This window comes from Delftia sp. CH05 (assembly GCF_009827015.1).
In the GTDB taxonomy this organism is placed as follows: domain Bacteria; phylum Pseudomonadota; class Gammaproteobacteria; order Burkholderiales; family Burkholderiaceae_C; genus Comamonas; species Comamonas tsuruhatensis.
On sequence record NZ_WUMG01000008.1, the window covers coordinates 55,855 to 169,514 of the forward strand.

Consider the following 113,660-nt stretch of genomic DNA (forward strand, 5'->3'; position numbering starts at 1 on the left):
CTTCGTGGCGCTGCGCGTCGGCGTCAACCTGGGCGCCGGCTGGGGCGAGCCCGTGGGCGTGAGCAACACCGCCGAGTGGTGGCCGGTGGAGCGGCGCGGCTTCGCGCTGGGCGCCCACCACACGGGCTATCCAGTGGGCGCCATGCTCAGCGGCCTGGTCGCCGGCTTTGTGCTGTACGCCTTCGGCGAGGAGAACTGGCGCTATGTGTTCTTTGTCGCGCTGGTCGTCGCCATCCCGCTGATGTGGTTCTGGGCGCGCTACTCCACGCCGCAGAAGATGGAACTGCTGTATGCCGACATCGCCGCCCGGGGCATGACCCCGCCGCAGGCCAGCGTGGCGGCGCAGGTGGAAAAAGGCCAGGCCTGGCGCACCCTGCGCAGCACGCTGGCCAACCGCAGCATCGCCCTGACGGCTGGCAACACCCTGCTCACGCAGGTGGTCTACATGGGCATCAACATGGTGCTGCCCGCCTACCTCTACAACATCATGGGCCTGTCGCTGGCCGAATCGGCAGGCATGAGCGTGGTGTTCACGCTCACCGGCATCCTGGGCCAGCTGGTCTGGCCGGCTCTGTCGGACGTGATCGGGCGCCGCGTCACCCTGGTGATCTGCGGCCTGTGGATGGCCGCCAGCGTGGGCGCCTTCTACTTCGCCGACACCATGGCCCTGGTCGTGGTGATGCAGCTGCTGTTCGGCCTGGTCGCCAATGCGGTCTGGCCCATCTACTACGCGGTGGCCTCGGACTGCGCCCAGCCTGCGGCCACCTCCACGGCCAACGGAATCATCACCACCGCCATGTTCGTGGGCGGCGGCATCGCGCCCGTGCTGATGGGCAGCCTGATCTCCCTGGGCGGCGGCTGGACCAGCCCCGGCGGCTATGCCCTGTGCTTCCTGGTCATGGCCGGCTGCGCGCTGGGCGGCGTGGCCCTGCAGCTGGGCACGCGCGGCAACGCCGCCTCCACCGCCACCGCCTGACTCCGCTTTCATCCACCCATCTTTCCAAGGATTTGCCATGGTCCATCACCCATCGCCCTCCCCTGTTCACGCGCCGCCCGCATGGCCGCATCCTGCCGCCGGCGACAGGCAGTCGCTGCTCAACGCCCGCATCTTCCGCAGGCTGATGCCGCTGCTGGTGCTGTCCTATGTGATCAGCTTCATAGACCGCACCAACATCGCGCTGGCCAAGTCGCACATCGAGGTGGACCTGGGCATCTCGGCGGCCGCCTACGGCCTGGGCGCGGGGCTGTTCTTCCTGAGCTACGCCCTGCTGGAAGTGCCCAGCAACCTGATCATGCACAGGGTGGGCGCGCGGTTCTGGATCACCCGCATCATGGTGACCTGGGGCCTGCTGTCGGCCGGCATGGCCTTCATCACCGGAGAGACCTCGTTCTACGTGATGCGCGTGCTGCTGGGCGCGGCCGAGGCGGGGCTGTTCCCCGGCGTGATGCTGTACCTGACCTACTGGTTCGGCCGCGAGGAACGGGCCCGCGCCATCGGCTACTTCCTGCTGGGCGTGTGCATTGCCAACATCCTCAGCGGCCCCGTGGGCGGCGCGCTGCTGCAGATGGACGGCTTCCTGGGCTGGCACGGCTGGCAATGGATGTTCGTGATCGAGGGCCTGCCCGCCGTGGCCCTGGCCTGGGTGGTCTGGAAGAAGCTGCCCGACGGCCCGGCCAGCGCGCCCTGGCTGACGGCCGCCGAATCGCGCGAGGTACTGCAACGCCTGCAGGCCGAGCAGGACCAGCAGGCCAGCGCCGGCCAGGTGGGCCACTCGCTCCGGGACTGCCTGCGCGACCGCCAGATCTGGCTGGCCATCCTTGTCTACTTCTGCCACCAGATCAGCATCTACACCGTGATCTTCTTCCTGCCCGGCATCATCGGCACCTACGGCCAGCTCTCGCCGCTGCAGATCGGCACGCTCAACTCCGTGCCCTGGATCGCAGCGGCCATCGGTGCGGCCTGGCTGCCGCGCTTTGCCACCCACCCGCAGCGCTGCCGGCGCATGCTGCTGGCGGGCCTGGGCACCATGGCTGCAGGCCTGCTGCTGGCGGCGCTGGCGGGCAAGGCCTCGCCCGCGCTGGGGCTGCTGGGCTTCAGCCTCACGGCGCTGATGTTCTTCGTGGTGCAGTCCGTCGTCTTCCTGTTCCCGGCTTCGCGGCTGGCGGGTGCGGGGCTGGCGGGCGGCATTGCCCTGGTCAATACCTGCGGACTGGTGGGCGGCTTCATCGGCCCCACCGTGATGGGGATGATCGAACAGGCCACGGGCAGCACGCGCAACGGCCTGTTCATCATGGCGGGCCTGCTGGTGGTGGCCGCCCTGGCATCCACCCGGCTGCGCCAAGGCCAGGAGACACGGTGATGACAGCGCTTTTGCCGCGGCAGGCCGCGCTGTAGGCCAATCTCCTGTATGCGGGCCTGCCGGCTGCCCGCCAGCGCGTCCCGGACCTTGGCAAGCGGTTTTGCGGCGCTAGGATGGACCGAACTCCATTTAGCGGCCCCCTGCGCCATGACCGACACAGCGACCGACAGCTCCCCCACGCCGGCATCCAAGCCCACACCCCGCCCGCCGCGCCGCCGCTGGCTGCGCATCCTCGTGTGGATGGTCTCGGCCCTGGTGCTGCTGCTGGCGCTGGTCGTGGTCCTGATTGCCACCTATGACTGGAACCGCGCCAGGCCCTGGATCAATGAGCGGGTCAGTGAAAGCACCGGCCGGCATTTCGCGATTGAAGGCGACCTGCGGGTGCAATGGAACTGGCCCCAGCCGCTGGACCAGGGCTGGCGTCACTGGATTCCTGGCGTCACCGTCCAGGCCGAGCAGCTGACGCTGGGCCAGCCCGAAGGCTGGCAGGTGGAGCAGGAGCCGGCCAAGGGCAGTGGCGAGCTGCCTGCCCTGCCTGCGCCGCCCGACCAGTTGAACAAGGGCCGCCTGCCCGAGGAGAAAGCCAAGGAACAGCCCAGGGGAAAGGCGAAGGACAAGGACAAGGACAAGGACTCGCAGGCCAGCCCTTCCGCGCCCAGTATCGACAGCGACAGCATCGTCCTGGCCGACGAAAAAATGGCCCCTCCCCCGCGCGACGCCGCCACCATGGCCACGGCAGCCCGCGCCACGGCCAGCCTGCGGCTGTGGCCGCTGCTGGGCCGGCACGTGCTGCTGGACCATCTGCAGCTCGAAGGGCCTGACCTGGTCTTTGCACGGCGCAAGGACGGCAGCAACAACTGGACTTTCAAGCGCCCCGAGTCCACCGGTCCGCGCTGGCGCTTCCAAGTGACGCAATTGAGCCTGCGCGGCGGCCTGGTGGGCTGGAGCGATGGCGTGCGCCAGATGGCAGTGCGCGCACGCCTGGACAGCCTTGTACGGCCGCCCAGTCCAGACTTTCCGTATGGCATGCGCGTCGGCCTGACCGGCCGCATCGCCAAGGCCACGGTCGAGGCCCAGGGCCTCATCGGCCCCGTGCTGGACCTGCAAAGCGAGCAGGCACGCTTTCCGGTCAAGCTGTGGGCCCATGCGGGCAGCCTGCGCGCACGGGCCGAGGGCATTCTCGACAATCCCAGGGCACTCAAGGGCATGGACCTGCAGGTGCACCTGCGCGGCTCCAGCATGGCCGACCTGTTCCCACTGACCGGCCTGCTGCTGCCGCGCACACCGCCTTTCGACACCAACGGCCATCTGGTCGGCAGCCTGCAGCCCGGCCGCGCCGAGTGGGACTACGAAAACTTCGAGGGCCGCGTGGGCCAGAGCGATCTGCGCGGCTCGCTGCATTACGCATCCGGCAAGCCCCGGCCCAAGCTCAGCGGCGAGCTGGCATCGCGCAAGCTGCGCCTGGCCGACCTGGGGCCGGTGGTAGGAGCACCGTCCACCAGGCAGGACCAGAAAAGCCGGCAGGCGGCCAGCGGCAAGACCCTGCCCACGCAGCGCTTCGACACGAGCAAGTGGAATGCCATGGATATGGATGTGCACTTCCAGAGTGACCGCATCGAGCGTCCCCAGGCCCTGCCCATCGAGAACTTCAGCGTACATGCCGTCATGGACAACGGTGTGCTGCGCCTGGCGCCGCTGCGCTTCGGCATGGCCAAAGGCAAGCTGGACCTGCAGGCCATGGTGGACAGCGGCGCCAAGCCGCCCAAGGCCAACCTCCAGGGCAAGGTCCAGGGGCTGCAGCTGTCGGCCCTGTTCCCCGAGATCGAATTGATGAAGAAAAGCCTGGGCAGCATGGATGGCGCCATCGCCCTGGAGGGCCGAGGCCAGTCCATGGCCGAATGGCTGGGCACCAGCTCCGGCGACATGCGCCTGTATGTGCGCGACGGGCGCTTCAGCAAGCAACTGCTGGACCTGGCCGCGCTCAACCTGGGCAGCGTGGTGGTGACCAAGCTGTTCGGTGCCGACAAGGAAGTCCAGCTCAACTGCGCCGTGGCCGACCTGTCCGTGCAGAACGGCCTGGCACGCACGCGCAACGTCAAGTTGGCGACGCCGGAGGCGATCGTGGAGGCCACAGGCCAGATCAGCCTGGCGCAGGAGACCATGGATCTGCACATCAAGCCCGAATCGCTGAAGTGGAAGTTCTTCTCGCTGCGCACGCCCCTGTATGTGCGCGGCAGCTTCGCCAACCCCAAGGTGGGCGTGGAGCCCGGCCCGCTGCTGCTGCGTGCGGGCGCGGCCGTGGCCGCCGCCGTGGTGGCGCCCGCCGCCCTGGCCCTGGTGCCGCTGACGGTGCCGGCTGCCGAGGAAGATGCGCAATGCCAGCGCCTGCTGGCAGACGCCGGCAAGAAGTAGGAAGGCCTGCCCGGCCTTCACCTGCAGCGCACCCTGGGAACGCCACGAACGGCCGTCCCCAGGCGCTGGCCAGCAAGACCATGATCACCGCGCGCCTATGTGAGCCGGGGCTTGGGCCAGCGTGCAGTCTGGCAAGAGTGGCAACGCCGACCGTGCGAGCCATCAGTACCATGAGGGCCACAGCCGTTGCGAACGGCGGCGGCGCACAGTGCATATGACCCGCCCCGCTGTAGCAGGCCATGCATTGCGTATTTCCCCTTAGCCCCATCGCGGCGCAGACCGTTGATTTCGCTTAACCTTCGCCGTTAACCCGCTTTTGCCGTGCCCAGCCCTTCTCCCATGTCCTCCAAAGTCCAGTTCCGCCTGCGCGTATACAACGACAGCACCATTGCCATCGGACCCGGCAAGGTGCAGTTGCTCGAATCCATCGCCGAGGCGGGCTCCATCTCGGCCGCAGCCCGCTCGCTGGGCATGTCGTACCGGCGCGCCTGGGTGCTCGTGGACGAGATGAACCGCGCGCTGCAGACGCCGGCCGTCAACACCAGCGCAGGCGGCGCCCATGGCGGCGGCGCCTCGCTCACGGCCACGGGCGAGGCCATCGTCAGGCATTACCGCTCCATAGAAACCACGTCGCGCATGGCGGCTGCGGCCGATATCGCAGCGCTGACGCGCCTGCTCAATCCCCAGGGCACCGCCAGCGCATGAGCGATGCCGCCGCGCAAGCCATAGGCTGCCGCCCCATCGGCCATGTGCGCAGCCGCTTCACTGATCCGGTGGGCATGCCCATACAGACGGCAGGCGCCGCCGACGAGGCCGGCCGCGTGGAGCTGCTGCCCGAGTTCGAGGCCGGGCTGCGCGACATCGAAGGCTTTGACTACCTGATCCTCATCACCCACCTGCACCAGGCCGTGGAAAAGCTGGAAGTCGTGCCCTTCATGGACGACAGCAGCCACGGCGTGTTCGCCACGCGCGCCCCGGCGCGGCCCAACCGGCTGGGCCTGTCCATCGTGCGTCTGGTGCGGCGCGAAGGACTGCTGCTGCATTTCCTGGGCAACGACATGCTGGACGGCACGCCCGTGCTCGACATCAAGCCCTACGTGCCCAGGCTGGACGTGCGCCAGACCGAGCGCATAGGCTGGTTCGGCAAGCGTATCGACCAGATGCCGGACATCCGCGCCGACGCCCGCATGGCCTGAGCCTGCTTCGGCAGCCGCAGCAACGGCAACAGCCCTCAGTGGAAATTGCGGCTCGCCACGCCGGCGCCGCCCAGGCGGCCCAGCCAGCGGCTCATGTCGCGGGCGCGGTGCACGATGAGATGGCGCACGGCGGGCACCTCCTGGCTGGCCTGCTCTGCAGGCACTGACTCGCCGCAGTCCTTGCCGCCGCCCCAGTCAGAGCTGCTTTGCCAGATGCCCTCGACCGCCAGCAGCCGCGCGCCCAGCAAGGGCTCGCCCCAGCGCGTGACGGTATCGGGCCAGACCACCAGGTTGACCGTGCCTGTCTCGTCCTCCAGCGTGATGAAGACCGTGCCCTTGGCCGTGGGCGGGCGCTGGCGCACGGTGACGATGCCGCAGGCCCGCACGCGCATGCCCGCCAGCGTGTCGCGCAGCTCCAGCGCCGTGCGCAGTCCGTGGCGGCGCAGGCGGTCACGCAGCAGGGCCAGCGGATGGCGGCGCAGGCTCAGGCCCGTGGCCGCGTAGTCGAACAGGATTTCCTCGCCCTCGGGCGCGGCGGCCAGTTGCACGGGCGCCTCGTGCACGGGCACGCCCGCGAACAGCGGGGGCTGCACCTGCAGGGCCGCCGCATCCCACATCTGCTGGCGGCGGTGGCCTGACAGGCCCTGCAGCGCATCGGCCGCCGCCAGGGCCTGCAGCTCGGCGCGCTGCAGCCGGGCGCGCAGGGCCAGGTCCTCGGTGCTCCTGAACGGCGCCTGCGCGCGGACCTGGGCCACGCGCTCGCCGGAAGTCTTTGGCAGCTGCGCCACCATGCACAGACCCAGGCGCACGGCCGGCTGCGGCAGCTCGACGCCAGCAATGCGCTCGTGCGGTGCCTCCAGCGTGCAGTCCCAGTCGCTGTGGCGCACATCGACGGGCAGCACGCGCACGCCGTGGCGGCGCGCATCCTGGATCAGTTGCGAGGGGGTGTAGAAGCCCATGGGCTGGGCATTGAGCAAGGCCATGAGGAAACAGGCCGGCTCATGGCGCTTGAGCCAGGCGCTGGCATAGGCCAGCATGGCAAAGCTGTAGGCATGGCTTTCAGGAAAGCCGTATTCGCCGAAGCCCAGCATCTGGCGGAAGATGGCCTGGGCAAATTCGGCGCTGTAGCCGTTGGCCAGCATGCCGTCTATCAACGGACGCTCGAAGCGGTGCACGCCGCCCTTGCGCCGCCAGGCCGCCATGGAGCGGCGCAGCTCGTCGGCATCGCCCGCCGAGAAGTTCGCCGCGATCATGGCGATCTGCATCACCTGCTCCTGAAAAATGGGCACGCCCAGCGTGCGCTTGAGCGCCTTCTCGAGCGCAGGCTTTTCCAGAACCAGCTCGCCGCCCTGCCGCCGACGCTCGCGCGCCTGAAGATAGGGATGGACCATGCCGCCCTGTATGGGGCCGGGCCGCACGATGGCGACCTCGACCACCAGGTCGTAGAACTCGCGCGGCTGCAGCCGGGGCAGCATGCTCATCTGCGCCCGGCTCTCGATCTGGAAGGTGCCCACGGTGTCGGCGCGGCAGATCATGTCGTAGGTGGCCGGGTCGTCCTTGGGGATGTCGGCCAGCTCCCAGCGCGGGCCGCGCAGCGCGGCGCGCGCGTGCAGGCTGCCGCGCAGCACGGTGAGCATGCCCAGGGCCAGCACATCGACCTTGAGCAGCTTCATGGTGTCCAGATCGTCCTTGTCCCACTGGATGACCGAGCGGCCCTCCATGGCGGCCGGCTCCACGGGCACCAGCCGCGTCAGCGGCCCGTCGGTCAGCACAAATCCGCCCACATGCTGGCTCAGGTGGCGCGGGCTGTCGCGCAGCTGCAAGGCCAGCTCCAGCCACAGCCGCGCACGCTGGGGCGACAGTTGCGGGCAGTCGTCGCCCAGCCGCTCGCGCAGCCGGGCCAGGCGCAGCAGCTTGGAGCGCACCCAGCCCAGGGCGGGGTCATCGGGTTCGGGCTCCGGCTCGGCCGCCTGGTCCTCGGCATCGCTGAACCAGTGGTGCTGCCGGGCCATGGCGTCGATCAGCGCCGCATCCACGCCCAGGGCCTTGCCCGCATCGCGCAGCGCGCCGCGCGTGCGCCAGCAGCTGACCACGGCCGTCAGCGCCGCACGGCCGCGGCCGTATTTTTCGTAGATGTACTGGATGACGGTCTCGCGCCGCGCGTGCTCGAAGTCCACGTCGATATCTGGGGGCTCGCTGCGCTCGCGGCTGATGAAGCGCGCCATCAGCAGCGTGGTCTTGTTCGGATCCACGGCCGTGATGCCCAGGCAATAGCAGACGGCCGAGTTCGCGGCCGAACCGCGCCCCTGGCACAGGATGCCTTCGCTGCGCGCATAGCGCACGATGTCGTGCACGGTGAGAAAGTACATCTCGTAGCGGCATTCGGCGATCAGCTCCAGCTCATCCTTCAACTGCTTGGCGACCGATTCGGGAATGCCTTGCGGATAGCGCCCCGCCGCTCCCTGCCAGGTATGCCAGGCCAGGGTCTGGCGCGCGTCCATGCCGGGAAGCACGCTTTCCTGCGGATAGTGGTAGCTGATCTCACTGAGCTTGAAATCGCAGCGCGCGGCAATCTGCAAGGTTGCATCCAGCATGGCGCGCGGATAGATGCCGCCCAGCCGCAAGCGTGAGCGCAGATGGCGCTCGGCATTGGGATGCAGCTCGAAGCCGCATTCGGCCACCGTGCAGCCCAGGCGCAGCGCCGTCACCAGGTCCTGCAGCGGCTTGCGCGAGCGCGCATGCATGTGCACGTCGCCGCATGCCACGCAGGACAGGCCCATTAACCCTGCCACGTCCTGCAGGCTTTGCAGCCACAGGCTGTCGTCGGGCGCCAGCAGCAGCTCCACGCCCAGCCAGCAGCCCGGCCCCAGCTGCGCCACGGCGGCCTGCACGGCCTGGGCGATGGCGGGCACATCGCCGGCTGGAAGCAGCGCGCGCTGTGGCAGGACGATGCATTCGCAGCCTTCACGCAGCAGATGCCAGGGGCTGTCGGCATCGACCAGGTACCGGCCCTTGTCGGCACGGGCGCGCGCTGCGCTGATGAATTCGCAGAGGTTGCCCCAGCCGTTCAGATCGCGCGCCAGCGCCACCACGCGCAGCGGGCCCCAGGCAAATTCGCTGCCATGGATCAGGGCCATCTCGCAGTCACGTGCAGCCTCGAAGGCCCGCACGGCGCCGGCCACCGAGCATTCGTCGGTCAGGGCCAGCGCCTGGTAGCCCAGGGCCTTGGCGCGCTGCACCAGTTGGGCCGGCGAAGAGGCGCCGCGCAGAAAGCTGAAGTTCGACAGGCAGTGCAGCTCCGCATAGCCGGGCAGGCCCGGGCCCGATGCCATGCCGGACACCGGCCCGGTGGCCTGGGGCGGGGGCTGCAGCCGCTGCAGCTGCGGGGGCGGCGGCTCCAGCAGGATGTCCTGTTCAGCCATAGATGCCTTGCGCAAACCAGGCGGCGGGCGACAGCAGGGCCGGCATGCCTGGCAGCCGCTCCGATGCAGGCGCGCGCTCGCGGTAGATCCAGACATGGCCGACAGCCGCGTTGCTGGCCACGAAATAGTCACGCACGGCCAGCGCCGCATCGGCCTGCGGCTCCCCCCACCAGCCGGCCTCCAGCCGATAGGGGCCGGCCAGCAATTGCAGCGGCCCCTGCCAGCAAGGGCGGCTGCCCTGCAGGAGCAGGGGCTGGGGCGGATCAAGCAGCCAGGGCGGCAGCAGGCCCTGCCAGGGGTTGGCCGCCTTGCGCGCGTGCGCGGGCCGCCGCGGTGCCTGCGGGGTCTGCAGGGCCTCGCAGGCCGGGGTCCAGCGCTGCATGGCCTCGGGCCGGTGGTCCGATTGCAGCTGCGCCACCCGCACGCCCTGCGCGCCACGGCGGGCCGAGACGCGCTCCACCCATTCATGCCAGGCCATGCCGCTGGCCGCGCCTGCCCCATCTGCCGCGCCTGCCGCCTCGCCCAGCGGCGCCGGACCGGGCGCGGCCGGTGGCAGGCAACTGCCGGCATCGGCCGCGAAAGGCGCGGTGTCCAGCGCCACCAGCTCCAGCATGTCCGCAGGCGCGCGCCAGGGCGTGCGGGCCAGGCGTTCGCGCAGCAGGCGCTCCATGTGCTCCAGCGCCTGGGCGGGCCGGGCCGTGCGGATGTCCAGCGCTTCCCAGGCCGGCAGCTGCGTGCCGTCCACGCGCCGCAGATCGTGGTGCCAGCGCAGTTGCAGGCCCAGCACGCCCTGGTGGCGGGCCTGCAGCCAGGCCTGCAGCGCACGCAGCAGGGGCCGGGCGGCCTGCAGCAGGGCCTGGGCGTCGCTGGCCGGATAGCCCAGGTCGGCGCGCAATGCAAAGTGTTCGGGCAGCTCCAGCCAGTCCAGCGCATGGGGGCTGCTGCCATAGGCCTGGTCCAGCGCCAGCAGGGCCGGCAGCCCGATGCGCCGCGCCAGGCCCGCGCGCGGCAGGGCGCGCAGCTCGCCCCAGCGGCGGCAGCCCATGCGCTCCAGGGCCGGCGCATGGGGTTCGAGCGCGGGCAGGGTCCAGATCGGCAGGGCATCGGCAGGCGGCCAGGGCTGGCGCGAATCCGTGCCCTGCATGCGCCAGCGCAGACGTGCCAGCGCCTGCCATGCCGTGGCGCCCCGGGCCCAGACCGGCATCTGCGGGCTGCCTGCCTGCCCTGTGTCAGGCTGCTGTTCACGCAGAGCGCGCAGCAGGCCCAGCAGCATGGACTGGCGGCCGCCCCACAGGCGCTCCACGCTGCCCACCTCCATCAGCGCCACGGCCTGCCCTGCCCCGTACCAGAGAGCCACGCGCGGCGTCCAGCGCAGGGCCCACCAGGCCTGCTGCGCGCAGGCACTGCCTTTGCCATCACTGTCGCCGTTGCCCTGGCCATCGCCCTGCGCGGCATGCAGCGGCCAGGCAATCCAGTGCAGTGCTTGATTCGGCTGTGCCATGGCATCTCATCCCAGGGTGTGCGCTGCCGCCTGCAGGGCGGGCGCCTCGGCGGGCAGCAGTTGCCCGTGTCCATGAAGCCAGCGCTGCGCCTCGCCCGCCTGCCGGGTGCGCCGCAGGGCCTGGGCCTGCAGCACGTCCTGCCAGGCCCAGTGGTGCAGCGGCAGTTTCAAGGGATGCTCCAGCGCAGGCCCCCGGCGCTTGAGCAACTGCACGCGCAGGCAAGCTGGCGTGCCGCCTTCGCCCGGCTCCCCCAACTCTGTCTCCACGCGCAGCCGCAGCGGCGCAGGCGAGGCCACCGTCTGCAGGGCGGCCGAGGCCTCGCGCCACAGCCACAGAATGCGCCCCTGCGCAGCGGCCGCCCATTGCAGCCGGCGCAGCGTGGCCATGGGCAGACCGGCCGGCAGCCAGGCCAGCACGGCCAGCACGTCGCGGCAGCGCAGTGCCTGCTCACAGACCCAGGCCAGCCCTGCCCCATCGCCTGCCGGGTGGGCGCCGGGGTGGGTATCGGCCTCCACGCAGCACAGCCGGTGCGCCGCCACGCCCGCCGCTTCCAGTCCCGGAGCAAAAGGCCTGCAAGGCGGCGCCACCAGCACCACCTGGCCCGCGCTGCGCTGCATCAGGGCCGCCAGGCCCGGCAGCAGCAGCGGCCATTCGGCATGGCCATGGGCGGGTTGCAGCAGCTCGACCATCGCGCCCAGCGGCCAGCCCCCGCCCGGCAATTGCGCATCCAGCAGCGCATGGCCCGAAGGCTGGACGCGCTGCTGCAGCGCCTGCTGCCAGCCATCGCCACGCCACACGCCCTGCAACTGAGGCAGCACACGCGCCGCGCCCGCCAGGGAGGCGGACTGCGCAGGTTGAAAGGCGTGTGTCGTGGTCATGGGGAATTCTCAAGATACTGTACAAATATACAGCACTCTTGATTTCCCCACAGCTCCACGGCCGTAAAAAAGCCGGGCAAGCCCGGCTGTCTCAGTGCGCTGGCGCTCTCGCTGCGCCACCCGCTGGGGGTGTGGCGTCGATCTGCATGCAGGCTTCGCACCATTGCGCGACCGCCGTGTCCACGGCGTGGGTGCGGGCGTTGATGGCGGGCCAGCGGCGCAGGCAGGCGTTGACGATGGCCTGCAGCTGCCACAGGGCCTCGCGGCTGAGCAGGGCCAGCTCGCTCATGCCCTGCACGTCGTCCTTGAGGTAGGCCAGCAGGTCGGTCTGCTGGTTCGGGTGCAGGCCGGCCTCGGCCAGCTGCTTTTGCAGGCTGCCGATGCTGGAGTCGATGTAGACGGCCGCCTGGTGGTCGGGCATGGCCTGCCAGCGCTCGGGAAAGGTCTGGCTGAACGTGTCCCACATCTGGAAGGCGGCAGACAGCGCTGCCACGCTGTGCGTGACCTCGGCCTGCAGCGGCGGCAGCGGCGTGCCCGGCGAGATCTCGTCGTACAGCAGCGGCAGCAGGATGCCGACCAGATCGGCCGGATAGCGGCGGTGGTTCATGCGCAGCATCAGCGACAGGCGCTGGCCGGGCAGGTCCTGGAATTTGTCGAAGAAGGCCGAGACCACCTCGGCCAGCAACAGGATACGGCCCATTTTGGAGATGGCTTCGCCATGCACGCCGCGCGGATAGCCCGTGCCGTCCATGCGCTCGTGGTGCTCGAGCACGGCCATTTCCACGTCCTGCGAATACGCGCCCGCGCCCCGCATGATGAGCATGCCCGTGACCGAGTGCGCCACCAGGTGCTTGCGCTCGGCGCCCGTGAGCCGGTAGTTGGGGTCGGTCCAGGCCGGGTCCATGTAGAGCATGCCCACGTCGTGCAGCAGGGCCGCCGTGGCCAGCGGGCCGCATTCACGCTCGCTCCATTCGCTTTGCAGCGCCAGGTAGACGGCCACCAGCATCATCTGCAGGCTGTGGGCGAACAGCTCGGGCCGCTGCTCGCGCATGACCGTGAGCTTGAAGGCGATCTGCGGCGGCAGCACCATCAGGCGCAGCGGCGCCAGCAGCCGGTCCGTGCCGCCCAGCGACTGCACCAGGCGGCGCATCAGGTCCACGGTTTCGCACTGCACCATGGCCTGGGCCTCGATGGCCAGCACGTCCACGCGGTTGTCCACGCCCAGGTGCTTGTCGATGGGGTCGCGCAGCTTGTGCTTGACCAGGCGCTCGTACATGTTGCTGTCGATGCGCGCGCCCTTGTCCACGAGCTTGACGCCCTTGTCGTTGAAGATGGGCTCGCCGGTCACCACGTTGCAATGCTCGGCCATGTCGGTGACGGCGCGCAGGAAATGCACGCCCTCGTCCTTCCATCCCTGCGCTGTCGGTGGATTGCGCACGGCCGCGACATCCGTCATAGAGGCTCCCATTGGCTCGAAATCTGAAATATAAGCAAAAGAGCCCGCGCAAGGCGGGCTCTCGTTGCGCAGGCCTGCCAAGGCAGGCCGTGCACGGCAACATCAGCGAATCAGCGTCACGCCGGTCTTGGACTGGATGTCCTCGAAGCTCACTTCGGGGGCCAGTTCCACGAGCTTCAGGCCCTGCGGCGTCACGTCCATCACTCCCAGGTCGGTGATGATACGGTCCACCACGCCCACGCCGGTCAAAGGCAGAGTGCAGGCGGGAAGAATTTTGAGGTCGGTCGTGCCGTCCTTCTTCTTTGCCACATGCTCCATGAGCACGATGACGCGCTTGACGCCCGCCACCAGGTCCATGGCGCCGCCCATGCCCTTGACCATCTTGCCGGGGATCATCCAGTTGGCCAGGTCGCCCTTCTCGGACACCTGCATGGCGCCCAGGATGGACAGGTTGATCTTGCCGCCGCGGATCATGGCGAACGACTGGTCGCTGCCGAAGATGGACGAGCCGGCAATCGTCGTCACGGTCTGCTTGCCGGCGTTGATCAGGTCGGCGTCCACGGCATCCTCGGTCGGGAAGGGGCCGATGCCCAGCATGCCGTTCTCGGACTGCAGCCACACTTCCTTGTCACCCGTGTGGTTGGCCACCAGGGTGGGAATGCCGATGCCCAGGTTGACGTAGAAGCCGTCTTCGAGTTCTTGGGCCGCGCGGGCGGCCATCTGGTCTTGGGTCCACGGCATGGTCAGGCTCCTTGTTTTTCTGTGATGGTGCGCTTTTCGATGCGCTTTTCGGGATTCGGGTTGTGCACGATGCGGTGCACGTAGATGCCGGGCAGGTGGATGTCGTCCGGTGCGATCTCGCCGACCTCGACCACCTCCTCCACTTCCACGATGCAGACCTTGCCGGCCGTGGCGGCGGCAGGGTTGAAGTTGCGCGCCGTCAGGCGGAACTGCAGGTTGCCGCTCTTGTCGGCACGGTGGGCCTTGACCAGGGAGACATCGGGCACGAGCGAGCGCTCCATCACATAGGTCTCGCCGTCGAACTCGCGCAGCTCCTTGCCCTCGGCCACCATGGTGCCCACGCCGGTCTTGGTGAAGAAGGCGGGAATGCCGGCGCCGCCTGCGCGCAGCTTCTCGGCCAGCGTGCCCTGGGGCGTGAATTCCAGCTCCAGCTCGCCGGCCAGGTACTGGCGCTCGAACTCCTTGTTCTCGCCCACATACGACGAGATCATCTTCTTGATCTGGCGCGTCTCCAGCAGCTTGCCCAGGCCAAAGCCGTCCACGCCCGCGTTGTTGGAAATCACCGTCAGGCCCTTGACGCCGCTGTCACGCAGCGCGTCGATCAGGGCCTCGGGAATGCCGCACAGGCCGAAGCCTCCCACAGCCAGCAATTGCCCGTCGGCCACGACGCCCTGGAGCGCCTGCTCCGCAGAGGGGTAGAGCTTTTTCACACATGTCTCCTTCAGATTGGATGCGCTACGATACTACGTACTTGCATAAGTAGTTTTTCGTAAAGATTTGCCCATGGATATAGATTACAGGCTGGCGTTCGAGGCCGCCCCCGTCGGTCTCGTGATCTCGCGCAACCGCACCATGATCGACTGCAATCGCCAGGTCTGCGAGATGTTCGAGGCCTCGCGCGAGGTGCTGATCGGCCAGACCTTCCAGATCCTCTACCCCAGCGCCGACGAGTATGAGCGGCTGGGCGCGCGCATCGCGCCCATTCTCAATGCAAGGGGCTTTTATTCGGACAACCGCATCATGAAGCGCGCCAACGGCGAAACGTTCTGGTGCCATGTCACGGGCCGCACGCTGGACCGCAGCGACCCGCATGCCTCGGGCATCTGGAGCTTCGAGGACCTCAGCGCCCAGCGCCCCGTCAAGGCCGAACTCACGGGGCGCGAGCGCGAGGTGGCCGCCCGCCTGCTGGAAGGCCTGACCTCCAAGGAAATCGGCCGCGCCCTGGCCATCAGCCACCGCACGGTGGAGATCTACCGCGCACGGCTGATGCGCAAGTACGGCGCCTCCACGGCCGCCGATCTGGTCCACAAGCTGGTCTCTGGCTGACAGGGCGACGGCCTACACGGGCCGTATCCGCCCGCGCAACACAATGCCTTGGCAAAAAGCATGCCCGGCACGACGCAGGCGGGGTGCGGTGAAATTTTTTGGCTATGGCGCAGTTGAGATTTGCCAATCGCCAAAGCCTTGCCGCATCCATAGAACGAAACAACAATAAAAGCAATTCGATAGCACGCAGCTATTGATTTTCCAAGCGCCGCGCTGCCTGCGTGCAAGCCGGCGCCGCTACCACCCCTCGATCAAGGAGAGACCATGACCCACAAGCTCACCACCGCCGCAGGTGCCCCGGTTGCCAACAACCAGGACTCGCTCACGGCCGGCCCGCGTGGCCCGATGCTGCTGCAGGACCTGTGGCATCTGGAAAAAATGGCCCACTTCAACCGCGAAGTGATTCCCGAGCGCCGCATGCACGCCAAGGGCTCGGGCGCCTTCGGCACCTTCACCGTGACGGGTGACATCACGCGCTACACCCGCGCCAAGGTGTTCTCCGACATCGGCAAGCAGACCGAAGTGTTCGCGCGCTTTTCCACCGTGGCCGGCGAGCGCGGCGCGGCCGACGCCGAGCGCGATATCCGCGGCTTCGCCGTCAAGCTCTATACCGAGGAAGGCAACTGGGACCTGGTGGGCAACAACACGCCGGTGTTCTTCTTCCGCGACCCGCTCAAGTTCCCGGACCTGAACAAGGCCGTCAAGCGCGACCCCTACACCAACCTGCGCTCGCCCGAGAACAACTGGGACTTCTGGACCGGCCTGCCCGAGGCGCTGCACCAGATCACCATCGTCATGAGCGACCGGGGCATTCCGCGCGGCTACCGCCACATGCATGGCTTCGGCTCGCATACCTACAGCTTCATCAACGCCAGCAACGAGCGCCACTGGGTCAAGTTCCACTGGGTCTGCCAGCAGGGCATCGAGAACTTCACCGATTCCGAGGCGGCCTCCGTCGTCGCCTCCGACCGTGAAAGCAGCCAGCGCGACCTGCTCGAGGCCATCGACCGCGGCGAGTTCCCGCGCTGGAAGCTGTGCGTGCAGATCATGCCCGAGCATGAAGCCGAGACCTACCGCTTCCACCCCTTCGACCTGACCAAGGTCTGGAGCAAGAAGGACTACCCGCTGATCGAAGTGGGCGTGATGGAGCTCAACCGCAACCCGCGCAACTACCACGCCGATGTGGAGCAGGCCTCGTTCACGCCGGCCAACCTGGTGCCGGGCATCGGCCCCTCGCCCGACCGCATGCTGCAGTCGCGCCTGTTCTCGTATGGCGATGCCGCGCGCTACCGCCTGGGCGTGAACCACCACCAGATCCCCGTGAACGCGCCGCGCTGCCCCTACCACGCCTACCACCGGGACGGCGCCATGCGCGTGGACGGCAACTACGGCGGCACCATCGCCTACGAGCCCAACACCAAGGGCGAGTGGCAGGAGCAGCCGGCCTTCGCCGAGCCGCCGCTGGCCCTCACCGGCGCGGCCGACCGCTGGAACTACCGCGAGGACGATGCCGACTACTTCACCCAGCCCGGCGACCTGTTCCGCCTGCTCACGCCCGATGCGCAGCAGCGCCTGTTCGAGAACACGGCGCGCAACATCGCCGGTGTGTCCGAGCACATCGTGCAAAAGCACATAGCGCACTGCACCCAGGCCGACCCGGCCTACGGCAAGGGCGTGGCCGATGCCATCGCCCGCCAGAAGGCCGGCACGCTCTGACCGGCTGACGCCCACGGCAAAACGCCCCCGAAACTTCGGGGGCGTTTTTCATGGCACGCCCTGCCCTCAGGCCACGGCCTTGAAGGCGGGAAGCTTGTCGCCCAGCCGCTTGCCCATCTCCGTGCCCAGGGCCTGCAGGCCGCTCATGGGGCGCACCATGACCTCGAATTCCCGGATCAGCCCCTGCTCGTCGAAGCGGATGAAGTCGATTCCCTTGAGGTTCTTGCCACCCACGCTGGCGCTGAACTCCAGCACCACGTCCAGGCCGTCATCGCTGGCCATCTGGCGGTGGTAGGTGAAGTTCTCGAAGACCTGGACCACGGTGGACAGCGCCAGCATCAGCGCGGCTGCCGAGGCATAGGGCGTGTTGGCCATGGGCGAGCGGAACACCGCATCGGGATGGACGATGGTGTGCAGCTCGCCCAGGTCGCTGGCGGCAACCATGCGATGCCACAGCTCCAGGGAGCGGGCGACTGCGGGATGGGCGTTCTTCGGGGGCTGGGACATGCTTGTCTCCTGGTGGTTGAGGTGGAAAACGGAATCGGGCGGCGCCCTCAAAGGCTGGCCGCCAGCGTGGTGCCTTGCAGGATGGCGCGCTTGGCGTCGAGTTCGGCCGCCACGTCGGCGCCGCCGATCAGGTGCACGCTGCAGCCCGCCGCGCTCAGGGCCGCATGCAGCTCGCGCTGCGGCTCCTGGCCCGCGCAGAGCACGACGTTGTCCACCTCCAGCAGTTGCGGCTGGCCGTCCACGGTGATGTGCAGCCCGGCGTCGTCGATGCGCTCATAGGCCACGCCCGAGCCCATGGCCACGCTGCGTGCCTTCAGCGAGGTGCGGTGTATCCAGCCCGTGGTCTTGCCCAGTTGGTCGCCCACCTTGGTGGACTTGCGCTGCAGCAGGTGCACGCGGCGCGGCGAGGGCTGGGCCTGCGGCTGCGCCAGGCCGCCGGCCTGGGCGTAGTCCGTGTCTATGCCCCACTCCGCATAGAACTTGCGGGGCGCCACGGCGCCGCTGTCGCCGGCATGGGTCAGGTACTCGGCCACATCGAAGCCGATGCCGCCCGCGCCGATGATGGCCACGCGCTCGCCCACGGGCCTGTCGCCCTGCAGCACGTCCAGGTAGCCGAGCACCTTGGGATGGTCCACGCCGTCGATGGCGGGAACGCGCGGCCGTATGCCCGTGGCCAGCACGATCTCGTCATAGCCGCCCTCGATGAGCTGGGCTGCCTCCACGCGGTGGCCCAGTCGCAGCGCCACGCCGCCCAGCTCCAGCTGGCGGCGGAAGTAGCGCAGCGTCTCGTGGAACTCCTCCTTGCCAGGCACCTTCTTGGCAATGTTGAACTGCCCGCCGATCTCGCTGGCCGCATCGAACAGCGTCACCGCATGGCCGCGCTGCGCGGCGGTGACGGCAAAGCTCAGGCCCGCCGGGCCGGCACCCACCACAGCGATGCGCTTGGCGGCGGGCGCGGGCGCAATCACCAGCTCGGTCTCGTGGCAGGCGCGCGGGTTGACCAGGCAGGAGGTGATCTTGCCGCCAAAGGTATGGTCCAGGCAGGCCTGGTTGCAGGCAATGCAGGTGTTGATCTCGTCGGCACGGCCCTGGCGCGCCTTGCGCACGAAGTCGCCATCGGCCAGCAGCGGCCGGGCCATGGAGACCATGTCGGCATAGCCCTCGGCCAGCAGGCGCTCGGCCACCTCGGGCGTGTTGATGCGGTTGGAGGTGATCAGCGGGATGTCCACCTGCCCCATCACGCGCTGCGTGACCCAGGCATAGGCGGCGCGCGGCACCTTGGTGGCAATGGTGGGGATGCGCGCCTCGTGCCAGCCTATGCCCGTGTTCAGCAGCGTGGCGCCCGCGGCCTCGATGGCCTGGGCCAGCGCGATCACTTCCTCCAGCGTGGAGCCGCCTTCCACCAGGTCCAGCATGGACAGGCGGTAGATGATGATGAAGTCCCGCCCCACGCGCTGGCGCGTGCGCCGCACGATCTCCACCGCAAAGCGCATGCGGCCCGCGTAGCTGCCGCCCCATTCGTCATCGCGGTGGTTGGTGCGTGCGGCGATGAACTCGTTGATCAGGTAGCCCTCCGAGCCCATGATCTCCACGCCGTCGTAGCCCGCATGCCGGGCCAGGGCTGCGCAGCGCACGAAGTCCTCGATGGTTTGCTCCACCTCGTCGCCCGTCAGCGCATGCGGCACGAAGGGGTTGATGGGCGCCTGCAGCGCGCTGGGCGCCACCAGCCCGGGCTGGTAGGCATAGCGGCCGAAGTGCAGGATCTGCATGGCGATCTTGCCGCCCTCGGCATGGACGGCCTGCGTGACGATGCGGTGCTGGTCCGCCTCGTGTTCGTTGACCATCATGGCGCCACCCTTCATGGGCTTGCCGCGCTCATTGGGGGCGATGCCGCCCGTGACGATCAAGCCCACCTCGCCGCGCGCGCGCTCGGCGTAGAAGGCGGCCATGCGCTCGAAGCCGTTGGGCGCCTCCTCCAGGCCCACGTGCATGGAGCCCATGAGCACGCGGTTTCTGAGCGTGGTGAAGCCCAGGTCCAGTTCGGCATTCAGGTGGGGGTAGTGGGTCATGCCTGTCTCGCTTTTTTATGCAACTGATTGCATGAATGTAGTCAGCCTCCTTTATTTATGCAACTGGTTGCGCAAAAAATTGCAGAAATGACTGCAGCGCTTGGCCGCACCTCCATGCAGGCCCGTAAGATGGCGCCCAGCGCCAGTCCCTTTGTTGCCGATGTCCCTGCCACACGCCCTTCTCACCGCCTTGGTCGAGCACCCCTGCTCGGGCTCGGAACTTGCCGAGCGCTTCGACCGCTCCATCGGCTATTTCTGGAATGCCACGCACCAGCAGATCTACCGCGAACTCGCGCGGCTGGAAGAGGCGCAATGGATAGAGGCCCTTCCCGCCGAATCCGGCCGGGGCCGCAAGCGCCAGTACCGCATCCTTCCCACCGGCCGCAAGGAGCTCAAGCGCTGGGTGGCCGAGCAGGAAGACCCCAAGCCGCTGCGCGAGGAATGGATGGTGCGCCTGCGTGCCGAGGCGGTGGTGGGGCCCTGCGGACTGCAGGACGAAGTGCAGCGGCTGCTGGCACTGCACCAGGCGCAGCTGGACGTCTACCAGCGCCTGGAGCAGCGCGACTTCCTGGACAAGCCGCCCACGCGCGAGCGGCGGCTGCAGCACCTGGTGCTCAAGGCCGGCATACAGCAGGAGCAGCTGTGGATAGGCCTGCTGCAGGAAGCCCGGGAGATCCTGGACATGCCGGCCAGGCCCTGAGGAACGGTTGCGACGACTGAGACTGCCGAGACGGCTGAGAAGGTCGCGACGGCCGCCTCAGCCCTTGTTCAAGCCGTGCAGCGCCAGCCCCGGCGCCTCCAGCCGGGCACGCAGAATGCGCCCGTGCGTGGAGTCCGTCACATGCAGCGTGCGGCGGTCCGCACCGCCAAAGGCCAGGTTGGTGAGCGAGCTTCCCGGCACGCCACGCAGCACCTGCACGGGCTCGGCACGGTGGTTGAGCACCCACACCAGGCCCAGGCCCGGGTTGGCCACCAGCAGCCGGCCCTGGTCATCCACGGCCAAGCCGTCGGGGCCGCTGGGGCCGTAGGAGGTGAAGAACTGCCCCACCTTGGCCACGCTGCCATCGGGCAGCAGGGGCACGCGCCAGACGCAGTTGCCGCGCGTCACGGCCAGGTAGAGAACGCGGCCGTCGGGCGACAGCGCCACGCCGTTGGGGCTGGGCACGTTGGCCAGCAGCAGGTCCAGCCGGCCGTCCGGCCGCAGGCGGTACAGGCGGCCGCTGGGGTCGTGCAGGCCGCTCTGGCCCTGGTCGGTGAAGTAGAGGTTGCCCTCGGCATCGAAGACCAGGTCGTTCACGCCCTTGAAACGCTCGCTGTTGCGCCGCTGCAGATAGGGGCTGACGCGCCCCGTGGCCACCTCCAGGCACATCAGGCCGTTCTTGTAGTCGGTGATCAGCAGCGTGCGCTCGTCAAGGAACTTCATGCCGTTGGGCTCGCCGTCGTACTCGGCCACCAGGGTCCAGGCGCCTTGCGGATCGATGCGGAACACGCGGCCCCAGGGAATGTCGGCCACGTACAGGTTGCCGGCGCCGTCGAACACCGGCCCCTCGAGGAAGGAGTCGGTGACGGCGCCGCCCCGGTTGGCATCGGCCCACTCGCTGCGCTCGGGGCGGCGCAGGGCGTCGGGCATGGCGGTGAACGATTCGAGCTCGCAGACCTGGGGGGCTTGCAGCAGGAACATGGTGCTTGTCTTTCTCGGGATTTCAGGGGATGGCGCTGAAGCCGTACAGGCGCGCTGGATTGTCGACCAGGATGCGGTCCATGGCCTCGTCCGTGCCCGCCCAGGCCTGCAGCAGATCGACCAGGTCGGCATCGTCGACGGAGCCCGGCGCCTCGGTGGTGTGCGGCCAGTCGCTGCCCCAGACCAGGCGCTCGGGTGCGGCGCGCACCAGGTCGCGGCCCAGCGGCAGCGTGTCGGCATAGGAAGGGCCGCCCACCGATGAACGCATATAGGCGCCGGAGAGCTTGACCCAGGTGTTGCCGCCATCGAGCAGCCGGCGCAGCGCGGCATGGGCCGCGCCCTCCACGCCCTGCATGCCCGCGGCCGGGTCGATGCGACCCAGGTGGTCCACGACCAGGGGCACGGGCAGCGCGCCCAGCACGGGCTCCAGCGCCACCAGCTGTTCGGGCTGCACGAAGACCTGCACATGCCAGCCCAGCCGTGCGACCCGGTGCGCCAGCGTGACCAGCATGTGGGCCGCGGTCTCGCCCCAGGACTGCGGCGAGACAAAGTTCACGCGCAGCCCGCAGACGCGGTGCGTGGCCAGCCGGTCCAGCTCGGCATCGGCCACATCGTGGGCGACCACGGCCACGCCGCGCGCATCATCGCCCAGGCGCTCCAGCGCATCCAGCGTGCAGGCGTTGTCCGTGCCATAGGTCGAGGGCGTGACCACCACGGCGCGCGAGGTGCCCAGGCGCCGCTGCAGTTGGCGGTACATGGCCACGTCGGCCTGCGGAGGCGTGCGCGGCCAGTGCGGCGACGGCGCAAAGCGCGCATCGAAGATGTGCATGTGGCTGTCGCAGGCCAGGGGCGGCAGCGTGCGCGCAGGCCTGCTCGTGCCGGCCGAGTGCGGCACGGCCATGGCGATGTCGGTCATGCCCATGCGCTCAGTCCAGCACGATGGCGCCCTTGCGCACCACCTCGCCCCACTTGGCGTCTTCCTTCTGGAGGAAGGCGGCGAACTCGGCCGGCGTCGATGCCATGGGCTGGGCGCCCAGGTCGCTCAGGCGCTGGCGCACCTCGGCTTCCTGCAGCACCTCGGACAGCGCCTGGTGCAGGCGCGCGGCCACGGGCTCGGGCGTGCCCGTGGGCAGGAAGATGCCGTTCCACTCATAGGCCTCGTAGCCGGGAATCACGGTCTCGGACACGGTGGGCACATCGGGCAGGCGCGCCGAGCGCTGGGGCGCCGCCACGGCCAGGGCGCGCAGCTTGCCGCCCGTGACCAGCGGATAGGTGGCCGCCATGGTGCCGAACATGAAGTCCACCTGCCCGCCCATCACATCGGCAATGGCCGGCCCGCCGCTCTTGTAGGGCACATGGACCATGTCCAGCTCCAGCCGCTGGCGGAACAGCTCGGCCGCCAGGCGCTGCACCGTGCCGCTGCCGCCCGAGGCGAAGTTGATCTTGCCCGGCTGCGCCTTGGCCCTGGCCGTCAGGTCGGCCACGCTGCGCACGGGCGAGTCGGCCTTGACCACGACCACATTGGGCATGAGCAGCACCAGCGACAGCGGCTGCAGCGCGCTGCGCGCATAGGGCAGCTTGGCAAACAGATGCGGGTTGATGGAAAACGGCGTGGCGTCGTAGAGCACCGTGTAGCCATCGGCGCGCGCCTTGGCCACCTGGCTGGCACCAATCGTGCCGCTGGCCCCGGGCCGGTTGTCCACGATGATGCTGGTGCCCAGCCGCGCGCCCATGCGCGTGGCCAGCAGGCGCGCGGCCGCGTCGGCGCCGCCGCCGGGCGCATAGGGCACGACCAGGGTGATGGGACGCTCGGGAAAGGCGGCCTGGGCCACGGCGGCGGCCAGGGTGCAGGCCGCGATCAGGGTTCTGGCAAGGAATTTCATGGCTTGTCTCCACATTTTTTAGAGGGGGCGGCGGCCGAATCAATCCGCCTTCAGGTTCAGTTCGCGGGCGATCTGCGCATAGGAGGCCGCTTCGCTGGCCACGCGCTGCGCGAAGGCGCTGCCGCAGCTGGACTCGGCATCCATGCCCAGGCCGTGCAGCTTTTCCGCGGCCGATGCACTCTTGGCGAACTCCACGGCCACGCGCTCCAGCGCCTGGGCCGCGCCGTCGGGAATGCCGGCCGGCGCGAGCACGCCGTACCAGACATCGGCCGAGTAGTCGCCGCCGCCCGCTTCGGCAAAGGTGGGCACCTGGGGCAGCAGGGACGCGCGCCTGGGCGAAGCCACGGCCAGCGCCGTGAGCTTGCCGCTGCGCACCTGGGGCAGCACCGAGCCCAGCGTGGCGAAGGAGCTGTCGAGCTGGCCGCCCATGAGGTCGGTCACCACGGGCGCCGCGCCCTTGTAGGGCACGTGGTTGAGCTTCAGGCCCTTGGCCCGCGCAAACATCTCGGTGGCGAAATGGCCCGAACTGCCCATGCCCGCCGTGCCGGCCGTGACGCTGCCGGGCCGGCTGCGTGCCTGGTCCATGTACTCCTGCAGGTTGCGCGCCGGCATGCCCGGCCCCACGACCAGCACCGTGGGGCTGTTGGCCACCGTGCACAGCGGCCGGAACGAGCGCACCACGTCGAACTTCACGCGGCCCTGGTACAGCGCCGGGATCATGCTGTGGTTGGTGGCGCCGAACAGCAGCGTATAGCCATCGGCCGGCGCGCCAGCCACGGCCTGCGCGGCCAGTATGGTGTTGGCCCCGGGTTTGTTGTCCACCACGAAGGGCTGGCCCAGCGCCTTGCCCGCATGGTCGGCAAAGGCGCGCGCCACCACGTCGGTGGGGCCGCCCGCCGCAAAGCCCACGACCAGCCGCACGGGCTTGGCCGGATAGTCCTTCTGCGCCAGCGCGGGCTGGGCGCCCAGCACGGCCAGCCCCACGGCGGCCAGCAGGCCGCCGCGCAAGGCCAGGCGGCGGACCTCTTGGAAATTCCTCGACATCGCTTGTCTCCTCAAATCACATGCATGCACATGCATGGGCCAAGGGCGCGCACGGCACCCCTGCCCTGGCTCAGGCGCCGGCCGCCGCAGGCACGCGGGCCAGCACCTCCAGCACATTGCGGGCCGCGCCCACGCCCATGTTCACGTAGGCATCGCCGGTCACGCCGCCGATATGGGGGCTGAGCACGAAGTTCCTTTCGCCCTGGAACGGGTGGCCGGCCACCATGGGCTCCACCGCAAAGCTGTCCAGCCCTGCGGCCGCCACCTGGCCCGAGCGCACGGCGGCCAGCAGCGCGGCCTCGTCGATCAGGCCGCCGCGTGCGGTGTTGACCACGATCACGCCGCGCCTGCAGGCCGCCAGCGTGGAGGCGCCGAGCATGCCCCGGTTTTCCTCGGTCAGCGGGCAGTGCAGCGAAATCGCGTCGGACTCGCGCCAGATGGTTTCCAGGTCCACGGGCTGCACGTAGGCGGGCAGGTTCTTTGCGAAGGGATCGAAGCCGATCACGCGCATGCCCAGCGCATCGGCCATGCGCGCAAAGCGCAGGCCGATGGCGCCCAGCCCCACCAGGCCCACGGTGCGCCCGCCCAGCTCCAGGCTCTTGTGCGTGGCCTTGTCCCAGTGGCCTGCGTGCATGCGGGCGTCCAGCGCCACCACCGACTTGGCGCAGGCCAGCAGCAGCGCGAGTGCCTGCTCGGCCACGGCCGCCGCGTTGGCGCCCGCGGCGGCCACCACGGCAATGCCGCGTTCGGCGGCGGCCGCCTTGTCGATGGTGTCCGTGCCGCTGCCGTGCTTGGAGATCACGCGCAGCGAGGGCGCCGCGTCCATCACGGCCGCGCCCACCTTGCCGTAGCGCACGATGATGGCCACGGGATCATGGGCGCGGCACAGCGCAACCAGGTCCTCTTCGGTGGGCGTCTTGCCCGCATAGACGATGTCGTGCCGGGCCAGCAGGTCCAGGGCCTGTGGCGCCAGATCGGCGCCGGTGACGATGACGGTGCTCACAGGGATTCCCCTTCCTTGAGCACGCCGGCCGCGCGCAGGGCCGCGGGCAGCCACTTCGATGCCGTGTCGCCGCGCGCAATGGCCTCGATGCGGGCGGCCTCGTCGGCCACCTTCTTCACGGCCAGCTCCAGCATGGCGGGTGCCTTGGCGCGCTCGATGACGACCACGCCATCGGCATCGCCCACCACCAGGTCGCCCGGGTGAACCGTCGTGCCACCAGCGCAGATGGCGTGGTTGATGCGGCCCGGTACGAACTTGGTCGGGCCTGCGGGATTGAAGCCTGCGCTGAACACGGGGAAGTCCAGCTCCAGCAGCTCCAGGCGGTCGCGGATGGCGCCGTCCACGATGACGCCGGCCAGGCCCAGCTTCTTGCAGGCGCTGAGCATCAGCGTGCCCATCAGCGCGGCGGTCTGGTCGCCCTTGCCGTCGATGACCAGCACGTCGCCGGGCCGGGCCAGCGCGATGGCGGCGTGGATCATGAGGTTGTCGCCGGGACGCACCTCGACGGTGAAGGCCGGGCCGGCCACTTTCATGCCCTGGTGCACGGGCGCCACGCGCGAATGCATGGTGCCGCGGCGGCCCGCCACGTCGGCCAGGATGGCGGCCTGAAAGCCGGCTGCGCGCTGCACGACTTGGGCGTCCACGCGCTCTATGTCACGGATGATTTCTGGGAGTTGGCTCATGATGGTCCAGTGAGATGAGGTGAAGGAAAACAGAAAGATGTGCGCGCGTCAGTCGGCCTTGATGCCGGCCTCGCGGATGAGTTGGGCCCACTTGGCGGAGTCGGATTTCTGCAGCTCGCCCAATTGCCGCGGCGTGCCGCCGACCAGGGTCACGCCCAGCCGCTCGGCCAGTGCCACGACGGCCGGGTCCCTGAGCGCCTGGCCGATCTCCTGGTTCAGCCGCTGCACGATGGCGGCCGGCGTCCTGGCCGGCGCAAAGACGGCCTGCCACTGCTCGACCACGAAGTCGCCGATGCCGGCCTCGGCCATGGTGGGCACGTCAGGCAGGGCCTTCAGGCGCGCCGCCGAGGTCACGGCCAGCGCGCGCAGCTTGCCGCCCTGCACATGGGGCAGCGCGGCGGCCACGGGGGCGAACATGAACTGCACCTGCCCCGCCAGCGTGTCCTGCAGCGCGGGCGTGTCGCCCTTGTAGGGCGCATGGATGAAGCGCACGCCGCCCTTTCTTTGCAGCAGCTCGCCCTGCATCTGCAAGATGGTTCCGCTGCCGCCCGAGGCAAAGGCCAGCTGGCCCGGCTGCGCCTTGGCGGCGGCCAGCAGATCGGCCACCGACTGGAAGGGCTGGGCCGCGCCCACCACCAGCAAATGGGGAATGGTGCCGATGGTGATGACGGGCTCGAAGCCCGCAATCGGGTCATAGGGCAGCTTGCCCATGAGGTGGGGCGCGATCGCCTGCGGACCGATGGAGGTGCCCAGCAGCGTGTGGCCGTCCGGCGCCGCCTTGGCCACGTAGGCCGCGCCGATGGTGCCCGTGGCGCCCGCGCGGTTGTCCACGATCACGGTGCTGCCCAGGGCCTTGCCCAGGTGCAGTGCCACCTGGCGGCCCAGCACATCGGTGCTGCCGCCGGGCGGATAGGGCACGACCCAGGTGATGAGCTTGCCTGCCGGCCATGCGGGCTGCGCGTGGACGGCGGCGCTGCACAGCGGCCCCAGCAGGGCGGCGCCCCCTGCGGCCAGCAGGGTGCGGCGCGTGGGATGGAAGGTGTTCATGGTTTGTCTCCTGCTTGTGTGCAATGCAATGGCGGCGCTGCGGTCTCGAAGCCGTACAGCGCCCGGGGGTTGTCCACCAGCACGCGCCGCAGCGTGGCGGCGCCGCCGGCATGGGCGGTCCAGTCGGCCAGGCGGTCGATCTGGCGGGCGTCATCAGGCAGGGGCTGCATGCCTGCCGAGGCGCTGACATGCGGCCAGTCGCTGCCCCAGAGCACACGCTCGGGCGCGCAGCGCAGATAGCTGGCGGCCAGGGCGTCCAGCGCCGGGTCTTCGACCGACTGCAGCGCGCTGACGATGTAGCCGCCGGACAACTTGACCCAGGCCCTGCCGCCCTCCAGCAGCTCCAGCAGCAGCGCATGGCCCGCATGGCGCCCCGCCTGCTCGGGGGCAATGCGGCCGAAGTGGTCGAACACCAGCGGCACCGGCAATTGCCGCAGCACGCCGGCCAGCGACGCCAGCAGGTCCGGCGCCATCAGCAGTTGCAGATGCCAGCCCAGCGGCGCGATGCGGCGGGCCAGCGGCACCAGCAGCTCGGCCGTGCCCGTCACGCCCAGCGACAGGTTCAGCCGCACGCCGCGCACGCCCAGGCCGTGCAGGCGCTGCAGCTGGTCATCGCTTTCGCTGCCATCGATCACGGCCACGCCCCGCGCCTGCGGGCCGAGGGCGGCCAGCCCGTCCAACATGCAGCGGTTGTCGCTGCCGTAGGTGGACGGCGTGACCAGCACGCAGCGCGAGGTGCCCAGGCGCCGCTGCAGCGCGCGGTAGTCGCCGGCCGAGGCGTCGGGCGGCAGCAGCCGCGCGCCCGGGGCTGCCGGGTAGCGGCCGTCATAGACATGCACATGGCAGTCGCAGGCATCCGGGGGCAGCACGGCACGGGGCCGGGCGCTGCCCTGCGAGAAACGGACGGGCACGGCAAGGCTGTCGCAGTCCATGGCGAGATCTCGATGGAGGAAAGGAAGGGAGGTGGGAGCGAGAAGGAAGCGAAAGGGCTGGCGCCCCTGCCCCGGGCTCAGTCCAGGCTGGCGCCCGAGTCCTTGACGATGCGTGCCCAGCGCGGCACCTCGGCGCGCAGCAGCGCGGCGAACTTCTCGGACGAGCCGCCCAGCACCTCGCCGCCTTCGGAGCGCAGCTTCTCGGCCACCTCGGGCACCAGCAGCGCATCGTTGATGGCCTTGTTCAGCTGCTGCACGATGGCCTGGGGCGTCCCGGCCGGCGCCAGCACCCCGAACCAGGTGACGGCCTCGAAATCCTGGTAGCCGGACTCGGCCAGCGTGGGCGTCTGCGGCAGCTGGGCGGAGCGCTTGAGCGAGGTGACCATCACCGCGCGCAGCTTGCCGTTGCGCACCTGGCCCAGCAGCGTGGGCACGGCGGACATGTAGAAATCGATCTGCCCGCCCACCAGGTCGGTCATGGCCTGTGCTGCGCCCTTGTAGGGCACATGGCGCAGCTTGATGCCGGCCGCGTTCTCGGCCAGTTCGCCGGCCAGGTGCGCCACCGTGCCGTTGCCCGGGTAGCCCAGCGTGAGGCCGTCGGGCTTGGCCTTGGCGGCCTTGACCAGGTCGGCAAAGGTCTTGTAGGGCGAGTTGGCCGGCGCGGCCATGACGATGGGCGCGGAAGCCACCAGCGCCACGGGCACCAGATCCTTCAGCGGGTCATAGGGCAGCCTGGCGTACAGCGAGGGGTTGATGGCCAGGTTGCTGGTCTGGCCCATGACCAGGGTATGGCCGTCCGGCGCGGCCTTGGCCACGGCGTCCACGCCCAGGTTGCCGCCGGCGCCGGGCCGGTTGTCCACCACCACGGTCCACTTGTTGTGGTCCGACAGCCGCTGGGCCACGGTGCGCGCGATCATGTCCGTGCCGCCACCGGGCGGAAACGGCACGACCAGGCGGATGGGCTTGCGGGGATAGGCGTCCTGGGCCTGGGCAGCGCCCATGGGCACGATGGCGGCAACGCCGACCAGGACGGCAAGAAGGCGTGCGTTGAGGCAACGCGAAAGCGAGGGAATCGGCATGGCGGTTTGTCTCCGTTTGTTGTGTCCAACGCCCGCATGGCTGCGGTGCGTGGGACGAACTTTATGAAAACGTTTCAACCCATACAATGCCGTTTCATACAGCGCAACCAATTGCATGCCTTGCACCATGAACAAGCCCCCCAGCACCCCTTCCCCGGCGCAGCCATCCGATGACAAGGCCAGCGCGGCCAAGGACGGCGGCGTCATCGCCGTCACGCGTGCCTTGCAGCTGCTTGGCGCCTTCGCCCTCGGGGAGTCGCACCTGTCCCTGGCGGAACTGAGCCGGCGCTGCGCGCTGCACAAGACCACGGTGCTGCGGCTGGCGCGCACGCTGGCGCAGTCGGGCTTCATGGTGCAAAGGGACGATGGCGACTGGCGCCTGGGCCCGGCCGCTGGCTGGCTGGGTGCGCGCTACCAGGCGGGCTTCGATGTGCAGAACGTGCTGGAGCCCGCGCTGCGCGCGCTCACGCAGGCCAGCGGCGAGAGCGCGGCCTTCTATGTGCGCGAAGGCAATGTGCGCACCTGCCTCGTGCGCGTGGAAGGGCCGCAGGCGCTGCGCCACCATGCGCGCATGGGCGAGGGGCTGCCGCTGGACCAGGGCTCGCCGGGGCGCGTGATCCTGGCGTTTTCAGGCGAGCCGGGGCCGGTGTACGAGCAGATCCGCCAGCGCGGCTACCACTGGTCCATCGGCGAGCGCGAACAGGGCGTGGCCACGGTGTCGGCGCCGGTGTTCGGCATGCACTGGCGGCTGATGGGGTCGGTGTGCATCTCCGGGCCGGCATCGCGCCTGCCCGAGGCCCGGCTGGAAGCCATGGCGCAGACGGTGGTGGCGGCGGCCAACCAGCTGTCCTATGCGCTGGCGGGCAGCGCCAGCACACAGGCCCCCGTGGTGCGCGCCAGCCAGTGGCATCCCTGAGACCACCTTCCGGGGCGACGCCCCGAAGGTGGATGGCCGCTTACTGCAGCGCGCCCATGGGCAGGGCGATGGGCTTGCCGTTGAGCGTGACCTGGCCGGCCTGCATCTTGAGCGCGCTGACCAGCTTGTCGCCTTCCAGGCGGGCATAGCCCGTGGCCTGGGCCATGCCCAGCATGCCTTCCACATCCTCGGCCGAGACATCGGGCTTGCCCGATGCCTTGATCAGCGGCTCCAGCCAGGCCTTGGGCAGGCTGGCATTGGCCTGCAGTGCCGAGGTCTTGAGCAGCGCCGGCATCCAGCCGGCCTGGGCGACCTGCTCCTGCGTGGGCGCGCTTTGCACTTCGGCGCCGTACTCCAGGTGGCCGGTCTGGCCCTGGTAGGTGGCCTGCAGCTTCATGGAGTAGGCCGGCAGGGCCGCCACCAGGCGCGGGGCGTTCTGCATCAGCACGCCCATGCCCTGCTCTTCCAGCGACTCCAGTGCCTTGGCCAGGCCCTCCTTGCGGTAGCCCTCGACCATGACGCGCTGGAAGCCGCGCAGCGCCTCGATGTCCAGGCGCTGGATCTTTTCCTCGTAGCCCACGGACTCGAAATCGATGGGGCCGATACGGCCGGTGCCCTTGACCTGGGTGGTCATGCCCAGCGTGGTCTTGTCGGACTCGATGACCGAGCTGCCGTCCACGTTCTTGAGGTCCAGCAGCGTCTTGGCCTCGCCGCCTTCGGCGGGCGTGCTGCTCATGCCGAAGCGGGCGATGCGCACGCTGGCCTTGCCGGGGCCCAGGCCCCACAGGCCGTCGATGACCTTGTTCTCGAAGCTGCTTTCCAGGCCCGTGAGCACGATGCTGGTGCGCTCCACCGGCGCTGCGGCCGGCTGGGCGGCGATGGCCTCGTCGTTGTCGGATTCCTCCTCCTCGCCCTCTTCCTCTTCCACGCCCATGGACTTGTCGCGGCTGGGCAGGCCCAGCAGGGCCACCTCGGGCCAGCGCCAGGTGCCCTTGACGCTGCCACCGCCCAGGGCCGTGTCCAGCACCATTTCCTGCCAGCGCATGGTGACTTCGTTGTCGCCCATCTCGCCTGCAGGCAGCAGCAGGCGCACATCCTGGCCGCCCGTGAAGTGGTGCACGCTGGTCAGCGTGGGAGCGACAGCCTTGGCCAGGGTCTGGCGGCTCTTTTCGTCCAGGCCGTCGAGCGCAAAGCGCGTCTCCGACACCGCTGCCGCCAGGCGGCCACCGGCCAGCGGGCCGTGGCGCACCGTGGTGTCCACCACCAGGCGCACGGGCTTGGGGGCGGCTTCTGCGCCGGCGTCTGCAGCGGCGGGCGCATCGGCCTCGCCAGCCGCAGGCCACTGCAGCACCAGCTTGGCCTGGGACGACAGGAAGCCCTTGTGGTATTCGTCGGTCACGACGGCCTTCTCGCCCAGCACCTTGCGCAATTCGGCCACGGCATCCTTGTAGCCGGACTCGGCCCTTTGGCCCGTATACCAGGTGGTTCCTCCATAGGCCACGACGGCCAATGCCACGGCAGCAGCCACTGCGGTTTTCTTGTTGCTCATTGTGAATATCCCGTGATGAATAAGACCCTCCCCCTCGGGCGGGCCGCGCGACTGTATCAGTTCGGCGTTTCACCATGCATCGGCAATGGGCTGCGCATTGGCCCGCCTGCACCTTGTGCGGTGGTCCCCTATGGGCGCAAGGCGTTGCCCAGCCCTTGCCAGGCCTTGTCTCCAGCGGCTTTCAAGGATTGGGACCTGGGCATTGCATGCGGGCAGCAGGCATGCGGTTTTTTCAATTGCTTACCTTTTCCCGACACGATTGGCATACCAATTGAATCCATGGAGAACGCTATGTCTCCGCAGATATGGTGCGAATGCACCTTTGCCCTCTTTGCCCATTTTTTGTCGGCTTGCCTGAATGCAGTCCCGAAAGCCAGCAATGACCGCACTCACCCGGCCTGCAACAGAAATGGCAGGGCCGCGTCCAGCAGTGCATCGGGCGCCTCCTCGGCAATGTAGTGCCCGCAGGCCAGCGGCCGGCCGCGCACATCGTCGGCCACGAGCTGCCACTCGCGCAGCGGATCGAAGCAGCGGTGCACCACGCCCTCCTCGCCCCAGAGCACCAGCAGCGGCATGGACAGCCTGCGCCCCAGCCGGCGGTCCTCGCGGTCATGGTCCAGGTCGATGCCGGCCGAGGCGCGGTAGTCCTCGCACATGCCGTGCGCGCTGCCCGGCAGCGCCAGGCAGCGCTGGTACTCGGCCAGCGCCCGGGGATCGAAGGGCGCCAGGCCGGCGCTGCGCCGGCCCATGATCTCGCGCACATAGGCGGCGGGGTCGGCCTCGATCAGGCGCTCGGGCAGCGGCGCGGGCTGGATCAGGAAGAACCAGTGCCAGTAGGCGCGCGCAAAGGCCTCGCCGGTCTGCTCGTACATGGCCAGCGTGGGCGCAATGTCCAGCAGCACCAGACGCTGCACGCTGGCGGGATAGTCCATGGCCAGCCGGTGCGCCACGCGCGCGCCCCGGTCATGCGCCAGCACGCTGAAATGCTCATGGCCCAGCCGCGCCATCAACCGCAGTAGGTCGCGGGCCATGGTGCGCTTGCTGTAGCTCACATGCTCGGGATCGCCGGCCGGGCGCGAGGAGTCGCCATAGCCGCGCAGGTCGGCCAGCACCACGGTGGACTGCTGCGCCAGCCGGGGCGCGACGCGGTGCCAGATGGCGCTGGTCTGCGGGTGGCCGTGCACCAGCAGCAGGGCCGGCCCCTGGCCGCCCACCCAGGCGTTGATCTCCACCCCGTCATCGACCGTGATGCGCTGCTGGCGCAGGCCCGGCATCCATGGATCTGTGTGCATCCCGGAGATTCCTTCTACGTTGTTCATGACTGTCAGCCTGCCATGCTAATCAGTAAACCAGGCTGCATAAATAGCAAAATATTGCATTGATCCATCAGTTCAATTTACGAATCAACCATCCACCGCATCCACCATGGACGGCTTTTCCGACCTGCGTTTCTTCTCGCTGCTGATCCGCGAAGGCAGCCTGGCCGCTGCGGCCCAGCAGATGGGCGTGACGCCGCCCGCCGTCAGCCGCCGCCTGTCCCTGCTGGAGCGGCGCCTGGGCGTGCGCCTGCTGCAGCGCACGACACGGCGCATCCACCTGACGCCCGAGGGCGAGGCCTACCTGCTGGACGGCGCGCGCATCCTGGCCGACCTGGAGGCGCTGGAGCGCAGCATCTCGGGCACGCGCGCCACGGCGCGCGGCCCGCTGTCCATTGCCTGCACGCTGGGCTTTGGCCGCCAGCGGCTGGCGCCCGCGCTGTCGGCCTTTGCGCGCGCCTATCCCGAGGTGCAAGTGCAGCTGCACCTGACGGACAGGCCCGTCAACCTGGTCGAGCAGGGCTTTGACGCCGTGGTGCGCTTTGGCGCCCTGCCCGACTCCGGCCTCACCGCCCGCCTGCTGCTGCCCAACCGCCGCGTGCTGTGCGCCGCGCCCTCCTACCTGGATGCCCATGGCGAGCCGCGCCAGCCTGCGGACCTGCAGGCCCACCGCTGCATCGTGATCCGCGAGAGCGACGAAACCTATGGCAGCTGGCGCCTGAGCCGTCGCACGCGCCAGGGCCTGAGCGAGCACAACATCAAGGTCAACGGCGTGATGAGCACCAACGATGGCGCTGCAGCCCTGACCTGGGCACTGGACGGCCACGGCATCCTGCAGCGCTCGCTCTGGGACGTGGCCGCGCCGCTGGCCGCAGGCGCCCTGCGCGAGGTCCTGCCCCAATGGCAGCTGCCTGCGGCCGACATCTACCTGGTGCACGCCACGCGCAGCGAGATGTCGGCCCGGATCCGCGCGCTCACCGGCTTTCTGGGCGACTGGTTTGCATAACGACCTGAGCCGGAGATGGCGCCCGCCTGAGCCCGGGCGCAATCTGCAACCTCGGCGGCAGGCAGGCTGTCATGCGCGTTCACCCCGCGCAGCGCAGGCCATGCGAACATGGCCCGCAACGACAACCACCACACCCAGGAGACAAGACACATGGCCACCGCCCGCTACCCCCAGCCCGAACTGTCCAGCCTGCCCGAGGACATCCGCACCCGCATCCTTGAAGTGCAGGAAAAGGCCGGTTTCATCCCCAACGTCTTCCTGGCCTTTGCGCGCCGCCCTGCCGAGTGGCGCGCCTTCTTCGCCTACCACGATGCGCTCATGCTCAAGGAAGAAGGCAGCCTGACCAAGGGCGAGCGCGAGATGATCGTCACCACCACCAGCGCGGCCAACCAGTGCCTGTACTGCGTGGTGGCCCACGGCGCCATCCTGCGCATCTACGAAAAGCAGCCCTACGTGGCCGACCAGGTGGCGGTCAACTACCGCAAGGCCGACATCAGCGCCCGCCAGCGCGCCATGCTGGACTTCGCCATGAAGGTCTGCGAACGCAGCCATGAAATCTGCGAGGCCGACTTCGAGGCGCTGTACCCGCATGGCTTCGACGACGAGGACATCTGGGACATCGCCGCCATCACCGCCTTCTTCGGCCTGTCCAACCGCATGGCCAGCTTTGCCGGCATGCAGCCCAATCCCGAGTTCTTCCTCATGGGGCGCGTGCCGCGCGAGAAGAAGTAGGCTGGCCGACCTGTGCCCCCTGCCGCGCAGCAGCACCCTCGACCAAACCCCGGCATATCTCCCCCACCTGCCCCACGGCCCCCAGCAGGCGCGGCGTGGGCTCGTTGGCGCAGTTCAGGCGCAGGTGGTTGGGCAGGTCCGAGCGCGATGAGAACAGCGGGCCGGGGCTGACGCCAATGCCCAGCTCCAGCGCGCGGCGGTGCACCTCCAGTGCATTGACCTGGCGCGGCAACTCCACCCACAGCAGAAAGCCCGCGCGCGGGGCAGAGACGCGGGTGCCGGGCGGAAAGCTGGCCTCGACCCTGGCCGTGACGGCCTGCACCCCGGCCTGCACGCGGGACTTGAGACGGCGCAGGTGCCGGTCGTAGTCGCCGCTGGCCAGCACCTCGCTCACGGCGGCCTCCAGCAGCGGCGCACCGGCCCAGTCGCCCGCCAGGCGTACTTGCAGCACCTGGGCATGGAAGCGGCCCGCCGCAATCCAGCCCACGCGCCAGCCCGGCGCCAGGGTCTTGGACACCGAGCCGCAATACAGCACGTTGCCGCTGCCGTCGAAGGCCTTGCAGGCCGGCGGGCGCTGTCCGTCGCCCGCAAGGTCGCCATAGACATCGTCTTCGATCAAGGGAATGCCCGCCTGCTCCAGCAGCGCCACCAGGGCCTGCTTGCGCTCCACCGGCATGCTGGCGCCCAGCGGGTTCTGCACGGTGGGCGATGCCAGCACGGCAGCCGGCCGGTGGCGGGCAATGGCCTCGGCCAGCGGCTCCAGCAGCAGGCCTTCGCGGGGATCGGTGGCAATCTCCAACGCCTTCAGGCCCAGGTCCTCCAGCAGCAGCAGGCTGCCGAAATAGGCGGGCCGCTCTACGGCCACGACATCGCCGGGCTTGCACACGGCGCGCAGGGCCAGCCGCACGGCCTGGGTGGCGCCTGCCGTCAGGACCAGGTCGTCGGGGCCGAAGCGCGCACCCCATTGCGCGGCCCGGGCCGCGATCTGGCCGCGCAGGTCGGCGCGGCCCGGCGGCATGCTGTAGGTCTGCCCGTGCGCGTCCAGGCGGCGCCCGGCGGTCTGTAGCGCGCGCTGCAGCCGGGCCGTGGGCAGCCAGGCCGGATCGGGCAATGCCGCACCCAGCGGGATCAGGCGCGTGTCGGGACTGCTGAACAGCGAGCGGGCCAGGGCCGACAGGGTCACGGGCACGGGGCGCGACGACGGGCGGGACGCCTGCAGCGCCGCGCCGCCGGTTGCCTGCCGCACAAAGTAGCCCGAGCGCGGGCGCGCGACGATCAGGCCCTCGGCCTCCAGGCAGCGCAGCGCCTCCAGCGCGGTGGGCAGGCTGACCTGTTCGCGCTCGGCCAGGCTGCGGGCGGAGATCAGCCTGTCGCCGGGGCGCAGTGCGCCGCAGGACAGCGTCTGGCGCAGGGCCTGGGCAATGCGGCGGTACTGGGGCAAGGGTTCGTTGTTGGAGGGCATGCCAATCTGTACAGGTCAGTTTTCTTGGATTCTGCTTATACAGGCATTGATGGCCCCGATTTATCGTTGCAGCCATCAAGCAACCCGAGGAAACCCATGCAAGCCAGCAATTTCGATCTCCAGGCCTACTTCCGCCGCATCGGCTTCAGTGCCGGGGACTCCGCCCAGGCGAATGCCGCCACCCTGCATGCGCTGATGCGCCACCAGTTGTTCGCGGTGCCTTTCGAGAACCTCGACGTGCAGGCCGGCAAGATCGTCTCTCTGGTGCCCGAAGACATTGCGGGCAAGATCCTCGGCGGCGCCCGGGGCGGCTACTGCTACGAGGTGAACGGCCTGTTCGCCATGGCGCTGCAGGCCCTGGGCATTGCCTACCGCTTTGTGGCGGCGCGGCCCATGTTCTACCCTGCCCGCCGCCCCCGCACCCACATGGCCCTGGTGGCCGAGGTCCAGGGACGGCGCTGGCTGTGCGACCTGGGCTTTGGCAGCTACGGCATACGCGCCCCCATGGCCCTGGACGTGCTGGACACCGAGGTCCGCCAGGACGGCGACACCTTCCGCCTGAGCCTGGACGACCAGGGCGAGTACCTGCTGCAGGCCCGCGTGGACGGTGAATGGGCCAACCAGTACGCCTTCAACCTGTCGCCCCAGGAGTGGGTGGATTTCGCCCCCGCCAACTACCTGAACTCCACGCACCCGGACGCCATCTTCGTGCAAAAGCGGGTGGTGGTGCTGCACCAGCCGGCCGGCCGCATGATCCTGGTGGGCGACGCGCTCAAGACCATCACGGCCAGCGGCACCGAGACCAGGCAGCTGGCCCCTGATGAAATCCAGCACGTGCTGGGCAGCCTGTTCGGGCTGGCGACCGAGCGCCAGGCGGCTGCCCTGTGCTGAGCCTCTAAGCCAGGCGGGTCGAATCCCGCTCGATCAGCTCGAACCCCAGGTCGAACGCCGAGCGCCCGGCACTGCGGCCCTGGCAGCGTGCCAGCACGAGTTCGGCGGCCAGGCGGCCTATGCCCGGCCCGTCCACATGCACGGTGGTCAGCGACGGCAGCAGATGGGCCGCGAAATCGGCATTGCCGAAGCCCGAGACGGCCAGATCCACGGGCACGCGCAGGCCGCGCGCCTGGGCTTCCACCAAAATGCCGTGGGCCAGCATGTCCGAGCTGCAGACCACAGCCTGCAGATCGGGCTGCTGCACCAGCAACTGGCCCAGCGCCTGCCGGCCCAGCTCCAGGCTGCCGGGCGCGGACACGGTGACCGTGGGCACCTCGCGGCCCCAGGCTGCAAGAAAGCCCTCGCGCCGCTGCTGGGCCCGGTGGTCGCTGCCCGTGGCCATGCCCACGCGCTGCAGGCCACGCGAGAGGAAATAGCCGGCCAGCGCGCTGCCCACCTTCAGATGGGAAAAGCCCACCACCATGTCCAGCGGCCGGTCGCTGAAGTCCCAGGTTTCCACCACGGGAATGCCGGTCCTGCGCAGCCGCTCGCGCGCCTTGCCGGACTGCACCAGGCCCATCATCACAATGCCGTCGGGCTGGCGCCCGATCATGGCGTTGAGCACCTCCTCCTCGCGCTGCTCGTCGTAGAAGGTCTGGCCCAGCAGCAGCTGATAGCCCTCCTGCGCCAGCGTGGCCGTCAATGACTGCACCGTGGGCAGGAACTGCGACACCGACAGCGCGGGCACCACGCCGGCCACCATGCGGCTGCGGCGGGACTTGAGCCCGCCGGCCAGCAGGTTGGGGATGTAGCCCGTGGCCTCCACGGCCTGGCGCACGCGCTCGCGCGTCTTCTCCGAAACGATGGAAGGATTGCCCAGGGCGCGCGAGGCCGTGATCAGCGAGACGCCGGCCGCCTCGGCCACGTCGTGCAGCGTGGCAGGCCTGGGGGGTGTGGGTGTGTTCATGGGCAAGCGCGATCGCGGGCGGGTATCGGGGACGGGCCTGAAGATAGCAGACCGCCCTCCACGCACGGGCGCCAGGCCTGCCCTGCATCGCAGAAATCGTGATTGACAGCCAAAATGACAACGATATCATTTTGCTGAAAGCGCAAATCCTTGCATCTACAAAACGGCATCGGCGCTTTTTCATTTCCCCGGAAATGACAACGATGTCATTCACAAATCAGGAGACAAGATGAATCACATTCTTCGTGCCATGGCGCTGGCCCTGGCCTTACTCGCTGCTTTTTCTGCGTCGGCCCAGGCCTGGCCAGACAGGCCCGTCACCCTGGTCGTGCCCTTCCCCGCCGGCGGCTCCACCGACCAGGTCGCGCGCGCCGTGGCGCCCAGGCTGGGCGAAAAGCTCAGGCAGTCCTTCGTGGTGGAGAACAAGGCCGGCGCCACGGGCACCATCGGCGCGGCCGTCGTGCAGCGCGCGGCGGCGGACGGGCAGACCTTTCTCGTCACCTCGCTGGGCCCGCTGGTCATCGTGCCCCACCTGATCAAGAACCTGCCCTACGACGCGCTCAAGGACTTCGACCTGATCACCGTGGCCGTGCAGTCGCCCAACGTGCTGGTCGTGCCTGCAAGCTCGCCGCACAAAAGCGTGGCCGACGTGGTCTCCCACCTCAAGGCCCATCCGGGCAAGATGAGCTTTGCCTCGGCCGGCCACGGCTCCAGCGACCACCTGACGGCCGAACTGTTCTGGCAGCAAACGGGCACCCAGGGCGTGCATATCCCCTACAAGGGCGGCGCGCCCGCCCATGCCGACCTGATCGGCGGCCAGGTCGATGCCTCGTTCCAGAACATCAATGCCGTGATCCAGCACATCCGGGCCGGCAAGATGCGCGCCCTGGCCGTGACCAGCCCGCGCCGCTCGCCCGTGCTGCCGGACCTGCCCACGCTGGCCGAGGCCGGGGTGAAGAACGTGGAGGTCGCCTCCTGGCAGGCCATCGTCGCGCCCAAGGGCCTGCCGCCTGCGCTGCGCGACAAGGCCCATGCGGCCTTTGTCGAGGCGCTCAACGATCCCCGGGTGCGCGAGCAGTTCGTCTCCATCGGCTACGAGATGGTGGCCGGCACGCCCCAGCAGTTCGCCGAGTTCCAGCGCCAGGAATACGCGCGCTGGAAGTCGGTCATCGAGGCCGGAAAGATCAGCATCGACTGATGCCTGCCCCTGTCCTTTTCCCAACCACCGCACTCCCGCAGCCATGACTTCTTCCGCGCTCTCCGAAACCACCAGCCAGGACCGCATCCAGTGGATACGCCTGTCGTCCTGCTACCTCCCCCTGGCCCGGCCCATCAGCGATGCCAAGGTGCTCACGGGCCGCCAAAAGCCCATGACCGAGGTCGCCATGCTGTTCGCCGAGATCCAGACCCGCGACGGCCACTGGGGCCTGGGCCTGAGCTACGCCAAGCGCGCAGGCGGCCCCGGCCAGTTCGCCCATGCCAGCGAAATCGCGCCCACCCTGCTGGGCGAGGACCCCAGCGACATCGCACGGCTGTGGACACGCATGTGCTGGGCCGGCGCCTCCGTGGGCCGCAGCGGGCTGGCCGTGCAGGCCATCGCGGCCTTCGACGTGGCGCTGTACGACATCAAGGCGCGCCGCGCGGGCCTGTCGCTGTCCAAGCTGCTGGGCTCGCAGCGCGAATCCGTGCGCTGCTACAACACCTCGGGCGGCTTTCTGCACACGCCGCTCGATGAGCTCAAGCGCAACGCCAGCGCCTCGCTGGAGCGCGGCATTGGCGGCATCAAGCTCAAGGTGGGCCAGCCCGACTGCGCGATGGACATACGGCGTGTGGAGGCCATGCGCGCCCACCTGGGCGATGCCGCGCCCATCATGGTCGATGCCAACCAGCAATGGGACCGCCCCACGGCCCAGCGCATGTGCCGTGTCTTCGAGGAATTCAACCTGGTCTGGATCGAGGAGCCGCTGGACGCCTACGACCACGAAGGCCATGCCGCGCTGGCCGGGCGCTTCGACACGCCGATCGCCACCGGCGAGATGCTGACCAGCGCCGCCGAGCATGGCGATCTCATACGCCACCGCAGCGCCGACTTCCTCATGCCCGACGCGCCGCGCGTGGGCGGCATCACGCCCTTCCTGCAAATCGCCGCCCAGGCCGAACTGGCCCACCTGAGCCTGGCGCCCCACTTCGCCATGGAACTGCACGTGCACCTGGCCGCCACCTGCGCCAACGAGCCCTGGGTGGAACACTTCGACTGGCTGGAGCCGCTGTTCAACGAACGCCTGGAAATCGCCAATGGCCGCATACTCGTGCCCACGCGGCCGGGCCTGGGACTGAGCCTGAGCGAGCAGGCGCGGCGCTGGACGCGCGAAAGCGTGGAGTTCGGGGAGCGGGGTTGAGGGTGCCTACCCATCCAGCCCGTACTTGCGGATCTTGTCGTGCAGCGTGGTCTTGGGCATGGACAGGGCTTCGGCCGTGCGCGCCAGGCTGCCGGCGTGGCGGCGCAGGGCGTCGGCGATGAGGGCGCGCTCGAAGGCCTCGACAGCGGCGGACAGCGGCCGGGGCGCGGTGTCCTGCGCGGTGGTGCCGGCCGGCTGGCCGAAGGGGGGCGAGCCGGTCTCGATGCCCAGCACCGTGCGCTCGGCCACGTTGCGCAGCTCGCGCACGTTGCCGGGCCAGTCATAGCCCAGCAAATGCTGCACGCGCGCGGTGGTCAGCTCGGGCACGGGCCGCTGGTGGCGCGCGGCGCCCTGCAGCGCGAAGTGCTCGAACAGCAGCGGCACGTCCTCGCGCCGCTCGCGCAGCGGCGGCAGCGAGACGGTGGCCACGTTCAGGCGGTAGTAGAGGTCGGCGCGGAACAGGCCCTGCCTGCTGAGTTCGAGCAGATCCACCTTGGTGGCCGCGATCACGCGGCAGTCGATGGGAATGAGGGTGTTGGAGCCCAGGCGCTCCAGCACGCGTTCCTGCAGCACGCGCAGCAGCTTGATCTGCATGGGCAGGGGCATGCTCTCGATCTCGTCCAGGAACAGCGTGCCGCCGCTGGCGTGCTCCAGCTTGCCGATGCGCTTCTTGCCCGCGCCGGTATAGGCGCCGGCCTCGCTGCCGAACATTTCGCTGTCGAACAGCGTGTCGGGCAGGCCGCCGCAGTTGACCGCCACGAAGTTGCCTTCGCGCCGCGCGCTGGCTTCGTGCAGGCAGCGCGCCACCAGTTCCTTGCCCGTGCCGGTCTCGCCCTGGATCAGCACATCGGCCGCGCTTTGCGCCAGCCCCGTGAGCATCTGGCGCAGCTGGCGCATGTTGGGCGCGCGGCCTATCAGCCGGTGCTCCAGGCTGTCGCGTTGGTCCAGCTGCTGGCGCAGCGCCCGCACTTCCAGCACCAGGCGCCGGCGCTCCAGGGCGCGGCGCACGGCGCCGACCAGGGTTTCGGGGGCGAAGGGTTTCTGGATGAAGTCCTGGGCGCCGTCCTTCATGGCCTGCACGGCCATGGAGATGTCGCCGTGGCCGGTGATCAGCACCACGGGCAGCTCGGCATCCATGGCCACCAGTTCGCGCAGGAAGGCCATGCCGTCCATGCGCGGCAGGCGGATGTCGCTGACTACGATGCCCGCGAAGTCGCGCGACAGGCGCCGGCGCGCCTGCTCGGCGCTGCCCACGCTTTCGCAGGCGATGCCTTCGAGCTGCAGCGCCTGCTCGCAGCCGAGCACGATGTCGGGGTCGTCCTCGATGATCAGGACTTTGAGGGCGTCGGTCATGGTGTGTCGGCAGAGGGTGTGGAGGGAGCCAGGGCCAGGCTCAGCGTGAAGACGGCGCCGCCGCCCGGATGGTTGCTGCCCGTCAGCGTGCCGCCGCATTCACGCACGATGCCGGCCGACAGCGCCAGCCCCAGGCCCAGGCCCACGCCCTCTTCCTTGGTGGTGAAAAACGGCTGGAACAGATGGGCCTGCGCCGCTTCGCTCAGGCCCGGCCCGTGGTCGCGCACGGTGACCTGGGCGCGGCCATCGGCCACGGCGCAGGCCAGCTCCAGGCAGGGCGCGGGCTGGCCGCGCATGGCGTCCAGGGAATTGTTGATCAGGTTGATCAGCACCTGCTCGATGCGGTTGCGGTCGCACCAGGCCACGGCCTCGGGCACGCCGTCATCGCGCAGGATGCGGGCGCCGGTCTCGGCCACGCGCGACTCCAGCACGGCCAGCGCATTGTCCAGGGCACGCGCCAGCGACACGGCCTGGCTGGCGCCGCTGGACTTGCGCGCAAAGTTGCGCAGCTGGCCGGTGATGCGGCCCATGCGGTCGGCCAGCTGCGCCATGCGCTCCAGGTTCACGCGCGTGGTTTCGGTATCGCCGCGCTCCAGAAAGCGCTGGCTGTTGCCGGCCAGGGTGCGCAGCGCCGTCAGCGGCTGGTTGAGTTCATGGGCCACGCCCGTGGACAGCTGGCCTATCACGGCCAGCTTGCCGGCCTGCACCAGTTCGTCCTGGGCGGCACGCAGCGTGGCCTCGGCGTGGGTGCGCTCGGCCACCTCGGCCTGCAGCGCCTCGTTGGCGGCCGACAGGTCGGCCGTGCGCTGCTCCACCTTGCGCTCGAGCTCGTCGTGCGCGGCCTGCAGCGCCTCGCGCGCGGCCAGCCGGTCGCGCAGGTGGCGGCGGCGCTCGTTGACCATCATGGCCAGCAGCAGCACAAAGGCCGCGCCCACGGCCGCGGCCAGCGCGCGGCTCTGGGCCAGCTGGTCGACCTGCTCCAGGTGCGAGAGCACGGTGATCGTCCAGGGCGTGCCCGGCAGCTGGCGCGACTGGGCGAGGAAGCGGCCGCTGACCGGGTAGACCGAGCCCGGCGATTCCTCGCCATGGCGGGCAATGCGCACCAGGCGCGCGCCCTGGCCCAGGTCGCGCAGCACCTGCAGGCCCAGCGGCTCCAGCGCGCGGCGGTTGTACTGGCGCGTGTGGTCGAAGGCGGCGCGCGTGCCCTCGTCCAGCGTGCGCAAGGTGGTGAATTTCCAGTCGGAGACCGTGCCCAGGATGACGACGCCGTTCTCGTCGCCCACCAGCACGGGCGCCTCCACCGTGGACCACGATTGCTCCAGCTGGTCCAGGCTGACCTTGACCACGGCCACGCCCAGCGTGTGGGTGTCGTCGCCCAGGGTGGAGGCCAGGTAGTAGCCGGGCTCGCCGCGCGTGGTGCCAATGCCGAAGAAGCGCGCGCTGCCCGTGGCCATGGCCGTGCGGTAGTAGGGGCGAAAGCTCAGGTCCTCGCCCATGTAGCTGTCGGAGCGCCGCCAGTTGCTGGAGGCCACGACATGGCCGCGCGCATCGACCAGGTAGGCGGTCAGCGTGCCCGCGCGGTCGTTGAGCTGCTCCAGGTAGGCGTTGACGCGGTTGGTGAGCTGCTCGTCGCCGGGCTCGGCCAGCAGCCTTTGCACATTGCCTTCCAGTGCCAGCACGTCGGGCAGGAAGGCGTACTTGCCGATCTCGCGCTGCAGGCTGGCGCCGTACAGCTCCAGCCGGTGCATGCCCGTGGCACGCAGATCGGCGATGCCCAGCCGCTGCGCCATCAGGTACGCACCCCAGCCGCTCAGCCCGCTCAGGGCAAGCCACAGCAAAAGCAGGATGAGCTGGCGCAGGGGGCGGCGGGCGGGCATGGTGAAGGCACCAATGTTATCAGTGCCCCCCAGCGCCGCCTGGGCCTCAGGCCGAGACAGCGGGCCGCCCTTCCTGGGAGTGCTCCATGGGCAGCAGCGACTCGTCGTCGTCCGTGGTGGCATTCGGATCGACCGCGCCTTCCCACTTGGCCACCACGGCCGTGGCAATGGCATTGCCCAGCACATTGGTCAGCGTGCGGCCCATGTCCAGGAAATGGTCGATGCCCAGGATCAGCAGGATGCCGGCCTCGGGCAGGCCGAACATGGGCAGCACGGCGGCCACCACCACCAGCGAGGCGCGCGGCACGCCGGCAATGCCCTTGCTGGAGACCATCAGCACCAGCAGCATGGTGATCTGGGCCGTCAGTGTCATGTCGATGCCGTAGGCCTGGGCGATGAAGATGGCCAGGAAGGTGGTGTAGACCATGGAGCCATCGAGATTGAACGAGTAGCCCAGCGGCAGCACGAAGCCGATGATGCGCGGCTTGATGCCGAACTTCTCCAGCTGCTCCATCAGCTTGGGATAGGTCGATTCGCTGCTGGCCGTGGAAAAGCCCACCAGCAGCGGGCCGCGGATCAGGTTCAGCAGGCGGAAGATGTCACGGCCCAGCACGACGTAGCCGGCCACGATCAGCAGCACCCACAGCGTGGCCAGGGCCAAGTAGAAGCACAGCATGAACTTGCCGAACACCGACAGCATGCCCAGGCCATGGATGGTGATGGTGCCGGCCACGGCACCGAACACGCCCACGGGGGCGAAGCGCATCACGTAGTCGGTGACCTTGAGCATGATGTGGACCACTTCGTCCATCAGGCCCACCATGGAACGCGCGGCCTGGTTGTGCAGGTTGCCCAGCGCAATGCCGAAGAACAGCGCGAACACCAGGATCTGCAGCACCTCGTTGGTCGCCATGGCCTCGAAGATGTTCTTGGGGAACACGTGGGCGATGAAGTCCTTGAGGTTCAGCGCCGAGGTCTTGAGGTTCAGGCCCTCAGCCGACGACGGCAGGGCCACGCTCAGGCCATGGCCGGGCTGCAGCACGTTTGCATAGATCAGGCCAATGGCCAGCGAGCAGAACGAGGCCACGATGAACCAGCCCAGCGCGCGGCCGCCGATGCGGCCCACGGCCTTGGCGTCGCCCATGTTGGCCAGGCCCGACACCAGGGTGGCGAACACCAGGGGCGCGATGATCATCTTGATCATGCGCAGGAAGACATCGGTGAGGATGCCGAAGTAGCTGGCGATTTCCTTGGCGGCCTCGGGCGTGGGCGCGTAGCTGTTGCAGGCATAGCCCACCAGCACGCCGAGGACCATGGCCACGAGCACCATGGTGGTCAAGCGATTGAATTTCATGCGGATTTTTTCGTTGGACGTATTTCGGTCTTGCAAGCGAGCCCGGTCCGCCGCAGCCCCCGGGCCTCTGCCGGATGCCATTGCGAAGACGGGCTTGTCTCCCTGCACACACAACCACGACGCACGTGGCCTGCGCCTGACAGTGCACAGACCGTGCCAGCCGCATCCGGCACCTGCGCCGCGCGCTAACTGCTTGATTCGCCTATATCGACCTTACTTTTATGCATAAGGTGGAACGGAAATCCGAACAATGAAATGCAGGCGCCGTTCGGAAAACCGGATGGCGCGACCTGCGGGCTCCGGCCCTCCCGGGCCATGGCGCAACTGTTTGAACGCCGGCCGGTGCCCCGGGCAGGACGGCAGCAGCGGCTGATGCTCCGGCTCCTGTAGAGGGGCCCGCTCTCCCAAAGTCCCGCACCGCGTCTTCACCAGGTGCATCAACCCTGCGCCATCCCTGCCTCAACCCTGCGCTTGAGGCCCCAGGCGGAAAACGCTCACGGACTGCACAAGGTCATGCGCTTGCTGGCGCAGGCTCGTGGCTGCCGCCGCCATTTCCTCCACCAGGGCCGCGTTTTGCTGCGTCGCCTGGTCCATCTGCGTGACCGCCTCGCCCACTTGTGCCACGCCGCTGCGTTGTTCGGCAGAAGCCGCGCTGATCTCTCCCATGAGGTCGGTGACGCTGCGTATGCTCATCACCACTTCAGCCATGGTGCCCCCCGCGCGGTCGGCCAGCACAGAGCCCTGCTCGACCCGCTCGACGCTGTCGGAGATCAGGGCCTTGATCTCCTTGGCCGCCGCCGCGCTACGGCCGGCCAGGCTGCGGACCTCGGAGGCCACCACAGCGAAGCCGCGGCCCTGTTCACCGGCACGCGCAGCCTCCACCGCAGCGTTCAGCGCCAGGATGTTGGTCTGGAACGCGATGCCGTCAATGACGTTGATGATGTCGGCGATGCGGCGCGAACTTTCACTGATGCCCTTCATCGTGTCCACGACCTGGGTGACCACCTCGCCCGCCTGCCCGGCCACGCCGCTGGCCTGCTGCGCGAGCGCGTTGGCCTTGCCCGCGCCATCCGCATTCTGGGTCACGGTGGCTCCGAGCTGTTCCATGGAGGCCGCAGTTTGTTCAAGCGCGCTGGCCTGGCTTTCGGTTCGCGAGGACAGGTCGGTGTTGCCCTGGGCAATCTGCGTGCTTGCACTCGCCACGGATTCGCTGCCGCTGCGCACGACGGCCACGACCTGCGATAGCGCATCACTCATCTCGCCGAGGCTGCGCAGCAGGGTCCCCACTTCATCATGGGTGGTGGCCTCCACCCGCTGCGTCAGATCCCCGCTTGCCACCGCGCGTGCCACCTGGATGGCCCGGCCGATGGGAACCGTGATGGAGCGCGTGACCCAGGTACCCAGCAGAGCGGCCAGCACAACGGCCACCAGCGCGCCCCCCAGCTCGAACGCCAGCGTCATTGCCGCCAGCGACTCGGTGCGCGTCAGGCGCTCGGCCATGAGCTCCTCCTCCTCCCGCACCAGGTCCGCCTGCAGTGCGCGCAGCCCATCCATGGCCGCCTTCTCGCGCCCCAGGGAGAACTCGCGAACCAGATCCTCGACCGTCGCCGTGCCGTCCTGAACTTGCCGCCGTAGCGCCTGCAGCGGCTGCACCGCCTGCACGAATTCACGGTGGCGCAGCCGGATTCCGTCGAGCCGGCGCTGCTGGGCGGGGTTGTCCTCGGTCAGGCGTACGGCCTCCTGCCAGGAGGCCTCGAACTCCTTGAGTCCTTCATCCCAGGGGGCCAGAAAACGGGAGTCGCCCGACAGGAGATAGCCCCGCGAGGCCGTCTCCATGTTGACCATGCCCGTGAGCATGCGCTGTCCCTGGGACATCACCTTGAAGGTGTGCTCGTTCCATTGCTGGGCCTCCTTGAGCCGGGCCTGGCTGCTCACGGCCAGCGCGATGACAAGAAGAAAAATGGCGATGACGCATGCGAAGGCAGCTGCGAGACGGCGGGCCAGTGGCCAGTTGGACAAATTCATGATGATCATCGGTACGGACTGCGTAGCCGGAAAGACTGCACACGGGCGCGGCGATCACGATGTCAAGCCTCGCCTGCGCCTGGGGCCGTCATCTCCTGGCCGGGATCTACAGAGCACTCGCGCCAGCGGCTGCCGGGTGGCGGCCAGCGGGCCTGTGCTTTGTTTCTCTATGTAATATATTGGACAAAACATATTTTTGTCCTAGACAATTCGCAAAATCCCTCAAAACATTCCGGCCATGGCCGGACGTTTTGTTCCCTTCAGATCAATGACGCCACTTTCTGACCCCCTGCCTTTGGCGCCTGGCCCCGGGCTGCCCATCTCGGCCGTCGAACGCGAGACCGGACTTGCCAAGGACACCCTGCGTGTCTGGGAAAGACGCTACGGCTTTCCAAGGCCTGAACGGGATTCGGCAGGCGATCGCCGCTACCCGGCAGACCAGGTTCGACAACTGACCCTGATCCGGCGGCTCATGGATACGGGGCTGCGCCCCAGCAAGCTGATGGGCGTGGATCTGGACGGCCTGCAGGCGCTGCTGGCCCGCGCCGACACCTCGCCAGCCATGAATTTGTCCAGGACAAATTCAGAGAATGCAGCAGACTCTGACCGCTTCGCACCCATGCTCAACGCCATTGCCGCACATGATCCCGCCCAGCTCAGGCATTGCCTGAGCCTGGCCCAGTCGCGCATGGGCCTGGCCGGTTTCGTGACCACGCTCGTGGCCCCGCTGACCACGACGGTCGGTGAATTCTGGGCACAGGGGCGTTTTGAAGTGTTCGAAGAGCACCTGTACACCGAGGTGCTCACCGGCGTCTTGAGGCAGGCGATCGCCTCGCTCATCCCGCCTTCCCCGCCGCCCGCGCCCAAGGTGTTGCTGACCACGCTGCCGCAGGAGATGCATGGACTGGGCCTGCTCATGGTCGAAGCCCTGCTGGCCCTGGAAGGCTGCAACTGCGTATCGCTGGGCACCCAGACGCCCATCGGCGACGTGGCACAGGCCGCGCGGGCGCATCGCGCCGACATCGTGGGGCTGAGCTTCAGCAGCGCCCACAACGGAGCGATGGCGCAGGCTTGCCTGGGCGAGCTGCGCAGCCACCTGCCGCCGGCCATCGAGTTGTGGGCCGGTGGAGCATGCCCGGCGCTCTATTCCAACCCTGTCACGGGCATCACGCCGGTGCGCCATCTCACGGATCTGCAACCGCTGGTCGCCCGATGGCGGCAGACGACAAGAACATCAAGGACATACGCATGAACTTTCCCGCCCCCCGCCCCGTCTTCATCGCCAGGCGGCGCACCCTGCTGGCAGCGACCCTTGGCGCCGGCCTGCTGGCCAGCGGTTGCGCCAGCATGCGCCCGCCAGGCTCGGTCACGCCCGTCTCACCGTTCGACCTGCAGCGCTACCAGGGCCTGTGGTACGAACTGGCACGGCTGGACCATGGTTTCGAGCGGGGCATGACCGATGTGACCGCCGAGTACACGCCGCAGGCAGACGGCAGCGTGAAGGTGGTGAACCGGGGTTTTTCCGTGCCCCGGGGCCAGTGGCAGCGCGCCGTCGGCAAGGCCTTGTTCACGGGCAAGCCGGACACGGCTTCGCTCAAGGTCTCCTTCTTCGGTCCGTTCTACGGCGGCTACCATGTGGCCGCCCTGGACCCTGACTACCGCTGGGCGCTGGTCCTCGGGCCGGACACGCAGTACTGCTGGATACTGGCCAGGGAGCCGAAACTGCCCCCGCAGACCCTGCAATCCATCGTCGCCAAGGCCGCGGAACTGGGCGTCGATACCGGCGCGCTGATCTGGGTCAGCCATGATCGGCACCAGGAAGCGCGCAGCCAGGAGGCCTTGTGAACAGCCTGCCCCCCGTCGCGGTGATCGGCGCAGGAATGGCGGGTTTGGCCTGCGCACAGTTGCTGGCCGAGGCTGGCTGCCGCGTGGATATCTTCGAGAAAAGCCGAGGCCCATCCGGGCGCATGAGCACACGGCGCGCGCAGGATCTGCAGGGTGCGTGGCAGTGCGATCACGGCGCCCCATCGTTTGCAGCCCAGGACCCGGAGTTTGTGCAGGAGGTGCGCCAGTGGGAGCAGCACGGCGTTGTCGCCGCCTGGCGTCCGCGCGCAGTGCGCCTGCAGGGCACAGACGCGGTGCCCGCAGAGGCAGGCCCCGACCGCTGGGTGGGCGTGCCGCGCATGACCTCTCCCGCAGCGTTTCTTGTCCAGCGGCTTGGACAGCAGGGGCATGGCGTACGGCTGCACCTGCAGGCCACGGTGCAGCATTTGCAGCACGGGCCGGCCCGCTGGACAGTGCACTGTGCCGAACAAGGGCAGATGGGGCCGGAATACTGCGCCCTGGTGCTGGCAGTGCCTGCACCGCAGGCGGCAGCCTTGCTGGAGCCGGTCTCGCCCTATGCTGCGGCACTGGCCGCCAGCGCACGCATGCAGCCTTGCTGGGTGGCCATGCTGCGCACCGACGCCCCCCTGCCGCTGGACTGGGATGCGGCAGAAATCACGGATGGCCCGCTGTGCTGGGTGGCACGCGACAGCGCCAAGCCAGGACGGCAAGGGCAACAAGGGCAGCAGACCTGGGTACTGCATGCCAGTGCACGGTGGAGTCAGGATCACATCGAGTCGGACGCTGAATCCGTGGCCGGGCAACTGCTGCAGGCATTCGAGGCCCTGGCCGGCTCTCTGTCCGACTCTCTGCCAGGCGGCCTGCGCGTCACTGCCCACCGCTGGCGCTATGCGCTGCCGGCACCCCACCTGGTCAACCGCTGCTGGTGGGACGCGCCTGCGGGCCTGGGCCTGTGCGGCGACTGGATGTGCGGCGCAGGCGTCGAAGGCGCCTGGCTCAGCGGACGGGCGCTGGCCCGGCGCGCCCTGGCCACGCTGACGCGCTGAACTGCAGGAACGCCCGCGCCATGCACAAGAAGCCCCACCTTCCCTCCAAGCTGTGTGCGTGCTGCGGTCTTGCGTTCACATGGCGCAAAAAATGGGCACGTGATTGGGACGAGGTCAAATACTGCTCGCAGCGCTGCCGCACCGCGCGACTGCCGCCTGATCCCACTCCCCCATCTGCAGGCCGTCAGCCAAGGCGCTGACCTCCAAGCAGGCCATGCGCCCCGCACATTCTGGAGCCCTGGATTGCCGCCAGGCCGGCCCCATAATGCGCCACCCCATTGCATCAAGGAATTGGCACCTATGTCTTCCGGCGGCTTTCACGTCCACGGCCCACACGATCACGAACTCGAACATGCTGCCCAGGGCGAGCATGGCCACACCGCCCATCACGGCATCGGCGGCGGCAGCCTGACCAACCAGATCGCCATGTGCACGGCAGTCATCGCCACGGTGGGCGCCATCTTCGCGTACATGGGCGGCGCCACCCAGGCCAATGCCGGGCTGTACAAGAACGACGCGGCCATCAAGAAGACCGAAGCGGCCAACCAATGGGCCTTCTTCCAGGCCAAGAGCACCAAGCAATCGCTGTCCGAGTTCGCGCGTGATCTGGCGACCACGGAGGACAGGCGGGCGGCCTACCAGGCCAAGGTGGAGCGCTACGAAAAGGAAAAGGACGACATCAAGCGCGATGCCGACCGCCTGGAAGCCGAGGCCCGGCAATGGGACGAGAAGTCCGAGATGCAGATGCACCTGCATCACCGCTGGGCGCAGGCCACCACCGCGCTGCAGGTCGCCATTGCCCTTGCAGCCATCGCGCTGCTGACCAAGAAGAAATGGCTGGAGTACGCCATGCTCGGCGTGGCAGCGCTGGGCCTTGGCGTGGGCGGGCTGGCCATGCTGCACATCTAGAGCGTGTGGCAAAGCCGCAAAGCTGCATATCCGCCTTGGAAGGCAGCTGTGAAACAGCCCCCTGATTCCCCGGCCTTGCCTGCGGCTCAGTCCTCGCTGGGACGGGGGTAGCCGGCCTCTGCCCAGGCTTGCGCAGACGTCCGGGTGAGCTGATGGTCCGGCCTGACTCCCACCCTGGCCAGCTCGCTGCCGTCGGCGGCAGTGGCGGTGAGCGTGGCGCTGGGATTGTCTTCATCGGGCTCGATATCCAGAGAGACGGTCACGCGTGACCCGCCCACCATGATCTGCACATCCTTGTGCAACTGCGCTGCCAGATGCTGCTCATGCCGGCGCATCACCTCGTGCGCCGTCTTCACGAGCGTGTTGAAGGCGGAAACGTCCAGCGGCTTGGGATTTTTCTTGTCGCGGCCCATGGTCCACGGGCCGACCAGGCTTGGCTCCGCCTGGCCGTCCTGGGTCATGGCAACGGCCCAGCCATCGTCGTCTTCATTCTTGATGACGCGGGCCTCCCAGCCGTTGTGATGCCAAAGGCGGTCTTCGAAGATTGAGACGACTTCTTGTTCGAGTTCTGCGGACATGTCCAGACCCTTCCCTTGTGGAAACTATCGAGCCCGAAATTCTACTGTCTATCCATACAGTTCGCGCGCAGAGGTCTATTGCGCAAGCGGCGGCTTCCACGGGGCCATGACACCCGGCAGATACGGTAGCCACGGCAGTCAAAGCGGGCGTGCAGGCTGGTCAGCGGATGGAGCGGCGATTTGCGCCAAGAACGGAGTCTGTGGTCTGCACCTGCTGGTGCTGCCGTACTTTTGCATGCAACTCCGCACAAGGGGCGGCCTCCGGACCACGGGTGCCTCTGGATATTCTGGCTCGCTCACTACCGGTGGCGATAAATCTGATAGGTAGTTCAGGCCATACCAGGATAATAAATTGGATTGAGAAAAATCTTAACAATCAGGATACTGCATGCATTGCGTGGAATTTCTCCTGCATGACGAAGCGCATTAGCCAATTGGAACGGCACATCATCTCACAATGATCTATTGAAATGGAGTTCATTCATGATGACGAAGTGGACAGACAATGGATTTTTCAATCTCACCTGCAATTCGCATCTGAGAAATGCCAGGCACGCCATAGCCATTGCCATTGCTTTCTCGGAAATGGTTTTAGCGCAAGAAGTGATTTTCGCGACGCAAGCATGGGGCGACTCCCCTGAAATGACGCCCATCGCAGTTCCCGAATCCCACCATCAGGTCAGCCGCCGCTGGGTCACCCAGGATGGCGTGCCCATGATGCTGAACCGCTATGAGCGACGTGATGGACGCAATGCAGGCCTGGAAGGAGAGCACATCAGCACCCTTGTCACCAAAGACGGGAAATTCAAGGGCTTCATCCATCTTTCCAGAGACATGATAGGCAAGCCTTTGCCGAACCGTCAGCACAGCGAGCGGATAGCGAGAGACTTTTTGACCGCTGTGGCTCCAGATCTTCTGGCCAATATGCGTATCACCTCTATTGCGGCCTACCACAAACCCCTGCGCATCAACCGCGCAGGCAAAAATGAAAGCCTCCAGGTTACCGGCATGCGGCTCAAGGCACGCAATACAGCCGACGGAAGCTGGTTCTGGGTCGTCATCGGCAGCGACGGAAAGCCCATATCCTTCGAGCGCGATGTGGGTTGGTCCAACCTCCTGTTCAGGCGCAGCAGCGAATATTGGCTGCACGATCCATGGCTGAAGATGCAGCCTTGAGCATTGCGCTAGGCATCCATATAGGCGAAAAGATGCGCGCCAGGAAGGTCGGGGATGGCCAGGGCGGTAAAGTCATAGGTCTTCAGCCCCTCAACCGGGTGAATGAGGTTTTTGCGGCCTCCACGTGTGTCCCTCACCTCAGGCTGACCCCACAGATGGCGAAAACGCTCGCTGTGGCATTCCAGATCCGCAACCAGCCGGCCTATGCGAGCCTGCTCAGGATAGGCCGCTGCCTGGCGGCGGAATGCACGCAAAAAGTAGTCCGTCAGATGCAGCCAGTGCTCGTCATCGGGGCGTGGACGCGTGACGAAGGTGGTCCACAGAAGGTTGCGGGGATAGTTGGGATGTTCCTCGTTCAGGCACCACAGTTGGGCGGCAGAGCGATTGGAGGCCAGCACATCCCAAGCAGCATCAAGTACATAGGCAGGGTCGGGTTCCATTTTGTCGATGATGCGCAAGATCGTGGCCGGGACCTGGGAAGTGTATTGCGGCTGCCGCATGGCGGGGCTGCGGCCTGCCAGCGCATAGAGATGGTCCCGCTCTGCGGGGCTGAGCAGGAGCGCCTTGGCAAGACTGGCCAACACGTGCTCCGATGCACGCACATCTCGGCCTTGCTCCAGCGCGATATACCAATCTATGCCCACCGCGGCGCGCTCTGCCACTTCCGTGCGGCGAAGACCACTAACACGGCGTCGTCTACCGGAAGCCAGCCCCACATCTTCCGGTGTCAATGCCTCGCGTTTCGCGCGTAGAAATCTTCCCAATTCCAGGCTGGAGGCGAAGAGAGGGAGCGTCATGGTAGTACCTCTGATACTAGGATATTTTTTTGCATTTCAAGCAATGGCAGTTTTTATCATAATGCCAGCAAATCTGCAAAATAATCTCAATTATTTTCATGAAAATGCTCTTCACAAAGCCATCCTTCATCTAAACAAAGGCAGCACTCCGAATGGACTCAATTACGCAAGCACTATTGGGTGGAGCGATACAGGGAGCAATGCTGGGTAAGAAACAAGGGCGTCGCGCGCTTCTATATGGAGCTGTTTTGGCGACCGTGCCAGATCTTGACGCATTGGTGCAATATGGCGACCCGATATCCAACATGACTTACCATCGGGGATTTTCCCATTCACTATTTGTGCTGACGGCCCTAGCAGCATTGCTCGCGTGGCTGATACGTAAAGGCTGGCCCGACGGCCCTTACAGCAGCAGACAACTTTTCGTAACGCTATGGCTCGTGCTTGTCACGCATCCGCTACTGGATTCTTTCACGATTTACGGAACTCAGTTGTTCTGGCCTCTTCCATTGACACCCGAAAGCTGGTCGGCGATTTTCATCATAGATCCGGCATATACGCTGCCCTTGCTGATTGCCGTGGCATGGGCATCCCTCAAGGGATTCTCAACCCGCATCAACCATGTGCTTGTCGGCGCCCTGTTCTTGACTTCCATCTACCTGCTTTCCGGGCTCAGCGGCCGCATGCTGGCGGAGCAGCGCGTGCAGGCGGCCCTTCGGACCCAGGGCATCGTGGTCACGCAGTTGCGCGCTGTGCCCATGCCTTACAACATACTGGTCTGGCGCGTCCTGGCCAAGTCGCCAGATGGTCATTACTACGAGGCCATCAGCAGCGCCTTCGATCGCGCACCGCCTGAATGGATACGTCATCCACGAGGCCTGGACCTGGGACACGCCCTGGAGACCATGGCGCTGCACCAGAGACTGCAGTGGTTCACCGACGACTGGCTGCGCTATGAGCTGGTCAATGGGATGCTGATCGTCAGCGACCTGCGCATGGGAATTCCCGGCCTGTACAGCTTCCGCTTCGTGATGGCCCACTGCGACTCCTCCGGTAGCCTGGTTCCCGTCACGCCCAGTGCCTGGCCCAGCCGCATGGCCGGCGGGGCGGAAGCACGACTGATCTTTCAGCGAATTCTGCACCAGCAGCCCCCGCTGCCCCTGCGTGAATGGGCGGTTCGGAATCTCGGGAATACTGACGAGCTTCCAAAGGCGTGCCCGGGCCGTGGCACCCAGGCAAGGTCCGTACAAGATACGCACGACCGAGCGGATGCACTGATCCATTGATTTGCAATAAGGCACAAATCTGTCTCTTCTCAGTTCGCGCGCCTGCAGCACAGGATTGGCGACCCGTTTGGCCTATGTGGAGAACTGCGGGCGCACTCATGTCATGGCCCCAAGCAGTGCTTGCCTTGCGGCAAAAAGAGCCACACCAAGATCACGAGGTCGGTCCAAGACTGACCATCTCCAGTTCGACCACGAACTCCCGGCGCCGCGTACGCTTGGCAGTCTGTCCCAAGCCCAGACTGTGCTGCGCATCGTCTGAGTGCTTCACTTCGATGCCAAGCAGGCCGTGAGGTGATTCATGCAGACCTTACCGAGGTTGCCTCGCTTGCACGTCGCGCTCGCCGCAAATTGCCGCTGGAGCGAAGGGCTTGCGAATGCGATAAGCTTCAAGTCTTATTGAAGGTCAAGGCATCCCTGCCGAGGTCACGTATGAACATTGGCGAACTGAGCAAACGCACAGGCCTGTCCACATCACGCATTCGTTTTTATGAGCAAAGCGGCCTGCTGCAAGCGGCTGAGCGTGGCGCGAATGGCTACCGCAGCTATCCGCCTGAGATGGTGCAGATGCTGGAGCTGATTGCGATGGCGCAAGGGGTGGGCTTCAGCCTGGATGAAATTCGTGCACTCTTGCCGCCCGGCCTGCAAGGCTGGGACCATGAGGCCGTCGTGGGCGCGCTGCGCCAAAAAATTGCCGATATCAAGGCCATGGAGAAAAAGCTGCAGACCAGCAAAAAGCAGTTGCAGGCTTTGTTGTCCGATATTGAAGCGCGGCCAGACAACATGGATTGTCACGACAACGCACGCCGTGTGCTCTCCCATGTACTGGCCCAGCAATCCGAATCCCTGGCCTCTGAAGCAGCGGCCGAAGAAAAAATGGGCAAGCTCATGCGCACCGGACACAAGAAGCGGGCAAGCGCGGCATAGGCCTTCGGCAGTTTGGAACGCGGCCCTAGCGCGTTGCCAGAGCCTGCACCACCTGCTTTGCAGTCGCTTTGGCCGACCCCGGGTTTTGCCCGGTGATGAGGCGGCCATCGGCCACCACATACGACATAAAAGGCAGCAAGGCTTTTTGATAGCGCGCACCGCGCATCTTCATTTCCTGCTCGGCGTTGTAGGGCATGGACCGGGCCACTCCGGCCAGGATTTCTTCCGTCCATGAAAAACCCGTGACCCGTTTGCCCGCGACCAGCAAAGAGCCGTCGCTGAGCTGCGTATTGAGCAGGCCGCAGTAGCCGTGGCAAACCGATGCAACGATGCCACCTTGCTCCCAGATGCTGCGTGTGATGCGCTGCAGCCCCGCACTATCGGGAAAATCCCACATCACCGCATGCCCTCCGGTGAAGTAGATGGCATCGAAATCGTTCGCATCGATATCGGCAGGTGCCGCAGTGTTCGCCAGCAGGGCCATGCGCGCGGGATCATCGAGCCAGGCTTTGGCCGAAGCATCGAAGTGCGGCCATTGGAGTGCGCGCGGCTCCAGCGGTACGGCGCCACCCAGCGGGCTCACCAGTTGCTGCAGATACCCTTGCGCAGCAAACACATCCCAGGCATGGGTCAGCTCCGACAGCCACAGCCCTGTGGCGTGCGCAGGGTCGTCGTAATGAGCGACATTGGTGACGACATGCAAGATACGTGGCGTGCTCATGATGACTCCTGCGCGATGTGCTTGAGGCCCTGTGCGTAGCTGGTGACAGCAAAGTCGGGAAAGCGGCGCTTGAACTTGGACGAATCAAACACATTGTCGTGCGCGTAGCGTGGCAGCAGTTCACGCAGTTCGCGCACGGGCTTGGAGACCCAGCCAGCAACCACCATGGCCAGGTGGCTCAGTACCTTGTAGCGCGGCTCAACCTCAAAGGTTGCAGCCGCCAGGTTCACAAAGGCCTGATAGGTCAGCCGCTCGTCCCAGCAAGGCAGATGCCAGGTCTGGCCATACGCATCTTGCGCATTGCCAATGGCTGCCATGGCGCGGCTTGCATCGGGCGTCCAGATCAGGGTGCGCAGCTTGTCGTCACGCACCGGCACTTTGGCCTTCTGGCCCGCCTTGAGCGGGCCGATCACCAGGGTGTTGGTGATGCTTTGGGTTTTGCCGGGGCCGTAGAACTCTGGCGCGCGGGCAATGGCGACGGGGATATCGCCGCGCTGCATCTCGGCCAGCACCATCTCGGCCATCAAGGCGCGCACGCGCCCCTTGCGGCCCACCGGGGCAAAGGCGGTTTCCTCGGTCTGCCGCTGCGCGGTTTGCGGGTACATGTAGGTGTTGTCGAAGTAGACAAACTTGGCCCCCGCTGCCCGCGTGGCATCGAGCGCGTTGCGCAGCATGGCAGGAAATTGCCCCTCCCATAACTCGGTGTCTGGTGGCAGGCCAGCGGTGAAGTACACGACCTCGCTGCCACGCACGGCCTCCAGGGTTTGCGCGGAATTCATCAGGTCGGCGGACACCAGCTCGTCCGTATCGTTCACCTTGCGCGGCTTGCGGCTGACCAGGCGCAGGTTCTGCGTGTAGTTGCGGTGGAGCTCGCGCGCCAGCTCCACAGCGATCTGGCCATTGGCGCCCAAAATGGTTTGCATATCGATCCTTGCAGCATCTTGTGTGATGAGAGGATATGGAGCTTAAGCTTCAACTTGAGTTGAAGGTCAAGCGGCAAAACTGCAGGTCCCTGATATCAGGTCGAAGCCCCCCGCCGACTCGCTGGCTGTCTGAAGAAACCCGGCACTTCCATCATGTCGGGGAGCCTGGGGCCTGGAGCCTGGAGCCTGGACACTGCGGCCTGCTTTGGTGCACCTGGTGAAGGCCCGGTTCGGGTCGGCAGCGCCTGTGCATGAGCCGCGATGGCGGACTTGCCTCTTTGCGGTTGCTCATCTGTGGTCCGAACTTGTCGGCTTTATCAAGACTGCCACCGCACACCGGCATCAATTGCTGCAATGGGTGCAATGAGAGCAATGGCAGCAATGGCAGCAATGGCAGCAATGTGTGTACAGCAACTATTTGATGCGATCAGAATACACCACCACCATTGAAAAGAAGAAGCCATTCTCAATCCAATGATTGAATTGCCAACTTCCGATGGACGCCGCTTATTCAATGTGACAGAATGAAACGCCAGCAATGAATGGCCTGAAGACCTCTGATGATGGCAGTGGCAAATATTGCCATGGCGATCGCAATGACAGGACGAAAAACTGGATGTACCGCTATTGAGATCCAGAAATCAAATCGTGTTGACTTCGCGCATTTCGGAGGGATCGTTTGGTCAATGAACGTCAGAGCGTACTCTTTTCGACCGCACCTCATCTGCACTGGAAGCGCACTACGGCCATTGTCGCCATTCGGCCAATCATTGAATCCAGCTTCTGGCTTTCGAGCCTTACGCTTCTATGAACATCGCCCCGTAGAAGCCAAAAAACCAAGGGCGATTGACAACGGAGATTTATATGCCTTACAAGAAAAGTCAACAAGTCGGCGGTCAGGGTGGAGACGAATTTTCCGATGATCTGACCCAAGTGGTTCGAATTGTGAGGATTTCGATCAGGCATGGAGCCAGAGTCGATGCCATCCAAACCACATGGCTTCTGACAGACGGAACACAACTCACTGGTGCACGCCATGGTGGCGGGGGCGGCGAAGAAACTGTGATCGAGTTTGGCAGCAACGAGCACATCGTTACGATACAAGGGCGAAGCGGAAGTCGAATTGATTCCCTGACCATTACCACCAACAAGAAGTCCTACGGCCCCTACGGAGGCGACGGAGGGAAACCCTTCGGCCCCATTCCTGCTGAAGCAGCGGGTGGATTCTTTGGTCGTTCCGGCACAAATGTTGACGCGATAGGCGTTTTCATTCCAGCGTAGTGTCAAGCCGGTGATGGTGCCATCGCATCAACAAGGCACCGAAACGGACTGGGATGAAGCCGAGGTTTATTCCAGTCCGCTCATCGGCTCTATGGATTCCTGCTGTCAATCAGGCATCAATCAGCAAAGTCAACGCCCCCGCATCCCCATCAAAACCTCAATCGTCACCGTCGTCGCGTCGTCATCCGGCCTTTTGCGATGCGCGATGCCCAACGCCCTTGACAGTGCCGGCCGCAGGGGTCGCGTGGTGATGCGGGGGTCAGGCTGCGGTGCGCCGGCCTCGTGGGGCAGCAGCGCGGCGCCGTAGCCCGCTGCCACCAGGCTCTTCATTGCGTCGTTGTAGTTCAGCTCGATGCGTGCCTGCGGCCGGGCGCCGCCTGCGGCAAACCATTCGGCGGTCTGGCGCGACAGCCGGGTGCCACGGTCGTTGGCGATCAGGGGGCGGGCCGCAAGCCAGGCGGGCGTGATGTGTCGCGGCGGTTTCCAGGCGGCCGGGATGAAGGCCAGCACGGGGTCCTGGCGCCAGGCCTGCACCTGCAGCCCGCGCAGCACGGGCTGCGGCAAGGCAACGATGCCGATGTCCAGGCTGCCGGCCGCCAGGCGCGCCAGGGCTTCCTCGCTGGTCATCACCGCCACTTGCACGTCGATCTCGGGATGCCGGGCGGCCAGGGTTTCCAGTGCCTGGGGCAAGAGGTGCGCGAGTGCGCCGGTGGAGGCGCCCAGGCGCACGCGGCCCCCGCGCGTGGCGATCTGGCGCTGCACGGTCTGCAGGAGATCGTCGGCCTCGGCCAGGAGCTGGCGCGCCTTGTCTATCAGCAGGCTGCCGGCCGATGTGGCGGTGACGCCGGCCGGTGCGCGGTGCAATAGACGTGTTCCCAGACGCTCTTCGAGCTGCGCCACATGCAGCGTCACCGTGGGCGGCGCCAGGTGCAGCACCTTGGCGGCGGCGGCGAACGAGCCCAGGTCGGCCACCGTCAGCAGGGTGCGCAGACGGTCCAGATTGATTTCGCGCATGGTGCGGTGTCCCAGGTTGCCAGCAATTCAGGAATCATGAATCCGTAGTTTGTCAGATTCAACTGGCCTGCATGCGGCAGGCGCTGCACCATGCGCTCCACACCCAATCGGAGCAACCCATGACCTCTCTTGTTTTCATCGATGGCGACCAAGGCACCACCGGCCTGCAGGTGCGCGAATGGCTGGCGGATCGGACCGACCTGCGCCTGCTGCAACTGCCGGCCGACCAGCGCAAAAGCACGGCGCACCGGGCCGAGGCGCTCAACGACTGCGACATCGCCTTGCTGTGCCTGCCGGACGAGGCTGCGCGCGAGGCGGTGGCGCTGGTGCGCCGGCCCGGCGTGCGCGTGATTGATGCGAGTTCTGCGCATCGCACCGCGCCGGGCTGGGTCTATGGCCTGCCGGAACTGGAGGCAGGCCAGGCTGAACGCATCGCCCATGCCCGGCGCGTCAGCAATCCCGGCTGCTATCCGACAGGTGCTCTGGCACTGCTCAGGCCCTTGATCGACGCGGGCCTGCTGCCCCCCGACTACCCGCTGGCCATTCACGCGGTATCGGGCTATTCGGGACGGGGCCGCGCAGGGCTGCTGGACCATGAGGGCGCTGCCGCCGCCACTGCCGTGCCCCTGCAGGTCTATGGCCTGGGGCTGCACCACAAGCACGTGCCCGAGATACAGCAGCATGCCGGCCTGGCCCATGCGCCGGTGTTCGTGCCGGCCTATGGCCACTACCGGCAAGGCATCGTGCTGACCATCGCCCTGCATCTGCGGCTGCTGCCCGCCGGTGTGACCGCCCGCAGCCTGCACGCTGCGCTGCAGGCGCGGTACCAGGGCCAGCCCTGCATCGAGCTGCAACCCCTGGAGGAGGACGCCGATGCGCAGCGGCTCGATCCGCGTGCGCTCAATGGCAGCAACCGGATGCGGCTGGCGGTGTTCGGACAGCCGCAGGAGCAGCAGGTGCTGCTGACCGCCGTGTTCGACAACCTGGGCAAGGGCGCCGCCGGCGCGGCGGTGCAGAACCTTGATCTGATGCTCGGGCTGCAGCCGATGCTGCAGCCAGGATGCGATGAATCCCTGAGCCTGGTGTGAGCCTGGTGTGAGCGTGGAGTGAGTGCGGTGTGAGCTGCCGGCCTGGGGAAGACGGGGCAAGATCCGGGCAATCCTGCTTCAAGCCTCCACGCCACAGGCCACCGACAGATAGCTTTTCATGCGCGCGCTGGCCCGCTCCGGGTCGGCCAGCGCACCGCAGGCGTCGGCCAGCTCGAACACCTTGGCAAAGTGCGCGGCCCCGCGTGCAGACTGCATTCCGCCGGCCATGGAGAAGTGCTTCTGGTGGCCATTGAGCCAGGCCAGGAACACGATGCCTGCCTTGTAATGCCGCGTAGGCGCGCAAAAAAGCTCGCGCGACAGCGCCACCGTGGGATCCAGCAGTTCCCGGAAGCGTCCGCTGCGGCCCTGGGCCAGTTCGGCCAGCGCCACGGCCGCCACCGGGGCGATGGGGTCGAAGATGCCCAGCAGGCCGTGGGAGTGGCCGCCCTCACCGGCTGCCGTCCCATCGCCGGCCATGAGTTCGGCGTAGTGGAAATCGTCACCCGTGTACATCTTCACGCCCGCAGGCAGCCTGCGGCGCAGCGCCCTCTCCCATTGCGCATCGAGCAGCGATACCTTGATGCCTTCGACCTTGGGCGCCTTCGCTGCGATCAGCGCGGCGACGGTATCAAGGGCCTGCACAAGGTCCGTACTGCCCCAGTAGCCGCGCAGCGCAGGGTCGAACATCTCGCCCAGCCAGTGCAGCACCACGGGCTGGTCGGCAGCGTCCAGCAGCCGGTCATAGAGTTGCAGATAGTCCTGCGGGCCGCGCGCGGCCTGGACCAGGGCGCGGCTGGCCATGAGGACCACGGGGCAGCCTTCGGCCTGCACCACGTCCATCTGCTCGCGGTAGGCCCCCTCGACCTGTGCCAGCGTGACCCCGGGTTGCGCCGCCAGCTGGTCGGTGCCCGCGCCGCAGGCCAGCTGGCCGCCCACTGCCCGCGCATGGCGCGCGCTGCGCTGGATGAGTTCGCGTGCCGATGGCCAGTCCAGGCCCATGCCGCGCTGGGCCGTGTCCATGGCTTCGGCGACCTTGAAGCCCAGGCGGTACAGATGCTCGCGGAAGGCCAGCGTCGCCTCCCAATCGATGGCAGGCGGGCCATCCCAGGGATGCGTGGTTGCCAACGGGTCGATCACCACATGGGCCGCTGCGTAGACGCTGCGGTTGAAGGCAGGGGCCGGGCCCGCGGGAGCGATGGGACTGGCCTTCATGGCCAGTGGCACGAGACGGCCGTCGCTTCGGGGAAGGAGGATCTGCATGGGGGTCTCCTGCCTCAAGCCCGTCGGCCGAGGATGTGGTCGGCAGCCTTCTCGGCCACCATGATGGTGGGAGCGTTGGTGTTGCACGAGGGGATGAAGGGCATCACGGACGCATCGGCCACGCGCAGCCCCTCCATGCCGATGAGCTGCAGTTGCGGCGTCACCACGCTGTCCGGGTCGTGCTCGGGGCCCATGCGGCAGGTGCCCACGGGATGGTGGTCGGTCTTGGCATGGGCGCAGGCGTAGTCAGACAGCTCGGCATCGCTGTCCCGATGTCCGCCCGGCAATACCTCGCCGTGCACGTAGCGCCGCAGCGCTGGCTGGCACAGCAGCTTGCGCGCAAGGCGCAGGCCCTTGATGGACATGGCCCGGTCATGCGGGTCTGCCCAGTAGTTGGGATCGATCAAGGGCGCCGACGCCGGGTCTGCATCCGCGAGCCGGACCGTGCCGCGCGAGCGGGGGCGCAGGTAGGCCGTGTTCAGCGTCACGCCCGCGTTCTCCAGCCCGGTCATTCCGGCTTCTATGCCCGAGCCCAGCCCCAGATGGAACTGGATGTCGGGCGAGCGCGCGAGCGCATCGGGGTCGGCATACCAGAAGCCCCCGGTCTCGAAGAGGCTGGAGGCGGCCGGCCCTTTCTTGAGCAGCAGGTACTGCAGGCCCGCCCAGGCCGCGTGCCAGGGGCGCCGGTATTTGTCGTAGGTGTGGTCGCCCGTGCATTCGGCGATCACGAACAGGTCCAGGTGGTCCTGCAGGTTGGAGCCGACACCAGGGAGGTCATGCACAGGCGCCAGCCCCACGCTGCGCAGATGGTCGGCAGGGCCTATGCCGGAGTGCATCAGCAGCCTGGGCGAGCCTATGGCGCCCGAGCAGACGATGACTTCGCGGCTGGCGTGCACGCTGAAAGGCGTGCGGCTGGTGCCCGAGACCGCCTCCACGCCAACCGCGCGCCTGCCCTGCACCAGCACGCGCAGCGCCTGGGTCTGCAGCTGGATGGTCAGATTGGGGCGGCGCATGCGCACCGGATCGATGAAGCCCGTGGCGGCCGACGCACGGCGCGCATTCCACTGCGTGAGCTGGTAGTAGCCCAGGCCCTGCTGCGCGGCACCGTTGAAGTCGGGGTTGAAGGGCATGCCCATTTCCTGGCCGGCCTGGAAGAAGGCCTCGCAGATGGGCAGCGGGCTGACGGGGCAGGACACGCCCAGCGGGCCGCCGTAGCCGTGGTACTCGTTGGCAAAGCGCTGGTTGTTCTCCGAACGCTTGAAGTACGGCAGCACGTCGCGCCAGGACCAGCCCGTGGCGCCGCCCAGGCGCTCCCAGTCGTCATAGTCTGCCGGCACGCCGCGCGTGTACAGCTGGGCGTTGATGGTCGAGCCGCCACCGATGACCTTGGCCTGCGTGTAGCGCAGCACGCGCTGGTTCAGATGCCGCTGCGGCACGGTCTGCCATCCCCAGGAGCCCCGGCCCCGGGTCATGCGCGCAAAGCCCGCAGGCCAGTGGTACAGAAGATGCGAGTCCCAGCCCCCGGCCTCCAGCAGCAGCACGCGCACCGAGGGGTCGGCGCTCAGCCGGTTGGCCAGCACGCAGCCGGCCGAGCCCGCGCCCGTGATGATGTAGTCATAGCTGTCCATGGTCATCCTCCTCACAGCCGCGCGATGGAGAGCGCGCCATCCACATGCAGCACCGACCCCGTCGCAAACGCCAGCCTGCCGCTGGCCAGCGCGCTGGCGGCCTGCGCCACGTCCTCGGGCCGGCCCCAGCGGCCCATGGGCACAAGGCCCGCAGCGATCAGGCCGTCGTACCGATCGGCAGCACCCGCCGTCATGGCCGTGCGGACGATGCCGGGGCGCAGCTCGAACACGCCAATGCCGTGCGCCGCCAGGCGCAGCGCGAACAAGCGCGTCAGCATGCCCAGGCCGGCCTTGGACAGGCAGTACTCGCCGCGCTCCACCGACGCCATCTCGCCGCTGACCGAGGACACGGTGACGATGGACCGCGCAGCGCCCGAAGGCGCAGCCAGCATGCGCTGCGCCACGGCCTGCGTGAAAAAGAAACTGCCGCGCAGGTTGGTGGCCATCACCCGGTCGAAGTCCTCGGCGCGGATGTCCAGCAGATCGCCGCGGCGCGGCGATCCCATGCCTGCGTTGTTGACCAGGCAGGACGGCACACCGCCCCAGGCGCAGACCGCATCGAGCACACGAGCGTGGTCGTGCACGTCAGCCAGGTCGCCGCGCACACGCAGCGCACGCGCGCCGCAGGCCTGGATCTGCGCGACGCTGGCGCCGTCACTGGCACCATCGTCCTGCAGCGTGGTGATGGCCACGTCAAAGCCGTCGTGCGCCAGTTGCAGCGCAATGGCGGCGCCTATGCCCTGGCTGCCGCCGGTGACCAGGGCCACGGGGCGCCGTGCCGTCGATTGCGGATTCATGGCAGCAGCTCCTGAAGGTGGTGACGCAGGTGACTGCCCACGCGCAGGGCCTGGGCAGCCACGGTCAGCGCGGGGTTGACTGCGGCCGAGGACGGGAAGAATCCCGCATCGACCACATACAGGTTGTCCAGCTCCCAGGCCTTGCACTGCGGGTCCAGCGCCGAGGTGGCCGGATCACTCCCAAGGCGCACCGTTCCGCACTGGTGCGACACCACCTCGGTGCCGAAGCCGCGCGACAGCACCAGCGGGTAGCCGGTGCCGCGCAGTATCTGGGCGCAGCGCGCCACCCAACGCTGGTGGGCGCGCAGGTTGGTGCGGTGCCAGTGCAGGTCGATGGCTCCGTCTGCGCGCAGCGTGACGCGGCTGCTGGGGTGGGGCAGGTCCTCGCTTTGCGCGTACCAGTCCACACTGCGCTCGGCCAGCGCGCTGCGCAGCCACCTCGGGGTGCCCGGCAGGGCGGCACGCAGCATGGGCTCGCGGATCTTTCCCAGCAGTTGCAGGCTGCCCAGCGGCGGGCCGCCCGCGCCGTCGCCAAAATAGAAGTCGTGCAGCGCCAGCGTCTTGGGAAAGCGCGTGCGGTTGCGCCTGAACGGGTGCCATGCCATCAGGGCCGTGGTGTTGTGCGTCATGTAGTGGCGGCCCACCACGTCGCTGCCATTGGCCAGGCCGCGCGGATGCCGCGCATTGGCCGAGCGCAGCAGCAGGGCCGCCGAGTTGATGGCGCCGGCACTGAGCACGAACAGCCCCGCCGTGATGCGGCGCGCCACGCCGCGGTCCACCACCTCCGCCGCGACGACGCGCCGCCCGCCCGCATCGGTGAGCAGGCGCTGAACGCGCACGCCGGTATGCAGCCGCACATTGCGGTGCGCCAGCGCAGGCCGCAGCAGGCAGGTTTCGGCATCGCCCTTGGCCCCCACCATGCAGGGCACGGCGTCGCAATTGGCGCAGCGCCGGCAGTGTCCGCCCGGTCCCAGGTCGATGGCGCAGGGCATGGGAAACGGCCGCAGGCCCTGGGCACGCAAGCGCTGCTCGATGCGCGAAAGCAGCGGCTCATGCGGCACCGGGGGATGGGCATAGGCCGTGCTGCGCGGCGGCTCCGTGGGGTCGGCGCCGCCCTGGCCGCGCACGCCGAACAGCTGCTCGGCCAGGGCATACCAGGGTTCGAGATCGGCATAGCGCAGCGGCCAGGCGGGCGAGATGCCCTCCTCATGCTCCACCGCCTCGAAATCGCGCTGCCGAAAGCGCAGCATGGCCGTGCCGTAGAACTTGGTGTGCCCGCCCACGAAATAGAACATGCCGGGCCGAAACGCCCGCCCGCTGGCGTACCAGACCTCGTCGGTCTGGTAGCGTCTTTCGGCGAAGACGGCCTCGATGTCCCAGTTCTGCGCCTCGCGCGGCAGCACCGGGCCGCGCTCCAGCACCCATACGCTCGCACCGCTGTCCGCCAGTTGCAGGGCCACGGCCGAGCCGCCCACGCCCGAGCCGATGATGAGCACATCGCAGTCCAGCCCGTTGTGCGCCATGGCGGTCATGCGATCAGCGCCTGGGTGGCGGCATCGAAGCAGACCAGCCGAGACAGGTCGATCAGCAGGCGTGCCCTGTCCCCGGCGCGCAACGGCGCATCGGGCGGCAGCCGCGCGGTGAACGCATGGCCACCGAGCTCCAGCAGGGCCAGCGTGTCCGATCCGGTGGGCTCCAGCAGTTCGACGCGGGCCTCGGCCAGGCCCTGGCCGGGGGCGGCCGGCACGCCTTCGGGCGCCAGGCCCACGGCCTCGGCACGTATGCCGGCAATGACTTCGCTGCCCGCATGGCCCTGCAGCGCGGTGGCCAGCGGCTGCGGCAGGGGCAGGGACTGACCGCCGATATCGAGGAAGGGACCGCCCTGCCCCTCACCCGCCCCCTCACCCACGCGCGCAGGCAGCAGGTTCATGCGCGGCGACCCCATGAAGCCCGCCACAAAGGTGTTGGCCGGCCGGTTGTAGACCTGCTGCGGCGTGCCCAGCTGCTGCAGCACCCCGCCCTTCATGACGGCGATGCGCGTCGCCAGGGTCATGGCCTCGATCTGGTCGTGCGTGACATAGATGATGGTGGCGCCCAGGCGCTGATGCAGCTTCTTGATCTCGGCGCGCATGTCCACGCGCAGCTGGGCATCGAGGTTGGACAGCGGCTCGTCGAACAGGTAGAGCTGCGGCTCGCGCGCCAGCGCCCGCCCTATGGCAACGCGCTGGCGCTGGCCGCCCGACAGCTGGCGCGGCTTGCGCCCCAGCAGGTGCTCTATCTGCAGCAGCCTGGACACCTCCTGCACCCGCGCAAGGCGCCGCGACTTGTCCACCTTGCGCATCTCCAGCGGAAAGCCGATGTTGCCCGCCACGGTCATGTTGGGGTACAGCGCATAGGACTGGAACACCATGGAGATGTCGCGCTCGGCCGGCGCCGCGTGGGTGATGTCGCGGCCGCCCAGCGCCAGGCGGCCGCCGCTGGGCGGCTCCAGGCCCGCGATGATGTTCATCAGCGTGCTCTTGCCACAGCCCGACGGGCCGACGAGGACCAGGAATTCGCCCTCCTGCACGGCAATGCTGATGTCCTGCAGGATGCTGGCCGCGCCGAAGCGCTTGTGGATGCGGTCGAGATCAAGGAATGCCATGGAATGCCTCACTGCAAGATGCTGGGCATCAGCCTTTGACGGCGCCGGCCATCAGCCCGCGCACGAAGAACCGGCCCGACACCAGGTACACGGCCAGCGTCGGCAAGGCCGCAATGAACGCCCCCGCGAAGTGGACGTTGTATTCCTTGACGCCGGTGCTGCTGTTGACCAGGTTGTTCAGCGCCACGGTCAGCGGGTAGGAGCTGAAATCGCTGAACGAGGCGCCGAACAGGAACTCGTTCCAGATGCTGGTGAACTGCCATATCGCGGCCACCACGACGATGGGCAGGCTGTTGGGCAGCAGCACGCGCCACAGCAGCCCGAAGAACCCCGCGCCATCCATGCGCGCCGAGCGCACCAGCTCGGCCGGGAAGGCCGCGTAGTAGTTGCGAAAGAACAGCGTGGTGAAGCCTATGCCGTACACCGTGTTGACGAAGACCAGGCCCTTGAGGCTGCCCGCCAGGCCCAGCGCCCCCAGCATCCTGGCCATGGGGATCAGCACGATCTGGAATGGAATGAAGACCGACAGCAAGATGGCGCCGAACAGCAGGTCCGCCCCCCGGAAACGGAACTGGGTCAGGATGCAGCCGTTGAGCGCGCCCAGGGCCGTGGACAGCAGCACGGATGGCACGGCCACCAGGAAGGAATTGAGGAAGAACGGCCGCAGCCCCGTGGCCTGCACGCCGATCTGCGCCGTGCTCCAGGCGCTGCGCCAGGGCGCCAGCGTCCACTGGCCGGGCAGCGCCAGCAGGTGGCCGCTGCGGATCTCGTCGAGCGGCTTGAACGAATTGGCCAGCATCACATAGACCGGCAGCAGGAAGACCGCCGCCAGCAGGACCAGCGCCGCATACAGCAGCACGCGCCAGGGCTGAAGCCGCCGTGTCACGGACCAGGGTGTGCGCAGCTCAGTCATGGCGACCTCCTGCGCTGCGCATGGCGCCCCAGAGATAGGGCAGGACGATGGCGCCCACGGCCAGCAGCATCAGCACCGAGCTGGCCGCGCCCACGGCCATCTCGTTGCGGGTGAACGAGTACTGGTACATGAACACCGAGGGCAGCCAGGTCGAGCGGCCGGGCCCGCCATTGGTCAGCGCAATCACCAGGTCATAGGACTTGATGGCCATGTGCGCCAGGATCACGAAGGCCGATACGAAAACCGGCCCCAATTGCGGCAGGATGATGCGCCAGTAGACCTGCCAGGTGCGCGCGCCATCGAGCCGCGCCGCATGGATCTGCTCGGAGTCCACCCCGCGCAGGCCCGCCAGGAACAGGGCCATGGCAAAGCCGCTGGTCTGCCACACGGCGGCGATGACCACGCAGTAGATGGCCATGTCGCCGTCCTTGATCCAGCCGAACGCAAAGCCCTGCCAGCCCAGCAGGTGCATGGATTTTTCCAGGCCCACGCCGGGGTCGAGCAGCCATTTCCACGCCGTTCCCGTGACGATGAAGGACAGGGCCATGGGGTACAGGAAGATGGAGCGCAGCACGGCCTCGGCGCGGATCTTCTGGTCGATCAGGATGGCCAGCACCAGGCCCAGCGCCATGGCAATGGCGATGTAGAGGCTGGCGAACACCGCGAGGTTGTTCGCCGAGATCTTCCAGTTCTCCAGCCCCAGCAGCCGCGTGTAGGCAGCGGTGCCGGCCCATTCATGGCGCGGCAGCAGGGTCGATGCCGTGAACGACAGATAGACCGTGAACAGAATGCATCCGTACACGCACACCAGCGTGAGCAGCACGCTGGGGCTGAGCAGCAGCCTGGGGAGCCAGCCGGCCTTCATGGCAGGGTCCTCCATCAGTCGGCCAGGGCCGAGGCCAGCTCGGCCACGGCCCTGGCATCGTCGATCTGGCCGTTGAAGTGGCGCGTGACCACGTCATAGATGGCGTTCTTGGCCGATGCGGCCGTCGCATGGCCCAGCGCAATGGAGCCCAGCATGCTGCGCCGGCCATCGGCCTCGGCCACGTCGCGGATGGCCTTTTTGCCGCATTCGTCGAAGGCCGTATCCGCCACGTCCAGGCGCGCAGGCGCCGCACCCTTGACGACATTGAACGCCGACTGAAAGGCCGGCTCCATGATGGCGGCCGCCAGCTTGCGCTGAGCGGCCGCCTTGCCCGCGTCGGACAGCCTGAACATCACGAACTGGTCGGTACTGAAGGCCACCATGCCCTGGGTGCCCGGGAAGCGATAGCAGGCAAAGTCCTTGCCGGGCTGCTTGCCGGCGTTGAGGAACTCGCCCTTGGCCCAGTCGCCCATGATCTGGAAGCCCGCCTTGCCGGCGATGACCATGCCCGAGGCCACGTTCCAGTCGCGACCTGAAAAATCCTTGTCCACCAGGCTGCGGATCTGCGCCATGCGCTGGAATACCTTGCGCGTGGTCGCCGACCGGATGGTGGCCGGATCGCGCTCGATGAAGGCCTTGCGGTAGTAGTCGGCGCCGCCCGTGGACAGGGCCACGCTGTCGAACACGATGGCCTCCTGCCAGGGCTGGCCGCCATGGGCGATGGCGATGAAGCCGGCCTGGCGCACCTTGCGCGCCGCCGCGATGAACTCGTCAAAGCTCGCTGGCTCGGCCGTCACGCCCGCCTGGGCCAGCACCTGCCGGTTGGCCCACAGCCAGTTGGTCGAATGGATGTTGACTGGCGCCGCGATCCAGCGGCCCTGGTAGCGCGAGAATTTCTGCACCTCCTGCGGCACGCTCTTGTCCCAGCCCTCGCGCGCGGCCAGGGCATCCAGGTCGGCGACCACGCCCTGGCCGCCCCAGTCCAGGATGTCGAAGCCCAGCATCTGCACCGCCGTGGGCGGGTTGCCCGAGGTCACGCGGGCGCGCACCGCCGTCATGGCCGCCTCGCCGCCGCCACCGGCCACGGGCATGTCGTTCCAGCGCACGCCCTGCTTTTCCAGCCCGCTCTTGAGCAGGTTCAGCGCGGCGGCCTCGCCGCCAGCGGTCCACCAGTGCAGGACCTCGACGCTCTGCCCGGCCATGGCGGCCGGCGGTGTGGCAAAGGCCATGGCCAGCGCCATGGCAGTCAGTGGCCGCTTCATGCCGTGTCTCCTTCGTGGATGGGCAGATACCAGTGGCTGCGCGCACCCAGGTGCATGTGCAGGGTCTTGGCCTGGGTGTAGTCCTCGGCGGCACGGCGGCCCAGCTCTCGGCCCAGGCCGCTTTGGCGGTAGCCGCCGAAAGGCAGCTCGGCATGGCCTTCGAGGAAGGTATTGACCCAGACCGTGCCGGCCTTGATGCGCCGCGCCGCCGCCAGGCAGGTGCTGAAGTCACGGCTCCAGACGGCGGCCGACAGGCCGTAGAGCGTGGCGTTGGCCAGGTCGATCGCATCGTCCAGGTCCTCGAAGACCAGCACCGCGAGCACGGGCCCGAAGACCTCCTGCCTGGCAATGGCCATGTCCGGCGTCACGCCGGCCAGCACCGTGGGCTCCACATACAGGCCCGGGCGCGCCATGCGGCCGCCGCCCAGCACCACGCGGGCGCCGGCCTGGCGCGCGGCCTCGATGTGGGTGAGGATGGCGTCCAGCTGGCGCTGCGTGGTGATGGCGCCCACCTGCACGCCCTGGTCCAGCGGATCGCCCACGCGCACCTGCCGAGCGCGCTCGGCCACGGCGACCACGAAGCGCTCGGCGATGGCCGCCTGCACCAGCACGCGGCTGCCGCTGTTGCAGCACTGGCCGGCATTGAAGTGCATGCCCAGCACCGTGGCATCGACGGCCGCCTCGAAGTCGCAGTCGGCAAAGACGATCTGGGGGTTCTTGCCGCCCAGCTCCAGAGACAGCTTCTTGAGCGTCTGCGCCGATGCTGCGGCCACCTTCCGGCCTGTTTCCGTGGAGCCCGTGAAGGACAGCATGTCGATGTCCGGGTGCGCGGCCAGGACCTCGCCGACAGCGCCACCGCCGCCTGGCAGGATGTTGACGGCACCGGGCGGCAGGCCGGCGTTCATGAGGATCTCGCCCAGCATCAGCGTGGTGGCCGATGTTTCCTCGGCCGGCTTGACCACGGCCGTGCAGCCGGCGGCCAGCGCAAAGGGCAGCTTCTGGCTGACGATGAGCAGGGGAAAGTTCCAGGGCGTGACGATGCCGACCACGCCCAGCGGCTCGCGCAGCACCACACCCAGCGTCTGCTCGCCCAGCGTGTCATAGCTGTCGCCATGCAGGTTGCGCGCCAGCGCGGCGGCGTAGTGCCACAGGTCGGCCGCCGCGCCCACCTCGTCCAGCGACTGGGCCAGCGGCTTGCCGGTCTCCAGCGTCTCCATCCGCGCCAATTCCTGCCTGCGGTCCAGCAGGCGTTCGGCCACGGCACGCAGCACGCTGGCGCGCTGCGCACCCTTCATGCGGGGCCAGGGCCCGTGGTCCGCAGCGCGGCGTGCTGCGGCAATGGCACGCGCGGCATCGGCCCGCCCGGCCCGCGCATGGATGCTGGCCACGGTGCCGTGGGCCGGGGAGCGGCGTTCCAGCGTCGCGCCGTCGGCCGCATCGGCCCAGGCGCCATCGATGAGCAGCCGGCCATGGAACGGGGGCCTGTGGACGAGGCCGGCCATGGCCCCTGCATTCACTGCAGGTGCATGGGCTGGAGGCGGGTTCGCGGCAGTCATGGTGGCGGTCTCCTTGGGTGGTTCAGGGGTGAGGCAAGGGCGGGACGGCGAATCGGCAGGTCGGCAGGTCGGCGCAGATTCAGCGGCCCAGGTAGCGCGGCGCGCGCTTTTCCTTGAAGCTGCGCAGGCCTTCGGCTGCATCGGCCGTGCTCGCGGCCAGGGCTGCGGCCATGGCTTCCAGCGCGGCGGGTGCGTCTTCGCCGGCGGCGGCATTGATCAGTTGCTTGGTCAGCTGCAGTGCCACGGGCGCCTGGCCTGCCATGTCGTGGGCCAACGCAGCAGCGCGCAGGCCCAGTTCGCTGGCCGGCACCCGTTCATGCACCAGCCCGCAGGCCAGCGCCTGATCGGCGGACAGCCGCACGCCGCCCAGGGCCAGGTACTTCGCGTGGCCGGGGCCGATCAGCCGCACCAGCCGCTGCGAGCCGGACCAGCCGGGACAGGTGGCGATCGATGCCTCTGGCAGCGCGAACTGCGCCGTATCGACGGCGATGCGCACATCGCTGGTGATGGCCAGCTCCAGCCCGCCGCCGAACGCATGGCCGTTGAGCGCCGCAATCACGGGCTGGCGCAGCCGCGCCCAGCGGTCGAACACCTGGTGGCCACGGCGCACCCACTGCCGCCACATGTCCAGCGGCTGCAGCGCGGCCCAGGCATGGATGTCGGCGCCCGCGCAAAAGGCCCTGTCGCCACGGCCGGTCAGCACCACGGCACGGATGGCGCCATCGGCCTCGATCTCGCGCGCCATGTGCTCCAGTGCGTCGAGCATGCAGGGGGTCAGCGCGTTCAGCCGTGCGGGCCGGTCTATCGTGACCTGGGCCACGGGGCCCTGGCGCACCAGTTGAACCAGGGTCTCAGCCACGGCGGACCTCCCGGGCCTGCAGGGCCAGGCCAAAGGGCGCATCGTGGAACAGGCGCTCATCCATTCGCCGCAGGTCGGGCGCCACCTGCAGCGCCATGCCGGCCTGCTCCAGCACATCGCGCTGCAGGTCCACGCCGGGCGCGATCTCGCGCACGACCAGTCCCTGGTCTTCGAGGTCGATGACGCAGCGCTCGGTCACATAGCGCACCCGCTGCCCGCGCTGGCGCCCGACCAGGCCGCTGAAGCTGATGTGCTCGGCCGTGCCGACGAACTTGCGCGTGCCGCCCTCCTCGAGGATGTCCAGCCGCCCGTCGCCCACGCGCAGCCTGGCGCCGGCCGTGAAAAGTCCGCAGAAGACGATGCGCCGCGCATGGGCCGTGATATCCACAAAGCCGCCGCAGCCGGCCGTCAGATAGGGCCTGGCCCCCAGCCGCGAGACATTGACGCTGCCATCGCCATCCACCTGCAGGAAGGACAGCAGCGTCACATCGAAGCCCCCACCCTGGAAATAGGTGAACTGCTGGGGCGAGGCCACGATGGCATCGGCATTGGCCGCGCAGCCAAAGGCAAAGCCCAGCAGCGGCATGCCGCCGACGGCGCCCTGCTCTATCACCCAGGTCACCTCGCCATGCAGGCCCTCCTCGAGCAGGATGCGCGGCACATTGGCCGCAATGCCAAAGCCCAGGTTGGCGGCATGCCCGTGCGCCAGTTCCATGGCGGCGCGGCGCGCAATCACCTTCTCGGGCCCCCAGGCCTGGGGCTCGAAGCCGGACAGCGGTTGCGCAACCTCTCCGCTGATGGCCGGGTCGTACACCGTCTGCGTGGTCTGCCACTGATCGGCATCGACCACCACATGGTCCACCAGATGGCAGGGGACGCGGACATCGTGCGGCCTCAGGTGGCCGGCCCTGACGATGCGCTTGACCTGGGCGATGACGATGCCGCCGTTGTTGCGTGCGGCCATGGCCTGCTCCAGCGCGCCCAGCAGCGCGCCTTCGTGCTCATAGCCCAGGTTGCCGCGCTCATCGGCCGTGGTGGCGCGCAGGACGGTCACGTCGGGCGCCACAGCGGGAAAGAACAGCCAGTCGCGCCCGTCGAAATGCTGCAGGCGCACTACCGGATGGCGGCTGGCCGGCTCGTTCATCGCGCAGCCCTGCTGTGCGGGATCGACAAAGGTGCCCATGCCCGCCTGGGTCAGCACGCCCGGGCGCCGCGCAGCCGCCTCGCGGTGCATGTCGAACAGGATGCCGCTGGGGATGTTGTAGGCCTGGATCTGGTTGTCCACCACCATGCGCCAGATCGCAGGCATGGGCAGCGAGGACGGGCCGCTGGGATACGAGCCGGCCAGGACACGCGACAGCAGCCCGGGCCGGGCCAGATGGTCCATTCCCTTGATGCCGTACATATCGCCGGCCGCAATCGGGTGCAGCGTGGTCAGGTTGCGCGGAGCACCCTCGCGTTCGAAGCGCTCGCCAATGGCGGCCAGCACCTTGTCGGGGCAGCCCAGCCCGCTGGACGAGCTCACGCTGACGATGTCGCCGTCGCGCAGCAAGGCTGCAGCCTGTGCGGCGGTGATGTGCTTGCTCATGCGGCTGCCCCCCGTTCCCGTGCCAGGGGATTGGCTATGGGCACGGCCCGGCCCGTGCGGCAGGCCTGGGCCATGGCCACCGCCGCCGCCAGCGAGCGCACGCCGTCCTCGCCGGTGGCGGCAGGCAGGCCTTCGCCACGCAGCGCGGCGCAGAACGCGGCCACCCCATGCGCGTAGAGACCGTGGTGCTCCACGGCAATGGCCTGCTCGCCGGCCCCATTGCGCAGCAGCACCTCGCCGCCCGGCCGCTGCGTCATCACATCGCGCCCGATGAGCGAGCCCGAGGTGCCATGGATCTCGATGCCGGTTCCCGCATGCGCCACGGTGAATGCCGCATGCAGTTGCGCCAGCACGCCGTTGTCCAGCCGCAGCACGGCCATCACGCCGTCCGCCACGCCGTTGCGGGACAGCGGTCCTTGCTGCTCCAGCGCCACCGCCTCCACCGGCTCAGCCCCCAGGATGAAGCGCAGCGCATCCACGTCATGCACGCCGATGTCGAGGATCACGCCACCGGCCTCGGGCCGCTCCAGCCGCCAGCCCTGCACAGAGGGCGGCAGTTCGATGGCGTGGAAGACGCGCGCAAACAGCGGCTGGCCCAAGGCGCCATCGCGCACCAGCTCGCGCATCCTGCGGTGCGTTGCCGCGTTGCGCAGGTGGTGGTTGGTGCCCAGCACCACGCCCGCGGCCCGGCATGCCCTCACCATGTCCAGCGCCTGCTGCACGGTCAGCGCCAATGGCTTCTCGCACAGGACATGCTTGCCGGCCGCTGCCGCAGCAAGGACCTGGGCGTGGCGCAGTTCGTTGTCGGAGCTGACGTAGACCACCTGGACTGCCGGGTCGGCCAGCAGGGCGGGCACCGAGTCGTAGGCGCGGGCAATGCCCTGCTCGGCAGCAAACTGCGCCGCGCGCTTTGCACTGCGGCTGGCGACCGCCGCCACCGTGTGCCCGCGCTGCGCGCGGATGGCACCGATCATGTGATCGGCAGCAATGGTGCTGGCCCCTATCAATCCCCAACCGACCTCGCTCATGGTCCCCCTCCCTGTATTGATGATTTCTATTGGAACGTTCTAATTGATTATTGGAACGTTCCAAAAGAAGATCAAGCACAATCGCGCCGACCCAGGGAAAACACCGAACCATGATGAACAAGCCCCCTTCCGTGCGCGCCGTGACCATCCTTGACGTGGCGGCTGCGGCCCAGGTCTCCAAATCAACGGTGTCGCTGGTGCTCAAGGGCAGCCCCCTGATTCCGGCCGAGACATCGGAGCGCGTGCGTGCAGCGGCAGCGCAGCTCGGCTACGTCTACAACCGCCGCGCCGGAGAGCTGCGGCGCCAGTCGTCCAACATGGTCGGTGTCGTGATCAACGACCTGATGAACCCCTTCTTTGCCGAGGTGCTGGCGGGGCTGGAGCGCAGGCTGGCCGATGCCGGCTTCATCACGCTCATGGCCCATACCAGCGAAAGCCTGGAGCGCCAGCAAAAAGTGCTGACCGCCATGCGCGAGCACAACGCGGCCGGCATTGCGCTGTGCCCGGCGCTGAACACGCCGGCCTCGCTGGCGCAGGACCTGCAGTCATGGGGCATTCCCCTGGTGGTCATGATCCGCACGCTGGGCGAGGGAAGCTACGACTTCGCAGGCGCCGACAACGCCCATGGCGTGATGGCGGCCACGCGCCACCTGCTGGCGGCCGGACATCGCCGCATCGGTTTTCTGGGAGGGCTGGACGGCCTGATGCTGGAGCAGCGCCTGAGCGGCTGCAGGGCCGCCTTTGCCGATGCGGGCCTGGCTTTCGATGAAGACCTCCTGGTTTTCTCCGCCAGCCCCACGCGCACGGGAGGGCATGACGCCATGCGCAGCCTGCTGGCCGCGCAGCCAGCCATCAAGGCGGCCATCTGCTACAACGATCTGGTGGCCTTTGGCGCACTGTCTGCCCTGGACGAAAACGGACTGCGCGCAGGCAAAGACTTCGCGCTCATGGGCTTCGACAACGTGTTCGATGCCGCGCATTCCCATCCCCCCCTGAGCACGGTGGACGTGCGCCCCGCCGAGCTTGGCGAACAGGCTGCCACCTTGCTGCTGGCACGCATGGCCCATCCGGGCCAGCCCCGCCAGCAGTTGTTGGCCAGGCCCAAGCTGGTGCTGCGCCAGTCAGCCTGAAGACCGCGGCGCGGTCGGAACTGGCCCGGATACCGACTGGCTCCACCGCGCTGAGCGGGATGCACTCCAGCCTGCCGGCTTTTGATGAACCAAGCTCATGGTTTCATGAAATAAGACCACTTTACTTCATCGATTGCCGTCCATAACATCCGCACCTATTGCTTGCCCGCAGTTTTCGGCAAGGGCATGAATCAGGTCGCAGATCACAATGAACCAAGAACTCAGCTTCCATCTCAAGCGCATTCGTTTCGATGAAGACTATCAACCATCGGACAGCACGCGCATTACCACCAACTTTGCCAATCTGGCCCGTGGCGATTGCCGGCAGCAGAACCTGCGCAACACGCTGAGGATGATTGACAACCGCTTCAACGACCTGGCCCACTGGGACAATCCCACGGGAGATCGCTACTCTGTGGAGCTCGAGATCATCTCGGTCGAAATGGGAATTGGCGCCAGAAACGGCCTTGGTGCGTTTCCGTTGATCGAGATATTGAAGACCAGCATCCTCGACAAGAAGAACCACAAGCGCATAGACGGCATCGCAGGGAACAATTTCTCCTCCTACGTGCGCGACTACGATTTCAGCGTTGTGCTTTCGGAGTACAACGCCAACCGCTCCGAATTCGGCACCCCCGATGATTTTGGCGACTTGCATGGAAAGCTGTTCAGGCAATTTTCCAGTTCAGGCACCTACAGGCAGCACTTCGACAAGCCGCCCGTCATCTGTATCAGCGTGTCCACCAGCAAGACCTACCAGCGCACCGGAAACCGGCACCCCATACTGGGCATCGAGTATCGGCAGAGCGAGTTCTCCTCGACCGACCGGTATTTCGAGAAGATGGGAATGCAGGTTCGCTTCTTCATGCCTCCAAATGGCGTTGCGCCACTGGCCTTCTACTCTCACGGCGACCTGCTGAACGACTATACGAATATCGAGCTGATCGGCACGATCAGCACCATGGAGACCTTCCAGAAGATTTATCGCCCCGAAATCTACAACGCGAATTCTGCAGCCGGGATGCTCTATCAACCCAGCCTGAAGAATCACGATTACTCGTCGACGCAGATTGTCTATGACCGGGAAGAGCGCAGCCAGTTGGCTGTCAAGCAGGGCAAGTTTGCAGAGCAGCACTTCATCAAGCCGTACAAGAATGTGCTTGAGCAATGGGCTGCCGATTTCGCCCTGTAGCCACCCGCCGCCATGCCTGCCATGGCACCCAATCCGTGGCGGGCCGGGAAAACCGTCCCGGAGCACGCCCGCCATACCCCTGTTTGATTTGAAGGAATTCCCAGATGTTCGAAACCTCGATCGCCGGCAGCCTGCCCAAGCCCGCCTGGCTGGCTGAAACCAACAAGCTCTGGCCCCAGTGGAAGGCCGAAGGCGATGCGCTTCGCCAGGCCAAGGCCGATGCAACCCTGCTGTGGATCAAGGCCCAGGAAGACGCAGGCCTGGACATCGTGTGCGACGGCGAGCAGTCGCGCCAGCACTTCGTGCACGGCTTCCTGGAACAGGTCGAGGGCATCGACTTCGAAAACAAGGTGAAGATGGGCATCCGCGACAACCGCTACGACGCGATGGTGCCGCAGGTGGTGTCGGCCCTGCGCCTGAAGGGCCGCGTGCATGCCTTCGAGGCCCAACTGGCACGCGCGCACACCAGGAAGAAGCTGAAGTTCACGCTGCCCGGCCCCATGACCATCGTCGACACCGTGGCGGACCGCTTCTATGGCGACAGGGTGAAGATGGCCTTCGCCTTCGCCGAGCTGCTCAACCAGGAGGCCCTGGCGCTGCAGGCCGACGGCGTGGACATCATCCAGTTCGACGAGCCCGCCTTCAACGTCTACATGAAGGACGCCGCCGACTGGGGCGTGCAGGCGCTGGAACGTGCGGCGCAGGGCCTGACCTGCACGACGGCCGTGCATATCTGCTACGGCTACGGGATCAAGGCCAATACGGACTGGAAAAGCACCCTGGGCGATGAATGGCGCCAGTACGAGACGGTGTTCCCCGCGCTGGCCAAGAGCCGCATCGACCAGGTGAGCCTGGAGTGCATCCACTCCCACGTGCCGCCCGACCTGATGAGGCTGCTGGCCGGCAAGGACGTGATGGTCGGCGTGATCGACGTGGCCAGCGACGTGGTCGAGACCCCCGAAGAGGTGGCCGACACCATCGGCCGGGCGCTGGAGTTCGTGCCGAAGGAGCGGCTGTTCCCCTGCACGAACTGCGGCCTCGCCCCCATAGGCCGCGACGTGGCGTGGCGCAAGCTGCAAGCGCTGGCAGCAGGCACGCGGCTGGCAAAGGAGCGGTTGGCCGCTGCGTAAGTCGCGACCGGCCGCCACGCCGGGCTACCCAGGGCTGCGATGGATCTGCAATGCGGCAGAACAAAAACCCCAGCGCACCCTGCATCAAAGGGCTTGTTCGTCCGGACCGGGCCAGCCCCGCCAGCCATTGCTGGCTACACGTCGGCTGGTACAGCGGGCGAGCCTGAGTCAACCTGGGCCAGCCGTGCCGCCCACCATCTCCCGCACCCAGCCCGGCAGCTCGACGGCCTTCTGCCTGGGAAAGTCCACCCAGATGACGGTGCCGCCACCGGCCGCGCAGATCACGCCGGGTTCGGAGACGCGTTCCATGGTTCCCCAGGTCTCGAAGGTGGTGCGGCCGGGGTCGCTGACGTACATCTTGAGCAGTACTTCGTCGGGATAGGCCAGCTGCTGGTGGAAGTTGCAAAAAGCATTGACGATGACCGGCCCCTGCCCGCCCGGCGTAGGCGCCATGCCCGCTTCAACCATCCAGTCGATGCGTGCAGTCTCCAGATAGCGGAAGTACATGGCGTTGTTGACATGGCCCATGGCGTCCATGTCGCCCCAGCGCACTTTGAATCGCATCTCGTGAACCCATTTTTTATATTCTGGAATCTCTATGCGCATGCCTGCAGTCTCCTTGTTGTAGCGCCACCGCAAGGCACCATGCCCCGCAGCCCCCGGTCACTGTGCAGCAGGGCGGATTCCCGCGCTGTCACCTATCAGCAACGGCAGGGTCCAAGCACGTCATAGAATCCACCGCATTGCGGCTTTTGCGCTGCAACCGAACAAACGTTCGGTCTGCCGACCATCCTGTTTTTCAATATCCAAGCGAGACACCCCGATGACGAACGAAGAAATCCTGGCCCAGTACGGGCCGCGCGAAGCCATGGAATACGACGTGGTGGTGGTCGGCGGCGGCCCCGGCGGGCTGGCCACGGCCATCCGCCTCAAGCAGCTGGCGGCCGAAAAAGGCCAGGATGTCTCCGTCGTCGTGCTGGAAAAAGGGTCGGAACCCGGTGCCCACATCCTGTCGGGCGCCATCATGGACCCGCGTGCGCTGACCGAGCTGATCCCTGACTGGAAGGAAAAGGGCGCGCCCCTGACCCAGCCCGTCACCGATGACGCCATGGTCTTCCTGGGCGAGAAATCCGCCCTGCGCACGCCCAACTTCCTGCTGCCGGCCTGTTTCCAGAACCATGGCAACTACATCGTTCGCCTGGGCTACGTGGTCAAGTGGCTGGGCGAGCAGGCCGAGGCACTGGGCGTTGAAATCTTCCCGGGCTTTGCTGCCGCCGAGGTGCTCTACAACGAGGACGGTTCGGTCAAGGGCGTGGCCACCGGCAACATGGGCATCGGCAAGGACGGCGAGCCCACGGGCGAGTTCCAGCTGGGCATGGAGCTGCACGCCAAGTACACGATCTTTGCCGAAGGCTCACGCGGCCATCTGGGCAAGCAGATCATCGCCAAGTACCAGCTGGACGCCGGCAAGGACCCGCAAAGCTACGGCCTGGGCATCAAGGAGCTGTGGGAAATCGACCCGGCACGCCACAAGCCCGGCTTCGTGATGCACACGGCCGGCTGGCCCATGGACAGCAAGACCTACGGCGGCGCCTTCCTCTACCACCTGGACGACAACAAGGTCACGCTGGGCTTCATCACGGGCCTGGACTATGCCAACCCCTACCTGAGCCCCTTCGAGGAATTCCAGCGCTGGAAGACCCATCCCAACATCCGCTACTACCTGGAAGGCGACGAGTCCAAGGGCATCAAGCCGGCCAAGCGCCTGGGCTACGGCGCGCGCGCCATCACGGCCGGCGGCCTGCTGTCCCTGCCCAAGTTCGTGTTCCCGGGCGGTGCGCTCGTGGGCTGCGACGCAGGTTTCCTGAACGTCAGCCGCATCAAGGGCAGCCATGCCGCCATCAAGACCGGCATGCTGGCCGCCGAGGCCGCCTATGACGCCATCGTCGCGGGCCGCCAGGGCGACGAGCTGGGCGCCTATGTCCAGGCCTTCGAGAACAGCTGGCTGTACGAAGAGCTGAACAAGTCGCGCAACTTCAAGGCCTGGTTCAAGAAGGGCCTGACCACGGCCACGCTGATGAACGGCATCGAGCAGTTCGTGCTCAAGGGCAACATCCCCTGGACGCTGCACCGCGACAAGCCCGACCACGCCTACCTGAAGCCTGCGGCCGAGTGCAAGCCAATCGACTACCCCAAGCCCGATGGCAAGCTGACCTTCGACCGCCTGTCCAGCGTCTTCATCAGCAACACCAACCACGCCGAAGACCAGCCCGCCCACCTGACGCTCAAGGACGCCTCGGTGCCCGTGGCCATCAACCTGGCCAAGTACGCAGGCCCCGAGCAGCGCTACTGCCCGGCCGGCGTCTATGAGTTCGTGGACGATACGGCCCAGGGCGGCAAGCGCCTGCAGATCAACGCCCAGAACTGCGTGCACTGCAAGACCTGCGACATCAAGGACCCCACGCAGAACATCGTCTGGGTCACGCCCGAAGGCGGCGGAGGGCCGAACTACGCGGGCATGTGATCCGCGCGCCACACCGGCCCTTCTCCGAAGCCTGCCCAAGCCTGCTTGTGCAGGCTTTTTCTTTGAGCCTCGTCAAAGCAACATCGGTGCAGAAAGCATAGAAGGCCATCCGAAATGCCATCGCACGCAATAAAAATGCACGGCAAAGCCAAAAACAGGCCCTTGAAGACGCAAACCTGCATCGCCAAACCTGTCCAAGACGCATGAAAAAGTTGCACCTAGGGCATTCCCCGCAGATTTCATGCCAATTTTTAGATACAAACCTATAGGTGAAAACCGGGTCGTCCAAACGCCAAGGCGTACAGGGCGGCTGCAGTAGACTTTGCCGCGAAGCGCCGCGACCGTCCTGTGCGGCCTTCTGCTGAGCAAACAGGAACAACCACAAGCACGTTGGAGATACACGTATGAAGCACTTGTCTTGGGCGCCCCTGGGCGCGCTGGCCCTGGCAATTTCCGCCATTGCGGGCGGCGCCCACGCCGCTGACGAGAAGTCGGTCGCAGTGACCGCCATCGTCGAGCATCCTGCACTCGACGCCGTGCGCGACGGCGTGCAGGCCGCGCTCAAGGAAGCAGGCTACGAAGCCGGCAAGAACCTCAAGTGGCAGTACCAGAGTGCCCAGGGCAACACCGGCACGGCCGCGCAGATCGCTCGCAAGTTCGTCGGCGACAAGCCTGATGCCATCGTCGCCATCGCCACGCCCTCGGCCCAGGCCGTGGTCGCCGCCACCAAGACCGTGCCCGTGGTGTTCTCCGCCGTGACCGACCCCGTGGCCGCCAAGCTGGTGCCCAGCTGGGAGCCTTCCAAGAACAACGTGACCGGCGTGTCCGACCTGCTGGCCCTGGACAAGCAGATGGAGCTGGTCAAGCAGGTCGTGCCCAACGCCAAGCGCGTGGGCATGGTCTACAACCCCGGCGAGGCCAACTCCGCCGTGGTCGTCAAGGAACTCAAGACCCTGCTGCCCAAGCTGGGCATGACCCTGGTGGAAGCCGCCGCTCCCCGCTCCGTGGACGTCAGCAGCGCTGCGCGCAGCCTGGTCGGCAAGGTCGATGTGATCTATACCAACACCGACAACAACGTGGTCTCGGCCTACGAGTCGCTGGTCAAGGTCGGCCAGGACGCCAAGATCCCGCTGGTGGCCTCGGACACCGACTCCGTCAAGCGCGGCGCCGTGGCGGCCCTGGGCATCAACTACCGCGATCTGGGCGAGCAGACCGGCCGCATGGTGGTGCGCATCCTCAAGGGCGAGAAGCCCGGCGACCTCAAGACCGAAGTCAGCACCAAGATGGAGCTGTTCGTGAATCCGGGCGCCGCCGAGAAGCAGGGCGTCAAGCTGTCCGACGCACTGGTCAAGTCGGCCGCCCAGGTGATCAAGTAATACCCGGGGTTTGCCTGCCCGGGACCAACCCGGGCAGTGCGCCCACGGTGGCAGGCGCCATGGCAACATGGTCCTGCCCTTTTTTTAAGTCGTTTTCCGTTCCCACGCGCCTGTCGCTCTTCCTATGTCCCTCTTTTCATTGCTCGGTGCCGTCGAGATCGGCCTGATCTTCAGCCTGGTGGCGCTGGGCGTCTTCATCTCGTTCAGACTGCTGCGCTTTCCCGACCTCACGGTGGACGGCAGCTTTCCGCTGGGCGGCGCCGTCTGCGCCATCCTGATTTCCACGGGCACCAATCCCTGGCTGGCCACGCTGGCCGGCACGGCCGCTGGCGCCGTCGCGGGCCTGATCACGGGCTGGCTCAATGTGCGCCTGAAGATCATGGACCTGCTGGCCTCCATCCTGATGATGATCGGCCTGTATTCGGTCAACCTGCGCATCATGGGCGGCCCCAACGTGCCGCTGATCAACGAGACCACGCTGTTCACCCTGCTGCAGCCCGACAGCGTGGCCGACTATGTGATGCGCCCGGTGATCCTGTTCGTCATCGTCGTGCTGGCCAAGCTGGGCCTGGACTGGTTCTTCGCCACCGAACGGGGCCTGGCCATCCGCGCCACGGGCTCCAACGCCCGCATGGCACGCTCGCAGGGCGTGAACACCGGCGCCATGATCCTGCTGGGCATGGCGATCTCCAACGGCCTGGTCGGCCTGGCCGGCGCGCTGTTCGTGCAGACCCAGGGCGGCTCGGACATTTCCATGGGCATCGGCACCATCGTCATCGGCCTGGCTGCCGTGATCGTGGGCGAGTCCATCCTGCCTTCGCGCCGCATCGTCTGGGCCACGCTGGCCGTGGTGGTGGGCGCCATCGTGTACCGCTTCTTCATTGCAGCGGCCCTCAACAGCGATTTCATCGGCCTCAAGGCCCAGGATCTGAACCTTGTCACCGCGCTGCTGGTGACCGTCGCCCTGGTGATCCCCCAACTGAAGCGCAAATTTGCGCAAAGGAAATGACACCCCCTGAGCGGCTATGCCGCTTCCCCCTCTCTACTCGCTGCGCGAGGGAGGGGAACGACGCCATCGCTGCGGGGCGGCCCTTGCTCGGCGTCCCTGAGTTTGGACCGCGTCAGTTCAAGCACCACGCCTTGAGCGACTGAACGAAGAAATACCGGAGATTGCACTCATGCTGAGCGCACAACAACTCGAAATCACCTTCAACCCCGGCACGCCCATCGAAACGCGGGCGCTGCGCGGCATGTCGCTGGACATTCCCGACGGCCAGTTCGTCACCGTCATCGGCTCCAACGGCGCCGGCAAGTCCACCTTCCTGAACGCCGTCTCGGGCGACCTGTCCGTGGACAAGGGCCGCATCGAGATCGCCGGCCAGGACATGACGCGCCTGCCCGTGTGGGCACGTTCCGAACGCGTGGCCCGCGTCTTCCAGGACCCCATGGCGGGCACCTGCGAGGACCTGACCATCGAGGAAAACATGGCCCTGGCCCAGCGCCGCGGCACCTTCCGCCGCCTGAGCCGCGCCGTCAAGGCCGAGATGCGCGACAACTTCCGCGAGCGCCTGTCCATCCTGGGCCTGGGCCTGGAAAACCGCCTGACCGACCGCATCGGCCTGCTGTCGGGCGGCCAGCGCCAGGCCGTGAGCCTGCTGATGGCGGCGCTGCAGCCTTCGCGCATCCTGCTGCTGGACGAGCACACCGCCGCGCTCGACCCGCGCACGGCCGACTTCGTGCTGCAGCTGACGGCGCGCATCGTCTCCGAGGCCAAGCTCACCACCATGATGGTCACCCACAGCATGCGCCAGGCGCTGGACGTGGGCGAGCGCACCGTGATGCTGCACCAGGGCCAGGTCGTGCTCGACGTCAGCGGCGAGGAACGCGCCCGCATGGACGTGCCCGACCTGCTGCAAATGTTCGAGAAAGTGCGCGGCGAAAAGCTGGCAGACGACGCGCTGCTGCTGGGCTGAACGCCCCGCACTCCAGGAAACAAGGGGCGCTGCGGCGCCCTTTGTTCATGGGATGGCTACGGGCTGGCTAAACCCACACGTCGTTCAACGCCGTCCTCTCGCCGCCTTCCTCCCCGGTGTTCAGCACGCCGCGCGGCTCGATCAGCATGAGGCGGGCTTCCCGCTCGGCGCTGGGCTTGTGCTCCGTGCCTTTGGGGACCACGTAGAGCTCGCCCTGGCGCAGCAGCACATGGCCATCACGGAAGTCGATGCGCAGCTCGCCGTCCAGCACCAGGAAGGCTTCATCCGTTTCGGCATGCGAGTGCCAGATGAACTCGCCCTGCACGCGCACGATCTTGAACTGGTAGTCGTTCATTTCGGCAACGACGCGGGGGCTCCACTGGCCGGTGAAGCGGCTGAATTTGTCAGGGAAGTTGATGGCCTCGTAGGGGCGGTTTTCAACGGGGAACGTCATGGGCAGACCTTATGAAAGCGTGTGAAGCCTCCATGCTAGGAAGCGCCTTCCCTGCGGTCTTGCACGATCGTGCAGCTCAGGCCGCGCCCAGGCGCCTGAGCCAGCGTGCGGGCGGCACGCCATAGGCCATGGCGAACTGGCGTGCCATGTGGCTCTGGTCGAAGAACCCGGCCTGCAGGGCAGCCTCGGCCACGGGCTGCCCCGCCAGCAGCAGGCGCCGCACGGTGTCCAGCCGGCGCATGCTCAGGTAGCGGTAGGGGCTGGTGCCGTAGAGCGCGCGGAAATCCCGGCACAGCCGCCAGCGGTCCAGGCCGCTGGCCTGGGACAGCGCCTCCAGGGTTACGCCCTGCTCCAGCGAATCATGGATGCAGGCGCGGGCACGCTCCACGGCCACCAGGTCCGGCAGACGCCTGAGCTTGCGCCGACCGGCCACGGCCTCCAGGGCCAGCGCCAGGTCGTAGAGGGCATCGTCGCGTGCCAGCGGCTCAAGGTCCTCGTCCAGGCATTGCAGCAAGGGCAGCAGCGCAGCCTTGAGCCGGGGATCAGCCGAAAGTCCTCCCTCGACGAAAGGCAAGGGCCTGCCGCCCAGCACCTGCTGGATCAGGGCCGGCTCCACATAGACCATGCGGTAGCGAAAGCCCGCGTCGGTGCCCGCGTGGCCGTCATGCAATTCATCGGGATGCAGCACCATGGCACCGCCCGGCAGGCTGTGCCGCTGGCTGCGGCGGTAGGCAAAGCTCTGCACGCCGGACAGCGTCAGGCCCAGCGCGTAGGTGTCGTGCCTGTGGGGCGCGTAGCCGTGCCCGCCGAAGTAGGCCTCGATGCGCTCCAGGCCTGCGCCCAGCAGCGAATGCCGGACCCAGTCGCTGGAGATGCTCGTTTCTGCCATGTGGGTTGGTGGTGAGGGGTGTGCAAAGCAGCCGCAGATGGTAACTGCGGGCCAGTGACCTCAAGGCGAGCAGGCAGGCTGCTCCGCGCCCGGCACGGACTGGATTGCCGGTGCGCGGCGCATGGCCGCCGACACCACCCACCCCAGCAGCGCGATCAGCGCGGCACCCCATTCGGCCTGCTGCAGCCCCCGGGCCGTGGCCTCGCGCAGCGCATCGGGCGCCGTGATACCGGCCAGCGGCGCCGTGGCCACCATCACCAGAAAGGCCAGCCCCATTGCTGCGCCCACCTGCTGGGCCGTGGCCGCAATGCCCGAGGCCACGCCCTGCTGCGCAGCCACCACGCCCTGGCCGGCGACCACCCACATGGCGGTCCAGCTGGCGCCCTGGCCCAGGCTGAGCACCACAAAGCCCGGCACCAGCCAGACATAGCTGCCACCCAGCGGCAGCGCCCAGGCCATGTAGGCCAGGCCGAGGGTACCTGCGGCCCAGCCGCCCATGAGCACGGTGCGCGGTGTGGAGCGGTGCAGCCAGTGTTCGGCCCAGCGGATGCCCAGCGTGCAGACCGCCGTGGGCAGCAGGAAGGCCAGGCCGGCCTGCAGCGGGCTCCAGCCGTAGATCTGCTGGAAGTACAGCGCCAGAAAGTAGTACTGCACGCCAAAGCTGCTCATGAAGATCATGGTCAGCAGCATGGCCGAGCGCAGGCTGGGCACGCGCAGCAGGGACAGCGGCATCAGCGGCGAGGCGATGCGGGCCTCGATGCGCCAGAAAAGGGCCAGCGCCGCCATGGCCACGGCCAGCGTCCCCAGCGTGGCGGCGCTGGCAAAGCCCCATTCAGGGCCTTGCACCAGAGCCGTCACCAGCAGGCTGCTGCCCACGGTCACGCTCAGGCAGCCGGCCAGATCAAAGCCCTGGCCCGGTGCGGCACGCCCGGTACGGGCCGAGGGCGGCAGAAAGCGCAGCGCCGCCATGGCACACGGCCAGGCCACGGGCACCAGCACCCACAGCACCCAGTTCCAGCCCAGCGTCTGCGTGAGCACGCCGCCCAGCAGCGCGCCGGCCGCCAGCCCGCCGGCCGACGCCATGCTCCACACGGCCAGGGCGCGGTTGCGCTCGGGCCCGGCCGCATACAAGGTATTGATCAGCGACAGCGTGGCCGGAAACAGCAACGCCCCTGCCACGCCCTGCCCTGCGCGGCCCAGCACCAGTTGCCAGGGCTGGGAGGCGAAGCCGCCGACCAGCGAGGCCAGGCCGAACAGCGCCATCCCCGCCACATACATGCGCCGCTTGCCCAGCAGGTCCGCACAGCGCCCGCCCAGCAGCAGGCAGCCGCCAAAGGCCACGCTGTAGGCACTGACCACCCATTGCAGGTGGTGCGCATCCATCTGCAGCTGCTGGCCCATGGCGTCGAGCGCGACGAAGACGATGGTGGCATCCAGCGCAATCAGCAACTGGGACAGGGACAGCAGCGCCAGCGCGGCGCGCGGGTGGCGCAGGGCGCCAGCGGGGGAGTCGTTCACAAGCATGGGAGCGATCCTAATTAATGCATTTCTGAAGATAAACATCAGATATTCATTTTTCTTATGCAAAATCGAATCAATCAAACTTGCCATCGCCATGGACCTCAACGCCGTTCAATTGCTCATCAAGGTGGCCGAAAGCCGCAGCTTCACCCAGGCGGCAAGCCTGCTGGGCACCAGCCAGTCCCGCATATCGCGCGCCGTGGCGCAGCTGGAGAAAGACCTGGGCACGCGGCTGCTGCACCGCAATACGCGCAGCGTGTCGCTCACGCCAGACGGCTGCGCGCTGGTGGACCGCTGCGCCCCGCTGATCGCCGGGCTGGAGGAGGCGCGCCAGCTGGTCAGCGACCGGCGCTGCGCGCCCAGCGGCGTGCTGCGCATGACGGCGCCGTCCATGCTGGGCCGCATCGTGCTGGTGCCGCTGCTGGGGCAGTTGCTGCGCGAGCATCCGCAATTGCAGATCGACACCAGCTTCACCGACCGCATGGTGGACATGGTGGAAGAAGGCTTTGACGCCGCCGTGCGCATCGGCCCGCTGGCAGACAGCCGCATGATCGCCCGCGCCCTGCCGCCGCTGCGCTGGGTGACCGTGGCCTCGCCCGCCTACCTGGCGGCGCGCGGCACGCCGCAGACGCTGCAGGAGCTGGCACAGCACAGCTGCATGGCCGTCTACAACCACTACCTGGGCCGGCGCGTGCCCTGGCAGTTCCTGGCGGGCAACGGCGAGATGCTGGACTGGCCGGCGCCGCAGACCGTGACCTTCGACAGCGGCGATCCGCTGGTGGAAGGCTCGCTGGGCGGCCTGGGCGTGGCCCAGGTCATGGAGTTCGCGGTGCGCGAGCACCTGCAGGCGGGCAGGCTGGTGCGGCTGCTGCCCCAGCACGAAGGCCGCGCCCGCGAGCTGTCCCTGGTCTACCCGCGCACGCGCCAGACTTCGCCGCGCATCAAGGCACTGGCACAACTGCTGCTGGCGCAGACACAGTGGTGAGGCGGCAGCGGCCAGCCGAGCTGGCGTGGCGCCGCACACACAGTGGGTGCTGATTCAGATCGGCTTATGCGGGTGAAGGGAGATTAAACTGCTGCCTTTCCACGATGGCTGCGTTCTCGGACAATCACGCCTTTTCGTGGTGCATGCACCTTGATGGGGCCGCGACAGCGCGGCTCTTTTGTTTTTACCTGTTTTGCATTCCTGCCCCCGCGCCGGCCAGCGGCCACGCGGGATCTGATCCAACCATCGACACATCCATGGCAGCAGACAACTCCAAGAACGCCGCTCCCACCGCACTCAGGCGCGAACTCAAGGCGCGGCATCTGTCCATGATCGCCATCGGCGGCTCCATCGGCACCGGCCTCTTCGTTGCCTCGGGCGCCACCATCTCGCAGGCCGGCCCCGGCGGCGCCCTGCTGGCCTACATGATCGTGGGCCTGATGGTCTACTTCCTCATGACCAGCCTCGGCGAAATGGCCGCGAACCTGCCCGTCTCGGGCTCGTTCGCCACCTACGGCGCGCGCTACGTGGACGAAGGCTTCGGCTTCGCGCTGGGCTGGAACTACTGGTACAACTGGGCCGTCACCATTGCCGTGGACCTGGTGGCCGCCCAGCTGGTCATGGCCTACTGGTTCCCCGACGGCAACGGCATGCTGTGGAGCGCCCTGTTCCTGGCCATCATGTTCGGCCTCAACGCCATCTCGGTCAAAGGCTTCGGCGAGGCCGAGTACTGGTTCGCCGCCATCAAGGTGACCACCGTCATCCTCTTCATCGGCGTGGGCGTGCTCATGATCCTGGGCATCGTGCGGGGCGGCGCGCCTGAAGGCATCTGGGGCAACTTTGCCCTGTGGAGCCAGGGCGATGCGCCCTTTGCAGGCGGTTTCTCGGCGCTGATCGGCGTGGCCATGATCGTGGGCTTTTCCTTCCAGGGCACGGAGCTGATCGGCATTGCCGCTGGCGAATCCGAGAACCCCGCCAAGAACGTGCCCCGCGCCGTGCGCCAGGTGTTCTGGCGCATTTTGCTGTTCTACGTCCTGGCCATCCTGGTCATCAGCCTGCTGATCCCCTACACCGATCCGCAACTGCTCAAGAACGACCTGGGCGACATCAGCGTCAGCCCCTTCACCCTGGTCTTCGAGCGCGCGGGCCTGCTGTCGGCCGCCGCCGTGATGAACGCCGTGGTGCTGACCTCGGTGCTGTCGGCCGGCAACTCCGGCATGTACGCCTCCACGCGCATGCTCTACACGCTGGCCTGCCAGCGCATGGCGCCGCGCATGTTCTCGTACGTCAACAAGCGCGGCGTGCCCACGATGGCCCTGCTGGCCACCACGGTCGTGGCTGCGCTGTGCTTTCTGACCAACATCTTCAGCCCCCAGCTGGTCTACATCTGGCTGCTGAATCTGTCGGGCATGACGGGCTTCATCGCCTGGCTGGGCATCGCCATCAGCCACTACCGCTTCCGCAAGGGCTACGAGGCCCAGGGCCTGGACCTGAACCGGCTGCCCTACCGTGCATCGTGGTTCCCGTTCGGCCCCATCTTCGCCTTCGTGCTGTGCATGGTGATCACGCTGGGCCAGAACTACGAGGCCTTCATGGCAGACCGCATCGACTGGACCGGCGTGGTCGCCACCTATATCGGCCTGCCGTTGTTCCTGCTGATCTGGGGCGGCTACCGCCTGGTCAAGGGCACGCACATCGTGCAGTACAAGGACATGCAGCTGGGCTCCAACGTCGACTGACGCCCTCCCAGTCCCCATGAAAACAGCCCGCAGATGCGGGCTGTCGTCTTTCAGGCATCGGCCGACCACACGGCCAGCTCGTAGCCGTCCGGATCGGTGAAGTGGAACCTGCGGCCACCCGGGAACGCGAACGCCGCGCGGCTGATTACGGCCCCGGCCGCCTGCACGCGACGCTGCGCCTCGGCCAGATCGTCGGCGTAGAGGATGACCAGCGGGCCGCCGGGCCGCACCTCCTCGCCGGTGGTGAAGCCGCCCGTCAGCCGGCCGTCGCTGAACTCGGTGTAGCTCGGCCCGTAGTCGGTGAAGGTCCAGCCGAAGGCCGCGCCGTAGAACGCCTTGCTGCGTGCGATGTCGGCCACGTTGAATTCGATGTTGTCGATCTGGTGGTTGTTGCCCCTGATGCCCATGTGATGCTCCATTGAATGTCGGTAGGCCGCCATCATCGGCCACGCAGGGGCATGGCATCTTGAACAAAACGGCCAGCCGGGCCGCTCAATCCAGCAGTTGCTGCAGGGCAGCGCGGGGCGTGATGCCGCACAGCGCCCTCACCTCGCGCGACAGATGCGCCTGGTCCGCATAGCCGGCCTCCGCCGCCAGGGCCGCAAGACCTGCCTGCCGGTCAGACCGTGCCAGGGCCAGCAGGCGCTGAAAGCGCAGCACGCGTTCCAGCGTCTTGGGACCGTAGCCAAACTGCGCGTGGCACAGGCGGCGCAGGCTGCGCTCGGACATGTCCAGCTGCGCGCGCATGGCGGCCAGCACACCGGATTCGTCCCGCCCGGCTGCAGCCGCCACACCGAACAGCTGCATGGCCTGCCGGTCCGGCACTGGTGCGTCGCGGCCCATTTGCAACAGTCCATGGATGAACACGGCCTGCCCTGCGCCCGGCTGCGCATCGTTGATGCGATGCACCCACTCGCGCGCGCGCGGCCCCAGCAGATCGCCCAGTTCCACCGCCTGCCCCACGATCTCGTCCATGGGCAGGCCCAGCCAGGCGCTGGCCGCACCGGGGCCGAAGCGCGCCCCCCATACCTCGGACCCCGGCACCAGCGCGGGCCGCGCAGCCACCCTGTCAGGCCCCACGGCCAGCAGCTGCCCGCCTTTGCAGACGATGTCCACGCAGCCATCGGGCACCACGAGAAAACCGCCGGCATAGTCCGGGGCCACGGTGCTGCTCCACAGGCACTGGAAGTGCGGCTGCAAGGCGGGCGGCGGGGAGTGTTCGCGGTAGGGAGCGGGCGGCGGCGCCTGGCCAGAAGGCATGGACTTCAGACCCCCAGCGGCAGGTCCGCCTTCTTCAGCGTGCGCAGCACAAAGCTGGACTGGCTGTGGCGTATGCCCTTGATCTTGTAGAGCTTCTCGCGCAGCAGGCGCTCGTAGTCGCGCGTGTCCTTGACGACGACGCGCAGCAGGTAGTCGTACTCGCCCGAGACCAGGTGCGCCTCCACCACCTCGGGAATGGTCGCCAGCATCTCGCCGAATTTCTCCAGCGTGTTGTCCGAATGGCTGTCCAGCGTGACCTGCACCAGCACCGTATCGCCCAGGCCCAGCGCCAGCGGGTTCAGGCGCACGGTATAGCCCTCGATCACCCCCGCCTCTTCCAGCTTCTTGATGCGCGCCCAGCAGGGCGAGGCGCTCAGGCCCACGGCGGCGCCGATTTCCTGCAGGCTGGCGCGCGCGTTGGCCTGCAGGGCGGAAAGAATCTTTCTGTCGAGGGTATCCATGTCCGGCAATCTACTGCAAAACAGGCAGGCACAGAATAATTTTCTGTAGCAACGTCTGTTTTGAAGAAATAAAGCAGCATTTTCTGAGGCCAAACGCGCACACTTGTCTGCATGGGAGCACGCTTACCGGCGCAGCAAAACCATTCACCCAGCCCCGCCGACTACCGCCAGCGCCCGGATGCGTGATCCCCTCAGGAGCCCGTTACAGGCCGCCCCGCTTATCCGCAGCGGGGCGGCCTGTTGCATTGGGGCACCCGGCAGGCATCCGCAGACACCCGGCAGCGCTTTCCCGCAACGGCAGCCGGTGCACAATGCCTCCCGCAAACGTGCACGCCCATGCACTGACCCTGACGTCGGGCATGCATGGGCGCTCGCCACATCAACCAATCGGCCCCTTGATCCACACCCAAGACAATCCCACCGAAGGCCGCCGGAGGCACTGGCCAACGGATTCTGCAATGCGATGGCTGGCGCAAGCCCTGGCAGCCGCAGCGCTTCTGGCACTGCTCACCCGCTTGCTGCCCAACCCCCAGGCAGCCCAGGGCATCGCGGTCTTTCCCGGCAGGAGCATGGCGCCGGCCGCCATGCTGCTTTACGCGTACATGGGCTCGGCCCTGGCCATCACGCTGATGAGCCTGATCCTGTGGTGCTGGCTCAGGGAAAGGCTCTACATTCTTTGCGCCGCGCTCCTGGCAGCCGGTTTTGCCTACGCTGCTTTCCGTTACCGGCCCGAAGGCCTGTGGCTGCCCGGCGCCGACCAGCCCCAGCATGCGCTCTCCATCGCCTACTGCAGCTTCTGTGTGGTGGCGACGGTGTTTTTCAGCCAATTGTTCGAGTTCCGCCGCCATTGGATCTGGGCTGCGCACCTCTTCAGCGTGGTGGCCTGGCTGAATGCCATCGCACTGGGCATGGCACTGTTGGGTGGCTATGCGCAGATCTCGCGTGCCGTGGTGTTCACGGCCCTGGTGTCCACATCGTTCGGTGCGGTCTTCGTGCTGTACCTGCTGGTGGTTCGAAGGCAGTGGCAATACCTGCCGGGCGCGCTGGCGTTTGCCGTGCCATCCGCCCTGGGCATCCTGAACCTGCTGAGAACCCAGGGCCTGCTGCCCGATGTCGCTCTGCCATCGGCCCAGATGCTGTGGTTTGCCGGGCGTGTTTCCGAGGCCATCCTGCTGGGAATGGCGGTGACCAACCGCACGCGGGTGGCGGAGCGCGCCCTGCGCAGTGAGCGGATGCAGGCCCTGTCACGCGCCCAGGCGGCCGAGCGCGAGCTGGAGTCCAAGGTCCTGCAGCGCACCGCACAGCTGCAAACGGCCCAGCAGGCCCTGCAGACGGCCTTGCACAGCGAGCGGGAGATGCGGCTGGAGCAGCGCCAGTTCTTCAACATGATCAACCACGAGTTCCGCACCCCGCTCACCATCGTGGACGGCGCCGCGACCGAGCTGCAGACGTTCCCGACGACGGATGCGGACTCCCTCATCGAGCAGGCGTCCCAGATACGCAGGGCTTCGCGCCGGCTGATGACCCTGGTGGACACCTGCCTGATCAACGACCGGCTGGACGCGGGCGCGTTCCGGCTGCAACTGGAGCAGACGCCATTGGATGAACTCCTGGAGGAGTCTGCAGAGCTCGTCGGCTGGTCCCGGCGGCATCGCCTGAAACTGGATCTGGAACAAGGCCCGCAGCAATGGCAATGCGACCCTGTCCTGGTGCGCATCGCCATCTCCAACCTTGTCGGCAACGCCATCAAATATGCCAAGGCGGGCGACATCACCCTGGCCGCCCGCTGCGATGCGTCCGGTGACCTGCTGATTTCCGTCAGCGACCAGGGACCGGGCCTTGCGCCCGAAGCGGCAAGACAGGTTTTCGAGCCCTATGAACGCGCAAGCGCCACCCGGCACGTCAACGGGCATGGCCTGGGCCTGTCCGTGGTCAGGCGCATCGCCAGGCTGCACGCAGGCGACGCGTTCTTCCAGCCGGCTGCCGGAGGCGGGGCCTGCTTTGTCATCCGGCTGGGCCGGCTCCTGCCCGGCACGGCAGATGCCTGCCAGGAATGTCCGCCAGCGGCAAGGCCGGCCGCCGTGCCGCCGGGCATGCCCCCCTGACGCGGGCAAGGCCGGGCCTTCGCCGGTGAAGCAGTACGTGCTCGCGGCGCTCATGGGGCCGCCGCTGCACGGGCCGTCCCGCCCTGCACCACCAGCAGCACTCCACCCAGGATCAAGGCCACGCCGGCCAGGCGCGTCGCATTGACCGGCCGCGCGCCCAGGCCCATCAGGCCGAAGTGGTCCACCAGCACCGAGACCACGATCTGCCCCGCCACCACGCAAACCAGGAAGCCGCCTGCGCCCAGCTTGGGTGTCACGGCCGCCGCGCTGGCCACATAGATGGCCCCCAGCACACCGCCTATCCATAGCCACCATGGCCCCGCTGCCGCCTGGGCCATGGCCGGAGCGGGCGCGCGCAGCACCCACAGTGCAGGCACCACGACCATGACGCTCACGGCCAGCGAGACCAGCGTGCCCCACAGCGGGTGGCCCAGCAGACGGCCCACCAGGGCATTGCTGGCGGCCTGGAATGGCAGGATGGCCCCCGCCAGCAGCGCCAGGGCCACGGGAGCAAGGGCGGTGAATGTGCTTTTACCTGTCATGCGGCAAGACCTTTCTTCTTCTGTCAATCGATGCCTGCATGCTCTCGCATCCAGCACGTTGATGGAAATCGTTTGTGTGCACGGTCTATATTCATGGCATGGATGAACTGCGCCGTATCGACCTCAACCTGCTGCTGGCCCTGCACGCCCTGCTGGCCGAAAAACATGTGACGCGCGCGGCCCTGCGGCTGCACAAGAGCCAGCCGGCCATGAGCCATTCGCTGGCGCAGTTGCGCGAGCACCTGGGCGACCCGTTGCTGGTGCGGCGCGGTGGCCGCATGGCGCTGACGGCACGCGCGCAAGGCCTGGTGCAACCGCTGGCGGATGCGCTGGGCAGCCTCAACGGCTTGCTGGCACAGGCGGAGTTCGACCCGGCCCACGCACGCGGACGGCTGCGGCTGGCGCTGTCGGACTACGCATCACGCATCGTGCTGCCGCCGCTGATGCGGCATCTGCGCCAGCACGCACCCGGGCTGGACCTGGCCATCAGCCAGTCCACGCGCGAGGTGATGCTGGCCCAGCTGGCCGATGGCGAACTGGACCTGGCCCTGGGACCCTTCCCCGACGTACCCGACCTGCCCGAGGGCATCGAGGTGCAGGATCTGTTCCAGGAGCAGTTCGTGAGCGTGGCCGACCAGGCCGTGCTGCCGGCACGCGGCGGGCTGTCACTGCAAGACTGGCTGCAGCGCCCGCACGTCATGCTGGCCATGCGGCCCGACGCCAGCGAGGAGATCGAACGGGCGCTGGCCGCCCAAGGCCTGAGCCGCCGCGTGGTGCTGGCCCTGCCCCACTGGAGCGCGGCGCTGGAGGTGCTGGCAGGCACCGACCTCGTGCTGACCGTGGGCAGCCGCGCCATTGGCGACCTGCGCCGCCACAAAACGCTGCGCCGCTTCGCTCCGCCGCTGGAGCTGCCCCGGTTTGCCTACCAGCAGGCCTGGCATGTGCGCAAGCAGGGGGATGCCATGCATCGGTGGCTGCGCAACTCGATGGCGCAGTGCTGTACTGCGCAGAAGTAAACGCAGGCCGCAGCCTCAGGCTGCCACCACCACCCTCAGCAACTGCTTCTGTATCTTCCCGCTGGCCGTCTTGGGCAGGGCCTCGCGGAAGTGGTAGCGGCGCGGGCGCTTGTAGGCAGCCAGGCGGTCGCCGTGGACCAGGAAGGCGTCCAGCGCCTCGGCCGTGGGCGTGGCGCCAGGCTTGGCGACCACGTGGGCGGCGACGATCTGGCCCCAGCGCTCGTCGGCCTCGCCGATGACGGCGACCTCGAGCACATCGGCATGCTCGACCAGGGCGTCTTCCACTTCGCGGGGATAGACGTTCTCGGCACCCGAATTGATCATGTAGTCGATGCGGTCGCGGATCCAGAGATAGCCGTCGTCGTCGATGTGGCCCAGGTCGCCCGTGTGGTACCAGCCGTGCGCCAGGGCGCGGGTGTTGGCGTCGGGGCGGTTGAGGTAGCCGGCCATCATGCAGGGGCCGCGCACGAGGATTTCGCCCACCTCGCCGGGCAGGCAGGCCTCGGCCGGGTCGGTGGGGGCGTTGTCTTCGCGCAAGCGGGCCACGATGAGGTCATGGCCCATGGAGGGCAGCCCGGCCGAGCCCGCGTGCGAGAGTTGCTCGCGCGGCAGCAGGACGGACATGCAGGGGCCCATCTCGGTGGTGCCGTAGACCTGGACCAGGTCGCTGCCGACCTTGCGCGTCCATTCGCGGATCAGGTGCGGCGCCATGGAGGCGCCGCCGTACTCCACCAGCCTCAGCGCGGGCGCCTGCTCAGGCGAGGCGATGGGTTCGGCCAGCAGCATGGTGATCATGGTGGGCGCCGCGAAGAAGAAGCTCACGCGCTCTTCGCGGATCAGGCGCCAGGCCTCGGCCACGTCGAAGCGGCGCAGCAGCACCTGGGTGGCGCCGGCCTGCAGGCGCGGCAGAAAGCTGGTGTGCAGCTCGGCCGTGTGGTTGAGCGGCGCCATGGCCAGGCCCACGTCGTCGCGCGTGAACTGCATGGTCTGGTGCATGAGGGCGTTGTGCGCCAGCTTGCTGCGGTGCGTATGCAGCACGCCCTTGGGCCGGCCCGTGGTGCCGCTGGTGTACATGAGGATGCAGGGGTCGCTCTCGCGCACATGGGCCTGGGGCGGCGCGCTGCTGCGGCCCCTGGCCAGGGCGGACAGGCGCTGCGTGGCCCAGACCGGCAGCGGGTCGGCCGGGGCATCGTCGGCAAAGATCCAGTGCTCGATGCCCGTGCCAGTGCCGCCGCCTTCGGCCTTGAGCAGGGCCTGGGCGCGTGCGGCCACCTCGCCGCCCTCGTGCTCGAAGACCAGGGCACGCGCTGCGCCGTCCTTGAGGATGAAGGCCAGCTCCTGCGCCGCCAGGCGGTAGTTGATGGGGTTGAAGATGGCGCCCAGGCGCGCGGCCGCCAGCATGGTGAAGACAAAGGCCGGCGTGTTGTAGAGAAAGGCCGCGACCACGTCGCCATGGCCTATGCCCAGCTCGGCCAGGCCGTGGGCGTGGCGGTTGACTTCGGCATCGAGCTGGGCGTAGGTCCAGGCGCGGCGCTCGCCGCCCTCCCATGCGACCAGGGCTTCCTTGTTCGGCAGGTAACGTGCCGGCCAGGCCAATGTGTCTCCCAGCGTCTGCTGCATGTGCGCTTTTTCCTTCTCGCTCACGAGATTTCATATATCGATGCACCTCAATGTAGGAGATTTTTTAGACAGTTATGCAATTTGCAAATGCATCCATGCAGGCAAGCGCATGGAGTTGCAGTCGGCCCGCGGAAATCCCGAAGCCGCGCGGACGCTGGCCGCAGCTAGAATGCGCCGGTCAGGAGAGAGTGCCCGCCCGGCCGCAACGGTCGCAGGCAGCGGCACCGCCGAAGGCGCAGGGTTTCCCGAACGCTCAGGCAAAAGGACTGGCACCGCCTGCCGCCACGGCCGCAGGCGTTCCTAGCTGGAGAGAGATGCAGGGCACGGCGGTGTGCCCCATCCACCGAAGGAGCAAGCCCCACGCATGGAAGGTGCGGGTGAATCTCTCAGGTAAAGCGGACAGCAGGGCAGCACATCCCGGAGGACCGGGATGGCGTTATGCCTTGTTCCTTGCCTGAAAGAGAGCCCTCCTTGTCCGCTGCCTCCACCACCGATCTGCTCAGGACCCCGCTGTTCGACCTGCACCAGGAACTGGGCGCGCGCATGGTGCCGTTTGCCGGCTACTCCATGCCCGTGCAATACCCGCAGGGGCTGATGGCCGAGCATCTGCACACGCGCGAGGCGGCAGGCCTGTTCGATGTCTCGCACATGGGCCAGATCAGCCTGCGCGGCCCGGATGCCGGCGCGGCGCTGGAATCGCTGCTGCCCATGGACGTGCTGGGCCTGGGCGAACACCGCCAGCGTTACGGCCTGCTGCTCAATGAGGCGGGCGGCATTCTGGACGACCTGATGTTCGTGCGCCGCGAGGACGACCTGTTCCTGATCGTCAACGGCGCCTGCAAGCACGAAGACCTGGCGCACATCCAGGCCCGCATCGGCCAGCGCTGTGAAATCGAGCCCCAGTTCGACCGGGGCCTGCTGGCGCTGCAGGGCCCGCAGGCCGCAGCCGCCATGGAGCGCCTGCTGCCCGACACGGCCGGCCTGGTGTTCATGACAGGCGGCCACTTCGACTGGGAGGGGGCCGAGCTGTACATCACGCGCAGCGGCTATACCGGCGAGGACGGCTTCGAGATCTCCTTGCCCGCCAGCCACGCCGAGGCCTTTGCCCGTGCCCTGCTGGCCCAGCCCGAAGTCAGGCCCGTGGGCCTGGGCGCGCGCAATTCGCTGCGCCTGGAAGCCGGCCTGTGCCTGTACGGCAACGATCTGGACACGACCACCACCCCGGCCGAGGCCGCCCTGAACTGGGCCGTGCAGAAGGTCCGCCGCGCAGGTGGCGAGCGCGAAGGCGGCTTTCCCGGCGCGGCCACCGTGCTGGCCCAGCTGCAGTCGCCCGAGCTGCTCACGCGCAAGCGCGTGGGCCTGGTGGCCCTGGAGCGCGTGCCCGTGCGCGAAGGCACGGAGCTGCTGGATGCCGGCGGCCGCAAGGTCGGCCAGGTCACCAGCGGCCTGCTGTCGCCCACGCTGAACCAGCCCGTGGCCCTGGCGTACGTGGAGCCGGGCAGCGCCGCCGTCGGCACCACGCTGCAGGCCATGGTGCGCGGCAAGGCCGTGCCCATGCAGGTGCAGGCCACGCCCTTCGTGGCGCCCCGCTATCACCGCGGTTGAGGACAGCCTGCGCGCTTGCCGTGGATCGAGTTCGGCGGATTCGTTTTTCCTGCCATCGCATGCCGCTACAGTGCGCACTGACCTTTCTCAAACCGCCTTTCACAGGTTTTTTCAGTTTCTATCGGAGCAAGCCATGAGCATCCAGTATTCCAAGGACCACGAGTGGATCAACGCCGCCAACCCTGACGCGGCCATCGTCGGCATCACCCTCCACGCGCAGGACGCGCTGGGCGACGTGGTGTTCGTCGACCTGCCCGCCGTGGGCACCAGCTTCAACCAGGGCGATGTGGCCGGCGTGGTCGAGTCCGTCAAGGCCGCCGCCGATGTCTACATGCCCGTCAGCGGCGAGATCGTCGAAGTCAACGAGGCCCTGCGCGACGACCCCTCCCTGGCCAACAGCGACCCGCTGGGCGAAGGCTGGTTCTTCAAGGTCAAGCTCAGCGACGCAGGCCAGCTGGCCGCGCTGCTCGACGAAGCCGCCTACACGGCCTTTGCCCAGAGCAACTGACGCCACTTTCCGGCCAGGACGGGCGCCAGGGCCCGCCCTGGCGCTTTTCAGCTTTTGAGACAGGTCCCTCCATGCTGATGTCCTCCACCCAGCCCCTTGCCGCCCTCGAGAACGCCACCGAATTCGTGGCCCGCCATATCGGCATCGCGCCCGAAGACGAGGCCCACATGCTCAGCGCCATCGGCGCGGCATCGCGCGATGCGCTGATCGACGCCATCGTCCCGCCCTCCATCCGGCGCCACCAGCCCATGGCGCTGCCGCCAGCGGCCACCGAGGCCCAGGCGCTGGCCGAACTCAAGGCGCTGGCAGGCCGCAACCAGCTGCTCAAAAGCTTCATCGGCCAGGGCTACTACGGCACGCACACGCCCGGAGTCATCCTGCGCAACATTCTCGAGAACCCCGCCTGGTACACGGCCTACACGCCCTACCAGGCCGAGATCTCGCAAGGCCGCATGGAGGCCCTGGTCAACTTCCAGACCATGGTCTGCGACCTGACGGCCATGCCGATTGCCAACGCCTCCATGCTGGACGAGGCCACGGCGGCCGCCGAGGCCATGACGCTGGCCAAGCGCTCCGTCAAAAGCAAGAGCAACCGTTTCGTGGTGGCCGGCGATGCCCACCCCCAGACCATCGAGGTGATACAGACGCGCGCCGCGCCGCTGGGCATCGAGGTGCTGCTGGCCAACTCGCTGGAGGAATGGAACCAGCTGATGGAGGGCGACTACTTCGCCGTGCTGGCCCAGTACCCTGCCACCAGCGGCCGCATCGACGATCTGCGCGCCGACGTGGACAAGGCCCATGGCAAGCAGGCCGCCTTCATCGTGGCCACCGACCTGCTGGCGCTGACCCTGATCACGCCGCCCGGCGAATGGGGTGCCGACATCGTGGTGGGCACCACCCAGCGCTTTGGCATGCCCATGGGCGCCGGCGGCCCGCACGCCGCCTTCATGGCCTGCCGCGACGAGTTCAAGCGCTCCCTGCCCGGCCGCCTGGTCGGCGTGAGCGTGGACGTGCACGGCAAGCCCGCCTACCGCCTGGCACTGCAGACGCGCGAGCAGCACATCCGCCGCGAAAAGGCCACCTCCAACATTTGCACGGCCCAGGTGCTGCCCGCCGTGGTGGCCAGCATGTACGCCGTCTACCACGGCCCCGAGGGCCTGGAGCGCATCGCCCGCCGCGTGGCCTCGTACACGGCCATCCTGGCGCGCGGCCTGGCCGAGCTGGGCGCGCCGCTGCGCGAGGCGCCCAGCTTCGACACGCTGAGCCTGCACACGGGCGCGGCCACCCAGGCCATCGTGGAGCGTGCCGTGTCCCTGGGCGCCAACCTGCGCGTGTATTTCAAGGAATACCTGTGCATCTCGCTGGACGAGACCACCACGCGCGCCGATGTCGAGCTGCTGTGGAAGATCTTCGCCCGGGACGGCCAGGCCCTGCCCAGCTTCACCGCCTTCGAAAAGGGCGTGGAGCCGCTGATTCCCGACGGACTGCGCCGCAGCAGCGCCTTCCTCACGCACCCGGTGTTCAACACCCACCGCTCCGAGACCGCCATGCTGCGCTACATCCGCCAGCTGTCGGACAAGGACCTGGCGCTGGACCGCAGCATGATCCCGCTGGGCTCCTGCACCATGAAGCTCAACGCCACCAGCGAGATGATTCCCATCACCTGGCCCGAATTCGCCCAGGTGCACCCCTTTGCCCCGGCCGACCAGCAGCAGGGCTATGCGGAACTGGACAAGCAGTTGCGCGACTGGCTGTGCCAGGCCACGGGCTACGCCGGCATCAGCCTGCAGCCCAATGCCGGCAGCCAGGGCGAGTACGCGGGCCTGCTGGCCATCAAGGGCTGGCATGCGAGCCGGGGCCAGTCGCACCGCAACGTCTGCCTGATTCCCAGCAGCGCCCACGGCACCAACCCCGCCAGCGCGCAGATGGTGGGCATGCAGGTGGTGGTCACCGCCTGCGACGCCAACGGCAACGTCGACATGGCGGACCTGGCGGCCAAGTGCGAGCAGCACAGTGCCAACCTGGCCTGCATCATGATCACCTACCCCAGCACGCACGGCGTGTTCGAGACCCAGGTCAAGGAGCTGTGCAAGCTGGTGCATGACCACGGCGGCCGCGTCTACGTGGACGGCGCCAACATGAACGCCCTGGTGGGCCTGGCCGCGCCGGGCAGCTTCGGCGGCGATGTCAGCCACCTGAACCTGCACAAGACCTTCTGCATCCCGCACGGCGGCGGCGGCCCGGGCGTGGGCCCCGTCTGCGTGGTCGAGGATCTCGTGCCCTTCCTGCCCGGCCATGCCACCACGGGCCTTGCGGGCGGCACGGGCGCGATCAGTGCCGCGCCGCTGGGCAATGCGGCCGTGCTGCCCATCAGCTGGATGTACATCCGCATGATGGGCGCCCAGGGCCTGACCCTGGCCACCGAGACCGCCATCCTCAGCGCCAACTACATCAGCGCCCGGCTGCGCGACCACTACCCCACGCTGTACGCGGGCGAGCACGGCCATGTGGCGCACGAGTGCATCCTGGACCTGCGCCCGTTCAAGGAAAGCACGGGCGTCATGGCCGAGGACGTGGCCAAGCGCCTGATCGACTACGGCTTCCATGCGCCCACGCTGTCTTTCCCCGTGCCCAACACGCTGATGGTGGAGCCCACCGAAAGCGAAAGCCTGTACGAGCTGGACCGCTTCGTGGACGCCATGATCGCCATCCGCGAGGAAATCCGCGCCATCGAGCAGGGCCGCCTGCCCCAGGACGACAACCCGCTCAAGAACGCGCCGCACACGGCCGAGACCCTGCTGGCTTCGGAATGGACCCACCCGTACAGCCGCGAGGCCGCCGCCTACCCCGTGGCTGCCCTGCGCCAGTCCAAGTACTGGTGTCCCGTGGGCCGGGTGGACAACGTCTACGGCGACCGCAACCTCTACTGCAGCTGCATCCCGGTCGACGCTTACCTGAGCTGAAGCACCTGCCACCCAAAGGGGCGCTTGTGGCGCCCCGCCCGGCGCGCGTACACTGCGGCCCTGCCCGCGCCGGGCCCCGGTCCATCTGCCGGGCGCCAGGCGCGGGCAACCAGGATTTGTGCGGCAGATGCCGCTTTCCCCAGCGCCAGCACGCGATGAGCAGCCAAGACCCTTCCGACCAGCCTCGCGACGACGAGCACCTGCCCCTGCATGCCTTGCTGGCGCCCGGCGCCGACCTGCCCCCCGTCGAACGTTTCCCCTCCTTCCAGCCCGAAGACGATCCGCTGCAGGCCCTGGTCGCCGAGCTGCGCAACTACCAGCGCGAGCTGGAGATCCAGAACCGCGTGCTGGACTACAGCCAAGCCGTGGCCGAAAGCGCCTCCGAGCGCTTCGAAGCCCTGTTTGCCAGCATTCCCCTGCCCCTGCTGGTGGTGGACGAGCACGACATGGTGGTGCAGGCCAACGCCATGGCGCACAGCGCCTTCCAGCCCACCGAGCATGACCGGCTGCTGGTCAATTTCGCGCCCTTTGTGCACCCTGACGACGCCGAGCGCGTGCGCGAGACCTTCGTTGCGGCACGCGAGCTGGGCCGCACCGAGGCCCACGAGGTCTGCTTCGACATCACCGAGCAGCACCAGCTGCGCGCCGACCTGCATGTGGCCTGCATCGCCATCCCGCAGCAAAGCGGCCCGCCCATTGCGCAGTACCTGTGCGCCGTGGTCGACCAGGGTCCGCTGCTGGCCGAGCGCCTGGCGCTGCAGCAGCGCAACCACCAGCTGTTCCTGAGCGAGCGGCGGCTCGAATCGGTCATCAACTCGGCCCTGGACGCCATCATCTGCCTGGACCACGAGCAGCGCATCACCGTCTTCAATCCCACGGCTGCCGCCCTGTTTCTGTGTCCGCCGCACGACGCGCTGGGCAGTCCGCTGGAGCGTTTCCTGCCCGATGCGGCCCAGGCCCTGTCCTTTGCGCCGCTGACCACGCAGGCCGTGCTGGGCGAGATGACGGCACGCACGGCCAGCGGCCGCGAAATCCCGGTCGAGGTCAGCGTCTCCTTCGAGCACCACAGCGGCGGCGAGACCACCACCGTGTTCGCGCGCGACCTCACCAGCCGCAAGAAGGCCGAGGCCCAGCGCAACGAGCTGGAAGACCAGCTGCGCGAATCGCACAAGATGCAGGCCCTGGGCACCATGGCCGGCGGCATTGCCCACGACTTCAACAACATCGTGGGCGCCATCCTGGGCAATGTGGAGCTGGCCAAGGCCGACTGCGGCGGCAATGCCGCAGCCATCGAAAGCCTGCAGGAGATCGAAAAGGCCGGCCGCCGCGCGCGCGATCTGGTGCGCCAGATCCTGACGTTCAGCCGCAATGAACCGCCGCAGCGCAAGCCCGTGCAGGCGCGCGAGGTCATGGGCGACACGGCGCGGCTGCTGCGCGTGACCCTGCCGCCCGCCGTGGAGCTGCAGGTGCACGTGCCGCCGCAGATGCCGCCCATGCTGGCCGACGCCATGCAGGTGGAGCAGGCCCTTTTCAACCTGTGCACCAATGCCATGCACGCCCTGGGCGAGCGGCGCGGCCTGATCCAGATGGATGCCGACCTGGTGCGCCCGGACCAGCGCCTGTGCGAACGCCTGGGCCTGCCGCCCGTCAGCTACGTGGCGCTGTCGGTGCAGGACAACGGCCCCGGCATGGACGCACGCACGCTGCAGCGCATCTTCGAGCCCTTCTTCACCACCAAGCCCGTGGGCCAGGGAACGGGCCTGGGCCTGCCCGTGGTGCACGGTGTCATGCGCAACCACGGCGGCGCCGTGGACGTGTACAGCATCCCCGGCCAGGGCAGCCGCTTCACGCTGTACTTTCCTCCGGCCGACCCCCTGACGCCGGCCGACTCTGCACCGGCCGAGCCCCTCGCCGCCCAGGCGCTGCCCAGCGCACCCGAGCCCCTGGCGGCCGCGGAAACCCCGACCGGCCCGCAGTTCGCCCTGCTGCCCGACCCGCAGGCCGCGCAGCAGCATGTGATGTACGTGGACGATGACCAGGCCCTGGTCTTTCTGGTGCAGCGCCTGCTGCGCCGGCGCGGCTACCAGGTCAGCGGCTTCACCGATCCGCACGAGGCCATCGAGGCGCTGCGCGCCGCGCCCCAGGACTGCGACCTGCTGGTCACCGACTACAACATGCCCGGCTACAGCGGCATCGACCTGGTGCATGAGGCCCTGTCCATCCAGCCGCAGCTGCCCATCGCGCTGGCCTCGGGCTACATCACCACCGAGATCGAGCAGGCCGCATTGGCTGCAGGCGCCAGGGCCCTGGTCCACAAGCCCAACGACGTGGAAGAGCTGTGCGCCACGGTGCACAGGCTGCTGAATGAGCGGGGAACGGCTTGACCCCTGAGCAACGCGATGGCGGCGCCAGTGCAGGTGACGGCGCAGGCGTCATCTGCCTGCACGAAGATGCCGAACTGCTGGTGCTGGACAAGCCCAGCGGCCTGCTGTGCGTGCCCGGGCGCGGCCCAGACAAGCAGGACTGCCTGAGCGCCCGCGCCCTGCAGCGCTGGCCCGATGCGCTGGTCGTGCACCGGCTGGACCAGGCCACCTCGGGCCTGGTGATCATGGCGCGCAGCCTGGCCAGCCAGCGCCTGCTGAGCGAGGCCTTTGCGCAGCGCCGCGTGCACAAGCGCTATGTGGCCGTGGTGGCAGGCAGCCCCGCCGCGCGGCAAGCCGGCGCATGGCAGAGCATCGACCTGCCGATTGCCGCCGACTGGGAGCGGCGCCCGCTGCGCATCATCGATGCCGTGCAGGGCAAGCCCAGCCAGACCCTGTGGCGCGCCCTGCCAGGCGCGCAAGCCACCGAAGTCCGGGATGCAATCACCACGCGGGTGCAGCTGCAGCCCGTGACGGGGCGCACCCACCAGCTGCGCGTGCACATGGCCGCGCTGGGCCATCCCATCCTGGGCGATGCGCTCTATGCCGATGCCGCCGTGCAGGCGCTGTCGCCGCGCCTGCTGCTGCATGCGCAGCTGCTGGAGCTGGCGCATCCCCTGTCTGGCGAGACGCTGCGTTTCGAATCCGCCGCGCCGTTCTGATCCATCGCAGGAACACGCAAATCATCGCCACCGCGTACGTTGCTGCAATGCAACATTCAGCGTACGTGTTTCCCCTTCTTGCAGTTGGTCATATTGACTTCATGAAGCACCGTCAGGGTGCATCGTCGGCATCAGCCGTTTTCTTCGGCCAAAACAGCCCCCGCCCGACGGCGCAGGCCGCGATGGGAGCCTTAGCGAAAAGCCTGTTGCCGCGCCAGCCCCGGGATACCCTGTTGCCATTGGTAACCAGGCGATTAACCTGTGCTTCTTTGCGCGGCTAGCCCCTACAGGAGCCACCGCGTTTTTCAGAACGCTTTACCCAAAGTTGAAGGAAGTACTCATGAGCATTCCGTTCCGCATGCACACCGTCGTCGCCGCCCTGGGTTTGGCTGGCGCCGCCCTGTTCTCCACAGCGCATGCGCAAATCAAGATCGCCATGGTGGTTCCCACCACCGGCCCGCTGACGCAGTACGGCGACATGGTCAAGGAAGGCGTGAACACCGCCGTGGAAATGGCCAATGCGGCCGGCGGCGTCAACGGCAAGAAGATCGAGCTGGTGTCCGTCGATGACGCCTGCGAACCCAAGCAAGGTCCCGTGGCCGCCAACCGCGTGGTCAACGCCAAGATCGGCTACGTGATCGGCCCCGTCTGCTCGGGCGCATCGATTGCCGCAGCCCCGATCTACAACAACGAAGGCGTGGTCGTGGTGACCCCCTCGGCGACGTCCCCCGCCCTGACCGACGGCAAGAACTACCACTTCATCTTCCGCACCATCGGCCGCGATGACCAGCAGGGCCCGGCCGCCGCCAAGTTCATCCTGGAAAAGGCCAAGCCCAAGAAGGTTGCCGTGCTGCACGACAAGCAGTCGTATGGCCAGGGCATTGCATCCTCCGTGCGCGACGACCTGAAGAAGGCCGGCGTGGAAGTGGCCCTGTTCGAAGGCATCAACGCCGGCGACAGCGACTACTCCGCCGTCATCACCAAGCTCAAGAGCGCCGGCGTGGACTTCATCTACTACGGTGGCTACCACCCCGAAATGGGCCTGCTGCTGCGCCAGGCTTCCGAGCAGGGCCTGAAGGTCCGCATGATGGGCCCCGAAGGCGTGGGCAACCCCGAAGTCAACGCCATCGCCGGCAACGCCGTCGAAGGCATGCTGGTGACCCTGCCCGCAGACTTCTCGGCCAACCCCAAGAACGCCGCCGTGGTCAAGGCCTTCAAGGACAAGAAGCGCAATCCTTCGGGCGCCTTCCAGCTGACCGCATTTGCCGCCACGCAAGTGCTGCTGGACAGCATCAAGGCCGTGGGCGACAGCCCCGCCAAGGTGGCTGACCACCTGCACAAGTCCAACTTCGAGACCGTTCTGGGCTCGGTGGGCTGGAACAAGCAGGGCGACCTGAAGTCCTTCGACTTCCAGGTGTTCGAATGGCACAAGGACGGCAGCAAGTCGGTCGCTGCCAAGTAATCCCCCTCCGTCTGACTGACCGGGGCACGCATTCGGCGTGTCCCGGTCGTCTGCATCCTGGCCTTTTAGGCCTTTTCCTGTTTTGGGGCGGCATTACACCATGTCAGAACTCTTACCTCAGCTGATACAGCAGCTGTTCAACGGACTGTCCCTGGGCGCCATCTATGCCCTGATCGCCATCGGCTACACGATGGTCTACGGCATCATCGGGATGATCAACTTCGCCCACGGCGACATCTACATGATCGGGGCCTACATCGGCCTGGTCACGCTGTCGGCCATAGGCACGCAAAGCGGCCTGCCGGTGTGGGCCATCATCGGCCTGATGCTGGTGGTCTCGGTCTTCGTCACCGGCGTCTATGGCCTGGTGGTGGAGCAGGTGGCCTACAAGCCGCTGCGCCGCAGTCCCCGCCTGGTGGCCCTGATCTCGGCCATCGGCATGTCCATCTTCCTGCAGAACTGGGTGGCCCTGGGCCAGGGTGCGCGCGACATGGCCGTGCCCTCGCTGCTGCCGGGCGCGCTGCGCTTCGGTGCCGAAGGCGGCTTCGAGATCTATGTGCCCTACTCGCGCATCCTGATCATCGTGGTGGCCATTGTGCTCATGGTGCTGCTGACGCTGTACATCCGCCACTCGCGCATGGGCCGCGCCTCGCGCGCCTGCGCCCAGGACATGCACATGGCCAGCCTGCTGGGCATCGACACCAACCGCGTGATCTCGTTCACCTTCGTGCTGGGCGCCATGCTGGCGGCCGTGGGCGGGGTGCTGATCGCGCTGGCCGTGGGCAAGCTCAACCCGTTCATCGGCTTTCTGGCCGGCATCAAGGCCTTCACGGCCGCGGTGCTGGGCGGCATCGGCTCCATCCCCGGCGCCATGCTGGGCGGCGTGCTGCTGGGCGTGGCCGAGACCTTTGCGGCAGCCTACATCTCGTCCGAGTACAAGGACATCGTGGCCTTCGGCCTGCTGGTGCTGATCCTGCTGTTCCGCCCCACGGGCCTGCTGGGCAAACCTGAAGTGGAGAAGGTCTGATGAAAACCAAACCCACTTTGAACCTGCGCGACGCCCTGATCGCCACGGTAATGACGGCCGTGGTCGTCACGCCCATCTTCGGCCTGCACCTGGAACGCGCCGGCACCCGCACCATCATCAACCCCGACTGGACGGTGGTGGCCTGGGCCTGCGCCCTGGTCTTCCTGGTGCAGCTGCTGCGCCCGCTGATCGCGGCGAAGATGCCCAAGGTCTCGCTGCCCTCGCTGCCGCAGGCGCGCCCCAGCCACCGCAATGGCCTGATGCTGGCGGCCCTGCTGATCGCCGTGTCCTGGCCCTTCTTTGCGGGCCGCAACGCGGTGGACATCGCCACGCTGGCCATGATCTACGTGATGCTGGGCCTGGGCCTGAACATCGTCGTGGGCTTTGCCGGCCTGCTGGACCTGGGCTTCGTGGGCTTCTACGCCGTGGGCGCCTACACCTATGCGCTGCTCTTCCACTGGGCCGGCTGGTCCTTCTGGGAAGCGCTGCCGCTGGCCGGTGCCGCTGCCGCGATGTTCGGCTTCGTGCTGGGCTTTCCGGTGCTGCGGCTGCGCGGTGACTACCTGGCCATCGTGACCCTGGGCTTTGGCGAGATCATCCGCCTGCTGCTGGTCAACCTGACCAGCATCACGGGCGGGCCGGACGGCATCTCCAGCATCCCCAAGCCCACGGTGCTGGGCCTGGAGATGACGCGCACCCCCTCCACCGAGGGCGGCACGACGTTCCACCAGTTCCTGGGGCTGGAGTTCAGCTCGCTGCACATGGTGATCTTCCTGTACCTGATGGCGCTGCTGCTGGCCGTGGTCACGCTGTGGATCTCCAACCGCCTGGTGCGCATGCCCATAGGCCGCGCCTGGGAGGCACTGCGCGAGGACGAGATCGCCTGCCGCTCGCTGGGCCTGAACCCCATGAAGATCAAGCTGTCGGCCTTCACGCTGGGCGCCATGTTCGCCGGCTTCGGCGGCGCCTTCTTCGCGGCGCGCCAAGGCATCGTCAACCCCGAGTCCTTCACCTTCATCGAGTCGGCGCTGATCCTGTCCATCGTGGTGCTGGGCGGCATGGGCTCGCAGCTGGGCGTGATCATCGCGGCCATCTTGCTGACGGTGCTGCCCGAGCTGGCGCGCGAGTTCTCCGAGTACCGCATGCTGATCTTCGGCCTGGTGATGGTGCTGATGATGGTCTGGCGCCCGCAGGGCCTGCTGCCCATGCGCCGTCGCCATGTGGAGGTGCGCTCATGAGGCATGCCGACACCATGATTTTTGGGACAACAGATAGCAGCAAGGGCCGGCAATGAGCGAGTATTTGCTAGAAGTCAAAGACCTGTGCATGCGCTTCGGCGGCCTGCTGGCCGTGGACCACGTGGGCTTCAACGTGCGTCCGCAGGAAGTGTTTGCCATCATCGGCCCCAACGGCGCCGGCAAGACCACGGTGTTCAACTGCATCAGCGGTTTCTACCAGCCCAGCAGCGGCTCCATCGCGCTGGACGGCAGCGCCATCGAGGGGCGCAGCAGCCACCACGTGGCCAACCACGGCGTGGTGCGCACCTTCCAGAACGTGCGCCTGTTCAAGTCCATGACGGTGCTGGAAAACCTGCTGGTGGCACAGCACCGCCGCTCCGGCGTCAACCTGCTGTCGGGCCTGTTCAACACGGCGGGCTACCGCCGCAGCGAAGAGGAAAAGATCGAGAGCGCCCTGCACTGGCTGGACGTGATGGGCCTGCGCGAGTTCGTCAACCGCGAGGCCGGCAACCTGGCCTACGGCCACCAGCGCCGCCTGGAGATCGCGCGCTGCATGATCACCAAGCCGCGCGTGCTCATGCTTGACGAACCCGCCGCCGGCCTGAACCCGCAGGAGAAAAAGGACCTGCAGGGCCTGATCGACCAGCTGCGCCGCCAGTACGGCATTGCCGTGCTGCTGATCGAGCACGACATGGGCCTGGTCATGGGCGTGTCCGAGCGCATCCTGGTCATGGAGTACGGCAAGCCCATCGCCATGGGCCTGCCGGATGCCATTCGCAACGATGAACGGGTCATCAAGGCCTACCTGGGAGAAGCCTGATGCCTGCCATGCTGCAACTGGAGAACATCTCCACCCACTACGGCGCCATCTGCGCGGTCGACAGCGTCAGCCTGCACGTCAACCAGGGCGAGATCGTCTCGCTGATCGGCTCCAACGGCGCCGGCAAGACCTCGCTGCTGATGACGGTGTGCGGCAACCCGCGCGCCAGCTCGGGCCGCATCTCGTTCGAGGGCGAGGACATCACCCAGCTTCCTTCGCACCACATCATGCGCAAGGGCATTGCGGTCTCGCCAGAAGGGCGGCGCATCTTCTCGGACCTCACGGTCACCGACAACCTGAAGATGGGCGGATTCTTCCTGGACAAGCCGCAGATCGAGGCCGGCATCGAACATGTGTTCGGCCTCTTCCCGCGCCTGCGCGAGCGCGCCCACCAGCGCGCCGGCACCATGTCGGGCGGCGAGCAGCAGATGCTGGCCATCGGCCGCGCGCTGATGAGCAAGCCCCGCCTGCTGCTGCTGGACGAACCCACGCTGGGCCTGGCGCCGCTGATCATTGCGCAGATCTTCGAGATCATCCAGACCATCCGCGCCGCTGGCGTCACGGTCTTCCTGGTCGAGCAGAACGCCAACCGCGCCCTGCAGATCGCCGACCGCGGCTATGTGCTGGAGACCGGCAAGGTGGTGCTGGAGGACACCGGCGCCAACCTGCTGACCAACGACGCCGTGCGCCGCGCCTACCTGGGCGCCTGACAACGCACAGGCGCCCAGCGCTCCACGGGCCCGCCCTTTGGCGGGCCTTTTTCTTTTCACGCGCAGATCGCACAGTGGTCTGGTCCTGCGCGGCCGATTGTGGGGTCTGCGGCCTGGGCGCAGGCGTTATAAAACACGTCCCTGCCTCTCATTGCTCCCCCACGCCCATGAACGCCCCCGCCCCCCATGACATGCTGCAACCCCTGGCCATCGACGTGGTGTCCGTGCAGTCCCAGGTCGTCTACGGCCGCGTTGGCAACAATGTGGCCATGCCCACGCTGCAGGCCCTGGGACTGGCGGCGGCAGCCGTGCCCACGGTGGTGTTCAGCAATACGCCGCACTATCCCAGCATCCACGGCGGAGCAATTGCCGCCGAGTGGTTTGCGGGCTATCTGCAGGACCTGGGCGCGCGCGGCGCGCTCGGGCAACTGCAGGCCGTTCTGGCCGGCTACCTGGGCGGGCCGGACCAGGCCGGGCTGCTGGCGGACTGGGTGGCGGGCCTGCTGCAGCAGCGCCCCGGCCTGCGCGTGGTGGTGGACCCGGTGATCGGCGACCACGACAGCGGCATCTATGTGGACCCCGCCATGGTCGAGGCCTACCAGCGCCACCTGCTGCCCCTGGCCGACGGGCTGACACCCAACCATTTCGAGCTGGAACGGCTGACCGCGCGCCCTGTGCACGGCATGGACGATGTGGTCCAGGCCGCGCGCAGCCTGCTGACCGGCCGCACGCAGTGGGTGGCCGTGACCAGCGCGGCGCCCGAGCTGGGCGGCGAGCATGCACTGCGCATGCGCGTGGCGCTGGTCACGCGCGAGGACGTGCATGTGGTCACCCACGCGCGCGTGGATGCGGTGCCCAAGGGAACGGGCGACTTGTTCAGCGCCGCGCTCACCGGCCACTGGCTGCAGGGCGCCAGCCTGCGCGAGGCGGCCGAGCGCGCCTGCGAACGCATCGTGCAGGCGCTGGAGCGCACGCGGCAGGCGCGCAGCGCCGAGCTGCTGCTGCCCTCGGACCCCGTCGCCGCCCGGGTAATGACCGCGCAGGCAGCACCGGCAGCACGGGCACAAGCGATACCATCGCCCGCATGAACAATGCATCGCCTCTCCTTTCCCTGACGATTCTCACGGGCGCTTCGCGCGGCATGGGCCTGGCCATGGCCCGGCAACTGCTCGATGCCGGCCATGAGCTGGTCACGCTGTCGCGCTCCACCAGCGAAGACCTGAACCGGGCCGCCGCCACGGCAGGCGCCCCGCTGCAGCAGTGGAGCGTGGACCTGGGCGAGCCCGAGGCAGCGGCCCGCAGGCTGGGCGAATGGCTCGCCGGGCTGGACGCCACGCGCTACGCCAGCGTCACCCTGATCAACAACGCGGGCGTGATTCCGCAGATCGCGCCGCTGTCGCAGCTGCGGCCCGCCGACATCGCCCAGGCCATGCGCGTGGGACTGGAGGCGCCCATGCTGCTGACGGCCGCCTTCCTGGCCGCCACCGAAGGCTGGACGGCCGTGCCGCGCAAGGTGCTCAACATCTCTTCCGGCCTCGGGCGGCGCGCCATTGCCTCGCAGGCCTCCTACTGCGCGGCCAAGGCTGGCATGGACCATTTCAGCCGCAGCGTGGCGCTGGACGAGGCGCTCAAGCCCCACGGCGCGCGCATCTGCTCGCTGGCGCCCGGCGTCATCGACACCGACATGCAGGTGCAGCTGCGCAGCGCCGATGCCGCAGCCTTTCCCGACGCAGGCAACTTCGCCCAGCTCAAGGAGGGTGGCAAGCTGTCCACGCCCGAGCAGGCCGCCACCCTGGTGCTGGGCTGGCTGCAGCGCGCGGATTTTGGCGAGCAGGTCGTGGCCGACGTGCGCCAGCCCTGAACGTACGGGTCTGGCAGGCCCGATGCAGCAATGAAAATCCCGGCAGCAGACAGAAACATATCGCCGTGCTGCCGGAAACAATCCAGCCATTCGCCCTGGAAAATATTCCGCAAGTTTTACCGGTTGCAGGAATCATTTCCCATATCCAGGCCGCGCATTGCCTTCAAAAACGTCATCTGGCAAAGGATGACGTTTTTCGTCTGCGTTTGCCAGTCCCGCTTTTCCAATCCTCCTACAGTGGCATTTATTTCGGCTGGCAAGAATGGGGCACTCAACTCCAGGAAATCCAGCCATGTCCATTGCCTATTCCGATCCCCTGGCAGCGCCAGTGGTCCCTGCGGCCAATACATTCGTCAGCGGTGTTTCATGGGCGGCGATATTCGCGGGCGCCATGGCGGCGGCCTCGCTGTCGCTGCTGCTGTTCATTCTGGGCACGGGCCTGGGCCTGTCGTCTGTCTCGGTATGGACCGGCCAGGGCATGGATGCCGGCGCCCTGGGGTGGACGGCCGTGGCCTGGATCGCCTTCACCCAGCTGGCCTCCGCCGGCGTGGGCGGGTACCTGGCCGGGCGGCTGCGCACCCGCTGGCAAGGCGTGCATACGGACGAGGTCTACTTCCGCGACACGGCCCACGGCTTTCTGTCCTGGGCGCTGGCCACGCTGGCCATGGTGGCCCTGATGGGCGCTGCGGCCGGTGGTGCGGTGTCCGGCGCCTTCAAGGCGGCGCAGACCGTGGCCACCAGCGCCTCCAGCGTGGTGGGTGGCGCGATCGGCGCCGCCGGCGGTGCGGCTGCTGGCGGTGCCTCGGGCGCCGATGCCTCGCCCCAGGGCCTGGCCTACTGGACCGGCAGCCTGTTCCGCAATTCCGCGGCAACCTCCGGCAGCACAACGCCTGCCGACATGGCCAGCGCCACGCGGGAGGCCGGCGTGATCTTTGCCCAGTCGCTGCGCACCGGCCAGCTTTCTGCGGCCGATGAGCAATATCTGGCCCAGCTGATTGCGCGCAATTCCGATATTCCGGTGGAAGAAGCGCAAAAGAAAGTGCGAAGCACCTTTGATTCCGTACAGATGCAGATAAAGCAGGCCGAGCAAAAGGCAGAAGAGGCCAAGCAAAAGGCCAAGCAGGCCGCTGAAGAAACGCGAAAGGCCACCGCCCATTCCATGCTCTGGCTGTTTGTTTCCCTGATGCTGGGCGCCTTTGTGGGCAGCCTGTGCGCCACCTGGGGTGGCCGCCAACGCGATGCCATTTGATTTTGCATCGCAGTCAACACCATCCAACCATTCATTGAACGGAGGCCATTCATGCGATCCATACTGCTTTTTCTTCTGGGCGTGCCCATTCCCATCATCATTTTGATTGCACTGATGTTCTGAAGGAGCGCCGCATGCCCGCACCGCGCCGCAGCCACCCGGTCACGCAGCAGCCGCGGCGGGCTGCTGCGGCCGGCGGGCAGGACAAGGCTGCCGCTTCGCTGGCGGCCTACCGGCAAAAGCGCGACTTCACGCGCACGCCGGAGCCCTCGGCAGAACCTTCCAGCGACGCGATTGCAGGGCAGCCCGGCACGGGTGTCCTGCAATTCGTCATTCAAAAGCACTGGGCCAGCCATCTGCACTACGACTTCCGGCTGGAGCTGGACGGCAGCATGAAAAGCTGG

Annotated in this window: 101 protein-coding genes and 2 riboswitches (2 of these 103 only partly in view); of the genes, 49 read left to right on the forward strand and 52 right to left on the reverse strand. The window is 67.6% G+C overall.

Features of this window, described 5'->3' with window-relative positions; translation table 11 throughout:
• The 5 genes from GRX31_RS09245 to tsaA form a co-directional block, all read left to right on the forward strand.
• Positions 1–976, forward strand: partial view of an MFS transporter gene (locus tag GRX31_RS09245; RefSeq protein WP_160852320.1) — the 3' portion only. 344 nt of this gene lie to the left of the window's left edge; the window shows 976 of its 1,320 coding nt (coding positions 345–1,320); the start codon falls outside the window, past its left edge; the stop codon is at positions 974–976.
• Positions 977–1,013: 37 nt separating this feature from the next.
• Complete coding sequence (locus GRX31_RS09250; protein ID WP_160852322.1) at positions 1,014–2,360, forward strand: MFS transporter; 1,347 nt, start codon at positions 1,014–1,016, stop codon at positions 2,358–2,360.
• 147 nt (positions 2,361–2,507) lie between these two features.
• Positions 2,508–4,772 (forward strand): AsmA family protein, encoded by a 2,265-nt coding sequence (locus GRX31_RS09255; RefSeq protein ID WP_160852324.1) that lies wholly within the window; start codon positions 2,508–2,510, stop codon positions 4,770–4,772.
• A gap of 339 nt (positions 4,773–5,111) precedes the next feature.
• Positions 5,112–5,477, forward strand: coding sequence for a winged helix-turn-helix domain-containing protein (locus GRX31_RS09260; protein WP_016446251.1), 366 nt, complete (start codon positions 5,112–5,114; stop codon positions 5,475–5,477).
• Complete coding sequence (gene tsaA, locus GRX31_RS09265) at positions 5,474–5,968, forward strand: tRNA (N6-threonylcarbamoyladenosine(37)-N6)-methyltransferase TrmO (RefSeq protein WP_016451588.1); 495 nt, start codon at positions 5,474–5,476, stop codon at positions 5,966–5,968. The genes GRX31_RS09260 and tsaA overlap by 4 nt, the downstream gene beginning before the upstream one ends.
• Positions 5,969–6,003: 35 nt before the next feature.
• On the opposite strand, the gene GRX31_RS09270 is transcribed toward tsaA, so the two are convergent.
• The 6 genes from GRX31_RS09270 to GRX31_RS09295 all read right to left on the reverse strand — a co-directional run bounded on the left by GRX31_RS09270 (position 6,004) and on the right by GRX31_RS09295 (position 14,677).
• On the reverse strand, positions 6,004–9,390 hold the full coding sequence (locus tag GRX31_RS09270) for an error-prone DNA polymerase (RefSeq protein WP_016451587.1): 3,387 nt from the start codon (positions 9,388–9,390) through the stop codon (positions 6,004–6,006).
• Positions 9,383–10,891, reverse strand: a complete 1,509-nt coding sequence (locus tag GRX31_RS09275; protein ID WP_160852326.1) for a Y-family DNA polymerase — start codon at positions 10,889–10,891, stop codon at positions 9,383–9,385. The genes GRX31_RS09270 and GRX31_RS09275 overlap by 8 nt, the downstream gene beginning before the upstream one ends.
• Before the next feature lie 6 nt (positions 10,892–10,897).
• Positions 10,898–11,770 (reverse strand): translesion DNA synthesis-associated protein ImuA, encoded by an 873-nt coding sequence (gene imuA, locus GRX31_RS09280; RefSeq protein WP_160852328.1) that lies wholly within the window; start codon positions 11,768–11,770, stop codon positions 10,898–10,900.
• Positions 11,771–11,861: 91 nt separating this feature from the next.
• Positions 11,862–13,226, reverse strand: coding sequence for an HD-GYP domain-containing protein (locus GRX31_RS09285; protein ID WP_160852330.1), 1,365 nt, complete (start codon positions 13,224–13,226; stop codon positions 11,862–11,864).
• 102 nt (positions 13,227–13,328) lie between these two features.
• Complete coding sequence (locus tag GRX31_RS09290; protein WP_012206068.1) at positions 13,329–13,967, reverse strand: 3-oxoacid CoA-transferase subunit B; 639 nt, start codon at positions 13,965–13,967, stop codon at positions 13,329–13,331.
• Between the two features lie 2 nt (positions 13,968–13,969).
• Entirely contained in the window at positions 13,970–14,677 is a 708-nt protein-coding gene (locus tag GRX31_RS09295; protein ID WP_016446257.1) for a CoA transferase subunit A, read from the reverse strand.
• Positions 14,678–14,750: 73 nt separating this feature from the next.
• Between GRX31_RS09295 and GRX31_RS09300 the strand changes: the two genes are divergently transcribed.
• Positions 14,751–15,293, forward strand: a complete 543-nt coding sequence (locus GRX31_RS09300; protein ID WP_016446258.1) for a PAS and helix-turn-helix domain-containing protein — start codon at positions 14,751–14,753, stop codon at positions 15,291–15,293.
• Between the two features lie 264 nt (positions 15,294–15,557).
• Positions 15,558–17,009, forward strand: a complete 1,452-nt coding sequence (locus GRX31_RS09305) for a catalase (RefSeq protein WP_160852332.1) — start codon at positions 15,558–15,560, stop codon at positions 17,007–17,009.
• 66 nt (positions 17,010–17,075) lie between these two features.
• Here GRX31_RS09305 and GRX31_RS09310 read toward each other — a convergent pair whose 3' ends face one another.
• Positions 17,076–17,516: a nuclear transport factor 2 family protein gene (locus tag GRX31_RS09310; RefSeq protein WP_016446260.1), complete on the reverse strand. Its 441-nt coding sequence runs from the start codon at positions 17,514–17,516 to the stop codon at positions 17,076–17,078.
• A 47-nt stretch (positions 17,517–17,563) separates the two neighbouring features.
• Positions 17,564–19,585 carry an NADPH-dependent 2,4-dienoyl-CoA reductase gene (locus GRX31_RS09315; RefSeq protein WP_160852334.1) on the reverse strand — a complete coding sequence of 674 codons (2,022 nt, stop codon included), beginning with the start codon at positions 19,583–19,585 and terminating at the stop codon, positions 17,564–17,566.
• A 160-nt stretch (positions 19,586–19,745) separates the two neighbouring features.
• Between GRX31_RS09315 and GRX31_RS09320 the strand changes: the two genes are divergently transcribed.
• A complete protein-coding gene (locus GRX31_RS09320; protein ID WP_016446262.1) occupies positions 19,746–20,285 on the forward strand; it encodes a PadR family transcriptional regulator in 540 nt (179 codons plus the stop codon).
• Between the two features lie 57 nt (positions 20,286–20,342).
• On the opposite strand, the gene GRX31_RS09325 is transcribed toward GRX31_RS09320, so the two are convergent.
• From GRX31_RS09325 to GRX31_RS09365, 9 genes are all read right to left on the reverse strand, one after another.
• Positions 20,343–21,266, reverse strand: a complete 924-nt coding sequence (locus GRX31_RS09325) for an SMP-30/gluconolactonase/LRE family protein (RefSeq protein ID WP_016451554.1) — start codon at positions 21,264–21,266, stop codon at positions 20,343–20,345.
• A gap of 22 nt (positions 21,267–21,288) precedes the next feature.
• On the reverse strand, positions 21,289–22,188 hold the full coding sequence (locus GRX31_RS09330) for an amidohydrolase family protein (protein ID WP_160852336.1): 900 nt from the start codon (positions 22,186–22,188) through the stop codon (positions 21,289–21,291).
• Between the two features lie 4 nt (positions 22,189–22,192).
• Positions 22,193–23,149, reverse strand: coding sequence for a tripartite tricarboxylate transporter substrate binding protein (locus tag GRX31_RS09335; RefSeq protein WP_160852338.1), 957 nt, complete (start codon positions 23,147–23,149; stop codon positions 22,193–22,195).
• A gap of 39 nt (positions 23,150–23,188) precedes the next feature.
• Positions 23,189–24,193, reverse strand: coding sequence for a Bug family tripartite tricarboxylate transporter substrate binding protein (locus GRX31_RS09340; protein WP_160852340.1), 1,005 nt, complete (start codon positions 24,191–24,193; stop codon positions 23,189–23,191).
• Positions 24,194–24,263: 70 nt separating this feature from the next.
• Complete coding sequence (locus GRX31_RS09345) at positions 24,264–25,196, reverse strand: NAD(P)-dependent oxidoreductase (protein WP_160852342.1); 933 nt, start codon at positions 25,194–25,196, stop codon at positions 24,264–24,266.
• Positions 25,193–25,879, reverse strand: a complete 687-nt coding sequence (locus GRX31_RS09350) for a hypothetical protein (RefSeq protein WP_016451551.1) — start codon at positions 25,877–25,879, stop codon at positions 25,193–25,195. The genes GRX31_RS09345 and GRX31_RS09350 overlap by 4 nt, the downstream gene beginning before the upstream one ends.
• A 48-nt stretch (positions 25,880–25,927) precedes the next feature.
• Positions 25,928–26,926, reverse strand: a complete 999-nt coding sequence (locus GRX31_RS09355) for a Bug family tripartite tricarboxylate transporter substrate binding protein (protein ID WP_016446269.1) — start codon at positions 26,924–26,926, stop codon at positions 25,928–25,930.
• Positions 26,923–27,858 carry an amidohydrolase family protein gene (locus GRX31_RS09360; protein WP_160852344.1) on the reverse strand — a complete coding sequence of 312 codons (936 nt, stop codon included), beginning with the start codon at positions 27,856–27,858 and terminating at the stop codon, positions 26,923–26,925. The genes GRX31_RS09355 and GRX31_RS09360 overlap by 4 nt, the downstream gene beginning before the upstream one ends.
• Positions 27,859–27,935: 77 nt before the next feature.
• Positions 27,936–28,937: a Bug family tripartite tricarboxylate transporter substrate binding protein gene (locus tag GRX31_RS09365; protein WP_016446271.1), complete on the reverse strand. Its 1,002-nt coding sequence runs from the start codon at positions 28,935–28,937 to the stop codon at positions 27,936–27,938.
• Positions 28,938–29,064: 127 nt separating this feature from the next.
• Here GRX31_RS09365 and GRX31_RS09370 point away from each other — a divergent pair, with 127 nt between their 5' ends.
• Positions 29,065–29,853 (forward strand): IclR family transcriptional regulator, encoded by a 789-nt coding sequence (locus GRX31_RS09370; RefSeq protein WP_016446272.1) that lies wholly within the window; start codon positions 29,065–29,067, stop codon positions 29,851–29,853.
• Between the two features lie 40 nt (positions 29,854–29,893).
• Here GRX31_RS09370 and GRX31_RS09375 read toward each other — a convergent pair whose 3' ends face one another.
• Complete coding sequence (locus GRX31_RS09375) at positions 29,894–31,402, reverse strand: YdgA family protein (RefSeq protein ID WP_016446273.1); 1,509 nt, start codon at positions 31,400–31,402, stop codon at positions 29,894–29,896.
• A gap of 389 nt (positions 31,403–31,791) precedes the next feature.
• Entirely contained in the window at positions 31,792–32,694 is a 903-nt protein-coding gene (locus GRX31_RS09380; RefSeq protein WP_160852346.1) for an alpha/beta fold hydrolase, read from the reverse strand.
• A gap of 133 nt (positions 32,695–32,827) precedes the next feature.
• Here GRX31_RS09380 and GRX31_RS09385 point away from each other — a divergent pair, with 133 nt between their 5' ends.
• Entirely contained in the window at positions 32,828–33,724 is an 897-nt protein-coding gene (locus tag GRX31_RS09385) for a LysR family transcriptional regulator (protein ID WP_160852348.1), read from the forward strand.
• Between the two features lie 150 nt (positions 33,725–33,874).
• A complete protein-coding gene (locus GRX31_RS09390) occupies positions 33,875–34,456 on the forward strand; it encodes a peroxidase-related enzyme (RefSeq protein ID WP_013801997.1) in 582 nt (193 codons plus the stop codon).
• On the opposite strand, the gene GRX31_RS09395 is transcribed toward GRX31_RS09390, so the two are convergent.
• Positions 34,425–35,918 carry an aminotransferase-like domain-containing protein gene (locus GRX31_RS09395; RefSeq protein ID WP_160852350.1) on the reverse strand — a complete coding sequence of 498 codons (1,494 nt, stop codon included), beginning with the start codon at positions 35,916–35,918 and terminating at the stop codon, positions 34,425–34,427. The two genes, GRX31_RS09390 and GRX31_RS09395, sit on opposite strands and share 32 nt — an antisense overlap.
• A gap of 96 nt (positions 35,919–36,014) precedes the next feature.
• On the opposite strand from GRX31_RS09395, the gene GRX31_RS09400 reads away from it, so the two are divergent.
• A complete protein-coding gene (locus GRX31_RS09400; protein ID WP_160852352.1) occupies positions 36,015–36,809 on the forward strand; it encodes an arylamine N-acetyltransferase family protein in 795 nt (264 codons plus the stop codon).
• Positions 36,810–36,813: 4 nt separating this feature from the next.
• Here the strand turns inward: GRX31_RS09400 and GRX31_RS09405 are convergent, their stop codons facing one another.
• Positions 36,814–37,818, reverse strand: a complete 1,005-nt coding sequence (locus tag GRX31_RS09405) for a LacI family DNA-binding transcriptional regulator (RefSeq protein ID WP_160852354.1) — start codon at positions 37,816–37,818, stop codon at positions 36,814–36,816.
• A gap of 229 nt (positions 37,819–38,047) precedes the next feature.
• Between GRX31_RS09405 and GRX31_RS09410 the strand changes: the two genes are divergently transcribed.
• A complete protein-coding gene (locus tag GRX31_RS09410; protein ID WP_160852356.1) occupies positions 38,048–39,016 on the forward strand; it encodes a Bug family tripartite tricarboxylate transporter substrate binding protein in 969 nt (322 codons plus the stop codon).
• A gap of 43 nt (positions 39,017–39,059) precedes the next feature.
• Positions 39,060–40,217: an L-talarate/galactarate dehydratase gene (locus GRX31_RS09415; protein ID WP_160852358.1), complete on the forward strand. Its 1,158-nt coding sequence runs from the start codon at positions 39,060–39,062 to the stop codon at positions 40,215–40,217.
• A 6-nt stretch (positions 40,218–40,223) separates the two neighbouring features.
• Here GRX31_RS09415 and GRX31_RS09420 read toward each other — a convergent pair whose 3' ends face one another.
• The 4 genes from GRX31_RS09420 to GRX31_RS09435 form a co-directional block, all read right to left on the reverse strand.
• Positions 40,224–41,570 carry a sigma-54-dependent transcriptional regulator gene (locus GRX31_RS09420; protein WP_160852360.1) on the reverse strand — a complete coding sequence of 449 codons (1,347 nt, stop codon included), beginning with the start codon at positions 41,568–41,570 and terminating at the stop codon, positions 40,224–40,226.
• The gene (locus GRX31_RS09425) at positions 41,567–43,447 is read right to left on the reverse strand and encodes a sensor histidine kinase (protein WP_133073555.1); all 1,881 of its coding nucleotides are present in this window, start codon (positions 43,445–43,447) and stop codon (positions 41,567–41,569) included. Before GRX31_RS09425 ends, GRX31_RS09420 begins: the two co-directional genes overlap by 4 nt.
• Before the next feature lie 46 nt (positions 43,448–43,493).
• Positions 43,494–44,801, reverse strand: coding sequence for a dicarboxylate/amino acid:cation symporter (locus tag GRX31_RS09430; protein ID WP_016446285.1), 1,308 nt, complete (start codon positions 44,799–44,801; stop codon positions 43,494–43,496).
• A gap of 459 nt (positions 44,802–45,260) precedes the next feature.
• Complete coding sequence (locus tag GRX31_RS09435) at positions 45,261–46,835, reverse strand: methyl-accepting chemotaxis protein (protein ID WP_160852362.1); 1,575 nt, start codon at positions 46,833–46,835, stop codon at positions 45,261–45,263.
• Between the two features lie 259 nt (positions 46,836–47,094).
• Between GRX31_RS09435 and GRX31_RS09440 the strand changes: the two genes are divergently transcribed.
• The 5 genes from GRX31_RS09440 to GRX31_RS09460 all read left to right on the forward strand — a co-directional run bounded on the left by GRX31_RS09440 (position 47,095) and on the right by GRX31_RS09460 (position 50,626).
• Positions 47,095–48,078, forward strand: a complete 984-nt coding sequence (locus tag GRX31_RS09440; protein WP_160852364.1) for a MerR family transcriptional regulator — start codon at positions 47,095–47,097, stop codon at positions 48,076–48,078.
• Complete coding sequence (locus GRX31_RS09445; RefSeq protein ID WP_160852366.1) at positions 48,039–48,671, forward strand: lipocalin family protein; 633 nt, start codon at positions 48,039–48,041, stop codon at positions 48,669–48,671. The genes GRX31_RS09440 and GRX31_RS09445 overlap by 40 nt, the downstream gene beginning before the upstream one ends.
• Positions 48,668–49,717: an FAD-dependent oxidoreductase gene (locus tag GRX31_RS09450; RefSeq protein ID WP_160852368.1), complete on the forward strand. Its 1,050-nt coding sequence runs from the start codon at positions 48,668–48,670 to the stop codon at positions 49,715–49,717. Before GRX31_RS09445 ends, GRX31_RS09450 begins: the two co-directional genes overlap by 4 nt.
• Before the next feature lie 20 nt (positions 49,718–49,737).
• Positions 49,738–49,917 carry a DUF2256 domain-containing protein gene (locus GRX31_RS09455; protein ID WP_013801983.1) on the forward strand — a complete coding sequence of 60 codons (180 nt, stop codon included), beginning with the start codon at positions 49,738–49,740 and terminating at the stop codon, positions 49,915–49,917.
• Between the two features lie 100 nt (positions 49,918–50,017).
• The gene (locus tag GRX31_RS09460) at positions 50,018–50,626 is read left to right on the forward strand and encodes a DUF4337 domain-containing protein (protein ID WP_034366698.1); all 609 of its coding nucleotides are present in this window, start codon (positions 50,018–50,020) and stop codon (positions 50,624–50,626) included.
• Positions 50,627–50,712: 86 nt separating this feature from the next.
• Here the strand turns inward: GRX31_RS09460 and GRX31_RS09465 are convergent, their stop codons facing one another.
• The gene (locus GRX31_RS09465; protein ID WP_160852370.1) at positions 50,713–51,204 is read right to left on the reverse strand and encodes a hypothetical protein; all 492 of its coding nucleotides are present in this window, start codon (positions 51,202–51,204) and stop codon (positions 50,713–50,715) included.
• A gap of 483 nt (positions 51,205–51,687) precedes the next feature.
• Here GRX31_RS09465 and GRX31_RS30530 point away from each other — a divergent pair, with 483 nt between their 5' ends.
• Positions 51,688–52,380 carry a hypothetical protein gene (locus GRX31_RS30530; protein ID WP_202396538.1) on the forward strand — a complete coding sequence of 231 codons (693 nt, stop codon included), beginning with the start codon at positions 51,688–51,690 and terminating at the stop codon, positions 52,378–52,380.
• A gap of 8 nt (positions 52,381–52,388) precedes the next feature.
• Here GRX31_RS30530 and GRX31_RS09475 read toward each other — a convergent pair whose 3' ends face one another.
• Positions 52,389–53,177, reverse strand: coding sequence for an MmyB family transcriptional regulator (locus tag GRX31_RS09475; protein ID WP_160852372.1), 789 nt, complete (start codon positions 53,175–53,177; stop codon positions 52,389–52,391).
• A 152-nt stretch (positions 53,178–53,329) separates the two neighbouring features.
• Here GRX31_RS09475 and GRX31_RS09480 point away from each other — a divergent pair, with 152 nt between their 5' ends.
• Positions 53,330–54,463 (forward strand): metal-dependent hydrolase, encoded by a 1,134-nt coding sequence (locus GRX31_RS09480; RefSeq protein WP_160852374.1) that lies wholly within the window; start codon positions 53,330–53,332, stop codon positions 54,461–54,463.
• Between the two features lie 429 nt (positions 54,464–54,892).
• Positions 54,893–55,387, forward strand: a complete 495-nt coding sequence (locus GRX31_RS09485) for a MerR family transcriptional regulator (RefSeq protein ID WP_160852376.1) — start codon at positions 54,893–54,895, stop codon at positions 55,385–55,387.
• A 25-nt stretch (positions 55,388–55,412) separates the two neighbouring features.
• Here GRX31_RS09485 and GRX31_RS09490 read toward each other — a convergent pair whose 3' ends face one another.
• From GRX31_RS09490 to GRX31_RS09500, 3 genes are all read right to left on the reverse strand, one after another.
• Positions 55,413–56,108 (reverse strand): type 1 glutamine amidotransferase domain-containing protein, encoded by a 696-nt coding sequence (locus tag GRX31_RS09490; protein ID WP_160852378.1) that lies wholly within the window; start codon positions 56,106–56,108, stop codon positions 55,413–55,415.
• The gene (locus GRX31_RS09495) at positions 56,105–57,031 is read right to left on the reverse strand and encodes an NAD-dependent epimerase/dehydratase family protein (protein WP_034366705.1); all 927 of its coding nucleotides are present in this window, start codon (positions 57,029–57,031) and stop codon (positions 56,105–56,107) included. The genes GRX31_RS09490 and GRX31_RS09495 overlap by 4 nt, the downstream gene beginning before the upstream one ends.
• Before the next feature lie 317 nt (positions 57,032–57,348).
• On the reverse strand, positions 57,349–57,495 hold the full coding sequence (locus tag GRX31_RS09500) for a hypothetical protein (protein WP_160852380.1): 147 nt from the start codon (positions 57,493–57,495) through the stop codon (positions 57,349–57,351).
• Between the two features lie 400 nt (positions 57,496–57,895).
• Here GRX31_RS09500 and GRX31_RS09505 point away from each other — a divergent pair, with 400 nt between their 5' ends.
• Positions 57,896–58,312, forward strand: coding sequence for a jacalin-like lectin (locus GRX31_RS09505; protein WP_074922946.1), 417 nt, complete (start codon positions 57,896–57,898; stop codon positions 58,310–58,312).
• Positions 58,313–58,441: 129 nt separating this feature from the next.
• On the opposite strand, the gene GRX31_RS09510 is transcribed toward GRX31_RS09505, so the two are convergent.
• Complete coding sequence (locus GRX31_RS09510; RefSeq protein WP_017407463.1) at positions 58,442–59,326, reverse strand: LysR family transcriptional regulator; 885 nt, start codon at positions 59,324–59,326, stop codon at positions 58,442–58,444.
• 119 nt (positions 59,327–59,445) lie between these two features.
• On the opposite strand from GRX31_RS09510, the gene argC reads away from it, so the two are divergent.
• The gene (gene argC / locus GRX31_RS09515) at positions 59,446–60,414 is read left to right on the forward strand and encodes an N-acetyl-gamma-glutamyl-phosphate reductase (protein ID WP_123694001.1); all 969 of its coding nucleotides are present in this window, start codon (positions 59,446–59,448) and stop codon (positions 60,412–60,414) included.
• Positions 60,415–60,492: 78 nt separating this feature from the next.
• On the opposite strand, the gene GRX31_RS09520 is transcribed toward argC, so the two are convergent.
• The 12 genes from GRX31_RS09520 to GRX31_RS09575 form a co-directional block, all read right to left on the reverse strand.
• Entirely contained in the window at positions 60,493–61,674 is a 1,182-nt protein-coding gene (locus GRX31_RS09520; RefSeq protein WP_160852382.1) for a dihydrodipicolinate synthase family protein, read from the reverse strand.
• Between the two features lie 14 nt (positions 61,675–61,688).
• The gene (locus tag GRX31_RS09525; RefSeq protein ID WP_160852384.1) at positions 61,689–63,302 is read right to left on the reverse strand and encodes a GMC family oxidoreductase; all 1,614 of its coding nucleotides are present in this window, start codon (positions 63,300–63,302) and stop codon (positions 61,689–61,691) included.
• 11 nt (positions 63,303–63,313) lie between these two features.
• Complete coding sequence (locus tag GRX31_RS09530; RefSeq protein ID WP_016451528.1) at positions 63,314–64,099, reverse strand: 3-ketoacyl-ACP reductase; 786 nt, start codon at positions 64,097–64,099, stop codon at positions 63,314–63,316.
• Complete coding sequence (locus GRX31_RS09535; RefSeq protein ID WP_047327464.1) at positions 64,096–65,631, reverse strand: GMC family oxidoreductase; 1,536 nt, start codon at positions 65,629–65,631, stop codon at positions 64,096–64,098. Before GRX31_RS09535 ends, GRX31_RS09530 begins: the two co-directional genes overlap by 4 nt.
• Positions 65,628–66,743 (reverse strand): ABC transporter ATP-binding protein, encoded by a 1,116-nt coding sequence (locus tag GRX31_RS09540; RefSeq protein ID WP_160852386.1) that lies wholly within the window; start codon positions 66,741–66,743, stop codon positions 65,628–65,630. Before GRX31_RS09540 ends, GRX31_RS09535 begins: the two co-directional genes overlap by 4 nt.
• Positions 66,744–66,771: 28 nt before the next feature.
• Positions 66,772–67,656 (reverse strand): carbohydrate ABC transporter permease, encoded by an 885-nt coding sequence (locus tag GRX31_RS09545; protein ID WP_160852388.1) that lies wholly within the window; start codon positions 67,654–67,656, stop codon positions 66,772–66,774.
• Entirely contained in the window at positions 67,649–68,521 is an 873-nt protein-coding gene (locus GRX31_RS09550) for a carbohydrate ABC transporter permease (protein WP_016446303.1), read from the reverse strand. Before GRX31_RS09550 ends, GRX31_RS09545 begins: the two co-directional genes overlap by 8 nt.
• A 14-nt stretch (positions 68,522–68,535) precedes the next feature.
• Positions 68,536–69,783, reverse strand: coding sequence for an ABC transporter substrate-binding protein (locus GRX31_RS09555; protein ID WP_160852390.1), 1,248 nt, complete (start codon positions 69,781–69,783; stop codon positions 68,536–68,538).
• Positions 69,780–71,339 carry an aldehyde dehydrogenase family protein gene (locus GRX31_RS09560; RefSeq protein ID WP_160852392.1) on the reverse strand — a complete coding sequence of 520 codons (1,560 nt, stop codon included), beginning with the start codon at positions 71,337–71,339 and terminating at the stop codon, positions 69,780–69,782. Before GRX31_RS09560 ends, GRX31_RS09555 begins: the two co-directional genes overlap by 4 nt.
• A gap of 79 nt (positions 71,340–71,418) precedes the next feature.
• Positions 71,419–72,198 (reverse strand): enoyl-CoA hydratase/isomerase family protein, encoded by a 780-nt coding sequence (locus GRX31_RS09565; RefSeq protein WP_017404858.1) that lies wholly within the window; start codon positions 72,196–72,198, stop codon positions 71,419–71,421.
• On the reverse strand, positions 72,191–73,786 hold the full coding sequence (locus GRX31_RS09570; RefSeq protein ID WP_046985419.1) for an acyl CoA:acetate/3-ketoacid CoA transferase: 1,596 nt from the start codon (positions 73,784–73,786) through the stop codon (positions 72,191–72,193). Before GRX31_RS09570 ends, GRX31_RS09565 begins: the two co-directional genes overlap by 8 nt.
• Positions 73,783–74,814 (reverse strand): Gfo/Idh/MocA family protein, encoded by a 1,032-nt coding sequence (locus GRX31_RS09575; protein ID WP_160852394.1) that lies wholly within the window; start codon positions 74,812–74,814, stop codon positions 73,783–73,785. Before GRX31_RS09575 ends, GRX31_RS09570 begins: the two co-directional genes overlap by 4 nt.
• A gap of 110 nt (positions 74,815–74,924) precedes the next feature.
• On the opposite strand from GRX31_RS09575, the gene GRX31_RS09580 reads away from it, so the two are divergent.
• The 3 genes from GRX31_RS09580 to GRX31_RS09590 all read left to right on the forward strand — a co-directional run bounded on the left by GRX31_RS09580 (position 74,925) and on the right by GRX31_RS09590 (position 78,266).
• Complete coding sequence (locus tag GRX31_RS09580; RefSeq protein WP_160852396.1) at positions 74,925–75,944, forward strand: LacI family DNA-binding transcriptional regulator; 1,020 nt, start codon at positions 74,925–74,927, stop codon at positions 75,942–75,944.
• A 208-nt stretch (positions 75,945–76,152) separates the two neighbouring features.
• Positions 76,153–77,136, forward strand: a complete 984-nt coding sequence (locus tag GRX31_RS09585; RefSeq protein WP_160852398.1) for a DUF1852 domain-containing protein — start codon at positions 76,153–76,155, stop codon at positions 77,134–77,136.
• A 104-nt stretch (positions 77,137–77,240) separates the two neighbouring features.
• The gene (locus GRX31_RS09590; protein WP_160852400.1) at positions 77,241–78,266 is read left to right on the forward strand and encodes a methionine synthase; all 1,026 of its coding nucleotides are present in this window, start codon (positions 77,241–77,243) and stop codon (positions 78,264–78,266) included.
• 168 nt (positions 78,267–78,434) lie between these two features.
• On the opposite strand, the gene GRX31_RS09595 is transcribed toward GRX31_RS09590, so the two are convergent.
• Positions 78,435–78,872, reverse strand: a complete 438-nt coding sequence (locus GRX31_RS09595) for an acyl-CoA thioesterase (protein WP_016446312.1) — start codon at positions 78,870–78,872, stop codon at positions 78,435–78,437.
• A gap of 217 nt (positions 78,873–79,089) precedes the next feature.
• Here GRX31_RS09595 and GRX31_RS09600 point away from each other — a divergent pair, with 217 nt between their 5' ends.
• From GRX31_RS09600 to GRX31_RS09615, 4 genes are all read left to right on the forward strand, one after another.
• Positions 79,090–80,790: an electron transfer flavoprotein-ubiquinone oxidoreductase gene (locus tag GRX31_RS09600; RefSeq protein WP_016446313.1), complete on the forward strand. Its 1,701-nt coding sequence runs from the start codon at positions 79,090–79,092 to the stop codon at positions 80,788–80,790.
• 404 nt (positions 80,791–81,194) lie between these two features.
• Positions 81,195–82,166, forward strand: coding sequence for an ABC transporter substrate-binding protein (locus GRX31_RS09605; protein WP_016446314.1), 972 nt, complete (start codon positions 81,195–81,197; stop codon positions 82,164–82,166).
• Between the two features lie 124 nt (positions 82,167–82,290).
• Positions 82,291–83,175 carry an ABC transporter permease gene (locus tag GRX31_RS09610; RefSeq protein WP_034366175.1) on the forward strand — a complete coding sequence of 295 codons (885 nt, stop codon included), beginning with the start codon at positions 82,291–82,293 and terminating at the stop codon, positions 83,173–83,175.
• A gap of 169 nt (positions 83,176–83,344) precedes the next feature.
• Complete coding sequence (locus tag GRX31_RS09615) at positions 83,345–84,139, forward strand: ABC transporter ATP-binding protein (RefSeq protein ID WP_016446316.1); 795 nt, start codon at positions 83,345–83,347, stop codon at positions 84,137–84,139.
• Between the two features lie 67 nt (positions 84,140–84,206).
• On the opposite strand, the gene GRX31_RS09620 is transcribed toward GRX31_RS09615, so the two are convergent.
• The 3 genes from GRX31_RS09620 to GRX31_RS09630 form a co-directional block, all read right to left on the reverse strand.
• On the reverse strand, positions 84,207–84,593 hold the full coding sequence (locus GRX31_RS09620; RefSeq protein ID WP_160852402.1) for a cupin domain-containing protein: 387 nt from the start codon (positions 84,591–84,593) through the stop codon (positions 84,207–84,209).
• Between the two features lie 76 nt (positions 84,594–84,669).
• Positions 84,670–85,482 (reverse strand): AraC family transcriptional regulator, encoded by an 813-nt coding sequence (locus GRX31_RS09625; RefSeq protein ID WP_017404849.1) that lies wholly within the window; start codon positions 85,480–85,482, stop codon positions 84,670–84,672.
• Between the two features lie 60 nt (positions 85,483–85,542).
• Entirely contained in the window at positions 85,543–87,006 is a 1,464-nt protein-coding gene (locus GRX31_RS09630; RefSeq protein ID WP_160852404.1) for an MFS transporter, read from the reverse strand.
• Between the two features lie 91 nt (positions 87,007–87,097).
• Between GRX31_RS09630 and GRX31_RS09635 the strand changes: the two genes are divergently transcribed.
• Together GRX31_RS09635 and GRX31_RS09640 are read left to right on the forward strand one after the other, a co-directional pair.
• Positions 87,098–87,988 carry a LysR family transcriptional regulator gene (locus GRX31_RS09635; protein WP_047327478.1) on the forward strand — a complete coding sequence of 297 codons (891 nt, stop codon included), beginning with the start codon at positions 87,098–87,100 and terminating at the stop codon, positions 87,986–87,988.
• A gap of 257 nt (positions 87,989–88,245) precedes the next feature.
• Positions 88,246–89,727 (forward strand): amino acid permease, encoded by a 1,482-nt coding sequence (locus tag GRX31_RS09640; RefSeq protein ID WP_016446321.1) that lies wholly within the window; start codon positions 88,246–88,248, stop codon positions 89,725–89,727.
• Positions 89,728–89,777: 50 nt separating this feature from the next.
• Here GRX31_RS09640 and GRX31_RS09645 read toward each other — a convergent pair whose 3' ends face one another.
• The 3 genes from GRX31_RS09645 to GRX31_RS09655 all read right to left on the reverse strand — a co-directional run bounded on the left by GRX31_RS09645 (position 89,778) and on the right by GRX31_RS09655 (position 91,448).
• Entirely contained in the window at positions 89,778–90,134 is a 357-nt protein-coding gene (locus tag GRX31_RS09645; RefSeq protein WP_160852406.1) for a VOC family protein, read from the reverse strand.
• Between the two features lie 85 nt (positions 90,135–90,219).
• The gene (locus GRX31_RS09650; protein WP_160852408.1) at positions 90,220–90,987 is read right to left on the reverse strand and encodes a helix-turn-helix domain-containing protein; all 768 of its coding nucleotides are present in this window, start codon (positions 90,985–90,987) and stop codon (positions 90,220–90,222) included.
• Between the two features lie 5 nt (positions 90,988–90,992).
• Positions 90,993–91,448: an Lrp/AsnC family transcriptional regulator gene (locus GRX31_RS09655; RefSeq protein WP_016446324.1), complete on the reverse strand. Its 456-nt coding sequence runs from the start codon at positions 91,446–91,448 to the stop codon at positions 90,993–90,995.
• 458 nt (positions 91,449–91,906) lie between these two features.
• Between GRX31_RS09655 and GRX31_RS09660 the strand changes: the two genes are divergently transcribed.
• Positions 91,907–93,553 (forward strand): sensor histidine kinase, encoded by a 1,647-nt coding sequence (locus GRX31_RS09660; protein WP_160852410.1) that lies wholly within the window; start codon positions 91,907–91,909, stop codon positions 93,551–93,553.
• 50 nt (positions 93,554–93,603) lie between these two features.
• On the opposite strand, the gene GRX31_RS09665 is transcribed toward GRX31_RS09660, so the two are convergent.
• A complete protein-coding gene (locus GRX31_RS09665) occupies positions 93,604–94,095 on the reverse strand; it encodes a DMT family transporter (RefSeq protein ID WP_160852412.1) in 492 nt (163 codons plus the stop codon).
• A 98-nt stretch (positions 94,096–94,193) separates the two neighbouring features.
• Between GRX31_RS09665 and GRX31_RS09670 the strand changes: the two genes are divergently transcribed.
• A complete protein-coding gene (locus GRX31_RS09670; protein WP_160852414.1) occupies positions 94,194–95,111 on the forward strand; it encodes a LysR family transcriptional regulator in 918 nt (305 codons plus the stop codon).
• 15 nt (positions 95,112–95,126) lie between these two features.
• Here GRX31_RS09670 and GRX31_RS09675 read toward each other — a convergent pair whose 3' ends face one another.
• Positions 95,127–96,731 (reverse strand): fatty acid--CoA ligase, encoded by a 1,605-nt coding sequence (locus tag GRX31_RS09675; RefSeq protein ID WP_160852416.1) that lies wholly within the window; start codon positions 96,729–96,731, stop codon positions 95,127–95,129.
• Positions 96,732–96,900: 169 nt separating this feature from the next.
• Positions 96,901–97,010, forward strand: a riboswitch (glycine riboswitch).
• 15 nt (positions 97,011–97,025) lie between these two features.
• A riboswitch (glycine riboswitch) is annotated at positions 97,026–97,144 on the forward strand.
• A gap of 25 nt (positions 97,145–97,169) precedes the next feature.
• Between GRX31_RS09675 and gcvT the strand changes: the two genes are divergently transcribed.
• The 14 genes from gcvT to ligD all read left to right on the forward strand — a co-directional run.
• Positions 97,170–98,336: a glycine cleavage system aminomethyltransferase GcvT gene (gcvT, locus tag GRX31_RS09680; protein ID WP_160852418.1), complete on the forward strand. Its 1,167-nt coding sequence runs from the start codon at positions 97,170–97,172 to the stop codon at positions 98,334–98,336.
• A gap of 133 nt (positions 98,337–98,469) precedes the next feature.
• Positions 98,470–98,844, forward strand: a complete 375-nt coding sequence (gene gcvH, locus GRX31_RS09685) for a glycine cleavage system protein GcvH (protein ID WP_012206130.1) — start codon at positions 98,470–98,472, stop codon at positions 98,842–98,844.
• A 71-nt stretch (positions 98,845–98,915) separates the two neighbouring features.
• A complete protein-coding gene (gene gcvP, locus GRX31_RS09690; RefSeq protein ID WP_160852420.1) occupies positions 98,916–101,807 on the forward strand; it encodes an aminomethyl-transferring glycine dehydrogenase in 2,892 nt (963 codons plus the stop codon).
• 155 nt (positions 101,808–101,962) lie between these two features.
• A complete protein-coding gene (locus GRX31_RS09695; RefSeq protein ID WP_017404836.1) occupies positions 101,963–104,191 on the forward strand; it encodes a PAS domain-containing hybrid sensor histidine kinase/response regulator in 2,229 nt (742 codons plus the stop codon).
• Entirely contained in the window at positions 104,188–104,889 is a 702-nt protein-coding gene (locus tag GRX31_RS09700; RefSeq protein WP_047473721.1) for an RluA family pseudouridine synthase, read from the forward strand. Before GRX31_RS09695 ends, GRX31_RS09700 begins: the two co-directional genes overlap by 4 nt.
• A gap of 340 nt (positions 104,890–105,229) precedes the next feature.
• Positions 105,230–106,351 carry a branched-chain amino acid ABC transporter substrate-binding protein gene (locus tag GRX31_RS09705; RefSeq protein ID WP_016446333.1) on the forward strand — a complete coding sequence of 374 codons (1,122 nt, stop codon included), beginning with the start codon at positions 105,230–105,232 and terminating at the stop codon, positions 106,349–106,351.
• Positions 106,352–106,451: 100 nt separating this feature from the next.
• The gene (livH, locus tag GRX31_RS09710; RefSeq protein WP_016446334.1) at positions 106,452–107,378 is read left to right on the forward strand and encodes a high-affinity branched-chain amino acid ABC transporter permease LivH; all 927 of its coding nucleotides are present in this window, start codon (positions 106,452–106,454) and stop codon (positions 107,376–107,378) included.
• On the forward strand, positions 107,378–108,616 hold the full coding sequence (locus GRX31_RS09715; protein ID WP_016451503.1) for a high-affinity branched-chain amino acid ABC transporter permease LivM: 1,239 nt from the start codon (positions 107,378–107,380) through the stop codon (positions 108,614–108,616). The genes livH and GRX31_RS09715 overlap by 1 nt, the downstream gene beginning before the upstream one ends.
• Positions 108,617–108,668: 52 nt before the next feature.
• A complete protein-coding gene (livG, locus tag GRX31_RS09720; RefSeq protein ID WP_016446336.1) occupies positions 108,669–109,436 on the forward strand; it encodes a high-affinity branched-chain amino acid ABC transporter ATP-binding protein LivG in 768 nt (255 codons plus the stop codon).
• A gap of 8 nt (positions 109,437–109,444) precedes the next feature.
• Positions 109,445–110,146 carry an ABC transporter ATP-binding protein gene (locus GRX31_RS09725; protein ID WP_026062223.1) on the forward strand — a complete coding sequence of 234 codons (702 nt, stop codon included), beginning with the start codon at positions 109,445–109,447 and terminating at the stop codon, positions 110,144–110,146.
• 167 nt (positions 110,147–110,313) lie between these two features.
• On the forward strand, positions 110,314–111,234 hold the full coding sequence (gene pdxK, locus GRX31_RS09730; RefSeq protein WP_160852422.1) for a pyridoxine/pyridoxal/pyridoxamine kinase: 921 nt from the start codon (positions 110,314–110,316) through the stop codon (positions 111,232–111,234).
• Positions 111,231–112,007: an SDR family NAD(P)-dependent oxidoreductase gene (locus tag GRX31_RS09735; protein ID WP_046240202.1), complete on the forward strand. Its 777-nt coding sequence runs from the start codon at positions 111,231–111,233 to the stop codon at positions 112,005–112,007. The genes pdxK and GRX31_RS09735 overlap by 4 nt, the downstream gene beginning before the upstream one ends.
• Before the next feature lie 292 nt (positions 112,008–112,299).
• Entirely contained in the window at positions 112,300–113,256 is a 957-nt protein-coding gene (locus tag GRX31_RS09740) for a hypothetical protein (RefSeq protein ID WP_160852424.1), read from the forward strand.
• 134 nt (positions 113,257–113,390) lie between these two features.
• Positions 113,391–113,660 carry the start of a DNA ligase D gene (gene ligD / locus GRX31_RS09745; RefSeq protein WP_160852426.1) on the forward strand. Its footprint extends 2,409 nt past the window's final position, so 270 of the gene's 2,679 nt are visible here — the first part of the coding sequence; the start codon lies at positions 113,391–113,393; its stop codon lies off the right edge, out of view.

Coding starts and splice junctions, on each gene's coding strand:
- GRX31_RS09390 (WP_013801997.1), top strand. CDS start 33,875: ATGGCCACCGCCCGCTACCCCCAGCCCGAACTGTCCAGCCTGCCCGAG.
- GRX31_RS09715 (WP_016451503.1), top strand. CDS start 107,378: ATGAAAACCAAACCCACTTTGAACCTGCGCGACGCCCTGATCGCCACG.
- GRX31_RS09525 (WP_160852384.1), bottom strand. CDS start 63,302: ATGGACAGCTATGACTACATCATCACGGGCGCGGGCTCGGCCGGCTGC.
- GRX31_RS09325 (WP_016451554.1), bottom strand. CDS start 21,266: ATGTTCCTGCTGCAAGCCCCCCAGGTCTGCGAGCTCGAATCGTTCACC.
- GRX31_RS09430 (WP_016446285.1), bottom strand. CDS start 44,801: ATGAAATTCAATCGCTTGACCACCATGGTGCTCGTGGCCATGGTCCTC.
- GRX31_RS09675 (WP_160852416.1), bottom strand. CDS start 96,731: ATGCAGCAGACGCTGGGAGACACATTGGCCTGGCCGGCACGTTACCTG.
- gcvT (WP_160852418.1), top strand. CDS start 97,170: ATGCCTTGTTCCTTGCCTGAAAGAGAGCCCTCCTTGTCCGCTGCCTCC.
- GRX31_RS09495 (WP_034366705.1), bottom strand. CDS start 57,031: ATGCAAACCATTTTGGGCGCCAATGGCCAGATCGCTGTGGAGCTGGCG.
- GRX31_RS09610 (WP_034366175.1), top strand. CDS start 82,291: ATGTCCCTCTTTTCATTGCTCGGTGCCGTCGAGATCGGCCTGATCTTC.
- GRX31_RS09395 (WP_160852350.1), bottom strand. CDS start 35,918: ATGCCCTCCAACAACGAACCCTTGCCCCAGTACCGCCGCATTGCCCAG.
- GRX31_RS09505 (WP_074922946.1), top strand. CDS start 57,896: ATGCCTTACAAGAAAAGTCAACAAGTCGGCGGTCAGGGTGGAGACGAA.
- GRX31_RS09595 (WP_016446312.1), bottom strand. CDS start 78,872: ATGCGCATAGAGATTCCAGAATATAAAAAATGGGTTCACGAGATGCGA.
- GRX31_RS09615 (WP_016446316.1), top strand. CDS start 83,345: ATGCTGAGCGCACAACAACTCGAAATCACCTTCAACCCCGGCACGCCC.
- GRX31_RS09475 (WP_160852372.1), bottom strand. CDS start 53,177: ATGACGCTCCCTCTCTTCGCCTCCAGCCTGGAATTGGGAAGATTTCTA.
- GRX31_RS09360 (WP_160852344.1), bottom strand. CDS start 27,858: ATGGACTGCGACAGCCTTGCCGTGCCCGTCCGTTTCTCGCAGGGCAGC.
- GRX31_RS09725 (WP_026062223.1), top strand. CDS start 109,445: ATGCTGCAACTGGAGAACATCTCCACCCACTACGGCGCCATCTGCGCG.
- GRX31_RS09665 (WP_160852412.1), bottom strand. CDS start 94,095: ATGACAGGTAAAAGCACATTCACCGCCCTTGCTCCCGTGGCCCTGGCG.
- GRX31_RS09735 (WP_046240202.1), top strand. CDS start 111,231: ATGAACAATGCATCGCCTCTCCTTTCCCTGACGATTCTCACGGGCGCT.
- GRX31_RS30530 (WP_202396538.1), top strand. CDS start 51,688: ATGATGACGAAGTGGACAGACAATGGATTTTTCAATCTCACCTGCAAT.
- GRX31_RS09580 (WP_160852396.1), top strand. CDS start 74,925: ATGATGAACAAGCCCCCTTCCGTGCGCGCCGTGACCATCCTTGACGTG.
- GRX31_RS09420 (WP_160852360.1), bottom strand. CDS start 41,570: ATGACCGACGCCCTCAAAGTCCTGATCATCGAGGACGACCCCGACATC.
- tsaA (WP_016451588.1), top strand. CDS start 5,474: ATGAGCGATGCCGCCGCGCAAGCCATAGGCTGCCGCCCCATCGGCCAT.
- GRX31_RS09380 (WP_160852346.1), bottom strand. CDS start 32,694: ATGCACACAGATCCATGGATGCCGGGCCTGCGCCAGCAGCGCATCACG.
- livH (WP_016446334.1), top strand. CDS start 106,452: ATGTCAGAACTCTTACCTCAGCTGATACAGCAGCTGTTCAACGGACTG.
- GRX31_RS09410 (WP_160852356.1), top strand. CDS start 38,048: ATGAATCACATTCTTCGTGCCATGGCGCTGGCCCTGGCCTTACTCGCT.
- pdxK (WP_160852422.1), top strand. CDS start 110,314: ATGAACGCCCCCGCCCCCCATGACATGCTGCAACCCCTGGCCATCGAC.
- GRX31_RS09530 (WP_016451528.1), bottom strand. CDS start 64,099: ATGAATCCGCAATCGACGGCACGGCGCCCCGTGGCCCTGGTCACCGGC.
- GRX31_RS09330 (WP_160852336.1), bottom strand. CDS start 22,188: ATGGGCATGACCGACATCGCCATGGCCGTGCCGCACTCGGCCGGCACG.
- GRX31_RS09540 (WP_160852386.1), bottom strand. CDS start 66,743: ATGGCATTCCTTGATCTCGACCGCATCCACAAGCGCTTCGGCGCGGCC.
- GRX31_RS09465 (WP_160852370.1), bottom strand. CDS start 51,204: ATGTCCGCAGAACTCGAACAAGAAGTCGTCTCAATCTTCGAAGACCGC.
- GRX31_RS09290 (WP_012206068.1), bottom strand. CDS start 13,967: ATGCCGTGGACCCAAGACCAGATGGCCGCCCGCGCGGCCCAAGAACTC.
- GRX31_RS09585 (WP_160852398.1), top strand. CDS start 76,153: ATGAACCAAGAACTCAGCTTCCATCTCAAGCGCATTCGTTTCGATGAA.
- GRX31_RS09315 (WP_160852334.1), bottom strand. CDS start 19,585: ATGACCCACTACCCCCACCTGAATGCCGAACTGGACCTGGGCTTCACC.
- GRX31_RS09285 (WP_160852330.1), bottom strand. CDS start 13,226: ATGACGGATGTCGCGGCCGTGCGCAATCCACCGACAGCGCAGGGATGG.
- GRX31_RS09635 (WP_047327478.1), top strand. CDS start 87,098: ATGGACCTCAACGCCGTTCAATTGCTCATCAAGGTGGCCGAAAGCCGC.
- GRX31_RS09650 (WP_160852408.1), bottom strand. CDS start 90,987: ATGCCTTCTGGCCAGGCGCCGCCGCCCGCTCCCTACCGCGAACACTCC.
- GRX31_RS09425 (WP_133073555.1), bottom strand. CDS start 43,447: ATGCCCGCCCGCCGCCCCCTGCGCCAGCTCATCCTGCTTTTGCTGTGG.
- GRX31_RS09740 (WP_160852424.1), top strand. CDS start 112,300: ATGTCCATTGCCTATTCCGATCCCCTGGCAGCGCCAGTGGTCCCTGCG.
- GRX31_RS09640 (WP_016446321.1), top strand. CDS start 88,246: ATGGCAGCAGACAACTCCAAGAACGCCGCTCCCACCGCACTCAGGCGC.
- imuA (WP_160852328.1), bottom strand. CDS start 11,770: ATGACCACGACACACGCCTTTCAACCTGCGCAGTCCGCCTCCCTGGCG.
- GRX31_RS09335 (WP_160852338.1), bottom strand. CDS start 23,149: ATGAAATTCCTTGCCAGAACCCTGATCGCGGCCTGCACCCTGGCCGCC.
- GRX31_RS09660 (WP_160852410.1), top strand. CDS start 91,907: ATGCGATGGCTGGCGCAAGCCCTGGCAGCCGCAGCGCTTCTGGCACTG.
- GRX31_RS09510 (WP_017407463.1), bottom strand. CDS start 59,326: ATGCGCGAAATCAATCTGGACCGTCTGCGCACCCTGCTGACGGTGGCC.
- GRX31_RS09555 (WP_160852390.1), bottom strand. CDS start 69,783: ATGAAGCGGCCACTGACTGCCATGGCGCTGGCCATGGCCTTTGCCACA.
- GRX31_RS09365 (WP_016446271.1), bottom strand. CDS start 28,937: ATGCCGATTCCCTCGCTTTCGCGTTGCCTCAACGCACGCCTTCTTGCC.
- GRX31_RS09480 (WP_160852374.1), top strand. CDS start 53,330: ATGGACTCAATTACGCAAGCACTATTGGGTGGAGCGATACAGGGAGCA.
- GRX31_RS09490 (WP_160852378.1), bottom strand. CDS start 56,108: ATGAGCACGCCACGTATCTTGCATGTCGTCACCAATGTCGCTCATTAC.
- GRX31_RS09460 (WP_034366698.1), top strand. CDS start 50,018: ATGTCTTCCGGCGGCTTTCACGTCCACGGCCCACACGATCACGAACTC.
- GRX31_RS09630 (WP_160852404.1), bottom strand. CDS start 87,006: ATGCTTGTGAACGACTCCCCCGCTGGCGCCCTGCGCCACCCGCGCGCC.
- GRX31_RS09440 (WP_160852364.1), top strand. CDS start 47,095: ATGACGCCACTTTCTGACCCCCTGCCTTTGGCGCCTGGCCCCGGGCTG.
- GRX31_RS09485 (WP_160852376.1), top strand. CDS start 54,893: ATGAACATTGGCGAACTGAGCAAACGCACAGGCCTGTCCACATCACGC.
- GRX31_RS09575 (WP_160852394.1), bottom strand. CDS start 74,814: ATGAGCGAGGTCGGTTGGGGATTGATAGGGGCCAGCACCATTGCTGCC.
- GRX31_RS09560 (WP_160852392.1), bottom strand. CDS start 71,339: ATGACTGCCGCGAACCCGCCTCCAGCCCATGCACCTGCAGTGAATGCA.
- GRX31_RS09275 (WP_160852326.1), bottom strand. CDS start 10,891: ATGGCACAGCCGAATCAAGCACTGCACTGGATTGCCTGGCCGCTGCAT.
- GRX31_RS09310 (WP_016446260.1), bottom strand. CDS start 17,516: ATGTCCCAGCCCCCGAAGAACGCCCATCCCGCAGTCGCCCGCTCCCTG.
- GRX31_RS09605 (WP_016446314.1), top strand. CDS start 81,195: ATGAAGCACTTGTCTTGGGCGCCCCTGGGCGCGCTGGCCCTGGCAATT.
- GRX31_RS09260 (WP_016446251.1), top strand. CDS start 5,112: ATGTCCTCCAAAGTCCAGTTCCGCCTGCGCGTATACAACGACAGCACC.
- GRX31_RS09645 (WP_160852406.1), bottom strand. CDS start 90,134: ATGGGCATCAGGGGCAACAACCACCAGATCGACAACATCGAATTCAAC.
- GRX31_RS09305 (WP_160852332.1), top strand. CDS start 15,558: ATGACCCACAAGCTCACCACCGCCGCAGGTGCCCCGGTTGCCAACAAC.
- GRX31_RS09535 (WP_047327464.1), bottom strand. CDS start 65,631: ATGACCGCCATGGCGCACAACGGGCTGGACTGCGATGTGCTCATCATC.
- GRX31_RS09545 (WP_160852388.1), bottom strand. CDS start 67,656: ATGACTGAGCTGCGCACACCCTGGTCCGTGACACGGCGGCTTCAGCCC.
- GRX31_RS09255 (WP_160852324.1), top strand. CDS start 2,508: ATGACCGACACAGCGACCGACAGCTCCCCCACGCCGGCATCCAAGCCC.
- livG (WP_016446336.1), top strand. CDS start 108,669: ATGAGCGAGTATTTGCTAGAAGTCAAAGACCTGTGCATGCGCTTCGGC.
- gcvP (WP_160852420.1), top strand. CDS start 98,916: ATGCTGATGTCCTCCACCCAGCCCCTTGCCGCCCTCGAGAACGCCACC.
- GRX31_RS09375 (WP_016446273.1), bottom strand. CDS start 31,402: ATGAGCAACAAGAAAACCGCAGTGGCTGCTGCCGTGGCATTGGCCGTC.
- gcvH (WP_012206130.1), top strand. CDS start 98,470: ATGAGCATCCAGTATTCCAAGGACCACGAGTGGATCAACGCCGCCAAC.
- GRX31_RS09520 (WP_160852382.1), bottom strand. CDS start 61,674: ATGCAGATCCTCCTTCCCCGAAGCGACGGCCGTCTCGTGCCACTGGCC.
- GRX31_RS09445 (WP_160852366.1), top strand. CDS start 48,039: ATGGCGGCAGACGACAAGAACATCAAGGACATACGCATGAACTTTCCC.
- GRX31_RS09600 (WP_016446313.1), top strand. CDS start 79,090: ATGACGAACGAAGAAATCCTGGCCCAGTACGGGCCGCGCGAAGCCATG.
- GRX31_RS09250 (WP_160852322.1), top strand. CDS start 1,014: ATGGTCCATCACCCATCGCCCTCCCCTGTTCACGCGCCGCCCGCATGG.
- GRX31_RS09500 (WP_160852380.1), bottom strand. CDS start 57,495: ATGGCTTCTTCTTTTCAATGGTGGTGGTGTATTCTGATCGCATCAAAT.
- GRX31_RS09300 (WP_016446258.1), top strand. CDS start 14,751: ATGGATATAGATTACAGGCTGGCGTTCGAGGCCGCCCCCGTCGGTCTC.
- GRX31_RS09695 (WP_017404836.1), top strand. CDS start 101,963: ATGAGCAGCCAAGACCCTTCCGACCAGCCTCGCGACGACGAGCACCTG.
- GRX31_RS09400 (WP_160852352.1), top strand. CDS start 36,015: ATGCAAGCCAGCAATTTCGATCTCCAGGCCTACTTCCGCCGCATCGGC.
- GRX31_RS09590 (WP_160852400.1), top strand. CDS start 77,241: ATGTTCGAAACCTCGATCGCCGGCAGCCTGCCCAAGCCCGCCTGGCTG.
- GRX31_RS09435 (WP_160852362.1), bottom strand. CDS start 46,835: ATGATCATCATGAATTTGTCCAACTGGCCACTGGCCCGCCGTCTCGCA.
- GRX31_RS09655 (WP_016446324.1), bottom strand. CDS start 91,448: ATGGATACCCTCGACAGAAAGATTCTTTCCGCCCTGCAGGCCAACGCG.
- GRX31_RS09405 (WP_160852354.1), bottom strand. CDS start 37,818: ATGAACACACCCACACCCCCCAGGCCTGCCACGCTGCACGACGTGGCC.
- argC (WP_123694001.1), top strand. CDS start 59,446: ATGACCTCTCTTGTTTTCATCGATGGCGACCAAGGCACCACCGGCCTG.
- GRX31_RS09550 (WP_016446303.1), bottom strand. CDS start 68,521: ATGAAGGCCGGCTGGCTCCCCAGGCTGCTGCTCAGCCCCAGCGTGCTG.
- GRX31_RS09270 (WP_016451587.1), bottom strand. CDS start 9,390: ATGGCTGAACAGGACATCCTGCTGGAGCCGCCGCCCCCGCAGCTGCAG.
- GRX31_RS09570 (WP_046985419.1), bottom strand. CDS start 73,786: ATGAGCAAGCACATCACCGCCGCACAGGCTGCAGCCTTGCTGCGCGAC.
- GRX31_RS09340 (WP_160852340.1), bottom strand. CDS start 24,193: ATGTCGAGGAATTTCCAAGAGGTCCGCCGCCTGGCCTTGCGCGGCGGC.
- GRX31_RS09670 (WP_160852414.1), top strand. CDS start 94,194: ATGGATGAACTGCGCCGTATCGACCTCAACCTGCTGCTGGCCCTGCAC.
- GRX31_RS09455 (WP_013801983.1), top strand. CDS start 49,738: ATGCACAAGAAGCCCCACCTTCCCTCCAAGCTGTGTGCGTGCTGCGGT.
- GRX31_RS09705 (WP_016446333.1), top strand. CDS start 105,230: ATGAGCATTCCGTTCCGCATGCACACCGTCGTCGCCGCCCTGGGTTTG.
- GRX31_RS09370 (WP_016446272.1), top strand. CDS start 29,065: ATGAACAAGCCCCCCAGCACCCCTTCCCCGGCGCAGCCATCCGATGAC.
- GRX31_RS09620 (WP_160852402.1), bottom strand. CDS start 84,593: ATGACGTTCCCCGTTGAAAACCGCCCCTACGAGGCCATCAACTTCCCT.
- GRX31_RS09385 (WP_160852348.1), top strand. CDS start 32,828: ATGGACGGCTTTTCCGACCTGCGTTTCTTCTCGCTGCTGATCCGCGAA.
- GRX31_RS09415 (WP_160852358.1), top strand. CDS start 39,060: ATGACTTCTTCCGCGCTCTCCGAAACCACCAGCCAGGACCGCATCCAG.
- GRX31_RS09320 (WP_016446262.1), top strand. CDS start 19,746: ATGTCCCTGCCACACGCCCTTCTCACCGCCTTGGTCGAGCACCCCTGC.
- GRX31_RS09350 (WP_016451551.1), bottom strand. CDS start 25,879: ATGAGCCAACTCCCAGAAATCATCCGTGACATAGAGCGCGTGGACGCC.
- GRX31_RS09355 (WP_016446269.1), bottom strand. CDS start 26,926: ATGAACACCTTCCATCCCACGCGCCGCACCCTGCTGGCCGCAGGGGGC.
- GRX31_RS09625 (WP_017404849.1), bottom strand. CDS start 85,482: ATGGCAGAAACGAGCATCTCCAGCGACTGGGTCCGGCATTCGCTGCTG.